118 protein-coding genes, 9 tRNA genes, 1 pseudogene, 1 riboswitch and 2 other annotated features (1 of these 131 only partly in view) are annotated in these 114294 nt (G+C 47.0%); of the genes and pseudogenes, 42 read left to right on the top strand and 86 right to left on the bottom strand.

What is annotated here, in order from left to right; all coding sequences use genetic code 11:
• Nucleotides 1-1038: the 5' portion of a septation ring formation regulator EzrA gene (gene ezrA, locus HWY38_RS14275; protein ID WP_224182085.1), read on the bottom strand. 654 nt of this gene lie to the left of the window's left edge; only the first 1038 of its 1692 coding nucleotides appear in the window; its start codon is at nt 1036-1038; its stop codon lies beyond the left edge, outside the window.
• Between the two features lie 195 nt (nt 1039-1233).
• Between ezrA and hisJ the strand changes: the two genes are divergently transcribed.
• The gene (gene hisJ, locus HWY38_RS14270) at nt 1234-2046 is read left to right on the top strand and encodes a histidinol-phosphatase HisJ (RefSeq protein ID WP_224182084.1); all 813 of its coding nucleotides are present in this window, start codon (nt 1234-1236) and stop codon (nt 2044-2046) included.
• Here hisJ and refZ read toward each other — a convergent pair.
• Nucleotides 2036-2659: a forespore capture DNA-binding protein RefZ gene (gene refZ, locus HWY38_RS14265; RefSeq protein WP_007408038.1), complete on the bottom strand. Its 624-nt coding sequence runs from the start codon at nt 2657-2659 to the stop codon at nt 2036-2038. The genes hisJ and refZ overlap by 11 nt on opposite strands.
• Nucleotides 2660-2784: 125 nt before the next feature.
• On the opposite strand from refZ, the gene HWY38_RS14260 reads away from it, so the two are divergent.
• Nucleotides 2785-3267, top strand: coding sequence for a GAF domain-containing protein (locus tag HWY38_RS14260; protein ID WP_007408037.1), 483 nt, complete (start codon nt 2785-2787; stop codon nt 3265-3267).
• Between the two features lie 34 nt (nt 3268-3301).
• Here HWY38_RS14260 and HWY38_RS14255 read toward each other — a convergent pair whose 3' ends face one another.
• The gene (locus HWY38_RS14255; RefSeq protein ID WP_224182083.1) at nt 3302-5050 is read right to left on the bottom strand and encodes a sensor domain-containing diguanylate cyclase; all 1749 of its coding nucleotides are present in this window, start codon (nt 5048-5050) and stop codon (nt 3302-3304) included.
• A gap of 290 nt (nt 5051-5340) precedes the next feature.
• On the opposite strand from HWY38_RS14255, the gene rpsD reads away from it, so the two are divergent.
• Nucleotides 5341-5943 (top strand): 30S ribosomal protein S4, encoded by a 603-nt coding sequence (rpsD, locus tag HWY38_RS14250; RefSeq protein WP_003152406.1) that lies wholly within the window; start codon nt 5341-5343, stop codon nt 5941-5943.
• Between the two features lie 358 nt (nt 5944-6301).
• Nucleotides 6302-7672 carry an aldehyde dehydrogenase gene (locus HWY38_RS14245; protein WP_224182082.1) on the top strand — a complete coding sequence of 457 codons (1371 nt, stop codon included), beginning with the start codon at nt 6302-6304 and terminating at the stop codon, nt 7670-7672.
• Between the two features lie 137 nt (nt 7673-7809).
• On the opposite strand, the gene HWY38_RS14240 is transcribed toward HWY38_RS14245, so the two are convergent.
• Together HWY38_RS14240 and hmpA are read right to left on the bottom strand one after the other, a co-directional pair.
• Nucleotides 7810-8367: an SMI1/KNR4 family protein gene (locus tag HWY38_RS14240; protein ID WP_224182081.1), complete on the bottom strand. Its 558-nt coding sequence runs from the start codon at nt 8365-8367 to the stop codon at nt 7810-7812.
• Nucleotides 8368-8920: 553 nt separating this feature from the next.
• Nucleotides 8921-10111, bottom strand: coding sequence for an NO-inducible flavohemoprotein (hmpA, locus tag HWY38_RS14235; protein ID WP_224182080.1), 1191 nt, complete (start codon nt 10109-10111; stop codon nt 8921-8923).
• A gap of 236 nt (nt 10112-10347) precedes the next feature.
• Here hmpA and HWY38_RS14230 point away from each other — a divergent pair, with 236 nt between their 5' ends.
• From HWY38_RS14230 to HWY38_RS19160, 3 genes are all read left to right on the top strand, one after another.
• On the top strand, nt 10348-10575 hold the full coding sequence (locus tag HWY38_RS14230) for a hypothetical protein (protein WP_003152402.1): 228 nt from the start codon (nt 10348-10350) through the stop codon (nt 10573-10575).
• Nucleotides 10576-10744: 169 nt separating this feature from the next.
• Nucleotides 10745-11254: a type 1 glutamine amidotransferase domain-containing protein gene (locus HWY38_RS14225; RefSeq protein ID WP_121984327.1), complete on the top strand. Its 510-nt coding sequence runs from the start codon at nt 10745-10747 to the stop codon at nt 11252-11254.
• 142 nt (nt 11255-11396) lie between these two features.
• Nucleotides 11397-11525, top strand: a complete 129-nt coding sequence (locus HWY38_RS19160) for a hypothetical protein (protein ID WP_007408761.1) — start codon at nt 11397-11399, stop codon at nt 11523-11525.
• Nucleotides 11526-11540: 15 nt separating this feature from the next.
• Here the strand turns inward: HWY38_RS19160 and HWY38_RS14220 are convergent, their stop codons facing one another.
• The 4 genes and pseudogenes from HWY38_RS14220 to HWY38_RS14210 form a co-directional block, all read right to left on the bottom strand.
• A complete protein-coding gene (locus tag HWY38_RS14220; protein WP_224182079.1) occupies nt 11541-12293 on the bottom strand; it encodes an SGNH/GDSL hydrolase family protein in 753 nt (250 codons plus the stop codon).
• 179 nt (nt 12294-12472) lie between these two features.
• Nucleotides 12473-12718, bottom strand: a complete 246-nt coding sequence (locus tag HWY38_RS14215; protein WP_224182078.1) for a hypothetical protein — start codon at nt 12716-12718, stop codon at nt 12473-12475.
• A 47-nt stretch (nt 12719-12765) separates the two neighbouring features.
• A pseudogene (locus tag HWY38_RS19285) lies at nt 12766-12816 on the bottom strand (hypothetical protein); the annotation flags it as partial.
• A gap of 171 nt (nt 12817-12987) precedes the next feature.
• Nucleotides 12988-13857: a cation diffusion facilitator family transporter gene (locus HWY38_RS14210; RefSeq protein WP_224182077.1), complete on the bottom strand. Its 870-nt coding sequence runs from the start codon at nt 13855-13857 to the stop codon at nt 12988-12990.
• Between the two features lie 222 nt (nt 13858-14079).
• Between HWY38_RS14210 and HWY38_RS14205 the strand changes: the two genes are divergently transcribed.
• The 3 genes from HWY38_RS14205 to HWY38_RS14195 all read left to right on the top strand — a co-directional run bounded on the left by HWY38_RS14205 (nt 14080) and on the right by HWY38_RS14195 (nt 16010).
• The gene (locus HWY38_RS14205) at nt 14080-14886 is read left to right on the top strand and encodes a TrmB family transcriptional regulator (protein ID WP_044801551.1); all 807 of its coding nucleotides are present in this window, start codon (nt 14080-14082) and stop codon (nt 14884-14886) included.
• 72 nt (nt 14887-14958) lie between these two features.
• Nucleotides 14959-15690 (top strand): AzlC family ABC transporter permease, encoded by a 732-nt coding sequence (locus tag HWY38_RS14200; protein WP_038464177.1) that lies wholly within the window; start codon nt 14959-14961, stop codon nt 15688-15690.
• Complete coding sequence (locus tag HWY38_RS14195; RefSeq protein WP_224182076.1) at nt 15687-16010, top strand: AzlD domain-containing protein; 324 nt, start codon at nt 15687-15689, stop codon at nt 16008-16010. Before HWY38_RS14200 ends, HWY38_RS14195 begins: the two co-directional genes overlap by 4 nt.
• A 41-nt stretch (nt 16011-16051) precedes the next feature.
• Here the strand turns inward: HWY38_RS14195 and sr7p are convergent, their stop codons facing one another.
• From sr7p to acsA, 3 genes are all read right to left on the bottom strand, one after another.
• Entirely contained in the window at nt 16052-16177 is a 126-nt protein-coding gene (gene sr7p, locus HWY38_RS19155; protein ID WP_007408768.1) for a small protein SR7P, read from the bottom strand.
• Between the two features lie 119 nt (nt 16178-16296).
• Nucleotides 16297-17562: a tyrosine--tRNA ligase gene (gene tyrS / locus HWY38_RS14190; protein ID WP_007613147.1), complete on the bottom strand. Its 1266-nt coding sequence runs from the start codon at nt 17560-17562 to the stop codon at nt 16297-16299.
• Nucleotides 17563-17612: 50 nt separating this feature from the next.
• Nucleotides 17613-17845: a binding site (T-box leader), on the bottom strand.
• Nucleotides 17846-17898: 53 nt separating this feature from the next.
• Nucleotides 17899-19617: an acetate--CoA ligase gene (gene acsA / locus HWY38_RS14185; protein WP_045208511.1), complete on the bottom strand. Its 1719-nt coding sequence runs from the start codon at nt 19615-19617 to the stop codon at nt 17899-17901.
• 158 nt (nt 19618-19775) lie between these two features.
• Here acsA and HWY38_RS14180 point away from each other — a divergent pair, with 158 nt between their 5' ends.
• The 3 genes from HWY38_RS14180 to HWY38_RS14170 are packed head-to-tail and all read left to right on the top strand — an operon-like array spanning nt 19776 to nt 22240.
• Complete coding sequence (locus HWY38_RS14180) at nt 19776-20408, top strand: GNAT family N-acetyltransferase (protein ID WP_015240397.1); 633 nt, start codon at nt 19776-19778, stop codon at nt 20406-20408.
• 24 nt (nt 20409-20432) lie between these two features.
• Nucleotides 20433-21077 carry an acetoin utilization AcuB family protein gene (locus tag HWY38_RS14175; protein ID WP_038459522.1) on the top strand — a complete coding sequence of 215 codons (645 nt, stop codon included), beginning with the start codon at nt 20433-20435 and terminating at the stop codon, nt 21075-21077.
• On the top strand, nt 21074-22240 hold the full coding sequence (locus tag HWY38_RS14170; protein WP_224182075.1) for an acetoin utilization protein AcuC: 1167 nt from the start codon (nt 21074-21076) through the stop codon (nt 22238-22240). The genes HWY38_RS14175 and HWY38_RS14170 overlap by 4 nt, the downstream gene beginning before the upstream one ends.
• Nucleotides 22241-22249: 9 nt before the next feature.
• Here HWY38_RS14170 and motS read toward each other — a convergent pair whose 3' ends face one another.
• The 12 genes from motS to HWY38_RS14110 form a co-directional block, all read right to left on the bottom strand.
• Nucleotides 22250-22939: a flagellar motor protein MotS gene (gene motS / locus HWY38_RS14165; RefSeq protein ID WP_224182074.1), complete on the bottom strand. Its 690-nt coding sequence runs from the start codon at nt 22937-22939 to the stop codon at nt 22250-22252.
• A complete protein-coding gene (gene motP, locus HWY38_RS14160) occupies nt 22929-23744 on the bottom strand; it encodes a flagellar motor protein MotP (RefSeq protein ID WP_007408775.1) in 816 nt (271 codons plus the stop codon). Before motP ends, motS begins: the two co-directional genes overlap by 11 nt.
• Nucleotides 23745-23812: 68 nt before the next feature.
• A complete protein-coding gene (gene ccpA, locus HWY38_RS14155; protein ID WP_003152385.1) occupies nt 23813-24817 on the bottom strand; it encodes a catabolite control protein A in 1005 nt (334 codons plus the stop codon).
• A 278-nt stretch (nt 24818-25095) separates the two neighbouring features.
• Nucleotides 25096-26172 carry a bifunctional 3-deoxy-7-phosphoheptulonate synthase/chorismate mutase gene (locus HWY38_RS14150; protein ID WP_003152383.1) on the bottom strand — a complete coding sequence of 359 codons (1077 nt, stop codon included), beginning with the start codon at nt 26170-26172 and terminating at the stop codon, nt 25096-25098.
• Nucleotides 26173-26407: 235 nt separating this feature from the next.
• Nucleotides 26408-26734, bottom strand: a complete 327-nt coding sequence (gene ytxJ / locus HWY38_RS14145; protein ID WP_007408776.1) for a bacillithiol system redox-active protein YtxJ — start codon at nt 26732-26734, stop codon at nt 26408-26410.
• A 25-nt stretch (nt 26735-26759) separates the two neighbouring features.
• On the bottom strand, nt 26760-27173 hold the full coding sequence (locus tag HWY38_RS14140) for a YtxH domain-containing protein (RefSeq protein ID WP_003152380.1): 414 nt from the start codon (nt 27171-27173) through the stop codon (nt 26760-26762).
• A 32-nt stretch (nt 27174-27205) separates the two neighbouring features.
• A complete protein-coding gene (locus tag HWY38_RS14135) occupies nt 27206-27628 on the bottom strand; it encodes a DUF948 domain-containing protein (protein ID WP_007408777.1) in 423 nt (140 codons plus the stop codon).
• Between the two features lie 155 nt (nt 27629-27783).
• Entirely contained in the window at nt 27784-29082 is a 1299-nt protein-coding gene (gene murC, locus HWY38_RS14130) for a UDP-N-acetylmuramate--L-alanine ligase (RefSeq protein ID WP_088461257.1), read from the bottom strand.
• Nucleotides 29083-29322: 240 nt separating this feature from the next.
• On the bottom strand, nt 29323-31926 hold the full coding sequence (locus HWY38_RS14125; protein ID WP_224182073.1) for a DNA translocase FtsK: 2604 nt from the start codon (nt 31924-31926) through the stop codon (nt 29323-29325).
• A gap of 167 nt (nt 31927-32093) precedes the next feature.
• Nucleotides 32094-32699: a YtpR family tRNA-binding protein gene (ytpR, locus tag HWY38_RS14120; protein WP_003152375.1), complete on the bottom strand. Its 606-nt coding sequence runs from the start codon at nt 32697-32699 to the stop codon at nt 32094-32096.
• Between the two features lie 14 nt (nt 32700-32713).
• The gene (locus HWY38_RS14115; RefSeq protein WP_012118213.1) at nt 32714-33523 is read right to left on the bottom strand and encodes a DUF1444 domain-containing protein; all 810 of its coding nucleotides are present in this window, start codon (nt 33521-33523) and stop codon (nt 32714-32716) included.
• Nucleotides 33524-33538: 15 nt separating this feature from the next.
• On the bottom strand, nt 33539-33862 hold the full coding sequence (locus tag HWY38_RS14110) for a thioredoxin family protein (protein ID WP_224182072.1): 324 nt from the start codon (nt 33860-33862) through the stop codon (nt 33539-33541).
• A gap of 197 nt (nt 33863-34059) precedes the next feature.
• Between HWY38_RS14110 and HWY38_RS14105 the strand changes: the two genes are divergently transcribed.
• A complete protein-coding gene (locus HWY38_RS14105; RefSeq protein WP_224182071.1) occupies nt 34060-34506 on the top strand; it encodes a YtoQ family protein in 447 nt (148 codons plus the stop codon).
• 33 nt (nt 34507-34539) lie between these two features.
• On the opposite strand, the gene HWY38_RS14100 is transcribed toward HWY38_RS14105, so the two are convergent.
• A complete protein-coding gene (locus tag HWY38_RS14100) occupies nt 34540-35613 on the bottom strand; it encodes a M42 family metallopeptidase (protein ID WP_007613172.1) in 1074 nt (357 codons plus the stop codon).
• Between the two features lie 158 nt (nt 35614-35771).
• On the opposite strand from HWY38_RS14100, the gene HWY38_RS14095 reads away from it, so the two are divergent.
• Nucleotides 35772-36089: a PepSY domain-containing protein gene (locus HWY38_RS14095; protein ID WP_003152366.1), complete on the top strand. Its 318-nt coding sequence runs from the start codon at nt 35772-35774 to the stop codon at nt 36087-36089.
• A gap of 55 nt (nt 36090-36144) precedes the next feature.
• On the opposite strand, the gene HWY38_RS14090 is transcribed toward HWY38_RS14095, so the two are convergent.
• From HWY38_RS14090 to trmB, 3 genes are all read right to left on the bottom strand, one after another.
• Entirely contained in the window at nt 36145-37842 is a 1698-nt protein-coding gene (locus tag HWY38_RS14090) for an NAD-dependent malic enzyme (RefSeq protein WP_224182070.1), read from the bottom strand.
• A 78-nt stretch (nt 37843-37920) separates the two neighbouring features.
• A complete protein-coding gene (locus HWY38_RS14085) occupies nt 37921-38766 on the bottom strand; it encodes a YtnP family quorum-quenching lactonase (protein WP_224182069.1) in 846 nt (281 codons plus the stop codon).
• A gap of 58 nt (nt 38767-38824) precedes the next feature.
• Nucleotides 38825-39478 carry a tRNA (guanosine(46)-N7)-methyltransferase TrmB gene (trmB, locus tag HWY38_RS14080; protein ID WP_224182068.1) on the bottom strand — a complete coding sequence of 218 codons (654 nt, stop codon included), beginning with the start codon at nt 39476-39478 and terminating at the stop codon, nt 38825-38827.
• 185 nt (nt 39479-39663) lie between these two features.
• Between trmB and HWY38_RS14075 the strand changes: the two genes are divergently transcribed.
• Nucleotides 39664-39942, top strand: a complete 279-nt coding sequence (locus HWY38_RS14075; RefSeq protein WP_003152357.1) for a YtzH-like family protein — start codon at nt 39664-39666, stop codon at nt 39940-39942.
• On the opposite strand, the gene HWY38_RS14070 is transcribed toward HWY38_RS14075, so the two are convergent.
• The 4 genes from HWY38_RS14070 to thpR all read right to left on the bottom strand — a co-directional run bounded on the left by HWY38_RS14070 (nt 39943) and on the right by thpR (nt 43502).
• On the bottom strand, nt 39943-40740 hold the full coding sequence (locus HWY38_RS14070; RefSeq protein ID WP_003152355.1) for a phosphotransferase family protein: 798 nt from the start codon (nt 40738-40740) through the stop codon (nt 39943-39945). It lies immediately after the preceding gene.
• A 269-nt stretch (nt 40741-41009) separates the two neighbouring features.
• Nucleotides 41010-41939 (bottom strand): YegS/Rv2252/BmrU family lipid kinase, encoded by a 930-nt coding sequence (locus HWY38_RS14065; RefSeq protein ID WP_224182067.1) that lies wholly within the window; start codon nt 41937-41939, stop codon nt 41010-41012.
• Nucleotides 41940-41991: 52 nt separating this feature from the next.
• On the bottom strand, nt 41992-42924 hold the full coding sequence (locus tag HWY38_RS14060; RefSeq protein WP_101670324.1) for a hypothetical protein: 933 nt from the start codon (nt 42922-42924) through the stop codon (nt 41992-41994).
• Between the two features lie 26 nt (nt 42925-42950).
• A complete protein-coding gene (gene thpR, locus HWY38_RS14055; RefSeq protein ID WP_224182066.1) occupies nt 42951-43502 on the bottom strand; it encodes an RNA 2',3'-cyclic phosphodiesterase in 552 nt (183 codons plus the stop codon).
• 89 nt (nt 43503-43591) lie between these two features.
• Here thpR and cysK point away from each other — a divergent pair, with 89 nt between their 5' ends.
• The gene (gene cysK / locus HWY38_RS14050) at nt 43592-44563 is read left to right on the top strand and encodes a cysteine synthase A (protein WP_224182065.1); all 972 of its coding nucleotides are present in this window, start codon (nt 43592-43594) and stop codon (nt 44561-44563) included.
• A 37-nt stretch (nt 44564-44600) separates the two neighbouring features.
• On the opposite strand, the gene pepV is transcribed toward cysK, so the two are convergent.
• Nucleotides 44601-45992, bottom strand: a complete 1392-nt coding sequence (gene pepV, locus HWY38_RS14045; RefSeq protein WP_224182064.1) for a dipeptidase PepV — start codon at nt 45990-45992, stop codon at nt 44601-44603.
• 96 nt (nt 45993-46088) lie between these two features.
• On the opposite strand from pepV, the gene HWY38_RS14040 reads away from it, so the two are divergent.
• Nucleotides 46089-47393 carry an NCS2 family permease gene (locus HWY38_RS14040; RefSeq protein ID WP_045208534.1) on the top strand — a complete coding sequence of 435 codons (1305 nt, stop codon included), beginning with the start codon at nt 46089-46091 and terminating at the stop codon, nt 47391-47393.
• Nucleotides 47394-47426: 33 nt separating this feature from the next.
• Here the strand turns inward: HWY38_RS14040 and HWY38_RS14035 are convergent, their stop codons facing one another.
• Both HWY38_RS14035 and HWY38_RS14030 read right to left on the bottom strand, forming a co-directional pair.
• Nucleotides 47427-48587 (bottom strand): ABC transporter permease, encoded by a 1161-nt coding sequence (locus HWY38_RS14035; RefSeq protein WP_224182063.1) that lies wholly within the window; start codon nt 48585-48587, stop codon nt 47427-47429.
• Complete coding sequence (locus HWY38_RS14030) at nt 48584-49288, bottom strand: ABC transporter ATP-binding protein (RefSeq protein WP_224182062.1); 705 nt, start codon at nt 49286-49288, stop codon at nt 48584-48586. The genes HWY38_RS14035 and HWY38_RS14030 overlap by 4 nt, the downstream gene beginning before the upstream one ends.
• Nucleotides 49289-49569: 281 nt before the next feature.
• Between HWY38_RS14030 and HWY38_RS14025 the strand changes: the two genes are divergently transcribed.
• On the top strand, nt 49570-49791 hold the full coding sequence (locus HWY38_RS14025) for a DeoR family transcriptional regulator (protein ID WP_003152337.1): 222 nt from the start codon (nt 49570-49572) through the stop codon (nt 49789-49791).
• Nucleotides 49792-49921: 130 nt separating this feature from the next.
• Here HWY38_RS14025 and HWY38_RS14020 read toward each other — a convergent pair whose 3' ends face one another.
• Together HWY38_RS14020 and HWY38_RS14015 are read right to left on the bottom strand one after the other, a co-directional pair.
• Nucleotides 49922-50641 carry a pseudouridine synthase gene (locus HWY38_RS14020; RefSeq protein ID WP_224182061.1) on the bottom strand — a complete coding sequence of 240 codons (720 nt, stop codon included), beginning with the start codon at nt 50639-50641 and terminating at the stop codon, nt 49922-49924.
• Between the two features lie 56 nt (nt 50642-50697).
• Nucleotides 50698-52335: a polysaccharide biosynthesis protein gene (locus tag HWY38_RS14015; RefSeq protein WP_016938523.1), complete on the bottom strand. Its 1638-nt coding sequence runs from the start codon at nt 52333-52335 to the stop codon at nt 50698-50700.
• 206 nt (nt 52336-52541) lie between these two features.
• On the opposite strand from HWY38_RS14015, the gene HWY38_RS14010 reads away from it, so the two are divergent.
• Nucleotides 52542-53807, top strand: a complete 1266-nt coding sequence (locus HWY38_RS14010) for an NAD(P)/FAD-dependent oxidoreductase (RefSeq protein ID WP_047936041.1) — start codon at nt 52542-52544, stop codon at nt 53805-53807.
• A 179-nt stretch (nt 53808-53986) separates the two neighbouring features.
• A complete protein-coding gene (locus tag HWY38_RS14005; RefSeq protein WP_224182060.1) occupies nt 53987-55522 on the top strand; it encodes a BCCT family transporter in 1536 nt (511 codons plus the stop codon).
• Nucleotides 55523-55557: 35 nt separating this feature from the next.
• Here the strand turns inward: HWY38_RS14005 and HWY38_RS14000 are convergent, their stop codons facing one another.
• On the bottom strand, nt 55558-55740 hold the full coding sequence (locus HWY38_RS14000; RefSeq protein ID WP_003152309.1) for a sporulation protein Cse60: 183 nt from the start codon (nt 55738-55740) through the stop codon (nt 55558-55560).
• 200 nt (nt 55741-55940) lie between these two features.
• On the opposite strand from HWY38_RS14000, the gene HWY38_RS13995 reads away from it, so the two are divergent.
• The 5 genes from HWY38_RS13995 to melA are packed head-to-tail and all read left to right on the top strand — an operon-like array spanning nt 55941 to nt 61335.
• Nucleotides 55941-56966 (top strand): LacI family DNA-binding transcriptional regulator, encoded by a 1026-nt coding sequence (locus HWY38_RS13995; protein ID WP_224182059.1) that lies wholly within the window; start codon nt 55941-55943, stop codon nt 56964-56966.
• Nucleotides 56967-57007: 41 nt separating this feature from the next.
• Entirely contained in the window at nt 57008-58285 is a 1278-nt protein-coding gene (locus HWY38_RS13990; protein WP_224182058.1) for an ABC transporter substrate-binding protein, read from the top strand.
• A complete protein-coding gene (locus HWY38_RS13985) occupies nt 58282-59196 on the top strand; it encodes a carbohydrate ABC transporter permease (protein WP_199022105.1) in 915 nt (304 codons plus the stop codon). The genes HWY38_RS13990 and HWY38_RS13985 overlap by 4 nt, the downstream gene beginning before the upstream one ends.
• On the top strand, nt 59193-60014 hold the full coding sequence (locus HWY38_RS13980; RefSeq protein ID WP_224182057.1) for a carbohydrate ABC transporter permease: 822 nt from the start codon (nt 59193-59195) through the stop codon (nt 60012-60014). Before HWY38_RS13985 ends, HWY38_RS13980 begins: the two co-directional genes overlap by 4 nt.
• A 22-nt stretch (nt 60015-60036) precedes the next feature.
• Nucleotides 60037-61335: an alpha-galactosidase MelA gene (melA, locus tag HWY38_RS13975; RefSeq protein WP_224182056.1), complete on the top strand. Its 1299-nt coding sequence runs from the start codon at nt 60037-60039 to the stop codon at nt 61333-61335.
• Between the two features lie 35 nt (nt 61336-61370).
• On the opposite strand, the gene HWY38_RS13970 is transcribed toward melA, so the two are convergent.
• The 4 genes from HWY38_RS13970 to HWY38_RS13955 all read right to left on the bottom strand — a co-directional run bounded on the left by HWY38_RS13970 (nt 61371) and on the right by HWY38_RS13955 (nt 65535).
• Nucleotides 61371-61847, bottom strand: a complete 477-nt coding sequence (locus HWY38_RS13970) for a GNAT family N-acetyltransferase (RefSeq protein ID WP_224182215.1) — start codon at nt 61845-61847, stop codon at nt 61371-61373.
• Nucleotides 61848-61931: 84 nt separating this feature from the next.
• Entirely contained in the window at nt 61932-62243 is a 312-nt protein-coding gene (locus HWY38_RS13965) for a rhodanese-like domain-containing protein (protein ID WP_003152299.1), read from the bottom strand.
• Between the two features lie 116 nt (nt 62244-62359).
• Nucleotides 62360-64774: a leucine--tRNA ligase gene (leuS, locus tag HWY38_RS13960; protein ID WP_007613214.1), complete on the bottom strand. Its 2415-nt coding sequence runs from the start codon at nt 64772-64774 to the stop codon at nt 62360-62362.
• A 109-nt stretch (nt 64775-64883) separates the two neighbouring features.
• Nucleotides 64884-65097, bottom strand: a binding site (T-box leader).
• A 102-nt stretch (nt 65098-65199) separates the two neighbouring features.
• Entirely contained in the window at nt 65200-65535 is a 336-nt protein-coding gene (locus HWY38_RS13955) for a DUF4257 domain-containing protein (RefSeq protein WP_015418038.1), read from the bottom strand.
• Between the two features lie 388 nt (nt 65536-65923).
• Between HWY38_RS13955 and HWY38_RS13950 the strand changes: the two genes are divergently transcribed.
• On the top strand, nt 65924-66709 hold the full coding sequence (locus HWY38_RS13950) for a PAS domain-containing protein (RefSeq protein ID WP_045208545.1): 786 nt from the start codon (nt 65924-65926) through the stop codon (nt 66707-66709).
• 41 nt (nt 66710-66750) lie between these two features.
• Here the strand turns inward: HWY38_RS13950 and HWY38_RS13945 are convergent, their stop codons facing one another.
• The 14 genes from HWY38_RS13945 to HWY38_RS13875 form a co-directional block, all read right to left on the bottom strand.
• Nucleotides 66751-67935: an MDR family MFS transporter gene (locus HWY38_RS13945; RefSeq protein WP_224182055.1), complete on the bottom strand. Its 1185-nt coding sequence runs from the start codon at nt 67933-67935 to the stop codon at nt 66751-66753.
• 196 nt (nt 67936-68131) lie between these two features.
• Nucleotides 68132-68851, bottom strand: a complete 720-nt coding sequence (locus HWY38_RS13940) for a TIGR02206 family membrane protein (RefSeq protein ID WP_224182054.1) — start codon at nt 68849-68851, stop codon at nt 68132-68134.
• A 107-nt stretch (nt 68852-68958) separates the two neighbouring features.
• Nucleotides 68959-70899, bottom strand: a complete 1941-nt coding sequence (locus HWY38_RS13935; protein ID WP_082998863.1) for an FtsX-like permease family protein — start codon at nt 70897-70899, stop codon at nt 68959-68961.
• Nucleotides 70896-71648, bottom strand: a complete 753-nt coding sequence (locus HWY38_RS13930; protein WP_007613227.1) for an ABC transporter ATP-binding protein — start codon at nt 71646-71648, stop codon at nt 70896-70898. Before HWY38_RS13930 ends, HWY38_RS13935 begins: the two co-directional genes overlap by 4 nt.
• A 105-nt stretch (nt 71649-71753) precedes the next feature.
• Complete coding sequence (locus HWY38_RS13925; RefSeq protein ID WP_224182053.1) at nt 71754-72758, bottom strand: sensor histidine kinase; 1005 nt, start codon at nt 72756-72758, stop codon at nt 71754-71756.
• Nucleotides 72751-73446: a response regulator transcription factor gene (locus HWY38_RS13920; protein WP_014305616.1), complete on the bottom strand. Its 696-nt coding sequence runs from the start codon at nt 73444-73446 to the stop codon at nt 72751-72753. Before HWY38_RS13920 ends, HWY38_RS13925 begins: the two co-directional genes overlap by 8 nt.
• Nucleotides 73447-73509: 63 nt before the next feature.
• A complete protein-coding gene (locus tag HWY38_RS13915) occupies nt 73510-74820 on the bottom strand; it encodes an ABC transporter permease (protein WP_003152283.1) in 1311 nt (436 codons plus the stop codon).
• Complete coding sequence (locus tag HWY38_RS13910) at nt 74810-75505, bottom strand: ABC transporter ATP-binding protein (protein ID WP_003152281.1); 696 nt, start codon at nt 75503-75505, stop codon at nt 74810-74812. Before HWY38_RS13910 ends, HWY38_RS13915 begins: the two co-directional genes overlap by 11 nt.
• Nucleotides 75506-75520: 15 nt before the next feature.
• Nucleotides 75521-76504, bottom strand: coding sequence for an ABC transporter permease (locus HWY38_RS13905; protein WP_224182052.1), 984 nt, complete (start codon nt 76502-76504; stop codon nt 75521-75523).
• A 36-nt stretch (nt 76505-76540) separates the two neighbouring features.
• On the bottom strand, nt 76541-77527 hold the full coding sequence (locus HWY38_RS13900; protein ID WP_020954285.1) for an ABC transporter permease: 987 nt from the start codon (nt 77525-77527) through the stop codon (nt 76541-76543).
• 15 nt (nt 77528-77542) lie between these two features.
• Nucleotides 77543-78523, bottom strand: coding sequence for an ABC transporter permease subunit (locus HWY38_RS13895; protein ID WP_224182051.1), 981 nt, complete (start codon nt 78521-78523; stop codon nt 77543-77545).
• Nucleotides 78517-79395, bottom strand: coding sequence for an ABC transporter ATP-binding protein (locus HWY38_RS13890; RefSeq protein ID WP_224182050.1), 879 nt, complete (start codon nt 79393-79395; stop codon nt 78517-78519). The genes HWY38_RS13895 and HWY38_RS13890 overlap by 7 nt, the downstream gene beginning before the upstream one ends.
• Nucleotides 79388-79780, bottom strand: coding sequence for a GntR family transcriptional regulator YtrA (gene ytrA, locus HWY38_RS13885; protein ID WP_003152275.1), 393 nt, complete (start codon nt 79778-79780; stop codon nt 79388-79390). The genes HWY38_RS13890 and ytrA overlap by 8 nt, the downstream gene beginning before the upstream one ends.
• Nucleotides 79781-80127: 347 nt before the next feature.
• Complete coding sequence (locus HWY38_RS13875; protein ID WP_003152272.1) at nt 80128-80400, bottom strand: YtzC family protein; 273 nt, start codon at nt 80398-80400, stop codon at nt 80128-80130.
• Nucleotides 80401-80636: 236 nt separating this feature from the next.
• Between HWY38_RS13875 and HWY38_RS13870 the strand changes: the two genes are divergently transcribed.
• The 3 genes from HWY38_RS13870 (at nt 80637) to HWY38_RS13860 (ending at nt 82500) form a co-directional block, all read left to right on the top strand.
• Entirely contained in the window at nt 80637-81605 is a 969-nt protein-coding gene (locus tag HWY38_RS13870; RefSeq protein WP_007408822.1) for a TIGR01212 family radical SAM protein, read from the top strand.
• Complete coding sequence (locus HWY38_RS13865; protein WP_224182049.1) at nt 81602-82183, top strand: tRNA (mnm(5)s(2)U34)-methyltransferase; 582 nt, start codon at nt 81602-81604, stop codon at nt 82181-82183. Before HWY38_RS13870 ends, HWY38_RS13865 begins: the two co-directional genes overlap by 4 nt.
• A 122-nt stretch (nt 82184-82305) precedes the next feature.
• Nucleotides 82306-82500, top strand: coding sequence for a hypothetical protein (locus HWY38_RS13860; protein ID WP_003152265.1), 195 nt, complete (start codon nt 82306-82308; stop codon nt 82498-82500).
• Between the two features lie 17 nt (nt 82501-82517).
• Here the strand turns inward: HWY38_RS13860 and HWY38_RS13855 are convergent, their stop codons facing one another.
• The 3 genes from HWY38_RS13855 to HWY38_RS13845 all read right to left on the bottom strand — a co-directional run bounded on the left by HWY38_RS13855 (nt 82518) and on the right by HWY38_RS13845 (nt 85313).
• Nucleotides 82518-83327 carry a glycerophosphodiester phosphodiesterase family protein gene (locus HWY38_RS13855; RefSeq protein WP_224182048.1) on the bottom strand — a complete coding sequence of 270 codons (810 nt, stop codon included), beginning with the start codon at nt 83325-83327 and terminating at the stop codon, nt 82518-82520.
• 106 nt (nt 83328-83433) lie between these two features.
• Entirely contained in the window at nt 83434-84513 is a 1080-nt protein-coding gene (locus HWY38_RS13850; protein WP_025285155.1) for a tetraprenyl-beta-curcumene synthase family protein, read from the bottom strand.
• A gap of 20 nt (nt 84514-84533) precedes the next feature.
• Complete coding sequence (locus HWY38_RS13845) at nt 84534-85313, bottom strand: alpha/beta hydrolase (RefSeq protein ID WP_003152261.1); 780 nt, start codon at nt 85311-85313, stop codon at nt 84534-84536.
• A 46-nt stretch (nt 85314-85359) separates the two neighbouring features.
• Between HWY38_RS13845 and HWY38_RS13840 the strand changes: the two genes are divergently transcribed.
• Nucleotides 85360-85875, top strand: a complete 516-nt coding sequence (locus HWY38_RS13840; protein ID WP_029326247.1) for a gamma carbonic anhydrase family protein — start codon at nt 85360-85362, stop codon at nt 85873-85875.
• Nucleotides 85876-86051: 176 nt separating this feature from the next.
• Here the strand turns inward: HWY38_RS13840 and alaP are convergent, their stop codons facing one another.
• The 3 genes from alaP to metK all read right to left on the bottom strand — a co-directional run bounded on the left by alaP (nt 86052) and on the right by metK (nt 90903).
• A complete protein-coding gene (gene alaP / locus HWY38_RS13835) occupies nt 86052-87455 on the bottom strand; it encodes an alanine permease AlaP (protein ID WP_014418695.1) in 1404 nt (467 codons plus the stop codon).
• Nucleotides 87456-87658: 203 nt separating this feature from the next.
• Nucleotides 87659-89557: an asparagine synthase (glutamine-hydrolyzing) gene (gene asnB / locus HWY38_RS13830; RefSeq protein WP_003152255.1), complete on the bottom strand. Its 1899-nt coding sequence runs from the start codon at nt 89555-89557 to the stop codon at nt 87659-87661.
• 143 nt (nt 89558-89700) lie between these two features.
• Nucleotides 89701-90903 carry a methionine adenosyltransferase gene (metK, locus tag HWY38_RS13825; protein ID WP_003152253.1) on the bottom strand — a complete coding sequence of 401 codons (1203 nt, stop codon included), beginning with the start codon at nt 90901-90903 and terminating at the stop codon, nt 89701-89703.
• A gap of 169 nt (nt 90904-91072) precedes the next feature.
• A riboswitch (SAM riboswitch) is annotated at nt 91073-91212 on the bottom strand.
• Between the two features lie 197 nt (nt 91213-91409).
• Between metK and pckA the strand changes: the two genes are divergently transcribed.
• Nucleotides 91410-92993 carry a phosphoenolpyruvate carboxykinase (ATP) gene (gene pckA, locus HWY38_RS13820; protein WP_224182047.1) on the top strand — a complete coding sequence of 528 codons (1584 nt, stop codon included), beginning with the start codon at nt 91410-91412 and terminating at the stop codon, nt 92991-92993.
• Nucleotides 92994-93035: 42 nt separating this feature from the next.
• On the opposite strand, the gene HWY38_RS13815 is transcribed toward pckA, so the two are convergent.
• Complete coding sequence (locus tag HWY38_RS13815) at nt 93036-93278, bottom strand: DUF2584 domain-containing protein (RefSeq protein ID WP_003152249.1); 243 nt, start codon at nt 93276-93278, stop codon at nt 93036-93038.
• Nucleotides 93279-93335: 57 nt separating this feature from the next.
• On the bottom strand, nt 93336-94109 hold the full coding sequence (locus HWY38_RS13810; RefSeq protein WP_224182046.1) for an alpha/beta hydrolase family protein: 774 nt from the start codon (nt 94107-94109) through the stop codon (nt 93336-93338).
• A 139-nt stretch (nt 94110-94248) separates the two neighbouring features.
• Between HWY38_RS13810 and HWY38_RS13805 the strand changes: the two genes are divergently transcribed.
• The 3 genes from HWY38_RS13805 to HWY38_RS13795 are packed head-to-tail and all read left to right on the top strand — an operon-like array spanning nt 94249 to nt 96834.
• Nucleotides 94249-95253 (top strand): ABC transporter substrate-binding protein, encoded by a 1005-nt coding sequence (locus HWY38_RS13805; RefSeq protein ID WP_224182045.1) that lies wholly within the window; start codon nt 94249-94251, stop codon nt 95251-95253.
• An 11-nt stretch (nt 95254-95264) separates the two neighbouring features.
• Nucleotides 95265-96047, top strand: coding sequence for an ABC transporter ATP-binding protein (locus tag HWY38_RS13800; RefSeq protein WP_082998872.1), 783 nt, complete (start codon nt 95265-95267; stop codon nt 96045-96047).
• The gene (locus tag HWY38_RS13795; protein ID WP_224182044.1) at nt 96022-96834 is read left to right on the top strand and encodes an ABC transporter permease; all 813 of its coding nucleotides are present in this window, start codon (nt 96022-96024) and stop codon (nt 96832-96834) included. Before HWY38_RS13800 ends, HWY38_RS13795 begins: the two co-directional genes overlap by 26 nt.
• 35 nt (nt 96835-96869) lie before the next feature.
• Here HWY38_RS13795 and ytkD read toward each other — a convergent pair whose 3' ends face one another.
• From ytkD to HWY38_RS13780, 3 genes are all read right to left on the bottom strand, one after another.
• Nucleotides 96870-97349 (bottom strand): RNA deprotection pyrophosphohydrolase, encoded by a 480-nt coding sequence (ytkD, locus tag HWY38_RS13790; protein WP_003152244.1) that lies wholly within the window; start codon nt 97347-97349, stop codon nt 96870-96872.
• A gap of 132 nt (nt 97350-97481) precedes the next feature.
• On the bottom strand, nt 97482-97886 hold the full coding sequence (locus HWY38_RS13785; protein ID WP_007408834.1) for a holin family protein: 405 nt from the start codon (nt 97884-97886) through the stop codon (nt 97482-97484).
• A 149-nt stretch (nt 97887-98035) separates the two neighbouring features.
• Nucleotides 98036-98473: a Dps family protein gene (locus HWY38_RS13780; protein ID WP_007408835.1), complete on the bottom strand. Its 438-nt coding sequence runs from the start codon at nt 98471-98473 to the stop codon at nt 98036-98038.
• Between the two features lie 124 nt (nt 98474-98597).
• Here HWY38_RS13780 and ytzI point away from each other — a divergent pair, with 124 nt between their 5' ends.
• A complete protein-coding gene (gene ytzI / locus HWY38_RS13775) occupies nt 98598-98747 on the top strand; it encodes a YtzI protein (RefSeq protein ID WP_007408836.1) in 150 nt (49 codons plus the stop codon).
• On the opposite strand, the gene HWY38_RS13770 is transcribed toward ytzI, so the two are convergent.
• Together HWY38_RS13770 and HWY38_RS13765 are read right to left on the bottom strand one after the other, a co-directional pair.
• On the bottom strand, nt 98744-99187 hold the full coding sequence (locus HWY38_RS13770) for a FixH family protein (RefSeq protein WP_224182043.1): 444 nt from the start codon (nt 99185-99187) through the stop codon (nt 98744-98746). The two genes, ytzI and HWY38_RS13770, sit on opposite strands and share 4 nt — an antisense overlap.
• 114 nt (nt 99188-99301) lie before the next feature.
• Nucleotides 99302-99775, bottom strand: coding sequence for an S-ribosylhomocysteine lyase (locus tag HWY38_RS13765; protein ID WP_003152237.1), 474 nt, complete (start codon nt 99773-99775; stop codon nt 99302-99304).
• A 124-nt stretch (nt 99776-99899) separates the two neighbouring features.
• On the opposite strand from HWY38_RS13765, the gene yidD reads away from it, so the two are divergent.
• Nucleotides 99900-100127 (top strand): membrane protein insertion efficiency factor YidD, encoded by a 228-nt coding sequence (gene yidD / locus HWY38_RS13760; RefSeq protein WP_007613292.1) that lies wholly within the window; start codon nt 99900-99902, stop codon nt 100125-100127.
• Here the strand turns inward: yidD and HWY38_RS13755 are convergent.
• Together HWY38_RS13755 and HWY38_RS13750 are read right to left on the bottom strand one after the other, a co-directional pair.
• Complete coding sequence (locus HWY38_RS13755; RefSeq protein WP_003152233.1) at nt 100124-100693, bottom strand: beta-class carbonic anhydrase; 570 nt, start codon at nt 100691-100693, stop codon at nt 100124-100126. The two genes, yidD and HWY38_RS13755, sit on opposite strands and share 4 nt — an antisense overlap.
• A 116-nt stretch (nt 100694-100809) precedes the next feature.
• Complete coding sequence (locus HWY38_RS13750) at nt 100810-101058, bottom strand: type B 50S ribosomal protein L31 (RefSeq protein ID WP_007613295.1); 249 nt, start codon at nt 101056-101058, stop codon at nt 100810-100812.
• Nucleotides 101059-101255: 197 nt separating this feature from the next.
• Between HWY38_RS13750 and HWY38_RS13745 the strand changes: the two genes are divergently transcribed.
• From HWY38_RS13745 to HWY38_RS13735, 3 genes are read left to right on the top strand one after another with little or no spacing between them, the layout of a single operon-like run.
• A complete protein-coding gene (locus tag HWY38_RS13745) occupies nt 101256-102587 on the top strand; it encodes a cytochrome ubiquinol oxidase subunit I (protein WP_003152226.1) in 1332 nt (443 codons plus the stop codon).
• A 22-nt stretch (nt 102588-102609) separates the two neighbouring features.
• Nucleotides 102610-103650 (top strand): cytochrome d ubiquinol oxidase subunit II, encoded by a 1041-nt coding sequence (locus tag HWY38_RS13740; protein ID WP_224182042.1) that lies wholly within the window; start codon nt 102610-102612, stop codon nt 103648-103650.
• Between the two features lie 57 nt (nt 103651-103707).
• Nucleotides 103708-103866 carry a DUF1540 domain-containing protein gene (locus tag HWY38_RS13735; protein ID WP_007408842.1) on the top strand — a complete coding sequence of 53 codons (159 nt, stop codon included), beginning with the start codon at nt 103708-103710 and terminating at the stop codon, nt 103864-103866.
• 388 nt (nt 103867-104254) lie between these two features.
• Here HWY38_RS13735 and menC read toward each other — a convergent pair whose 3' ends face one another.
• The 6 genes from menC to HWY38_RS13705 form a co-directional block, all read right to left on the bottom strand.
• Entirely contained in the window at nt 104255-105370 is a 1116-nt protein-coding gene (gene menC / locus HWY38_RS13730) for an o-succinylbenzoate synthase (protein ID WP_224182041.1), read from the bottom strand.
• Complete coding sequence (locus HWY38_RS13725) at nt 105367-106830, bottom strand: o-succinylbenzoate--CoA ligase (RefSeq protein WP_224182040.1); 1464 nt, start codon at nt 106828-106830, stop codon at nt 105367-105369. The genes menC and HWY38_RS13725 overlap by 4 nt, the downstream gene beginning before the upstream one ends.
• An 87-nt stretch (nt 106831-106917) precedes the next feature.
• Entirely contained in the window at nt 106918-107736 is an 819-nt protein-coding gene (gene menB, locus HWY38_RS13720) for a 1,4-dihydroxy-2-naphthoyl-CoA synthase (protein WP_007408846.1), read from the bottom strand.
• 57 nt (nt 107737-107793) lie between these two features.
• Nucleotides 107794-108618: a 2-succinyl-6-hydroxy-2,4-cyclohexadiene-1-carboxylate synthase gene (menH, locus tag HWY38_RS13715; RefSeq protein WP_224182039.1), complete on the bottom strand. Its 825-nt coding sequence runs from the start codon at nt 108616-108618 to the stop codon at nt 107794-107796.
• Nucleotides 108606-110342, bottom strand: coding sequence for a 2-succinyl-5-enolpyruvyl-6-hydroxy-3-cyclohexene-1-carboxylic-acid synthase (gene menD, locus HWY38_RS13710; protein ID WP_224182038.1), 1737 nt, complete (start codon nt 110340-110342; stop codon nt 108606-108608). The genes menH and menD overlap by 13 nt, the downstream gene beginning before the upstream one ends.
• Nucleotides 110339-111751 carry an isochorismate synthase MenF gene (locus tag HWY38_RS13705; protein WP_224182037.1) on the bottom strand — a complete coding sequence of 471 codons (1413 nt, stop codon included), beginning with the start codon at nt 111749-111751 and terminating at the stop codon, nt 110339-110341. Before HWY38_RS13705 ends, menD begins: the two co-directional genes overlap by 4 nt.
• Nucleotides 111752-112033: 282 nt before the next feature.
• On the opposite strand from HWY38_RS13705, the gene HWY38_RS13700 reads away from it, so the two are divergent.
• Nucleotides 112034-112753 (top strand): TraR/DksA C4-type zinc finger protein, encoded by a 720-nt coding sequence (locus HWY38_RS13700; protein WP_224182036.1) that lies wholly within the window; start codon nt 112034-112036, stop codon nt 112751-112753.
• A gap of 155 nt (nt 112754-112908) precedes the next feature.
• Nucleotides 112909-113379: a TspO/MBR family protein gene (locus tag HWY38_RS13695; protein WP_044801508.1), complete on the top strand. Its 471-nt coding sequence runs from the start codon at nt 112909-112911 to the stop codon at nt 113377-113379.
• 35 nt (nt 113380-113414) lie between these two features.
• On the opposite strand, the gene HWY38_RS13690 is transcribed toward HWY38_RS13695, so the two are convergent.
• The 9 genes from HWY38_RS13690 to HWY38_RS13650 form a co-directional block, all read right to left on the bottom strand.
• Nucleotides 113415-113486: transfer RNA gene (locus HWY38_RS13690), tRNA-Glu, on the bottom strand.
• Between the two features lie 3 nt (nt 113487-113489).
• Nucleotides 113490-113580: transfer RNA gene (locus HWY38_RS13685), tRNA-Ser, on the bottom strand.
• 3 nt (nt 113581-113583) lie between these two features.
• Nucleotides 113584-113658 (bottom strand) — tRNA-Asn (locus HWY38_RS13680).
• Nucleotides 113659-113668: 10 nt separating this feature from the next.
• Nucleotides 113669-113745: transfer RNA gene (locus HWY38_RS13675), tRNA-Ile, on the bottom strand.
• Between the two features lie 15 nt (nt 113746-113760).
• Nucleotides 113761-113834: transfer RNA gene (locus HWY38_RS13670), tRNA-Gly, on the bottom strand.
• A gap of 8 nt (nt 113835-113842) precedes the next feature.
• Nucleotides 113843-113918 (bottom strand) — tRNA-His (locus tag HWY38_RS13665).
• A 20-nt stretch (nt 113919-113938) separates the two neighbouring features.
• Nucleotides 113939-114014 (bottom strand) — tRNA-Phe (locus tag HWY38_RS13660).
• Nucleotides 114015-114024: 10 nt separating this feature from the next.
• Nucleotides 114025-114101, bottom strand: a tRNA-Asp gene (locus tag HWY38_RS13655).
• Nucleotides 114102-114107: 6 nt separating this feature from the next.
• Nucleotides 114108-114184, bottom strand: a tRNA-Met gene (locus HWY38_RS13650).
• Nucleotides 114185-114294 lie beyond the last annotated feature (110 nt).

Raw genomic sequence — 114294 nt, 5'->3', positions numbered from 1 at the left:
GATTTCACCCGCCGTCAGCTGATAGCTTTCCTTGACGAGCTCCGTTTCGGTTTTTGTGCGGTCTTTTTCTTCCTCAAGCTTCTCATACGCGATGATCAGCTCAGGCATTTTGCTTAATACGGACTGTCCGGCTTCCACTTCGCCTTCCAGCTGGTCATACATCGATTGAATGGTTTCATCAATCAGCTGAAGAATGGCGGACGCTTCGTCGACATCCAATTCTTCCAAAAGCGAGTTTTCGGCCCGTTTCAATTGATTTGTGAGTGTATCCAGCTCTTTTTCGATTTGAATATGCTCCAATTTGTAGCCTTTTTCCGTCATTTCCCGGTAGCCGTCTTTCAGCTTGGCAATTTGGTTCGGCACGGTCTGTTTACAGTCCGCAAGCAGTTTCGGAACGTCATCTATGTATGTCTGAAGCTGATCCAGTCTGCGGTCCTGTTCAAGCAGCACTTTTCTCGCTTTGATGTAATTGCCGCTTTCCGTCTCTTCTTCGAACTCTTTTATGCCGCTCCATATTTCGTCGAGATCCGTCTCCAGGCTGTTATAAAGCTCTCCGTAGAGATGGCTGTACGCCAGAAGGTTTTTTCGCGCTTTTGAATACCGCTCACGCACCTGTTCAATCTCTCCGCGGCTTTTTTCCTCGCTCGTCACAAGGTCGCTGATCTCACGCAGTATGCCTTCTATATTTGATTCGGCTGCAGTGAGAAGGTCGTCGATGTGGACAAGCACCTGATTCGCTTTTTTAAACCGGTATTTGTCGGCGTTCTCTTCGGCATCATAAAGGAGCTCTTCTACTTTCGGCAGATGGGCTGTGACAATTTCATCCCACTCTTCGCGCCATCTTTCAAAGAACTCTTCCGTCTCTCCGGTCATTTTCAGATGTTTGATCTTGGACATTTCTTCCACTATCGAACGGTTTAAAATTTCAATCTTCCATGACTCCAGCCGGTCAATTTCCGTATAAATTTTTTTTCTGAAAAAGTAGCCCGCCGCAAAGAGCGCGAGCAGTATAACCAATAATCCGATGACTAACTCCATAATGAGCCCCCTTGTTGTTCTCTTAATCTGTCAGGGTGTTTTATGTATTCAGAAAGATTTCAATATATGTATTGAGAAAATCTGTCGTTTTCATTGTTATTATGATACCATGTAACCAACATTTTTTGACCAGAAATCAAAAACTTTTTGCATAATTTCGGCAGGATTCTGCAATTTTTTAATGGAGTGACACAAATGGAAAAACGAGACGCTCATATCCACACGCCTTTTTGCCCTCACGGCTCGAAGGATGCGCTGAAACAATATGTGGAAAAGGCCCTGGAAAGAGGCTTTGACTCGATCACATTTACAGAGCACGCCCCCCTTCCTCCGTCATTTCAAGATCCCGTACCGCTTCAGGACAGCGCGATGGATCTCAGACAGATGGAGGTTTATTTGGAGCGGCTGTCAAACCTGAAAAAGGAATACGATGGACAAATCAGCATTCTGACCGGGCTGGAAACCGATTTTATCACAGGGTATGAAGAGGAAACCGCTGCGTTTCTGAACACGTACGGCCCCTCACTGGATGACGGCATTTTATCCGTTCATTTTTTGAGGACCGGTCCGTCTTATATATGCCTGGATTTTGACGAGCACGCCTTTCAGCAGCTTGCCGACCGCTTCGGAAGCGTTGAAGCCGTATATGAACAATACTATGAAACTGTGTATTCTTCCATTGTAACACCGCTCGGCCCCTTTAAGCCAAAACGGGTCGGCCATATCACGCTCGTCAAAAAATTCGCGCGCCTTTTCCCTTACAGCATGTCACCTCAAATAAGAGAGCTTGCGGCCCGCTGTCTTGACGCCGTGAAAGAACACGGAATGGAGCTGGATGTGAATACATCCGGGCTCAGAAAGAAATTTGCCGGGGAAGTATACATGGAGGATTGGATGGCTGAGACGGCGAAGCAAAAAAAAATCCCGCTCATATTCGGGTCGGACGCCCATCAAGCGGAAGATGTCGGCAGTTCCTACGAAACGTACAAAAGCATCATTACTTCATAAGCGCCGCATCAGGCCGTCGGAACACGCTTTCGATCCAGATCTTCACCTCTTCAAAATACCTTTTATAAAAGTACGGTTCATGAGGCTGCATATAGAGCACCTCCGTAATGTATTGGGGCTGAAGATACGGCATCATCAAGAGGGATTTCAATTGCAGAATAAAATGCGGCACGGGCAGCGTCAGCCGTCTGTGGCGTGACTGCCCTTCTTCAATCACCAGCTGGAAAATATATTTTTCTTTCATTAAGTAAGTAGACATAATTTCCCTGATCAGCACGGAATCAATCGTCACTTCCCGGTACACAAACCGCGTTAATTGACGGTTATCGTGCTGATAGGATAAAATATCGAAAATCACCCGCAGGATGCGTTCCTGCGCGTCTTCACCGTTCATACTGACGGCGGCTTTTTCCAGCGCTTCAGTATAGCCTTCGTAAAACTCGGAAACTAAATGTTCCATTAATCCGCCTTTCCCTTTAAAATAGTAGGAGATGTGCGCAACATTTACATCAGCTGACTTTGCGATTTCACGGACGGACGTGCCGGAATAACCTTTTTGGTTAAACAGCTGGACAGCGGCGTTAATAATTTTGTCTTTGGTGCTTACTTTCATACGGCTCACCCCTTTATGTGTAACAATTCAAGCAGAAAGGCGCCGTTCCTGTAAGAACTTCTCGACAAATGCCGGCAGAACGGCCGGAACTTTGTTTGATATTATAGAAAAAGTGAGGGTTTTCCATGTTTCATGTCGAAAAACAATCCGGAGATAAAGAAAAAAGTTATCAGCTTCTGCTTAAACAGCTCGAAGCCATGACAGAAGATGAAACGGATGCGATCGCAAATTACGCGAATGCGTCAGCGCTTTTATACCATTCATTACATGAAGTCAACTGGGCGGGGTTTTACTTCGCTAAAGAGGGCGAGCTCGTGCTCGGACCGTTTCAAGGACTTCCTGCCTGTGTGCGCATTCCGTTCGGCAGAGGCGTATGCGGCACTGCCTACTCTAATGGCGACGTGCAGCGGATTGCCGATGTGAATGCGTTCCCGGGACATATCGCCTGTGACGCGGCTTCCCAGTCAGAAATTGTCCTCCCGATCCGCGTAAACGGTGAAGTGATCGGTGTGCTGGACATTGACAGCCCCGTGAAAAACCGTTTTGATGAAACGGACGAAACCTATTTAGCAAAGTTTGTTGAAACGCTTGAAAAACGATTAGGATAAAAAAAGGAGCCCGGCCGGCAGGCCGGCTCCTTTTTTATGTCGTCGTACTGTTTTGATGGATGATCAGCCGGTTTTTGCCGTTCCGTTTGGCGATATAAAGCGCCTCATCCGCTTGCTGAACGAGCAATTTCAACGGCATCGGGCTGGTCTTTGACCAGCAGGAAACGCCGCAGGAAATCGTCACGCGCGGCTCGGTGTTTTCCCGGATGGCGTGAACCAGCCTTTTAGCGATGCGTTCTCCGGATGACACGTTGATATTCGGCAGATACACAGCCAGCTCCTCGCCCCCCCACCTCGCAGCGACATCATGCTCACGAATATGGTTCTTCATAACGGAGGCCACCTGAATCAGGATCGAATCTCCCGTTTGATGACCGTATGTATCATTAATATTTTTGAAATTATCGATATCAACGAGGATGAATACACCCCGTTTATGAATTTTCATGCTGTATTGAATTTTCTCATCCAAATAGGTTCTTGAATACAGCTCCGTCAGCTGGTCTGTCTGAACAAGATGCTCAAGCCTGTCGCGCAGCATGGAGTTCGTAACCGCCAATGTCGCATGGTGAATGAGCGCTTGAAAAAGCTTATACATTTCAAACGTAAAAGCATACAAATCCTTTTTCAATAAAATCGCGAACCCGAAGACGGTGTCATTTTCGATCATCGGCACCGCCATCAGCGAGCCGAAACCGTTTTCGCCGAATACAGTCTTTCCGCTGCCGATAAACACACTCTTTTCTCCCTCGAAGAGCTTTTCTTTCACAATGCTGATATAGGGGTTCGCACGTTCTGTCTTAAAAAAAGCGGTATGTCCCGGAAGCAGATTTTGCGTCTCAAAATGATCAATATGAAAAAAAGCCACTTCTTCCGCATGAAACGATTGGGTCATAATGGCGGCGAGCTCCCGCATCGTATCAGTGAGTCTGAGGCGCTGATTCAGCTGGCGCGATGTTTCATTAATGAGCTCCAGATTCGCAATGCTTTTTTTCGATTGCTCATAGAGCTGCGCATTTTCAAATGCTTTTCCCGCTGCGCCCGCAAGCAGCAGCATTTCACTGAGAGTACTGCACGAAAGAACGGCATCCTGCAGCCCCTCCGTCTTCAGAACCCCGTAAGTCCCCTGCTGGCCTTTGATCGGCAGATAAGCAGATGACCTGCCTTTTCTGAGCAGTCTCCCCGATAAATAAACCTTCTGGGCAGACGGATCGGCATCTTTTCCGTCCATATGTAATTCTTTTGCGGGAAGCTGTCTGTCCGTATCCTGATCCTGCGTGATAAACAGTGAAAAACGGAAAGACCGGAAAGCCGTACTCAAACTTGCCTGCAGTTTTTCCAAAACCTCATTTTGGTCCAAAAGCGAATGGAACATTTCTGTCATTCTGTGAATTTTCCGCTGATGCTTCGTTTTGTCAAACAGTCCGCTTTGTCTCACAGATTGATTAATAAACTGAGTAACGATCTCAGGCAATGATTCCGGGATCGGCAGCCCGCCTTCCGAGCGCAGATAAAAGGATCTGCCGGACGTCTGATTCCTGATCATAAAACGGCCGTCACTCTCTTTCAGCGGAGCATAATGCGGTTCATCTTCTGTTTTTATGGTGAAACGTGTTGATTCTGCCGGTGAAAGGGTCAATGAAAGAGATGTAAAGCAGGATTCTAGAGCTGAGGCCAGCCATAACAGCGAGTCGGATAATGAGACGGATTCAGATTTCGTTAAGAAAAAAGAAAGCATTTTCTGATGAAAGCCCGTCACTTCATCAATTGTTTGTTTTTTCATTTTTATCACCTAAACATGTACTACTCATTTTTGTACATTATATCATAAACCGGCACTCTTCATGGAGAAATGGTTGACGGCGGCGGAGAAAAATCATATAATGTTCTTTGTGTGAAATATTGCAGCCTTTTTGTTCAGCTTCTGTGTTTGCATTTTGTTCCTTAGCTGTAAGGTGTATCGTGTAACTCTCTGCTGCTGGAGCGAGGATACATGAAAACAAAATGTGCACGGTCGGATCGAACAGACGGTTTTTATTTTCCACAAAATAAAACCAAAGGAGGAGTCACATTATGGCTCGCTATACAGGTCCATCTTGGAAACTGTCTCGCCGTTTAGGAATCTCTCTTAGCGGTACAGGTAAAGAATTAGAAAAACGCCCTTACGCACCAGGTCCCCACGGTCCGGGACAGCGTAAAAAACTATCAGAATACGGTTTGCAATTGCAAGAAAAGCAAAAACTTCGTCACATGTACGGTGTAAACGAACGTCAATTCCGCACATTGTTTGACAAAGCTGCAAAAATGACTGGTAAACACGGCGAAAACTTCATGATTCTTTTAGATGCACGTCTTGATAACGTTGTGTACAAGCTCGGTCTTGCGCGCACTCGCCGTCAAGCTCGCCAATTAGTTAACCACGGTCACATCCTTGTTGACGGAAGCCGCGTTGACATTCCGTCTTACCAAGTAAAACCTGGTCAAACAATCGGTGTTCGCGAAAAATCAAGAAACCTTTCTATCATCAAAGAATCTGTAGAAGTAAACAACTTCGTTCCTGAGTACCTTACTTTCGACGCTGAAAAGCTTGAAGGTACATTCACTCGTCTTCCAGAGCGCTCTGAGCTTGCTCCGGAAATTAACGAAGCGCTTATCGTTGAGTTCTACTCCCGTTAAGTAAAACGCTCTTTAAAGAGCATTGGATTAAACCCTAGAAACGTTGTTATATCAACATTTCTAGGGTTTTTCTTTTGGGCTGTCAGAATGGTGGACAGATGCTCCCTCTCTTTATTAAAAAAAGCCCCGGACAGGGACTTTTTTTATGTGCCAACCGGCTTTTCAGCTACATGTACATTAGAAAACCCCATAATGCCTGCAACAGATAATGCCGCAAAAAGAATTCTCTTTTTCATCAAATTCCTGCCGAAACGCAGAAATGAGTTTGTTATTTTTTCTGACTCACCTTAATCATTTGACAGGCAGAAGCGATTTTTTACATAATGAATCATCATACCTTACAAAAAGGAGAGACGGAATGAACAGCATCCCCTCTATCGTCAGCAAGCACAAAGCCTATTTTGCGGCGGGGCATACGAGACCGCTAGAATCAAGGCTGAACATATTGCAAAAGTTGAAACAAGCCATCAAAACACAAGAAGCCGATATAGCAGCCGCTCTCTATCACGATCTCCACAAATCCGAACAGGAGGCGTACACGACAGAAATCGGAATTGTACTGGAGGAAATCAGTTTTGTGATGAAGCGGCTGGGAAAATGGGTCAAACCGAAGCGAGTCAAAACGCCTCTGACTCACCTGGGCTCGAAAAGCATGATTATCCCTGAGCCATATGGAACCGTTTTGGTGATTGCGCCTTGGAATTATCCCTTGCAGCTGGCGCTTTCACCCTTGATTGGAGCCATTGCGGCCGGAAACACAGTCGTTCTCAAACCGTCAGAATATACGCCTGCGGTTTCCGCTGTTCTTTCTAAACTTATCAGCAGCGTTTTTCCGAGTGATTATGTCGCTATGGCGGAGGGCGGGCCCGACGTCAGCACTGTTTTATTACAGCAGCCCTTTGACTATATTTTCTTCACAGGAAGCGTTGCCGTGGGAAAAATCGTTATGGAGGCCGCCTCCAAACAATTAATTCCCGTTACCTTGGAGCTCGGCGGCAAAAGTCCCTGCATTGTCCATAAGGATGCTGATATACAGCTTGCCGCCAAACGCATCGTCTTCGGGAAATTTACAAATGCAGGGCAAACCTGCATCGCACCGGATTATTTATTTGTCCACCAAGATATCAAAACGAAGCTCACAGAAGAAATGAAGCGTACGATCAGTGAATTTTACGGCCCTCAGCCTGAACAAAATCCGCAGTACGGCAAAATCGTCAGTGAACGCCACTATCAGCGGCTGCTCAGCTTTCTGAATGATGGCGTCCCGCTTACAGGCGGACAATCTGATCCCGCTCATCATAAAATTGCGCCGACCATTCTCGAACAAGTGAGGGATGACTCTCCAGTGATGCAGGAGGAGATTTTCGGGCCGATTCTTCCGCTCTTTACATACCGTGATATCGGGGAAGTCATTGAGAAAGTCCAATCGCGCCCAAAGCCGCTCGCCCTGTATCTCTTCACAACAAACAAAGGAATCGAGCGAACTGTTTTAGAGAATCTGTCGTTTGGCGGCGGCTGTGTCAATGATACGTTAATGCATGTTGCGACACCGTATTTGCCATTCGGCGGCGTCGGGGAAAGCGGCATCGGCAGCTATCACGGATTTGACAGCTTTAACACGTTTACGCACAAAAAAAGCGTCGTCAAACAAACGAACCGCTTCGACTTCGCTTTCCGTTATCCTTCTTCCAAAAACGGGCTGCGAATGATTAGGAAAATACTTAAATAAAAAAGCGCAGAGTATCTGCGCTTTTTATAAATCCTCTATACACCAATTAATCGGTTCGTCTTCCAAATTAAACCTATTTTTAAAAGTTCAAATCGAAGTCTAATAGTAAAAATGGACCAACCCAACTGTAGGAAAGGTTAATCCTCATCACCCTGGTGAGTCCTATAATAATTTTCAGCAGTATAGATATTCCACTCCCAAAAATTTGCTCCTTGAGACAAAATATACCTATCTAAGAATATCTCAAAATTAAGTTGCATTGGTTCATACTCAATAAATCCGCGGAACCATAAATAGTTTGGATCTGTGGACATTTTGGTTTTGTTAATTAACAAATAACATCCGTCTAACAGATGTGCGACGGGAATAAACTGAGGCTCTAAAAAACCATTTTGCATATACTTTTCAATCTCTTCTACATTAAGAATATGCAACCCCCCACCTACATTCTCACCGTAAATCAACAAATCAAATATTCTGGCTCCGTTATGCAATTTTAAAAAGGTTTTATAATCTTCAGGAAGTGAGACTTTTATTTTCTTCTCAAAACTTTCAATCTCCAGATCTGTTGCACCTTTAAAGAAAATACATTCTGTTTCTAAAAGAGCTCCTTCATTCCCTAAAATTTTCAAGCGGCCTTTTTCATCAATTAATTCTTTTAGACCTTGGAGCGTTTTTTCAACAAAAACCGCCATTGAGCCACCTCTTACTTATTAATATTTATCCCACCAAGGATTTAATAGGTTTTGGTGCATATCACGAGGGAGAGGATACAAATTATTAAAATTATTCTTTCCCCCATACTTTAGCGGAAGCACATGGTGAATATCGAATGAACTCCAATTCCACTTTGGATCACCGTATGTGTCGATGTACTTCTTGAATAGTTACCTCGATCCGTTCTGCTATTTCATTTTTCTCTTTTATCGACAGGTACAACCGGGAAATTTGCTAGCCGGTAAAGGCATTGTTTTTTTGCTGTGAGTATTTATTATCTCTGGATACAGCATTGCTATTTTATTCGCAAGAGCAGGAGCCAATGTTCCAGTTGAAGTATCAGGAAGTGAACCTTTCCATCCGGCTACCGAAGTATGTTGGGACATAAAAAACTTTGTCTTTTTAGGATAATACGACTTTGAATATGATTTACCTGCTTGAAAATACTATAGACTGGAATGAGAAGGACGTTTAAACATATAAAGACAGTCTGCTAAACAGACTGTCTTTTCTTGTTATGATTTTGCTGCGTCACACCATACTCAGCTGCGGTTCGAATAATTCATAGTGAATGGATTCCGGCGGTGTATTGAATTCAGAAATCAGCTTTTTCATTTCTTTAATGAACGACGGTGATCCGCACAGGTAAAAATCAGCATCTTTATCTCTCATCACTTCTTCTACCAGCTGTTTGTCAATCCGGCCTTCCCGAAAACGAAGGTTTTCTGAACGGTCTTGTTCGGACGGCTCGCTGTAAATAAAGAGGGTGTCAACGGATGAGTGTTCCGCGGCTTCTTCAGCTTCATGCCGCAACGCATGATACTCTCCGCTCCTTGCCGCATGGATAAAGAGAACGTTTCGCTGCGGCTGGGTTTTGGCAACCGTCTTTAACATGCTGATCATCGGAGTAATTCCGACACCGGCACTGATGAGAACGAGTTTCTTTTTGGAATCAGGGTCTAATACGAAATCCCCGGCCGGAGCGCTGATCTCAATTGAATCCTTTTCGTGTAATTGGTCATGCAGATATGAGGAAACAACCCCTTCTTTTTTCACGGAAATCCGGTAATAATCCTTACCGGACACGTCGGATAAGCTGTACTGGCGGATATGCGTATAGCCCGTGTCCGGAATGTATACTTTTACACTGATATACTGCCCCGCTTTGAATTCGGGGAGAAATTGTCCGTCTTCCGGTTTTAAATAAAACGACGTTATCTCTTTGCTTTCTTTTACCTTTTTATCAATTGTAAACGCCTTATAGTCTTTCCAGCCGCCTTTTTGCGTTTCCGCTTGTTCGTACATGTCCTTCTCAATTCCGATAAAAGCGTCTGCAATGACGCCGTATGCTTTTTCCCACGCCTGAATGACCTCAGGAGCAGCTCCGTCTTTTAGCACATCCTTTATCGCGATTAACAAGTATTTTCCAACGATTGGGTAATGCTCGGGCTTAACACCGATACTCCGGTGTTTATGGCTGATTTGTTTGACGACGGGAACGATGTTTTCCAGCCGGTCAATATTGGCCGCGGCCGCGATCACAGCATTCGACAAGGCCGTACGCTGTGTTTTTTTCTTTTGATTCGTCTGATTAAAGATATTCAGCAGCTCAGGGTGATGCTGAAACAGGAGGTCATAAAACCGGCCTGTGATTTCTTCACCATGCTCTTCTAAGACCGGCACTGTGCTTTTAATGATTTCAATCGTTTTTTCATCGAGCATTCTGAAATCCCCCTAAAGATGTATGCATCTCGATTGACCTGAGAAAAGAATCGTTTTTGAATTCTTTTTTATAGATTTCCCCGCTCAAAAAGGGTTAGCCATTCCAATTTGAGGCGGATTCAGGAAAAACCAGAAAAACGAAATTGCATATGAAAAATTGTGGACTTGCCATGGGGTACTTGTCCGATGCAAAATCCTCCTTGTCAGCATTTAATAAAGTACGGGAGGTGAGATGAATGGGTAAAAAATCGAAAGTGTATTACTGTGACCCTAAGTATATTGTGACTGACAAGTATACTGACAAAGAAGTGGTTTACGTCCATCCCATCAAACACATTAACAGAGAGCATATCCGTTATGTTCCCCGCCACGTTTATCAGGAAGAAACAATTCACGAAGTCATTGATCCGGGCGATCCGGGGAAATGCGGGTGTAAAAAGGATAAAAAAAGACGCAAAAAGTAATTGGTTCGATTTCTTGCCTTATCTCAGGTTAAACACGTAAGTTTCAGCAGACCTCCGTACCTTTTGGCTCCTCTTTTTCAGAGGGGTCTTTTTTCATAAGCAAATACGTTGTGAGGCGGGAATCTGCCTGATATTCTTGTCATATACAAATTCACAGGAGGCATGATGTATGAGCAAAAAAATCGCAGTTCTGATGACAGATCAATTTGAGGATATTGAATATACAAGCCCGGCGGATGCATTTAAAGAAGCGGGCCACAGTGTGGTGACAATAGATTTGGAAGCAGGGAAAGAAGTGACGGGCAAGCACGGTGAGAAAGTAAAGATCGATCAAGCGATCTCAGACGCAGACGCCAAGGAATTCGATGCGTTATTGATTCCCGGAGGCTTTTCACCGGATCTTCTGCGCGGAGATGACCGCCCGGGTGAATTCACTAAAGCATTCGTGGAAAATCAGAAACCCGTTTTCGCGATCTGCCACGGCCCGCAGCTGCTGATTGATACCGACCTTCTTAAAGGAAAAGATATCACGGGATTCCGCAGCATCCGCAAAGACTTAATCAATGCCGGCGCACATTATAAAGATGAAGAAGTCGTCGTGAGCCATAACATCGTAACGAGCAGAACACCTGACGATTTGGAAGCATTTAATCGTGAATCATTGAACCTGCTGAAATAAGAGAAAAAAGCACAGACCCGTTCAGTCTGTGCTTTTTTTATGGACTCTTAAAGAAACACCGTTCGTTTAGACCTATTCTCCGGCCCATCCATCATAAGTAAAATAAAGAGAGGATGTTTTAAAACCCGACAGGAGGTTCGCTATGTGGATGATCATTTTGCTGCTTATCATTTTAATCGGTTTTACCGGTAATATCGTCTCGCTTTTGAGAGCGCAAAAACACGCATCTCAAAGAATAATTGAGCTTTTAGAAAAGCAAAGCCGAAAATAATCTGTTAGCGCTGTGTTACCCATAATAGTAATAATAATTACGGCAGATTTCCTGAAATATGATTTGATGCCCTTTCTCGTTCGGATGAAGACCTTCTGACATGCACATGCTGCGGAAAGCGGGATTATACGGGTCGATGAGATCAGTATCAAACAGATCGGCATACGGTACAGAGAGGAGTGTGCAGGCTTCTTTTTGGGCTTTCACATAGTCAGCCAGCTTCAGGCCCAGTTTATTTTTATCAGTATCACGGCGGACGATTTTTCCTTTTGATATTTTTGCTTGTCTCGTTGGGGTCACCACAATGATGCTCGCGCCTTTATTTCCGCTCCGCAGCTGCTGGATCACTTGGCAGAAGCCTCCGTAAAATGTGGTGATATCCTTTTCATCTGTGCCGATGGGAATGTGGTTGCACCAATCATCATCTGTTCCCTGGACTATGATGACATCATGTCCCTTTGTTTTAAGCGCCTGCTGATAAATGTTATCGCTTCCGTTGTTGCTCATATTAACGCCGCTGACAGACAGATTGGTTATTTCAGCGTTTGTCCGGTCTTTCAGAATGTCACCAAAGCCGTATTCCGCACGCAGCCCCCGGGCGACGCTGTCACCTAAGATCGCGATTTTTGAAGCCTTCCGCATCCTGCTTATACTGATGAAGTCAACGCTGATATGCCCGCTGTCCGTGATATGCAAAAGCTTGCTGCTTATGTTTGGCAAAGAGACTGTCTTTCCTTCAGAGTTATAAAAATCCTCATTCAGCTTCATTCGGCGTCATCCCTTCCTTTTTATCCTCCGGCATCTTTGTTGACATGAAAAACGGACACGAACAAACAGCGCCATGTTGTCAGTTCAGTGTCCGCAGATGATGATACCGGATCTTTTATGCAGTTCTCTTGCCATTATAGCAGATCCCCATTACTTGTAATAGAGTCTGCAGTCAGCATTTAAAACAGCGTTTGCGGGTACGTTTTTGATGAGACTGTCTGCTGCGGGAACGGTGTGTCCGGTGATGCGTCCGTCTTCTGCTGCGGGAGCGGTGTGTCCGGTGATGCGTCCGTCTTCTGCTGCGGGAGCGGTGTGTCCGGTGATGGCTCCGTCTTCTGCTGCGGGAACGGTGTGTCCGGTGATGCGTCCGTCTTCTGCTGCGAGAACGGTGTGTCCGTTTTCTGCTGCGGGAACGGCGCGAACATTTTTTAGAAACCGGTTCTTGGTATAAATACTCCCCTAAACCTTCTCTTTCCGCAACGGCAACTCCATGTTCAATTTCTTTAACAGAAATAGCGTTCAATTCTGTTCACCTCCCTTTTTCTTTACAACATAACGTATGAAATGAACCCCTCACGTGTATAAGCTTCTCTCTCATATGAGCGAGAAATAGTCATTTATACAACAAAAAGACCCGTGGGAACGGGCCTTTTGCAAGCATTTTGCCGGGAACAAACGCAAACATAAGATCGATTTATTTCTTCCTCTCGCTCTCCGGCTCGGGGTGAATCATTACCTGTGCTTGTTTGAATTCCTTCGTAATATCTCTTTCAATGCGGTCACACAGGTCGTGCACGTCTTTAATCGTCACGTGAGAGGCTACGACCAGGTGAAAATCAATATACTCCTGCGGGCCGGAGCGTCTTGTACGAAAATCGTGAATTTCAATAAATTCCTGTTGAAATGTTTTAATAATCTTTAAAATTGTTTTTTCTTCCTCTTCCGACAAACGGGTATCAATCAGCGGCGGGAATGCTTCTTTCATTAACTTAAACGCTTCATATATGATATACACCGCCAGCACCATACCTATAATGGGATCAAGTATGTACCACTCCGTTAAGGTAACGACCAAAAGGCTTGCCGCTACGCCTAATGATGTGTACACGTCAGTCAGTAAATGCAGGGCATTTGATTTCATTGCCACGGAATTAACCTTTTCGGCTTCTCTTTTTACGAACTTCGAAACGATCAAATTAATGAGAGCCCCCGCAAGCATCACAACAATTCCCAATACAGGCAGATGAACCGGCGCGGGGTTGACCAGTTTTTGAACGCATTCATATATCATCCAAATCCCTGCCGCAAAAATCAGAATCGTCTCGATAGTCCCCGACAGATTCTCGACTTTTCCATGACCGTACGGATGCCCTGTATCAGCCGGCTTTTTTGAAATCCTGACGGAGATAAAGGCAATGAAGGCGGCGATCAAATCTAAAAAAGAATGAATGGCTTCAGAAAGTATCGCGACAGATCCGGTTATTATCCCCACCACTATTTTGAGCATGACGACCAGGGAATTGCTTATAACCGATAAAAAAGCGATTTTAGAGGTGTTTTCCACCGTGATCCTCCTCTTTTTAACTTCTTGAATTTATCGTATCAAACGGCATTCGTGTGGGTCTACGGCAACGTTTTTCACAAAAGCCATACATGTAACTCACCATAAACTAAGTTGGAAAGCGACAAAACGGGCGCGCCTTTCTTTCACCACTCAAGTCCCATTGACAAGATATAACCGCTTACATTATAGTAGTTTCATGAATAACCACTACGGAGGATGTTTATGGAGGATGTTCTGAAAGAATTACAGAAATTTGGATTTTCTCAATATGAATGTAAAGCATATATCGGCTTGTTGAAACACTCGCCTGTTACCGGATATGAAATCAGCAAAAGGTCAGGCGTTCCCCGCTCAATGATCTATGAGGTATTGGGGAAATTAGTTGATAAAGGCGCTGTCCATATTGTGCCGTCTGATCCGGTTACATATGCCCCGCTGGCCGGAAAAGAATTAATCGACCGGCTCCGGCATGATTTTGAGAGCTCATTCGGCTACCTTGAGGAAAAGTTATTGGCGCTGGAAAGCGAGCAGGAGATGAATGTCATCCGCCGCATCAGCACGAATGATCATGTCATCAATGAGATGAAGGATATGATTGAAAAAGCCGAAGAAGAGTTGTGGCTGTCTGTCTGGGAACAGCAGATTCCCTTTATTCAAGAAGCCGCTAACAAACGCGCCGCCGAACAATTGCCCGTCTTTTCGATTGTGTTTGGCCCTCCGGAAGTGAAGCTCGGAAATACGACACATCATAATATGTCTCCTGAAGTAGCGGAGAAACGGATGGGCGGAAGATTAACGATAGCTGCCCGAGATAATAAAGAAGTCTTAATCGCCAATTTTTCTCCGCAGACGAATGCCTGGGCCATTAAATCAGAAGATCCCGCTCTCGTTCTCGTGGCTATGGAATATATGAGGCACGATCTGATGTTCGCGGAGCTTGTGAAAGAAGTAGGGGCTGAGAAAGTTGAAGGCCTGATGAAACAAAACCATTCGTTATTTCATGTCGTCACCGGAAATCGGTTCATTTAAATGTGAACCGTATTTTCTTTGATTTTTTCATTAGTCGTTATCATTATAATCTCTATGAAAGGAGTATAAAAAATGATTAACACAGAAGTGCAAAAAACCGCCGTTTCCCGGGAAATGAACGATACGTTTTTACAGGGGGTGCGGGATTGTGTGCCTACGCTGCTGGGCTATATGAGCATCGGTTTTGCTTTCGGCATCGTCGGGGTTGCCTCTCATCTAAGCATTCTTGAAATCTGTTTGTTATCCTTGTGTGTCTATGCCGGCGCCGCCCAATTTATTATTTGCTCGCTCCTTGTTTCCGGGAGTCCGATTTCCGCCATTATTTTAACGACGTTTATCGTCAATCTGCGGCACCTTCTGCTGAGCCTGACCATCGCGCCGTATTTCACGAAATACTCTTTGGCGAAAAATATCGGCTTCGGGGCTTTGCTTACTGACGAATCTTTCGGGGTAGCGGTGAACAAAGCGGCTCAGAACGGCAGGTTATACGATAAATGGATGAACGGCCTCAATATAACCGCTTACATGTGCTGGGTTATTTCCTGCGTGATGGGCGGGCTTCTCGGACAATGGATATCTGATCCTTACGCGCTCGGCCTGGACTTTGCTTTGCCCGCTATGTTTGCGGCGCTGCTTGTGCTGCAATTGCAGTCGTCCGCTTCGGAAAAGCTGAAGCACAGCCTCTCCTTAATTCTCTATATGATCATTTTTATGGTCTTGTTATCGTATTTCGTCCCGTCACACATCGCGGTCATCGCCTCAACCGTGATTGTGGCAACGATCGGGGTGGTGACGGACAAATGAGCATCAGCACACAAATGATCTGGATTATACTCGGCTGCATGGTTGTTACACTTGTGCCGCGCATTGTTCCGTTTATATTTGTCCGGAACATTCAGATGCCTGAATTGGCTTTAAAATGGCTCTCCTTTATTCCGCTTTGCATTTTGACGGCTCTGGTAACGGAAAGCATGATTGTGAAAACAAACAGCGCTTTGACCTTTGACTGGAAAGCCATGATCGTTCTCATCCCGACATTGCTTTGCGCGATGCGGACAAAAAGCTTATCCATCACGGTCATCACAGGAGTCGTGCTGATGGCCGCCGTCAGGCTGATATGGTGACAAACAAAAGCCTCCATTCCGCAGAATGGAGGCTTTCCCCTTTATGATGTCGGATTTTCTTCTTCCGTCTCTGATTCCTCGGCTTTGGCTTCGGCGTTTATGCTTTGCTGCTGTTCCCAATGATCCCGCTGCAATCTTTCTTTTGCGATGGTAAACATGAAATTCACGGCGCAGCACCCCTTCCCTGTTTTGCTTATACTATGTACTGTACTCATTTCCCCGTGCAGTATTCACAAAACATAAAAAAGCAGCCTGCCGCATTGAGCGGCCGGACTGCTTTTTATTTTCAGTACGTGATCAGGAAGTATTTTTTCTTTCCGCGGCGCAGTACGGTAAATTGATCTTCAATGCGGTCTTCCGCAGTCAGAAGATGTCCGATGTCCGTCTGGCGCTCGCCGTTAATGTAAACAGCTCCGTTTTGAATGTCTTCGCGGGCCTGCCGTTTTGAAGGTGACAATTTAGATTCCACAAGCACGTCTACTAAAGACAGTTCTTCAGAGCGGTCTTTTTCAAACGAAGGTACATCTTTAAATCCTACCTTGACGTCTTGAGCGGAAAGCTCTTTAATATTGCCGCTGAACAGCGCCTGGGAGATATGAACGGCCTGCTCAAGCGCTTCGCGGCCGTGTACAAGAACAGTCACCTCTTCAGCGAGACGTTTCTGCGCTTCTCTTTTCTCAGGAGCCGTCTCCGTTTTTTCAGCATAAGCTTCAATTTCCTCTTTTGATAAGAAAGTGAAGTATTTTAAGTATTTGACGACGTCGCGGTCATCAGTATTGATCCAGAACTGGTAGAATTCGTACGGCGATGTTTTTTCTTTATCAAGCCAAATGGCGCCGCCTTCCGTTTTGCCGAACTTCGTGCCGTCAGCTTTTGTGACGAGCGGAATGGTAAGACCGAAAGCTTTCGCCCCTTCTTCTTCTGATTTTCTGATCAGTTCAAGACCGGCCGTGATGTTGCCCCACTGGTCACTGCCTCCGATTTGGAGTTTGCAGTTCTTTTCTCTGTACAGATTCAGAAAATCGTAGGATTGCAGGATCATGTAGCTGAATTCCGTGTAAGAAATCCCGGTTTCAATTCTTGAGCTTACGGTATCTTTCGCAAGCATGTAGTTAATTCCGAAGTTCTTTCCGACGTCACGGAGAAATTCAATAATGCTCAGCTTTCCGATCCAGTCAAAGTTGTTCGCTATGACAGCGGGGTTTTCTCCGGCTTCGAAATCTAAAAATCGGGAAAGCTGATTTTTAATTTTTTGCGACCATTCGACAACGATATCCTGAGTATTTAACGTACGTTCCGCTTTTTTGCCGCTCGGATCGCCGATCAGTCCCGTCGCGCCGCCTACAAGCGCAATCGGATGGTGGCCTGCAAGCTGGAAACGGCGCAGTGTCAATATCGGCAGAAGGTGTCCGATGTGCAGGCTGTCAGCCGTCGGGTCAAACCCTGAGTATAAACGGATTTTTTCTTCGTTCAGCTGTTTATTCAGTCCTTCTTCATCCGTCATTTGCTGGATTAAGCCGCGGAATGATAAATCCTCTAATAAGTTAGTCATTTTGTCTGCTCCTTTGTTTATGAAAATAAAAAACGCCCCTTCGTTTAAAACGAAGGGACGATATAATCGCGGTACCACCCTACTAATAAAAGCATAAAAAAGCTTTTATCACTCTTTTTGATAACGGACCGTGTCCGTTCTTTCACTACTGAAAGCCTTGGAAGGGCTTTGTTCGCAAAAGCGGTTCATGAGTGTATTCGGCATATCTTATGTGCTGATTTTCACCGGCCATCAGCTCTCTGGAACAATCAGATACCCTACTTGTCTCAATCAAAACCTTTTCGTATGAAGCTTACTCATTTTTAACATAAATAAGATACGATGTCAACGCCGTCTTTAATCTTCCATTGTGGACAGGTCGCCTGCCGGCAGGTTCAGCTCCCACGCCTTCAGCACACGTCTCATAATCTTTCCGCTCCGTGTTTTCGGAAGTTTATCTTTGAATTCAATTTCCCGCGGTGCGGCATGCGCGGCAAGCCCCTGTTTTACAAAGAGGCGAATGTCCTCCTTCAGCTGATCGGATGGCTCATGCCCTTCTCTGAGCGCGATAAACGCTTTAATAATTTCTCCCCGGACAGGGTCCGGCTTTCCGATGACGCCGGCTTCGGCAATCGCCGGATGTTCAACAAGTTTGCTTTCGACTTCAAACGGGCCGACGCGCTCGCCGGATGTCATGATGACATCATCGACTCTGCCTTGGAACCAGAAATAACCGTCTTCATCCATATAAGCAGAATCTCCGGAAACATACCAGCCGCCCGGCATGAAATAAGAATCATATTTCTCTTTGTTGTTCCAAATGGAATCCATCATCGATGGCCAGCCCTTTTTAATGGCGAGATTTCCCATTCGGTACGGCGGAAGCTCATTTCCCTGATTGTCAACGATCGCCGCTTCCACTCCCGGAATCGGTTTTCCCATTGAACCCGGCTTGATCTCCATGCAAGGATAATTGCAGATGAGCTGTCCGCCCGTTTCTGTCATCCACCACGTGTCGTGGATGCGCTTGCCGAATACTTTATGTCCCCACTTGATGACCTCGGGGTTCAAAGGTTCTCCGACACTCAGGACGTGACGAAGTGAAGTAAGATCAAATTTGGATGCCATTTCATCTCCGGCGCCCATAAGCATTCTGAAAGCCGTCGGAGCGCTGTACCAGACGCTGACACCGAGCTTCTCAATCGTGCCGTACCAATTTTCCGGACTGAATCTGCCGCCGACGATCACATTCGCCGCTCCGTTCAGCCACGGCGCAAATATCCCGTACACCGTCCCGGTCACCCAGCCCGGGTCCGCAGTGCACCAGTAAATATCGTCTTCTTTAAGATCAAGCACCCACTTGCCGGTCTGGTATTGCTGAATCATTGCTTCATGAACGTGGAGCACACCTTTAGGCGTTCCGGTAGATCCTGATGTGTAGTGAAGCAGGTAGCCGTCTCTTCTGTCCATCCATTCAATATCAAGTCTCGTGCTTTCTCCCTCAGCGGCTTTATCATAATGGATGATTTTATCTCCCGCTTCTTTGCTGCCGCCGACAATGAAAATATGCTCGAGGTCGGGCAGGCTGTCCGCCGGAATCCGTCCGGCCAGTTCAGGTGTCGTCACAACAACCTTTGCCTGACTGTTCAAGAGGCGGTCTTTGACGGCGCCTTCCATAAACGCTTCAAATAAAGGGCCGGCGATCGCACCGATTTTAATTGCGCCGAGCATGATAAAGTAAAGCTCCGGCGAACGCGGCATGAAAATAAAAACGCGGTCCCCTTTTTCCACGTTTCCATACCGTCTCAGTACATTCCCCGCCCGGTTCGATTCCTCCATCATTTCTTTAAATGTGTATTTTTCATCCCGGTTCGCGTCCTTGTAATACAGCGCTACTTTGTTTTTTCGAAATGATTCGGCATGACGGTCAATCGCTTCGTACGCCGCATTCAGCTTCCCCGTCTGATGCCAGGAAAACGCCGCTTCGACCTCTTTCCAATCGAAGCTGCGGTACGTTTCCTCATAATTTCGCAGATGATAATTCCCCTTTTCCGCCGGCAACGCTTTCAAATTCATGCAACATCCCCCTTTGCTTATCTATAGACTAATTATAGTAGATGTTCACAGTTTTCTCAATTTTTAAAATATAAATTACAACACTATTGAAAACGCTTTATATTTTGTTATGCTTAAAAGAGATGTGTTTTTATTAAGAACTGACAGGCGGTGAATCAGTGAAACATCATAAAACGTACCATTCTTCATCAATTCAGACAGCAGCCGGCCCTCTTTTAGTAGAAGGGCCCGTACCTCCAGAGGACCTAGCACAGTATGAGTTTCATGAAGGCCTGACAGCCTTTCGCCTTCCTCATGAACAGCACAAAGCGTTAATCGAGATCGCCGGGCTTCCTGAAGGTCGGATCATTATCGCCAGGGACGGACAGACGATTATCGGCTATGTGACGTATTTATATCCTGATCCGCTTGAACGGTGGTCTGACGGCAATATGGAAGATCTCCTTGAGCTCGGGGCGATCGAGGTCGCTCCCGGCTACAGGGGCTGTTCTGTCGGAAAAACGCTGCTGACAGTCAGCATGATGGATGAACAGATGGAACGGTACATCATCATGACGACCGAATATTACTGGCATTGGGATTTAAAAGGAATGAAAAAAGATGTGTGGGAATACAGAAAGATCATGGAAAAGATGATGAATGCCGGGGGTCTTGTCTGGTTCGCAACGGATGAACCGGAAATCAGCTCTCATCCGGCCAATTGTCTGATGGCCCGCATCGGCAGGCACGTCAGTCAGGAGTCAATTGAACAGTTCGACAGGCTTCGTTTTTATCAGCGATTTATGTATTGACTGACATACAAAGGGGATAAAAAGATGATTGCAGAACAAATCATGAAACGGGACGTCATCACCGTCTCAAAACACGACTCCATTGAAACAGCCGTCCGTAAAATGAAGGTATATCATATCCGCCATCTCCCTGTCATCGACGACGAACTGCACGTCATCGGTATTGTCACAGACAGAGACATTAAACAGGCCGGCCCCGGCAGCTTTGAACAAAAGGAACGCGGCGCATTTCTGACAAACAAAGTGGAGACCATTATGAAACGGAATGTCATCTGCGCTCATCCGCTTGACTTTGTGGAAGAAATATCCGCTTCCTTTTATGAGCACGGCATCGGCTGTCTGCCGATTACCGTAAACCATAAGCTGACGGGCATTTTAACGAAAACCGACGTGCTCCGGACTTTCGTCAGCCTGACAGGCGCGGCCCAGCCGGGGTCACAGGTGGAAATCCTGGTGACGGATATGACAAAAAGCCTTGCTGATCTCAGCTGCATGTGCCGTGATCTTCAGCTGCAAATCCTGAGTGTGCTCGTCTATCCCCATGATTCCGCCGGGTCGAACATTCTCGTCTTCCGGGTGAAGACGATGAATCCGCTCCCTTTTATCCGTGCCGTTCAAGAAGCCGGATACAATGTCTTGTGGCCGAAACATTTGAGGGATCAGCCATGAGAGACAGCGTTTTTGTTTACTCGCCTTCTTATCAGACGTATCAATTTCATCAGGATCATCCGTTCAATCAGCAGCGCGTGCTTTTAACATACGATCTGCTTCAGGCGGCGGACGCGTTTGACGAGGGAGACATCGTCACTCCGCGCACGGCCGCTAAAGAAGAGCTGGCTCTCGTTCATACGGAGGATTATATACAGGCGGTGGAACTAGCGGGTGCCGGCCGGCTCCCTGCCGCAGAAGGAGAAAGCTACGGTCTCGGAACGGAAGACACCCCCGTTTTTGCCGGCATGCATGAAGCCGCGTCACTTCTGGTGGGCGGCACCTTAACGGCGGCTGATTATGTCATGACGGGACAAGCCAGGCACGCCTGCAATTTAGGAGGCGGCCTTCACCACGGCTTCCGCGGCAGGGCCTCAGGCTTTTGTATCTATAATGACAGCGCCGTGGCCATCCAATACATCCAGAAGAACTACGGGGCAAAAGTGTTATACATTGATACAGACGCCCATCACGGCGACGGCGTTCAATTTACGTTTTACGACAGGTCTGATGTCTGCACTGTTTCTTTTCACGAGACCGGGCGTTATTTATTTCCCGGGACGGGACAGGTACTGGAAAAAGGAAGCGGGCAAGGCTACGGCTATTCTTTTAACATTCCGCTGGATGCTTTCACAGAGGACGATTCCTTTCTTCACGCTTACAATACGGCCGCCTCAGAAATCGCGGCTTTTTTTAAGCCGGATGTGATTCTTACCCAAAACGGTGCGGACGCCCATTATTACGATCCATTGACACACCTGTCCAATACAATCTCCATTTATCAGGAGATCCCGCGTCTCGCTCATTCATTAGCCCATCAATATTGCAGCGGCAGATGGATCGCGGTCGGCGGCGGCGGATACGATATTTGGAGAGTCGTCCCGAGAGCGTGGAGCCGCATTTGGCTTGAGATGAAAGGGATTGATCCCGGGGAGCGCATACCGCAGAAATGGATCGATAAATGGCAAAAGCACTCCCCCTGCACGTTGCCCGCTTTTTGGAGTGATCCTGAACAATTATATCCTCCGATTCCCCGCAAAGAAGAAATTTCAGAAAAAAATGCCCAAACCGTGGAAAAAGCACTTTTTGCCATCCGGTCTGAGCAGCGGTATAAAACAAAATAAAAAACGACCTTATGAGGAGGTCGTTTTTTTGATCACAATTTCTACACGGCGGTTTTCTTTCATATGTCCGGGACTTTTGTTGTCCTTCACAGGTTTCGTATCCGCATACCCGGCAGAGATAAACCGTTTGGCGGAAAAGTCTTCATTCGCGGTAAAATACCGGATCACACTCGCCGCTCTTGCAGACGACAGCTCCCAATTTGACGGAAATTGATAGGTGGAAATCCGGCGGCTGTCCGTATGGCCTTCTACCTGTATGTCATTCGGAATTGTTTTTAAAAGCACCGCGATCTGATGCAAAACCGGCTCGGCGTTTTTCAGCACATCCGCTTTTCCTGTCTGAAACAGAACGGCCTCCTGCAGCACAAGAACCACTCCGCGCTCATCGCGCTTCGCCGTCAATTTCGAACTCAAATGATGCGCTTTTATGTATGTCTTCACGTTTTGTAACAGCAAATCCTGTTCTTTATTTTCGTTTGCTTTGTCTGATGACGCCGCTTCACCCCCGCTGCCGTTTGTATGAATCGATGAAACGGCAGATTGAAATTTTTCCGCGTCTATTTGGGACATCGAAAAAAGCAATATAAAGAACACGAGAATAAGCGTGATCAAGTCAGCGAACGTCACCATCCATCTCGGTGAACCGCCGGAATGTTCCGGTTTGTTTCTTCTTTCAAAACGCTCTTTTCTAAGCTTCATGGACAGCGCCCTTTTTCTTGTTCGCAGGCTGTCCTTTACGCCAGTCTTCTCTTGAGCTGAAGACAACGAGCTGACTTTCGAGGTTGCGGGGATTTTTGCCCGATTGGATGCCGACAACCCCTTCGATCATGACCTGTTTGATGAAAATTTCGCTTTCTGTTTTTTCTTCAAGCTTTGCCGCGATTGGGATAAACACCAAGTTGGCAAGCAGCGCTCCGTACAGCGTCGTCAATAGCGCAACGGCCATGTTCGGTCCGAGGGTATGCGGGTCATTTAAGTTTTTGAGCATGAGAACGAGTCCGACGAGCGTCCCGATCATTCCCCAGGCGGGTGCGAAATCACCGGCTTTTTCAAAAACGCGTCTTCCTTTTCTGTGTCTTTCTTCCATCGCGGCGATCTCAGAATCCATCACCAGCCGGATCGTTTCCTCGTCCCAGCCGTCAATCGCAAGCAAAAGCCCTTTTTTTAAAAACGGATCCTTGATCTCACGCGCCTGGTCATCCAGAGACAGCAGCCCCTGCCTGCGCGCCTGCTCCGAAAGGCTGACAAATACTCTGACAAGCTCTTTCACATTGTCATCCTGACGGGAGAATACCTGTTTCAGAACAGAAGGGGTTTTCTTTAAATCCCTCGGCGGAAAACTGATAAAGATCGCCGCAGCAAGGCCGCCTGTGACGATTAAAAAAGAAGTCAGATCTAAAAATGAACTGATTCCCGCCAGTCCCGTCCCTGACAGAATACCGATTGCGACAATAATACAGCCTAACATAAAGCCAACGGGCGTCAGATAATCAAAACGTTTCATATCTTCTCCTTACTCAAGTAAAAAAGCAAGATTCCACCCCTCAGAGTGAAGCTTGCTTTTCCGTTTTTTTATGACTTGGTTGATTGTCTTAATTCGATGCGGTGAGGCAATTCGACGATATGCTCTTCAACCGGCTCTTTGTTCATCAGTTTTGTCAAAAGTCTCATCGCCACGGCGCCGATATCGTACGTAGGCTGCACGACTGTTGAAAGCTGAGGGCGGACCATCAGGCTCAATCTCGTATTGTCAAAACCGATAATATCAAGATCATCAGGTATCGAAAGACCTTGATCTTGGGCCGCATGGATAATGCCGAGGGCCATTTCATCCGTCGCAGAAAGAATCGCCGTCGGTTTCCGGTCAAGGCCCATCAAGCTTTGAAGCGCCTCCATACCGGAATCATAGGTGTAATCGCCTTCCGCTACGAATTGCTCGTTAAACGGAATCGCCGCTTCTTCAAGCGCCCGTTTGTACCCTTGCAGTTTTTTCGAACGGTTGATCGGCTCTTGCATCGGTCCGGAGACGAATGCAATATCGCGATGCCCTTTATCAATGAAAAGCTTAACGGCATCATAAATCGCCTGTTCATAATCAATGGCGACAGAAGGCGTCTCGCCCTGTTCTTCCACTGATGCCGCCAAGACGATCGGCACAGGAGAGCGCTTAAATTCTTCGACATGCTCGTCCGTAATATTGCCGCCCATAAATACGATACCGTCCACTTGTTTGCCGAGCATCGTATTTAACAGATGCAGTTCTTTCTCAAGATTTTGGTCCGAGTTGCTTAAAATAATATTATATTTGTACATCGTCGCGATATCTTCAATTCCACGCGCAAGTTCCGAGTAGAAAATGCTTGAGATATCAGGGATGATGACGCCGACCGTTGTCGTTTTTTTGCTTGCAAGCCCTCTTGCCACCGCGTTCGGGCGGTAGCCGAGCCGGTCAATGGCTTCCAATACTTTTTTTCTGGTCGTCGGTTTTACATTCGGGTTGCCGTTCACGACGCGGGAAACAGTCGCCATACTGACATTTGCTTCTCTGGCCACATCGTATATCGTAATGTTGCTCACTGAAACCACTCCTTTTACTGGATACACTTATCCTTATCTATAGCATAAACACTTTATGTAAAGAAATGTCGTACGATTTCGCATTCTGTCGTTTATGATTGTAAGCGTAAGTCAGTAGTGTACATTATTTTTCATTATTCATCAAATTTAAATATCTCTCATGAAATTATACACGTTTTTCCCAGTGATGAAAACGTTCACTTTCATTTTATAATTAAATAAAATGAAGATACGAAAAAAAGCCGCGCGAGGCGGCCTTTAAAGAGCGGAACGTTGTATTATGCTTTTACTTTCAGCATTGGCTTTAATTCGTTCAGCCATTTCTCGAATTCAGGTATATCCATCTGCTGCGCAGAGTCTGAAAGGGCAACGGAAGGATCAGGGTGAACTTCGGCCATCACGCCGTCAGCGCCGATCGCAAGCGCCGCTTTTGCTGTCGGAAGCAGGAGATCGCGGCGGCCTGTTGAGTGTGTGACGTCAACAAACACCGGCAAGTGAGTTTCCTGTTTCAAAATCGGCACGGCAGAAATGTCGAGTGTGTTTCTCGTTGCCGTTTCGTACGTTCTGATTCCGCGCTCACAAAGAATGATTTGGTCGTTTCCTTGTGACATGATGTATTCAGCTGCATTGATGAACTCTGAAATTGTTGCGGCAAGACCGCGTTTTAACAATACCGGCTTTTTAACGGAACCGGCGGCTTTCAGCAATTCAAAGTTTTGCATGTTCCGCGCGCCGATCTGAATGACGTCAATGTAATCAATCGCTTGCTCAATGTGTGCGGGCGTTACGATTTCACTGATCACCGCGAGGTCATATTCATCAGCGACGCGTTTAAGAATTTGCAGGCCTTCTACGCCGAGACCTTGGAAATCATACGGACTTGTGCGGGGTTTAAACGCGCCCCCGCGCAGGATTTTAATGCCTTGTTTTTTCGCTGCGGCCGCTACTTCGGCAACCTGCTCATAGCTTTCTACGGCACAAGGTCCGACGATGAATCTCTGATCGCCGTCACCGATTTTTTCACCTTTTATGTCAACGATCGTATCTTCTGCTTTTTTCTTCCGGGAGACGAGCAACGCTTTGCTGTGGTCCTCTTCTTGAAGTTCAAGTCCGGCTTTGAAAATTTCTTTGAAAATATGCTGGATCGTTGAGTTTTCAAATGGGCCGTCATTGCTTTCAATTATGCGGTTAAGCATTGTACGCTCTCTGACAGGGTCAAATCGGTTGACACCCTGCGCTTCCTTTGCTTTACCGATTTCTTTTACAACGGCTCCGCGTTCATTGATTAATTTAAGGATTTCTAAGTTTAGTGCGTCTGCCTGCTGTCTTAGGCTCTCTAATTCCTTGTTGCTCATCTTTTTCATCCCTTCTATGCTATGTTTTATTTTAATGGTTAACATGCATCTTACTACAGTTATGCGAAAATAGGAATATGAAATAATAAATTTTTTCACATTCGGCTTTATCACAAAAACGCTTTTAAGCTTTTATGCGTTGAAGCAGTATATATTGATATCCTACATGATCCGGCTGAAATGATCAATAGTTTTTTTCAAAAAAAAACCGCCGGTATCAACCGGCGGCCAGCAATTATGAAAGGTGCTGCTCTATTGCGTTTTTTGTGATTTGTGAATGAGACGCGTGCCATTTCACTTCGCCGTTTGCAATGACGAATACTTGCGGGCTTTCATGTTTCACGCCGTATGTCTCGGCGATATAGTTTGAAAGCGGCCGGCTGTCCTGCACCTGCAGGTAATAAGAAGGCACTTCCGAATGCGCCGATGCAAAGGCGTCAAACTCCTGAAACGCGGCTTGGCTGATCGGGCAGGTGGTGCTGTGTTTCAAAAACACGAGCGTGTTTTCTTTCTCAGCGGCATTTTTGAACTCTTCTTCAGACGATATCAGCTGTTTTGTCATGTCGGTTATCTCTCCTTATTGAAGATCAGCGATTTGCCTGACCGGCTTTTTCCCCGGCGTCTTCCGCTTCGGCCTTGATGCTTTGGGCCGTGTCCTGCATTTCGCTTCTCGTCTCTTCGGCTTTCTCGGTTAGTGTGCTCTTAGAACGGTCTTTTAAATCCTTCACTTTATTCATAATCTGGCCTGACTGATCAGCTACCAGCTGGGTGATATTAGATGTTTTGTCCTTGGCGATGCTGACATATTGAGAGCCTTTTTCTTTCGCGTCGGCCGTCATTCTGTCCGTCTTATCCTTTAACGCAGAAGCCTGACTGCCGAGATCGTCGCGCAGCTCCTTACCTGATTTAGGCGCCAGAAACAACGCCGTTGTCGCGCCGATAATTCCCCCGATCAGCGTTCCGATTAAAAAATCCTTACTATTGATTCCATCTTTGCTCATTATGATTCCTCCTTAGTGGATTTTTCTTATGATTAAAGCGATGTTTTTTTCTTTTGCTTCCACTTGTCCCATATTTCCATAGCGGCCTGGCTCCAGGTGACAACCTGACTGATCTTATCCTGATTCTCTCTTACAGAGGCCGTAACGGAACCTGCTGCCTGCTTTATGGATGTATTAAACTGCTGGACGGAAGTTCCCACTTCCTGGACAGCATGGACAACCGTATTTAATTTCTCTGATTTTTCCTGAATGTCTTCCGCGAGACGGTTTGTCTTATGTAACAGCTCGGTTGTCTCTGCGGTAATGCCTTTCATCTGCCCTTCAAGGCCGTCTAAAGTCGAGGCAACGTTTGTTAAGGTCATCTGCACGGACTTTAATGTTTTGGACAGATAGATGACGAGGATGAGAAATGCAACGGCAATGAGTGCGACGCTTAAGTAAAGAATGATGATCATCTAATACCTCCTTAATGCAGGATATAGTGGTATATACCCAATTCTTAAAATGATAAACATATATGAAAGATCTGTATGTATACTATTTCTCCGTTTCTCGGCAAATCCCTTTGCAGCACGCACAAAAAAGCAGTGAGAGCCCCACTGCTTTTTCGTTACGCTATGACGTTTTCATAGGCTCTCATATATTTTTGAATGTCTCCGGCGCCCATGAAGATCAGCACTGCGCCTTCATGCGCTTTTAACACGGATGTGTCATTTTCTTCAATGAGTTCTGCGTTATCGATTTTTTCCTGAAGATCCGTGATCGTGAGCTTGCCGACGTTCTCGCGGGCAGAGCCGAAAATGTCACACAGATACACGCGGTCGGCCGCGCTTAAGCTTTCTGCGAATTCATCCAAGAATGATTGCGTCCGTGTAAACGTATGCGGCTGAAATACCGCGATGATTTCACGTTCGGGATATTTTTGGCGCGCCGCCTCAATCGTGACTTTGATTTCAGTCGGATGGTGGGCGTAGTCGTCGATCAGCACCTGGCTGCCGATCACTTTTTCATTGAATCTGCGTTTGACGCCGCCGAATGATTCAAGTCCGAGCTTAATCATGTTCACGTCTATCTCTTCATAGTGGCAGAGCGCAATGACCGCTAAGGAATTGAGGACGTTGTGATGGCCGTATGCCGGGATGTAGAACGTATCGTAAAACGTATTGCGGACAAAGACGTCAAATGTCGTGCCTTCCGTATTTTTTACGATGTTTCTCGCTTGAAAATCGTTTTCTTCTCCCGTGCCGTAATAAACGACAGGCACATTGGCGTGAATTTTCGGCAGGTACTCGTCATCACCGCAGGCAATGATGCCTTTGTTGACTTGAAGCGCCATGTTTTGGAAAGCATCAAACACATCGTCAATGTTGGCGAAATAATCAGGGTGGTCAAAATCAATATTCGTCATAATCGCATAATCAGGCTGATAGCTTAAGAAATGACGGCGGTACTCGCAAGCTTCAAATACAAAGTATTCGCTGCTTTCATTTCCTCTGCCCGTTCCGTCCCCGATAAGAAACGAAGTCGGCTTCGCCTGCTGCATCACGTGTGCCAAGAGGCCCGTTGTGGACGTCTTGCCGTGTGCGCCCGTTACCGCGACACTTGTGTATTTTTTCATATATTCAGCTAAAAATTTATGATATCTGATGACAGGAATCCCTTCAGCGAGCGCCTTTGCGATTTCCGGATGAGAATCAGGGAATGCGTTTCCGGCGATTACCGTTAAGCCGGTTTTGATGTTATCGGCGCTGAACGGATAGATCGGGATATTTCTTTTTTCAAGGGCAGCCTGAGTGAAAATCTGCTTCTCGATATCCGAGCCCTGCACCTGATACCCTGTATCATGCAGGATTTGAGCAAGCGGGCTCATACCTGTCCCTTTTATTCCAACAAAATGATAAACAGTCATAATCGTACCTCCAACAAACGTCTATCTGTTCCCCAGTATATGACGCTCATTTCATTTTGCGACCGCCGCGGGCAAAAAGCCCGCACAGCGGCGCTTCCATTTATTTTTACGTTATCGTCAGTATCTGTAACTTTCTTTTTGATTAAACCTGCCGCATGATATTTCAGCGCGTGACAGTGATGCAGTTTTGATGGTCCATCCACTATCATACCATGTTTGTGAGAAAAATGAACGATATTCTTATTCTTGAGCAATGTCAGCGGCCGTAATCAGCACTTCACGGGGTTTGCTGCCCTTCGCTTCTGAGATCATGCCTTCGGCTTCCATCATGTCAATCAGCCTCGCAGCGCGGTTATAACCGATTCGGAACCTTCTTTGAAGACTTGAGGTGCTGGCGCTGTTTTGCTCCACGACGAATTGGCACGCCTCAGGAAACAGTTCGTCTTCTTCCTTGAGGGCGGTTCCCTGCCTGATCAGTTCTTCCTGTTCAAACAAATAAGAAGGCGGCAGCTGCTTTCTGACATGAGAGACGACGCGGTCAATCTCTCTGTCGGATACAAAGTTGCCTTGCAGGCGCACCGGTTTTCCGGTACCGTTTTCCCAGTACAGCATGTCGCCTTTTCCGAGCAGCTTTTCCGCTCCCGCCATGTCAATGATCGTTCTGGAATCTACCTGGCTTGAGACGGAGAATGCAATCCTCGTCGGTATGTTTGCCTTGATCATTCCGGTAATGACATCGACAGACGGACGCTGTGTCGCGACAAGCAGATGAATGCCGCAGGCTCTCGCTTTCTGCGCGATTCTGGCAATGCTTTCTTCCACATCGTTCGGCGCGACCATCATTAAATCGGCAAGCTCATCAATAACCACTACGAGGTACGGGAGCTTTTCGCCTGTCTTATGATCGGCGGTTAATTCATTAAAGCGGCCGATATCTCTCACACCCGAATGGGCAAACAGTTCATATCGCCGTTCCATCTCTTCCACAACCCATTTTAACGCGGCGGTCGCGGCTTTGGCGTCCGTGATGACGGGGCTGACCAAATGCGGAATTTGGTTATAAGGCGCAAGCTCGACCATTTTCGGATCAATCAGAAGCATTTTGACATCACTCGGATCCGCCTTATAAAGCAGACTGACCAAAATGGTATTGATGCAGACGCTTTTTCCCGATCCTGTCGCACCCGCTATCAACCCGTGCGGCATCTTTTTCAAATCAATGACGACCGGGTTTCCGGAAATATCGACACCGAGCGCGGCTGTAAGCGGAGACGGATTCGTCCTGAAAGCGGCGCTTCTGATCATCTGTCTTAAATCGACGACTTTGCTTACGCGGTTCGGAACTTCAATGCCGATCGTGTTTTTACCGGGGATCGGCGCCTCAATCCGAATATCCTTGGCAGACAGGCTCAGTTTTATATCATCTGCTAAGTTTGTAATTTTGTTCACTTTCACTCCGGGCTCAGGATGCACTTCAAAACGTGTGACGGAAGGGCCTTGTGTGACATGAACGACTTGGGCGCGCACATTAAAGTTTTTCAGTGTAACGTTTAAAAGCTCGCGCTGTTCTTCAATCCACGATTGGTCGTCATGTCTTTGCGCCGGCGGTACGTCCAGAAGCGACAGATTCGGAAAGACATAGCTCGCTCCGCCCTCCGGCGTCTTCGTCTGCTTGTGTTTATCGCTTTTAAGCATCATGACGTTAAACGGAACGTTGCGCTCTTTCGGCCGCTCCGCTTTTCTCACAGTCTGAGGCTGTCCGGGATGCTCCGTTTTTTCTTCGGCAGGCCGGGACAGGGCATCGGCCGTCTCGATGCTTGCAGGTTCAGGCTCGGGGTCTGAATACCGCTCTGCTTCATTGTACTCAGGCTGAGAGTCTGCTTCCTGTTTCGCGTCGGTTTCAGCTGATTCGGGCTTGTCTTCAGACTGCGGCTGAACTTCCTCATCGTATCCGGGTTCTGTATATGTATACACCGGTTCTTCTGCGGTTTCAAAAGGCGGTGCTTTTTCCGGCTCAGGCTCCTGATATTCCTCCTGCGGCGCCGCTTGTTCCTCTGTGTTTTCAGCCGTTCGGGATGCTTCATACTCAGGCTCTTCAATAGGCTGCGGGCGGGTTTGTTCATGCTCTTGTTCTTCTGTAAAGCCGGCAGACTCCGCGCTTTCCGTGTGCTCCCGCTCTTCAGCCTGCTGCGGTTCTGCTGCTGCAAACACTTGCTCTTTTGCATTCTCAGCCTCGGTGTGAAGCTCCTCTTTTTTAACGGCCGGGATTTCTTCCGTTTCTTGTTTCGCAAACGGGTCTGGCCGGTCATTCGTCTGTTTTGTTATCCCGGATGTTGTGAAGACGGGCTCTTTTTCCGTTTCCTGACCGGCTTTTGGCGGAACAAATTGCTCCTCTGACAGCAGTGTTACGTTCTCTTCACGCCGCTTTTCGGAAATAGGCGCTTTTTTTATGCTGTGCTGAGATTGAAAGCCGTAAACCGGTGAAGGAATGGATGACGGTTTAAAGGGCTTTTTCACCGTATCAGGCTCTTTATGTGTATGCTGTTTCCGCTCGGTTTGCTCCTTCCCGGCGGCATAATCCCGGGACGGCTGGCGGCGTTCATGCCTTTCCCGCTGTCTTTGGTTTTGCTCCGTTCGCTTATATCCGTCCGGAACGACGGGGAAGCGGAAATTCCCTTTCGGATATTCGTAATATATTTTAGGATCTTCCATGCGCGTGAATTTGCCTTCTGGCTGATCCGGTATCTGCTGTTTCGGGATTTGGGCATGCGTGTTTGGTTCACGTTCATGCTCTTCTTCTTTTTCACCTAAAAATAAGTCAAAAAATTTATTCAGCCAACTCATGTTTAATCACTCTCTAACTCCCTTTTTAGTAGTCTGGGACGATATTTAGTATACCATTGCCGGGCGGCTCAGAAAAGATTAAGCTCCCAACTGAAGAAAGCCGTTAAGCAGGCCTGCTTAACGGCTTTCTCTCACATCATTCGATTCTGTGCGCTTATTTATGGGAGTTAGAATTGAAATGCTTCGCCGGCCTCGCGGCTGTCTTCAAGAACAAGAATCCCTTTTTCCGCCGGCGCATCCGGCAAAGCGAGTTCTTTCGCGGAGCAGATCATGCCGCTTGACGGAACGCCTCTTAATTCAGCGTCTTTAATCACAAGTCCGCTCGGCATTACCGCGCCGACTTTAGCGACGACGACTTTTTGCCCTTTGTCCACGTTCGGCGCCCCGCAAACGATTTGAAGGGTTTCCTCTCCCACATTCACTTGGCAGATATTCAGTTTATCCGCATTCGGATGTTTTTCTTTCGATTCAACGTGACCGACAACAAATTTCGGAGAAAGGTCAACCGTCAGCGTTTCTGAGACGCCGTTTCTGTTCAGTATTTCATTCACATCCTGAACGAATGTCTCAGACAAAGCGACGGGGCCGTTGTCCTCAATCTGTAAGTAAGAAGACACGTTAAAAATGTTAAAGCCCGTCGTTTCTTTTGTTTCTTTGTTAAAGATTCTGACGACATCGCCTTCTCTTTCATAGCCGATTTCTTCGCGTGCTGCATCTTTAAGAGAGATCAGAAGCGTATCTCCCACACCTTCTTTATTGTAAAAAGCGTTCATAAGAAAAATCCTTTCTAATCCTTTTTCGGCCGGCTTTTCGCCATGATAAACACAGGTTCCAGTCTGCCTTCATTATACAGAAATGAAAGGGCCGTAATCGGCACCGTGCCGCTTGCAAAGAAGCTCATGGACATTTGCCCTAAAATATCATAACCCGATTCATTTCGAATGTCAGCAAGTATTAATACATCCTGATGCGGGACGGAAATCGCCAATTCGCCTTCAGCGGCCTGCTTGTATTCATGAAGAATCGAATCATTGAGAATCCGGCTGGCGTCATAGCCGTCATTCGCCCTGAAAAAATAAAAATAATTGTCCGCAACCGTATCCTGTTTCACGACCGAAGGAAGAGAGCGGAGATTGAATGACGCCGTCTCCCTGATGCGTTCTTTTGTCCAGTTTTCTTTCTCGAGCATCCGGCTGTCAATTAAGCGGTACGTCTTGCCGAGGTCAAGCGCGTAGTAGATTCTTGTTTCGGCCGTATGGTCATCATACACGAGCGGAATGCCGTCGCTCGTTTGATCGGGAAATGATGTGGAGCGGATGACCGGATAGATTCCGGCTTCCTTTCCGGACATCTCCTGTCCGCTGCCTTCCATCGCCTCCATTGCTTCTGACACATAGTAGACGATTTCGTCGATCGCTTCTTCTTTTTTCGTCTCCCACTTCGCAATGATCGGCGGGAGCTCCAATGTGATGCCTTTTTTGGTCGTTTGATCCTCAACACGGAGGGTGTCTTTTTCTCTGTCAAAAAAGAAGGATCGGTTCTCGTGCTGCAGGCGCTGTTTTAATAAATCCGCCAGCTTCCTTGACGTCATTTTCAAAGCCCGTGGCCTCCTTTATGCTTTAGCAAGGGAATCGGTTAAAAATTGCTCAATTTCTTCTTTTGTTTTACGGTCTTTGCTGACGAAGCGGTTCACTTCTTTTCCTCCGTTAAACACAACAAAGCTCGGAATGCCGTAAATTTCCCACTCCGCGCATGTATCAATAAATTGATCGCGGTCTACGTAGTAATAAGTGAATTCAGGAAAGTCCGCTTCCAGCTCAGGGAGAAACGGCTCCACAAAGCGGCAGTCCGGGCACCAATCCGCTGAAAACATAAATACCGCCCAATCGTCTTGTACCGCTTTTTGCAATTCTTCCGTGCTTCCAATCTTTTTCATTGTCATTCCTCCATCTGGATTATGAGTTTTTTATATGCTGATGTTTGTCCAATTGGATCATACCAGACTGTGTACGGCAAGACCAACTATATGCAATATCATTATCATATTTCATTTGCATTATCAAGCAAGTTTCGTTTACCATTTTGCTTGTAGCCGTACGAAAATCTGAATATGTACATAAGGAGGGGCAAAAGATGCAGTTTGTCGTGTATTTAGCGGGTGAAATCCACAGTGATTGGCGGGATGAGATCAAACAGAAAGCAACGGCGCTAGACCTGCCGATTACGTTTGTCGGCCCGATGGAAAACCATGAACGCTCAGACAATATCGGAGAAGAGATTATGGGCGTGCAGCCCGATTCTGTTTTAAAAGACGCCAGAGCTTCTGATATCAACAATTTCCGTACAGAGGTGCTGATGGAAAAAGCCGATTTTGTGATCGCCCTGTTTGGCGAGAACTATAAACAGTGGAATACCGCGATGGATGCTTCTTATGCCATCGCAAAAGGAAAGCCGCTCATTCTCATCCGTCCGAAAGAACTTCATCATCCGCTGAAAGAGCTTTCCGGAAAAGCGAATATCACGGTCGAAACCGTCAATCAAGCGATGAAAGCACTCTCTTATTTATTTGAAACAGAATAAGCAGGCCGCCTTTATGCGGTCCTGCTTATTTTTTTACACATTTTCTCTGATCGTTTCGACCGTCTGTTTGTCACTCGCCATGACCAGCTTAATGAGCATTTCTTTCGCCGCAGCATAATCATCGACATGGATGATCGCGGCATTTGTATGAATGTATCTTGAACAAATGCCGATGACGGCAGACGGAACCCCGCTGTTTGATATGTGAACCCGTCCGGCATCCGTTCCCCCGCCTGAAGCGAAATATTGATAAGGGATATTGTGCGTTTCCGCCATATCAAGGACGAACTCTCTCATCCCGCGGTGCATGACCGTCGTTCTGTCGAGAATGCGGAGCAGCACCCCCTCGCCGAGACGGCCGAACAGCTCCTTATCGCCGGTCATATCATTTGCCGGGCTGGCATCAAGCGCGAAGAAGAGATCAGGCTGAATCATATTGGCCGCTGTCTGCGCCCCTCTCAGGCCGACTTCCTCCTGAACGGTGGCCCCGGCGTACAGATTGTTCGGCAGGTCTTTTCCTTGCAGCTCTTTTAATAATTCAATGCTTAACCCGCAGCCGTAGCGGTTATCCCACGCTTTGGACAATATTTTCTTCTCGTTGGCCATCGGGGTGAACGGGCAGACCGGCACGACCTGCTGTCCCGGTCTGATTCCCATTCTGACCGCGTCCTCTCTGTCATCGGCACCGATATCAATCATCATATTTTTGATCTCCATCGGCTTTGCGCGCTGGGCATCTGTTAAAATGTGGGGCGGGATGCTTGAGATGACGCCGATAATCGGTCCGTTATCCGTCTGCACCTCGACGCGCTGGGCAAGCAGCACCTGACTCCACCAGCCGCCGAGCGTCTGAAATCTCAGCATGCCGTTATCCGTAATCTGCGTTACCATAAACCCGACTTCGTCCATATGGCCGGCTACCATAACGGTCGGCGCATCTTCAGCGCCGCGCCTTACTCCGAAAACACTTCCGAGTCTGTCCTGCACGATGTCATCCGCATATTTCGCAAGCTCCCGTTTCATAAAGGAGCGGACCTGATGTTCATTTCCCGGTGCGCCGGGAAGCTGCGTCAGCGTCCGGAAAAGCGTTTTCGTTTCCTCATTCATATTTTCCCCTCATTTCTATGTAATGCTTTTATTTTATTAGAAAAACAACCGTTTTCCAAGCGCTCAGATTGAATGGGCTGGAAAACCGCCGCTTTACTTAACACCGTCTGGCATCTTCTGTATAATAAAAACTACGACATAATTGGAGGTGCTTCATATTGAAATTACGTCATTTTCTCTTAGGTGCAGGAGTCGGATTATGCGCTGCCATCGCAGTTAAAAAGTATGCGATGAAACCTTATATCTCTTCAGAAAAAGCGCTCCGTATCGTGAAAGCGGCTTTTAAACAGCGCGGGCCGATAGACGGATCATGGATTTACACAGAGCCCGAGCCCTACCAGGTAAACGGAGAAACCATCCAGGTATACAAAACCGGCGTGACACGTTCGGCATTCGGCGAACTGGAGCAATATGAAGTTATGGTCAATGCAAAAACAGGCCAGATTGTCGATGTCATTGATTCTGTCGCCTCATAATTCGGACAAGCAAAAAATAAAGCCCAAAACCATCAGCGTTTTGGGCTTTATTCGGTTACATCGGCCGAATTCGTTTATATACGGGGTGCCACATCGCATCCTGCACCGTTTGAATCAGATCCTCGGGTTCCGTTTCCGCTACACCGTCCTGAATGGCCGCTTTCGCTACAGCTACCGCCACAGTTGCCGATACCGTCCTGAGATCCTCCACTTTCGGAAGCATCGGCGCCCCCGGCTTGCCGACGTCCACCATACCGGCGATGGCATTCGCGCAGGCAACGAACATATTGTCCGTAATGAGCCTTGCTTTTGTCACAATCGTGCCGAGTCCGAGTCCCGGGAATACGAGCGCGTTGTTCGCCTGTCCGATATGGTAGGTAACGCCGTTATACGCGACAGGCGGGAATGGACTTCCCGTCGTGACAAGCGCGCGGCCTTCCGTCCATTTAATTAAATCTTCAGGTTTTGCTTCTGATAATGTGGTCGGGTTTGACATCGGCAAAATAGCGGGCCGTTTGACATGTGAGGCCATTTCTTTGACGATTTCTTCCGTAAATGCGCCTGAGACGGTGGATGTGCCGATCAGAATCGTCGGCTTGGCCTGACGCACCGTCTCCGCCAGATCAATTGATCCGCCTTCACCGCTGCGGCCGTACTCTTTCACTTCATCAGCAGGGCGCGCGTACGGAACCTGAAAATCACGCAAGTCCTTCATATCATCCGTTAACAATCCGTTTCTGTCGATACACCAAAAATGGCTGTAGGATTCATCTTCGCTTAATCCGTCATGCACCATGGCTTCGCGCAGCTGCTCAGCAATTCCGATACCGGCCGTTCCCGCGCCGAAGACGACGACTTTATGCTCTTTCAAAGGCACTTTTGATGCTTTCGCACACGCTAAAACAGCTGCAAGCGATACCGCGCCCGTTCCTTGAATGTCATCATTAAACGTACAGACTTTATCTTTATACCGTTTCAATATGCCGCGGGCATTAGCCGTACCGAAATCCTCCCAATGAAGCAGCGCATTCGGGAATGTTTCCCGGGCAAGCGAGACATACTCATCAATAAAGCGGTCATATTTCTCGCCGCGCACTCTTGAATGCTGGTTTCCTACATACAGCGGGTCATTTAAGAGGCTTTCCTGATTTGTCCCCGCGTCCAACACGACCGCAAGCACTCGTGACGGATCAATTCCGGCCGCCGCCGTATACACCGCAAGTTTCCCGACAGAAATGGCGATGCCGCCGACGCCCCAGTCACCGATTCCCAGAATGCCCTCGGCATCTGTGGCAACGATTAAGTCAATGTTTTCATTTTTTCCGAACTGCTGAAATGCGGCGCGCATTCCTTCAGGGTCATCTATTGACAAATACAGACCGCGGGGTTTTCTGTACTCATGGCTGTAACGCTGGATCGCGGTGCCGACGGTCGGCGTATATACGATCGGCAGCATTTCGCCTAAATGATCATTTAACAGCCTGTAAAATAACGTTTCATTCCGGTCATGGAGAGCGGTCAAGTAGACATTTTTGCTCAGCTCATCAGGCTGCGAACTGAATTGTTCGTAGGCCCGCCTCGCCTGCTCTTCGATTGTCAATACTTTCGGCGGCAGAAATCCCTCGAGGCCGAGTTCCTCTCTTTCCTCCTGTGTAAAGGCCACCCCTTTATTTAAAAAAGGCGTAGAAAGCACTTCTAATCCGCGCAGAGTTGTTTTGATTTCTCCATCTTTCGTCACTTGAAATTGATTCACCTGTCTCTTCCTTTCAAAGCAATTTGTCTTAGGTTTGCTTTTATTCCCGAAATTCATACAGGTAAATCATCGATCCGCCTATTTTTTCTCCCGTCTGACAGATGCAGCCACTTCGCCGTCTTCTCCCCATTTTACCGCTCTGTAAATCGCGTCGTGATAGAAAATCAGCCAGGCGTCTTTTTCTGCCGCGAACGTCTGCCATTTCTGCTTTTCTGGAATAGAGGTCATCGGATAATCATCATAGGCCAGCACCCATAACGGATTTTTATGCGCGTTCGTCGGCATCAGGTCGGCAAAATGCACAGCCGTTTCCCCTTCGTCTTCTAAGACGATGACGCTGTGGCCGTCGCTGTGGCCGCCGGTGCGGTGCATCGTAATGCCTTCTGTCAGCTGATACTCGTTCTCAAAGGTTTCGACCTGATCTTGTACCGCCTCCCAATTTTCTCTCCAATATGTATTTTTCGATCTGATATTAGGGTTTCTCATTTCGCGCCACTCTGTCGCAGAAGTGATAATGCGGGCATTCGGGAAAACAGAGACAAGCTCCTCTCCGCTGTATTCCGTCAGGCCGCATGCATGGTCAAAATGAAGATGGGTCATCGCGGCAATATGAATGTCCTCACAGGAAAGCCCGAGTTCACGAAGAGATTGTTTCAGATTGGATTCCTGTGTTACGCCGTAATTCCTTTTTTGTTTATCAGAGAATTTCCCTCTGCCGATACCCGCGTCAACCAATATATTCAGGCCGTTTTTTCTGATCAGAATCGGGTCTGTTCTTAATTCAATCTGGTTTTTGTCATTTACGGGGTATTTTCTCGACCATAAAGGCTTCGGGACAACGCCGAACATCGCTCCTCCGTCCATATGCGTTACACCGCCGTCCAGCCATGTTAATGAAATATTCCCAACATTCAATGTCTCCATCTTGATCCCTCCTGATGTAATGGTAGCAAATGGCGGCATAAAAAAACAGACTCCCGCATCAGAGTCTGTCTTTTGTTCTCCATTCAACTTCGGCCCGGTAAATCGGCTGGCCGAGCGCGGAGAATTTTTCTTCGTATTCTGTCATAATATTGCCCTTCGGATCGCTGTTGTGCAGATCAAGGCTGACTTCCGTCAGAAGCAGGCCGTATTCGGAAAAGCTTTTCAGAGAGTATTCGAATAAACCGCGGTTATCGGTTTTAAAATGAAGCTCACCTGTTTCGCCCATCACTTCTTCGTATTTTTTCAAGAACGTTTTAAATGTTAAACGGCGCTTTTCGTGACGGTTTTTCGGCCACGGGTCAGAAAAGTTTAAATATACGCGCTTGATTTCTCCCCGTTCAAATACGTCATTCAGTGTTTCCGCGTCTATATTTAACAAACGAACATTGTGAGCCCCGCTGTCCTTTACTTTTTGGACGGCAGTGACGATGACGCTTTTAAACAGCTCAATGCCGATATAGTTGATATCCGGATTCTGCTTGGCCATTCCTGAAATGAACTGCCCTTTTCCCGTACCGACTTCAATATGGATCGGGTTGTCATTGCCAAAGACCGTGTTCCACCGCCCTTTATACTGGGCCGGATCACTGATGGCGATGTCAGCGTTTTCTGCCAGAAAATCATTCGCCCAAGGTTTATGGCGCATTCTCATATGATTGACACCTCTATCTATAATTTCGAGTAACAACATACCATGAAACATAAAGAGCCGCAAGCGCCTTTTAAAGGCGCCGGCTGCATAAAAAAAGAGGCTCCCCGGTCCGGAACACTCATGTGATGCATAAAACCGCACCGCTTTGCACAATGTATGACACAGAAAGGATGTGTATATGAATCATGGGCTTAACAAGCGAACATCAGGTCCGGTTATTAAAGGACATATTGGCCGACCATCAATTGGATTGCTGCGGCACGGTTGCCGAGTATGAACAGCTGGAGCGCGTCATCAAATCACTGATGGCCAACACCGGGCTTGATTCAAATATAAAAAACGTGCTCGAGGATGTCTACCGCTACAGCCAGTCCGGCATCACGGCCGATTCCATCGACACGCATATTCAGGAGCACCAAAACCATTTGTCCCAATGGGTGGAGCAGATGGATTCGTACTCCTGACTACTTGACAATCCGCTTCATCAGGGCATGAAGCTCTTCCATGGCATCATGATACGCTTTGTCGTTTCCTTTTGATTTGTGCCAGGCGATGAAGGTGATGGTCTCTGATAACATGTACCACGCCATCCGCAGCCGAAGCCCTTCCGTAAGCTTCATCCCGTACATCCCAAGCCAGCTGTCCCACGCTGGCTCTTCGACGTAATGATACAATAAAGGGCCGAGATCCATGGCCGGATCGGCTATCATGGCGCCGTCCCAATCTATTAAATACAGCTGGTTGTCTTCAGACAGAAGCCAGTTATTATGATTCACATCACAATGGCAAACGACTTTTTCACCGAATTGCACCTGATCCACATGAGCTTCCAAATAAGCAAGGCCTTCCTGAATAAGCGGCGAAAATTGCCGCACGGCAAAGACGGCCTGCTTCAGCTGCGACAAAAGGGCGCCCGGATCAAGCGGTTCTTTTCCCAATCTTTTCAGCATGTCGAGCAAAGCTTTTGATGTGTGGATTTTGCGGAGCAGCTCAGCCACCGGGCGTCCGCTCATATCCTTTGCCTTCAGCTCCCTGCCCGCCATCCAATGCTGAGCCGTAATGACGTCTCCGTTTTCCATCCGTTTCGTCCAAACCAGCTTCGGAACAATGCCTTCGGCGGATAACACGGCTAAAAAGGGCGAGCTATTACGTTTTAAAAAAAGCTGTTGGCCGTTATGTTTCGCATAATATGCATCTCCTGTAGCTCCTCCGGCGGGGAAGATCTCCCAATCGCTACCTAGTAATTGTCCCAACCAGTTCATATCAATGTTCAACCCATCATTTCTTAAAATATTTTAGAATAGGCCTCCAGCCTTTCTTTATTGGCGGAGCGGCCTGTCATAAACAATTTCATGAGAATAAAAAAGACAGCTATTGAGAGTCTCATATGCTAATCAATAGCCGTCCTATAAATTTTAGCGCTACAGCACAAACTTCGTCAAGCAAAACTAGCAAGAACACCTGTGAATTCTGAAGATTTATGCCGGAACCGCTCTTTGCCGTGAAACATTTGACGGGTTTCATTTGTTTATTATGTTTTTATTTTCAACGGCGTACCGCCCGGCATAAGCCGAAACGGCGTCGTTCCGATCAGCTCGCCGTCAGCGTGAAACGGGATTTTCCCATCTGTTTCAAAAACGAATTCCTTCCCCTTTATCATCGTCACTCCGTCCATTTTGATATGCCGGCCGAAGCTCATCGCCCATAAAAAACGATACAGCGAGAAAAAGGACAGGTTTTCTGCGATGACAATATCAAAATGGTTTTGACGGGGATTTGCTGAAGGCGCCGCTTTCATGCCGCCTCCGTAATAAGGATGATTAGCCGCAATGACAAACCAGACATTGCGGAATTCACGCCTCTGGCCGTCTGCCGTGCAAACAAATCTGAACGGCTGAAACCCCGAGGCTGTATGTAAATGCGCGAGCGGGTAAATCACAAATCCGAGACGCAAAAACCGAAGAACGCGCGAAAACGGAAAATTCGCGGCTGCCTTCAAAACTGAGGCATCGAAGCCGACAGACAGGTGGTTCATAAAATAAAGTGATTGCGCTTTGTCATGAAAAAAGTTGATGTTTCCCGCAAAAAATTTCCGTGTGAGCGGGCGGTGCAGACTTTTGATTTCTTGGAGAAGCGCCGACTTCTTAATACCAAGCCCTTTGGAAAAATCATTGTACGAACCGGCAGGCACAAAGGTCAGCTCAATCTGATCCGTTCCTTTCAGTCCGTTAATGACTTCATGAATCGTCCCGTCACCGCCGATGACGAACAGCCGCTTAAGCTTATGATCCTGCATCATTGAAATCTGCCTCGCCAGCACCTCCGCATGTCCGGGATGCCCGGTCAAAAAAGAGCGGTGGCTGACCCCGCGCCTGGTCAGCTCTTTTTGAACTGATTTCCAGACACGCCGGCCCCGCCCGCCTCCTGAGACCGGATTAATAATAAAAAACCATTGACTCATCGTTTGTTTTCACCTGCTTCATAGATGAAGAGACAGCCGACAAACGTCCGTTTTAATCAAGCCATTCCTGTCTCCGGCTTGAATCGCTCAAGCCGTAAGACAAGAGAGCCTTCGCCGCCTTGAGCTGGTGGTGCTTGATCGGCGCCGTATTTTTCTGCTGCTTTTCCAGCCACTCTGCGGCAGTCCGTTTATCAGCTATTTCCAGCCCGTACGGCGGCTCCGGGTAATCAATATAAGACGTTCTGCTGAGCAAAAGCTTCCGCACGGGAATGTCGGCCTGCTTTTCTTTTACGATTTGCGAAACGACCGAGCCTGTCCGGTGCAGGCTGAGAGACGGATTCAATACTTGGCGCGTGCTGCCGGAGCCTCTTTCTTCCCAAAAACGGTGTTTTGATCCGATATATACGCTGTCCTCTTCCGCTTCCATAAAAGCGGCGCAGAAAATCTCCAGCGGCGAGATGATGATCATGCTCAGTTCGACGGACGCCTGCTGAATTTGCAGAACCGGATGATACATCACAAAATAGGAATCGGGCAGCTTTTGAGCCAGCATTTTTAACATCCTGTCCCTTTTGACCGCCTGCGAAAGCTCAGACTTTTGAGAAAGCGTGGAGCTCGCCCATTTTAATTGAAAGTCATACAGCTGATCTTTGAAAAAAGGCGCGAGCTCAGACTTTCGAGACGGGAGATTCCCGAACAGCGCCTCTTCTCCCTCCGGCTCATCAAACCATTGGTGCCTCTTTTCATTTATATCGGCCGTATTTTCTTCTTTTCTCTTTTTTAAAGAAAATTTTTTCCTGGCCGGCGCTTGATCGGTTTCCCCGCCTGCAGCCGTTTCCGTTTCTTTTTCTTCCGTCATCCGGTCAAACGCTTCAAGAAGCGCCTTCCAGCGTTCTTTCTTCAGCCGAATAAACTGGTTCATATAATGATATGGATCAAGTTCATATCTGGATATGCAGTCGTGAATTTTGATGATCTGTGCCATGTGATTTCTCCACTCCGAATATTTGTTTATGTCAATTGAAACTGTGCGATTTCTTCGTATTTAGGCGACCGGTCAAGATGGGTCTGAAACAGGGAAAACCGGCTGACGGCACTTTGCACCCTGCCGCTTTCAAACGGCACATCGTCAGGAAACGGCCGGTCTCCCGCCCACTTCCGCGCCATCGTCATATGAGGGTGATACGGGCGTTTTTCCACTTGAAAACCGGCTTTCAAAACAGCCTGTTTTGTTTTTTCCCGCAAATCAAAGAGCAGTTCATTCCGTTCGGGCTCAAGGTGAAGCACTCTCGGCTGTCTGCGGTCGCCGAAAATATCCAGATGCTGAAACTGTACGGTAAACGGCTGCGCTGCCGACGCAGCATCTGCGAGCAGAGACGATAATTTCGCAAGCCGTTCTTCATCCGCGGCTCCGAGAAAAATGAGTGTAATATGATAGTCATGCGGGTGCACCCATTTTTTGAATGATAACGCCGGCTCCTTTTTGGCTGCTTTCCAAATCGGTTCAGCAATGTCAGCCGGAATCGGAATGCCGATAAAATAATGCGGCAATGAAGCTCTCATACGAGGATCTCCCCCTCTTTGGTTATGGTGTTATTATAAAACGGATAAGCGGAGAGGAGAACCCTGTCCGCTCATTATGATAGGATATTATGTACCGAACGTTTTATACAGAAAGGAATGAGCCGGCCTTGAAAATCGTAAACAGCACGGCGGAGCTGATCGGCGGCACACCGATCGTAAAGCTCAATCGCCTTCAGCCAGAACATGCAGCACAGGTCTATTTAAAATTAGAATCATTTAACCCAAGCGGCAGTGTCAAAGACAGAGCGGCTTACAATATGATCATTGAAGCGGAAAAAAGCGGGCATTTAAAACCCGGCTCTGTCATCATCGAACCGACAAGCGGCAATACAGGCATCGGTCTGGCGATGAACGCGGCGGCCCGCGGCTACAGAGCAATCCTCGTCATGCCTGACACGATGACGAAAGAACGCATCAACCTGCTTAAAGCGTACGGCGCGGAGGTGGTATTAACGCCGGGGGCCGAAAGAATGCCCGGCAGCATCAAAAAAGCGAAAGAACTCGCCGAACAGATTCCGGGAAGTTTTATCCCGATGCAATTCGATAACGGCGCTAATCCAGATGCCCACCGAAAAACGACCGCCATTGAAATCTATCAGGCCGTTCAGCAGCTCAACAGACCGCTCGGTGCTTTTGTGGCAACGGCGGGAACGGGCGGAACCATTACCGGAACCGGAGAAACGCTGAAGGAGCTTTTCCCGGATATGATTGTTCATGTCGCCGAGCCCGCGGGATCTCCCGTCCTGTCTGGCGGAAAACCCGGCGCTCATAAGCTTGTCGGGACAAGCCCCGGATTTATTCCCGGCATACTGAATCAGGACGTTTACGATGAAATTATGAAAATATCTGATGAAGATGCGTATACGACAACACGTCGTCTGGCCCGGGAAGAAGGCATACTCGTCGGCCCGTCTTCAGGCGCCGCCTGCTTCGCCGCCATTGAAACCGCAAAACGCCTCCCTTCCGAACAGATCGTCATCTGTATGACGGCTGATACGGGAGAACGTTATTTATCAACGGATTTATGGTCATTTGAATGATAAAAAGGGATGCCGCTTTCGGCGTCCCTTTTTATTATCACTTGGCAAGCTCATAAATGGCTTCGGCGTATAAAGCGGTTGACCGGAGAAGGTCATCAATTTCAATATACTCATCCTTTTGATGCGCGCTGTCAGGCCGGCCGGGGAACAGCGGCCCGAACGCGACGCCCGCCGAAAGGGATCTCGCATACGTTCCTCCGCCGATTGAAATCAGATCCGCTTTCTTTCCCGTCTGTCCTTCGTAGACCTTTTGAAGCGTCTTTACGAGCGGATGATCGGCAGAAACGTGGTGCGGTTTGCTGTCTTTAAATTCTTCAAGCCGGAATTCTTCAGCAGACGTAAAAGCATCACGGATGAATTTGCTGTCTGAAGTGACGGGATAACGGATGTTGATGCCGAGTTCTCCTTCCTCACCCTTTCTGTATGTAAAGGTGCCGACATTCAATGTAAGCTCTCCGCTGATGTCATCCCTGCAATCGATTTTCAATTTTTTGCCTCGTGTATCATTTGAAAAATAGTCACTGACGGTTTTGACAAAGTGCTTTCCGGCTTCATCCAGCTCTGTTCCGTTAAGGCATTCAGCAAGCTTTAAGCCGGCATTGACACCATTATCCGGTTCCATCGCGTGGCATGATTTTCCGTATACCCGAAGCGTCAGTTTTCCATTTTCCGAAACTGCTTCACCTTGTGTTTTTGACTGCTCAAGCCATTTGCTGAAATATGCGTGCACGGCATCAAGACCGTCCCCTTCAATAACCGCTTCAGCCGCATCCGGCACCATGTTCAAGCGCAGTCCTGAACGGAATGACAGAAGCCCGTTTTTTGCGTCTTTGTCAGAAGCGCTTTTTGCAATGCGCAGTGACGCATCTATAATTCCTTTTTCCGCGTTAATGATCGGAAAATCCGCGTCAGGAGCAAAGCCGATGTCAGGCATTTTTTCGTGTTTGAAGTAGTGATCCACGCATCTCCAATCACTTTCTTCATCCGTTCCGATGATGATTCTCACGCGTTTGGATAAAGGAAGCTGCATGTCTTTGACGATTTTCAGCGCATAAAACGCCGCCATTGTCGGCCCTTTATCATCTATGGCGCCTCTGGCATATATCCGGCCGTCCCTGATATCGGCTGAAAACGGATCGCTCGTCCAGCCGTCTCCGGGCGGAACGACATCGACGTGGCACAAAACGCCGACGATTTCGTCACCCGTTCCCCATTCAATATGGCTCGCATAGCCGTCAAGATTCTTTACGGTGAAGCCTTCTTTTTCACCGAATTCCAGCAGTGACGTCAGGCTGGCATTGACGCCTTCTCCAAACGGCCGGCCGGGACCGGCTGTTGATTCGTCCATTACGCTGTTGATCTGCAAAAACTTCTGCGTGTCACGGATCAGATCTTCTTTGTTTCTGATGACTTCAACTTCCCAGTTCATCACAAATCCCCTTTCTTGATAAAAGACTTGCAAAATGTCGATAAAACGAATAATATAGATGATGTTTTGAAAAAATGTTCGTCATTGGAGGTACTTATGTTTCATCTCGACAAGCATCAAACGACAATAAAAAGAGAAATTACCGCGGGATTGACCACCTTTTTCACAATGGTGTATATCATTGTCGTCAATCCGGTGATCCTTTCCAATGCGGGAATTCCGTTTGACCAGGTGTTCACCGCGACGATTATCGCTTCCATTGTCGGAACTTTATGGATGGCTCTCGCTGCAAATTTTCCGATCGCCATTGCCCCAGGCATGGGCTTAAACGCGTATCTTGCCTTTCACGTTGTCGGCACAGGCAGCGGCATTACGTATCAGACGGCTTTCAGCGCCGTTTTTATCGCGGGAGTCATCTTTATTATTTTATCGTTAACGCCTTTAAGAAAACAACTTATAGAAGCAATTCCGGACAATTTAAAATACGGAATTACGACCGGCATCGGCTTATTTATCGCTTTTATCGGCTTACGCCAATCCGGAATCATCACGGCTGATAAATCTAATCTTGTCGCACTCGGCGATCTTCATTCGCCCGCCGTCATTTTAACGCTTATCGGACTTATCATCAGTATTGTACTGATGGTGCTGAATGTAAACGGGGCTCTGTTCATCGGAATGGCGCTGACCGCCGTCATTGCCTTTTTGACCGGGCAGATCCATTTCGCGAAAGGATTCATGTCCTTCCCGCACCTGCCGGAGGGGCTTTTGATCACAAATCCGTTCGGTGCCCTCGGGGATGTCGTGCATCACGGTCTGTACGCCGTTGTGTTTTCTTTTCTTCTTGTTACGATTTTTGACACAACCGGCACCATGATCGGTGTCGCCGAACAAGCGGGATTGATCAAAAACAATCAGCTGCCGAATGCCAGAAGAGCGCTTTTGGCTGATTCGACCGCTACGACGGTGGGAAGTATCTTCGGCACCAGCCCGACGACCGCGTTCGTTGAATCTTCAGCAGGTGTGGCGGCCGGCGGAAGAACGGGTCTGACGGCGCTGACGATTGCCGTTATGTTTGCCGTTTCCATGTTTTTCAGCCCGCTTGTCAGCGTCTTATCGGAAGTGTCCGCGATTACGTCACCGGCTCTGATTATTGTCGGCAGCCTGATGATGGGCGCGGTATCGAATATCCGCTGGAATGAGCTTGATGAAGCGTTCCCGGCCTTTCTCGTCATTTTGGCGATGCCTTTAACGTCCAGTATTTCAACCGGAATCGCACTCGGCTTCATTTCATATCCGCTTGTTAAAGCAGCTAAGAAAAAATGGCGCGAAATCCATCCTTTAGTCATCATCTTCGCCATATTGTTTTTTATTCAGCTTTTTATTTTGAACGGACATTAAGAAAAATCCCTTTCCTTTTTCGGAAAGGGATTTTCACATATAAAGAACGGAAAGAATCGCGGCAATGAGACACCAGGCGGAACAGATGATTTGAATGACGGTTAATGCGCTGTTTCGCGCCCTGAAATAGTCATCACTGTCTCTCTTGATACCGCTTAAAACCGGTTTATCCGTGATCCGGTCAAATAAAAGCGACGCGGCATAGCGGCTGACGATCGCAAACAAAATGAGGACTGCCGGCTTCACTAAGAGCGGAAGAACGAGAATAAGAGCCGTAAAAGCCGCGGTTAAAAGGTAAAGCTGCCGGAGATACCCGCCGTTTCGGATCAGCACTTTAAAAAACAATTCTTTCCATGCTGTATACGCCGACCGTTTTGTAAAGATGTGCTTTGAGCCGGGATATAAAAACGGCTTGCTCCGCCCTTTCTTTTTTACATTCGGCAGCTGCACATCATGGCTGAGCATCAAAACAAAGGCGGCGAATGAAAGCTTGCGCCTGTTCTCCTCAAGCACTTCTTCCTCAAAAGCTGATAAGGACTCGGCTTCTTTCCAAGTCAAAAGAACGGAGCAGATGAACAATATACAGCCTGCCGGCCAAAGCCAGTACCACTCGGCGGCAAACCGGATCATGAAACACGCGCCCGCCAACAGAACCGCCGCTTTCAGCCAGCCTGCCGCCTGATGTCCGACTGTCTGCCGTCTGATTTTTCTTTGCCGATGCACTGCCAATATCGCAGCATGAAAGCCGGACAGACAGCAAAAAATGCCTGAATATGCCGAGAAGGTGCAGTCACCATACTGGCGCCATAAGGGAAATAACAGCACGGCAAGCACGCCCCATTTGATAAGTGAAAGGAACATCGAATACAAAAGCGCGTACCGTTTCAGCTTTTTCATCAGATATTTTGCATGCACCAAAAACACGTGATCCGCTTCCAGCAAAAAGGTATGAATAAAACCGGTGCACAACAGCAGGACACTGAAGACATACAGCCAGCCCCAGCCTAATACTCCGGCAGCTCTATCAAGAAGACCCCTGCCGTTCAGCCATTCAGCATATTGATAAACGGCCAATGCGGCAGCAGGAAGAATGATATACAGCGCGACCGTCCAATCAATGACCGTCTGAAACACCTTCCATTGATACCGCCAGAAATGAAACAGCCTTTGAAAAAACAAAGCCCGCCCGGTCATCTCTGGCTGCTCCGAACCGCTGAATAAAAGCAATCTAACAATGAACCGCTCCCCGTTTTTTCTTGAAGCTCCGCTAACGTGCCTTGAAGAAGCAGAGCGCCCTGATCCAGCAAATAAAACCGGTCGCAGATTTTTTCGGCGGTATCCAGAACATGGGTGCACATCAGAATACCCGCGCCCCTTTCCTTCTCAGCAATCAGCATGTCGGTAAACAGCTTCGTTGAGATCGGATCAAGTCCGATAAACGGCTCATCAATGATGTAAATATCCGGCTTCGCCAAAAACGCCTGTATGAGCATCAATTTTTGCTGCATCCCTTTTGAAAAACCGGAAGGCAATTCGTGTTTTACCGCCGTCAATGAAAATTCATCAAGCAGCCGCCCGGCCCGCTCACGGCACTCTCCGGCTTCTATCCCCCGCAATGACCCTGTGAGTTCAAGATGCTCCCAAAGCGTCAATTCTTCATAAAAACTCGGACGCTCCGGTATGTAAGCATAGGATGAATCATTCCATTCAATTCCGCCTTCTATATCCCTGCACAGCCCGAGAATCGCCTTAATCACCGTACTTTTCCCCGCTCCGTTTGCCCCGATTAACCCGGCAATTTCCCCCGCGCTGACCGACAGAGATACATTTGAGATCACCTTCGGCCTGTCAGCATAACCGGCGCAGACGATGTTTGCATTCAATAAGTCTCCCAAGCTTTCTCCCTCCCCCGTTTTCATACGGACACGTATAAAAAAAGTTTCAGTTTCCATAATAATAAAAGCGGGCCGGGCATAGTAATGCACCAAGGCGGCGCTCAATTGGTAAAAATTATCTGCGCTTATTCCTAGATTCATGTCCGCCATATCGTGTATAATGGAGGCAGTTAAAAGAGAAAAAACAGAATGTCTGCCTTTGTTGCTTATTCGTACGAAGTTTTAGAGTCGAAAGTTGTGGTATATCAAGTCCATCCGATCTTATGATAGGGAGTGGTTTTTTGAAACCTTCAACAAATCGTATGCTGACTCGGATTAAATCAGTTTACATGTTCATCCAGGAAAAAGGTCTTGTGACGACACAGGAACTGGTTGATGAATTCGGCATTACACCTAGAACCATTCAGCGAGACTTAAATGTGTTAGCATACAATGATCTTGTTCATAGTCCTAGCCGAGGCAAGTGGGAGACAACACGAAAAAAAGTAAAAATTACATCTTAAGCGAACAATTACATAAGGCCTTTTTCGGCCTGACATGCTGCAAGGCAAAGCAGCGTCTTTGCCTTGTTGTTTTTTGTTCCTCTATATAAAAAGCCCAAAACAAATCTGTTTTGGGCTTTTCTGATATCGATTATACTTCAGTATCTTTCAGCGCTGCGAGCTCTTCTTCAGTCAGCTCGCGAAATTCTCCCGGCTTAAGCTCCGGATCAAGAGAAACAGCCCCCATCGAAAGCCGTTTTAAATAAGCCACTTCATTTCCGACAGCCTTTGCCATCAGCTTCACCTGATGATATTTGCCTTCTGTAATGGTCAAGTGAATCACCGTTTCATCCGGGCTTTCTGTAATGATTTCAACGGCTGCCGGCTTCGTCTTATAGCCTCCTTCAATGACGACGCCTCTTTCCAGATGAACGATGTCTTCCGGTGACAGAGGTGAAATTAACCGGACCTCATATGTTTTGGGCACGTGCTTTTTCGGAGAAAGCAGACGATGAGCGAGCTGCCCGTCATTGGTCAGAAGCAGAAATCCTTCGGTATCCTTATCAAGACGCCCCGCCGGAAACGGTTCGAATCTCTGTTCTTCGGGCGTCAGCAGATCAACCACCGTTTGCTGGCGGCTGTCTTCTGTAGCGGACAGCACTCCTTGCGGCTTATTCATCATGACATAAATAAATTCCCGGTAGTCTGCCGGCTCTCCGTATACCGTGATGTCCTGTTTATCCGGATCGACATGGGTTTTCACATCTTTCGCCGGCTCTCCGTCAATCATGACAGCCCCTGCCTTGACGATTTTTTTCACATCTTTTCTTGAGCCGAATCCACTGTTTGAAAGCAGCTTATCAAGTCTCATCCTGATCCTCTCCTTTAAAAAGAAAAGCCCGCAATAAGCGGACTGTTCATTATTCCTCAATGGGCGGAATGCCTGCCTCTTCTTAAAACCCGCGGCAGACGGTTTCCAAACATTTTCTGCAAAAATCCGATTCGGTACGCGGCAAACATGTACACCGCACCGCCGACAGCGGCACAGACAAAGACGACAATCGCCGCATGCAGCTGGCCGCTTTGGTACGTTACGAAGAAACTGAGCAGCCATTGAGTCAGCTTGACCGCGACTCCCATTACAACGGATAATACCGCAATTAAAATGACCCGCTTCATAAGCACCGTATACGAATAGCCCGCATGACGCTTAATCATAATAAAACCGTACAGAAGAGAAGCGATATAACCGAGCGCCGTTGCCAATATGGCGCCGTCTCCCTGAAACAGCTTGATCAGCGGCACGTTCAGCACCACTTTTATAATGACGCCGATGAAAAGGCTCACGACCGCAAATTTCTGCTTATTAATCCCTTGCAGGATCGCGGCGTTTACTGTAAACAGAGAAAACAAAATCGCGACAGGCGCGTACCAGAACAAAATATCCTGTCCGATATCCGGACGAAGGCTTTCAGAACCGTAGAAGAACGTATAGGCCGGCCCTGATAACACCGACATCCCGACAACGGCGGGGATAACCAAAAACAGAATGATCTGCATCGTCTGGTTAATCTGCTGGTTCAAAAGCTTATAATTCCTGCTCGTAAATGATTCGGTTATCGTCGGGATCAGCGTCAGACCGAAAGCGGTCGCCAGAGAAACCGGAATCATGACAAGCTTCGGCACATAGAGGGTGACAATCGCCAGCATGTCCTGGCTGATGTCCTTATGGCCCGCCGCAATCATCGCTTTATTAAACGTATTCGTATCGATATAAGAATACAAAGGAATCGCCAGTCCGACAAAAACGTAAGGAGCGGCATAGCTGAAAAGCTCAATAAACATTTTTTTATAGCTTAAGTTCGCTGACGGGACGAGGTTCGGCTTCATCGCCAGAAGATCGCCCTTCCGCTTATTCCAGTAAATATAAAGGACGACAAGCCCTCCGAATGATCCGATCAGCGCTGCGAAAGTCGCGTATCCGACTGCGATGACAAGGCCTCCGTTAATCACTCTTAAAATCAAATATGTTGCGCCCAATAAGAAGATGATCCGGGCAAGCTGTTCCACAACCTGAGAAACGGCTGTCGGCCCCATCATCTGATGGCCTTGGAAAAAACCGCGTACAAGACTCATAATCGGCACAACCAAAAGTGCCAGACTGACCATCCGGATGACATAAACGACGTGGTCAATCGTAAGGCCGTTGTTACTTGCGCCGCCGAGAGATGTTTCCGCAAAAAACGGCGCCGAAATATAAAGAATCGAAAAAGCGATCATCCCGGTAACGAGCATAACCGACATTCCCGCTCTCAGCATCCGCCTGCTCGTCTCATAGTCTCCTTTGGAATTATATTTCGAGACAAACTTTGAAACCGCGGCGGGAAATCCCATCGTGGCAATGTTTAAAAACAGTGTATATTGATTATATCCGTATTGAAACAAAGCTCCGCCCGTCGCTCCGACCATCGCTCCGAACGGGATCAGATAAATCATCCCTAAAATCCGCGATATATAGGTGCCGAGCGTCAGCACGAACGTGCCCCTTAACAATTTGCTTGACATGTTTCCTCATCACCATTTTCTACGAAGATTCAACTTTTCTATTTTAACACAATTGGGCAAATAGACGGTAATAATTACAGCGGGAAACTTTTTGGGAAAACTCTTTAAAAACAAAATACGTTTAAGGATTCCCTTTCTTTCGCTATAATAGCAGAAAGCGGACATTTCCGCCTATTATACGTGAAAAAGAAAGTTGTTGATGAAATATGAAACACTATGACGTGATTGTGATCGGCGGCGGCCCGTCCGGTTTAATGGCTGCGATTGCCGCAGGCGAAGAAGGGGCGGACGTATTATTAATCGATAAAGGAAACAAGCTGGGACGGAAGCTGGCGATTTCCGGCGGCGGGCGCTGCAACGTGACCAACCGCCTCCCCGTTGAAGAAATCATCAAACACATCCCCGGCAACGGCCGCTTTTTATACAGCGCGTTTTCCGAATTTAATAATGAAGATATCATCGCCTTTTTTGAAAAACTCGGCATTCAGCTGAAAGAAGAAGACCACGGGCGCATGTTCCCGGTGACGGACAAAGCGCAAAGCGTTGTCGATGCGCTTTTGAACCGATTAAAACAACTGAATGTCACCATCCGCACAAATGAAAAAATCAAAGAGGTGCGGTACGAGAACGGCAGGACAGCAGGCATTACGACAAACAATGACGAACACATTAACGCAGACGCCGTCATTATCGCGGTCGGCGGAAAATCAGTCCCGCATACCGGCAGCACCGGAGACGGCTACGCATGGGCGGAAGCGGCCGGTCATACCGTAACCGAACTCTTTCCGACGGAAGTGCCGGTTACGTCGTCAGAACCGTTTATTAAACAAAAAACACTTCAGGGGCTGTCTCTTAGAAACGCGGCCGTCAGCGTCCTGAATAAAAAAGGCAAACCAATCGTCACACACGTGATGGACATGCTGTTTACCCATTTCGGCTTGTCAGGCCCCGCCATTCTCCGCTGCAGCCAATTTGTCGTCAAAGAACTGAAAAAGCAGCCAGAGGTCAAACTCCGTATCGATCTGTTTCCCGGCATCAACGAGGAAGAGTTATTTCAAAAGATGCACAAGGAACTGAAAGACGCACCGAAAAAAGCGCTCAAAAACGCGCTGAAGCCGTGGATGCAGGAACGGTACCTGCTTTTTCTTCTGGAACGGAACGGTCTTGATCCGCAGACAAGCTTTACGGAACTGCCGAAGGATCAATTCAGGGCTTTTGTCAATGACTGCAAACAATTTACGGTTGCCGCTGACGGAACGCTTTCTTTGGACAAAGCGTTTGTCACAGGCGGAGGTGTTTCCGTAAAAGAGATTGAGCCGAAACAAATGGCGTCAAAAAAAATGGAAGGCTTATATTTTTGCGGAGAAATACTCGATATTCACGGCTATACCGGGGGCTACAATATCACTTCAGCCTTTGTCACGGGGCGTCTCGCCGGTTTGAATGCAGGACGTTTCTCACGCTCGCTCTAAATGGTTTAAAGCGCATTTACCTGAGCGTTCCCGTTGATAATTGACCAAAAACATGATAGAGTTTTCTGCGTTTTGTTTCACCTGATTGAGGGAATAGGAAGAAAGGATTGATCTGCAATCGTACGACCATACTAAAACAAAATGGCGTATTGAAAAAAATAGTCAGAGGGTGAGAACGTTTGAAGAAGAACATCTCCAGTGTTTTTTGGATTGTGATTGTCATCACAGCCGCTGCGGTTTTATGGGGGGCCATTTCTCCTGACAGCCTGCAGCAAGTCACTGATACGGCACAAAAATTTATTACGGATTCTTTCGGCTGGTATTATCTGCTGGTCGTTTCTATATTTGTCGGTTTCTGTCTCTTTCTCATTGTGAGTCCGATCGGCACAATAAAACTCGGAAAACCCGGGGAAAAACCGGAATTCGGCTTATTATCATGGTTTGCCATGCTTTTCAGCGCAGGCATGGGAATCGGTTTGGTATTTTACGGGGCTGCGGAACCGATCAGCCATTACGCCATCAGCTCTCCCTCAGGTGAAACAGAAACGCCCCAAGCATTTCGTGATGCGCTCCGGTACACATTTTTCCACTGGGGGCTGCACGCTTGGGCCATCTATGCGGTCGTCGCTTTATGTATCGCATATTTTCAATTCAGAAAAGACGCGCCCGGTTTGATCAGCAGCACACTGACACCGCTTTTGGGTGATAAAGTAAACGGGCCGATCGGCAAAGCGATTGACTGTATCGCCGTGTTTGCGACCGTTGTCGGTGTGGCGACAAGCTTAGGGCTCGGAGCGACTCAGATCAACGGCGGTCTGCATTATTTATTCGGCATTCCGAAAACATTTTCCATTCAGCTGATCCTGATCGCTGTCGTGACCGTGTTATTTTTGATTTCTGCGTGGAGCGGAATCGGCAAAGGGATTAAATACTTAAGCAATACCAACATGGCGCTCGCGGCTATTTTAATGATCTTTATCCTCATTGCAGGCCCGACGGTGCTGATTATGAACTCATTTACCGATTCTATCGGCCAATACATCCAAAATATCGTGCAGATGAGCTTTCGCTTGTCTCCGAATGATCCCCAAAAACGCGAATGGATTAACAGCTGGACCATTTTTTATTGGGCCTGGTGGATATCCTGGTCGCCGTTTGTCGGCATTTTTATCGCCCGTGTATCAAGGGGCCGGACGATCCGGGAATTTTTAATCGGGGTATTGGTGACACCTTGTATATTGGCTTTCTTATGGTTTGCGATTTTCGGTGTATCCGCGATGGATCTTCAGCAGAAAGGCGTATTCAATGTCGCGGGAATGTCAACGGATACGATGCTGTTCGGCACACTCAGCCACTATCCGCTGACAATGGTGACATCCGTAATAACGCTTCTTCTGATCGCTGTATTCTTTATTACATCAGCCGATTCAGCGACATTTGTGCTTGGAATGCAGACGACTTACGGCTCGCTGAACCCTTCAAACCGGGTGAAAGTCACGTGGGGCATTATCCAGTCTGCCGTAGCAGCGGTTTTATTATATTCCGGCGGTCTTGCCGCACTGCAAAACACGGCCATTCTCGCCGCGGTTCCGTTTTCAGTCGTGATTCTTCTGATGATTGTGTCTCTGTACAAGTCATTAGCGAGCGAGAGAAAAGGAATCAAACAAGCGGAGAAATACCAAAAACCAAGAAGTCCCCGCGTCAAAAAAGCATAATGAACAAAGAAGCCCGGCATTTCGTCCGGGCTTTTTTATTTTCGGTATAAAATGAGAGCGGAAAAACAATAAAGCTGCTCACCTTCAGGATCACAGGCCGCCGCTACCGTATATTTAATATCAACGAGCTGTTCATCAGAAATCCCCTTTAAAAATGTATTGACTTCAGTCTGCAGATCCTTTTCATGCTCCTCATCAAAAACAGCTATCTTCAGCACATCACCCTCTCCTTTCTCTATCAATTTATTCCGGTTCAATTGAAATATGATAGAGAAAAACAGATTTTCTTTTTTACTGATTTTTACTAAAAGTAACCGAAAATAGTTGTTGAAAACGCTTACTCACGTATGATAATATCACTTTAACAATAACCAGGTCATTTCTATTTAGTGAATATTTAGTAAAAAGGAGATGCGAAATGGTCCGTCTCAAAGATATTGCCTTACAGGCATCTGTATCCAGCGCGACAGTATCGAGAATTTTGAATAAGGATGACTCTTTAGCCGTGACTGATGAAACAAGAGAAAAAGTTCTGAAGATCGCCGATGAGCTGGGCTATCAGCCGTCGGCAAAAAGACGGAAGAACCGCAGCCGCAGCGATTCAGCGCCCCTGATCGGCGTTGTCAGCTGCCTGTCACCCGAAGAAGAACGGCAGGATCCTTATTTTTCAGCGATCCGAAAAGGCATTGAGGAAGAATGCTTTCGGCAAAAAGTTTTTATCACATCTTCTATCCATCTCGGTTCTTTTCAAGAGCATATGTTTCACGAACTGGACGGCGTGATCGTAATCGGCAGCCTGCAAGACGAGGCGCTTACGAACATCAGCGCCGCTTTCAGGCACGCGGTATTTGTTAACGGCACCCCCGATCCCGCCCGCTACGATTCCGTCAGCGTGGATTTTTATGCCGCAGCGCAAAAGGCGATAGAACATCTTCTGTCGCTCGGTTACCAGCGGCTCGGTTATATCGGCGGCCGGGAGCGGGAGCATACCGTCATAGACGGTGTAAACAGCAATAAAACGATTGAGGATAAGCGTCTGACCGCTTTCTTACAAATGGCCGGCGGCGAGCCGGAGCATGTGCTGATCGGCGAATACAGTATGCACGAAGGGTTCCGGCTGATGAATGAAGCCATCAAAGGCGGAAGTCTCCCCGATGCCTTTTTTATCGCAAGTGATTCGATGGCTGTCGGCGCTTTAAAAGCCTTGCAGGAAGCCGGTCTTCAAGTCCCGCGCGATACGGCGATTGTCAGCTTCAACGGAATTGATGAGGCAGAATACGCCAGCACGCCGTTATCAACGGTAAAAGTATACACGGAAGAGATGGGCCGGACGGGTGTCAAATTGCTTCTCGACCGTTTAAACGGCAGAACCGTCCCGCTGGCCGTGACGCTCCCCACTTCATTGATTGTCAGACAAAGCTGCGGCTCACAAGAAAGGAGGTGACGTGTCCCGCAGCGTTTATATCATATTTAAAGGAGGAAAAGATGAAACGCTTACTGGCTTTGTTTCTTTCTTTTACTTGCATGATACTTCCCGGCTGCTCGGCAGAACAGAGCGGCGCCGGAGAAAAGCAGAAAACATTGACAGTCTATTCCACCATATCCTCAGACAGCGAACGCGCCGTATTCAGAAAGTTGGCTGATTCATTCCAAAAAGAACATCCGGACATTCAAGTAAACGTTCATTTCCCAGGCAATGACTACGAAAATATGATGAGGGTCCGAATGGCAGCCGGTGACATGCCCGACCTTTTCGACACACACGGCTGGGCCAAAATCCGCTACGGAGAATATACCGCCGACCTCAGCGGCATGTCTTGGACGAAGCGGCTCGATCCGAATTTAAACAGCATGCTTAAAGACGCCAAAGGCAGAATATACGCCTTCCCTCTGAATCAGGCAAAGGACGGACTGGCCTACAACCGCACGCTGTTGAAAAAATACGGAATCAAACCGCCGGAAACAATGGATGATTTTATGAAGGCATTGAGACATATTAAAGAAAAAAGCGGCGGAACAGTCACCCCCTTCTGGTTTGCCGGCTATGAGAAAAGCTCATTTGCCCAATATTACGATCAATTCGCCGCACCGCTTCTCATCACAGATCCCGCACACCGTTACAAAAAACAACTGTTAGACGGAACCTTCCGCTGGACACACTTCACCTATTTATCTGACAAACTGAAAGAGATGCAAAAGGAAAACCTGCTCAATATAGATGCCGTGACGGCAAAACGATCCCAGCTCATTGAACTGATGGCGCAAAACAAAATCGCCTTTACGCTGCAGGGCGGCACCCTCGGCCAAGACGTCGCTCAAATCAATCCGAAGGTAAAAGTCGGCATCATACCGACCCCGGCCGTCCACAAGGGAGACGCGCCGGTTTGGATCGGAGGCGAACGTTACACGCTGGCGGCATTCAAGGATTCCCCGCGGCTTAAAGAAGCGAAACAGTTTATCGCATTTATGGCCCGCCCCGAGCATGCAAAATCAATTGCCGAAGCGACCTCGCTTCCGGCCGGATTAGTGAATGTGCAAACGGATATTTTCTACGCAAATGACTATAAGCGCTATCAGCATATTAAGGTGCAGCCTTATTTTGACCGCCTTTATTTGCCGAACGGAATGTGGGATGTGATGGGAACAGCCGGGCAGGAGCTGATGGCCGATATCTTAACCCCCGCTGAAATTTCAGCGAAACTCGGCAGGGAATATAAGCGGCTCCGGCTTCAATCTGATTCACGGGGAGCTGAAAAAGAATGAGTGATCTTGCAAGAGAAACCCAAGGATTTCAACATCAAAAGCCGGTAAAATCCGCGTCACTATGGTGGATGTACGTTCCCGCTCTTGCCACGGTTTTTATTTTCATGATTTTTCCGTTTGTCAAAGGCGCTTTTATCACATTTACAAACTGGAACGGCTTCTCACAGACGTATCAATGGGTGGGAGTCACTCAATATAAAAGGCTTTTTACAGATCCGGACACGTGGCTTGTTGTGAAAAACACTTTGCTTTACGGCATCGGAAGCACTTTTTTTCAGAATATGCTCGGACTTTTATATGCGCTGCTTTTGAATCAAAGCCTAAAAATGAAGGCGCTCACAAGAACGATCGTCTACCTGCCCGTCATTATCAGTCCGCTGATAATGGGATACATTTGGTATTTTATTTTCTCATATGACGGGGGTGCGCTGAATGATGTGCTTGGCGCACTGGGAATCGGTCCTGTCAACGCCTTGGCAAGCCCTGCGGCAAACCCGTGGATTATCGTGATGATTAACACGTATCAATACGCAGGCATTGCGATGATTGTATATTTGGCGGGGCTGCAAAGCATTCCGAAAGATTATTACGAAGCCGCAAAAATGGATGGCGCGGGAGGTCTTCAGCCGTTTTTCACCATCACCCTGCCTTTATTGATGCCGGCTGTCACCATCAACATGGTTATCAATATCATCGGCGGGCTGAAGCTGTTTGATGTCATTTTCGCGCTGACCGCAGGCGGGCCGGGCAATTCCTCTCAATCGATGTCGACGTTTATGTATGATTTATATTTTAAACGGCAGGATGCGGGATATGCCGCCGCCCAAGGCGTGTTTATGTCCGTCATGATTCTTGTCATCAGCTTTTCGGCGCTCGTGTATTTCAAGCGAAAGGAGACGGAAATGTCATGAAAACAGCCCGAATGCGTATTTTTACGCTGTTGGCAGCCGTTATCTCGTGCATTCATATTGTCCCCTTTTATATTTTGCTGACCACGTCATTAAAAGCAAAAGGAGACTACAGTTCAAAATGGTCGCTGCCAACCGCCTTTTCTTTTCAAAATTTTCGTGAAGCATGGGAACGTGCCTCTCTCGGGCAATCCTTTCTGAACACGATCATCATTACAGCCGTTTCCGCCGCTTTGTTAATTTTCATGGGTTCGCTTGCCGCATACCCTCTCGCAAGAAGAAATACAAAGCTGAACAAAATCGTCTTCGGCCTTTTGATTTCAATCATGATCATCCCGCCTTTGACTTCCATGGTTCCTTTATACAAGATGGTCGCTGATGCGGGGCTGATCAATACGCATGCCGCAGCCATTCTCATTAATACGGCTGCATATATGCCGCTGACCGTTTTCTTATATTCAGGGTTTATCCGCTCTTCCATTCCGAAAGAGCTTGAGGAAGCCGCCAGGATGGACGGCGCGGGATTGATCAGGACTTTTTATACAATCGTGTTTCCTTTGTTGAAACCGATTACCGCAACGGTCTGCATTATTTCCTGCGTGTTTATCTGGAACGATTACCAATTTGCGATTTTCTTTTTACAAGATCAAAAGGTGCAGACATTGACCGTGGCCATGGCGGGATTTTTCGGCGAAAACGCGAACAATCTTCACTTAGTCGCCGCAGCCGCAATTATGGCGATGCTGCCGATGGTCGTATTGTTTTTGGCACTTCAAAAATATTTTATCTCAGGGCTGTCCTCCGGAGCGGTCAAAGGCTGAGAAGAAAAGGGAGGAATTTTTGTTGAAGAAAATTACGTTTATCGGAGCGGGGAGCACGATTTTCGCAAAAAATGTACTGGGGGACTGCTTACTGACTGAAGCATTAAACGGGTTTGAATTCGCGCTTTATGATATTGACGCTGTACGGCTGAAAGAATCCCAGCTCATGCTGGAAAACATGAGAGACCGCTACAATACGAGTATATCCATCATCTCCTACGATGACCGAAAACAGGCGCTGAAACACGCCGGCTATGTGATAAACGCCATTCAGGTCGGCGGTTATAAACCCGCGACGGTCATTGACTTTGACATCCCGAAGCGGTACGGTCTCCGCCAGACGATTGCCGATACCGTCGGAATAGGCGGCATTTTCCGTTCCCTTCGCACCATCCCCGTTTTATTTGACATCGCAAAAGACATGGAAGAGGTCTGCCCGGATTCGTGGCTGTTAAACTATACAAATCCGATGGCCTCTCTGACCGGAGCGATGCTCAGACATACAAATGTAAAAACGGTCGGCCTGTGCCACAGCGTCCAGGTATGTACCAAAGATCTGTTTGACTCACTCGGCATGGATCACGAAGGGACAGTAGAACGCATTGCCGGCATCAACCATATGGCTTGGCTTTTGGAGATTAAAAAAGACGGAATTGATTTATATCCTGAAATTAAAAGACGGGCACGCGAAAAACAAAAGACGAAACATAAGGACATGGTGCGGTTTGAGCTAATGGATAAATTCGGCTGCTACGTAACGGAATCATCTGAGCATAATGCCGAATATCATCCGTATTTTATAAAAAGCCGGTATCCGGAGCTGATAGATGAACTCCAAATCCCGCTTGATGAATATCCAAGGAGATGCGCGGAACAAATCAACAATTGGGAAACGATGAGAGACGGCATCATCAACAACCAAAACCTGACGCATGAACGCTCGAAAGAATACGGTTCGAGAATTATAGAAGCAATGGAGACGGGCCGTCCGTTCACATTCGGCGGCAATGTGCTGAATACCGGGCTGATACCGAATCTGCCGGCGAAAGCGGTCGTTGAAGTGCCTTGCACAGCCGTCAAAAACCACATTATGCCGTGCTATTCCGGCGAACTTCCGGAGCAGCTCGCGGCGCTCAACAGAACAAACATTAACACACAGCTTTTAACCATCGAAGCGGCCGTTACATTAAAAAAGGAAGCCGTATATCAGGCGGCCATGCTTGACCCGCATACGAGCGCCGAGCTTTCCATGAATGACATCATCTCTTTGTGCGACGACTTATTTGAAGCGCACAAAGACCTGCTTCCGGCTTATCACTGATCATTCGCGATCCGGTCCTGGGCAGGCCGGACGCTTTATATGTTCAGCACCAGTTTGACCGTCTGTAAAGTGTGTCCTTTAAAATCTTCTTCAAATTCACATACCCATTGAAACCCTTTCGCTTGATAAAAGGATAAGGCGATGCGGTTCTCTTTTTCTGCATGGACATAAAGCTTTTTTACCCCGCCGGACTGCCTGATGCATTCTTTAAGGAGTGCCGTGCCTATCCCGCTTCCCTGGCAATCCGGGTCAATATAGATGGCGGTCAGCTCCGCATTTCCGTCTTTTTGAACCGGGGTGGCATTTGCAAAACCGAGCACTCGCCCCTCTTCTTCTGCCACAAAGAACAGAGAATGCAAGAGCCGGCGTTCCATTATCTCATCCTGATAGGCCGATTCGAGAAACTGATCCTGAATGTGTCTGGGAATAATCCCTTCATACGTATGATGCCAGCTGCGTTCTGCGACTTGCCGGACCTGTTTGATATCGTTTGTTTTCATCGCGCGGATCATCGGTTTCACCTGATTCGCCTCCCGTTTTTCTATAAAAAAAGAAGAAAAAGACGCACGTCCCTTTTCTTCTTTCACTTCAAAGCGTTATTTCTTCGGCTTTGTTTCGCCTTCCCACTCCAGCATGCCGCCTTCAACATTAACCGTACGGAAGCCCTGCTCATGTAAATACATACAAACGTTCATGCTTCTTTTTCCGGAGCGGCAGATAAATACATACTCCTTGTCCTTGTCTAACGCATCCATCTTCTCAGGGATGTCTCCCATGCGGATGTGAACGGCCTCCGGAATCATTCCTTCGGCAACTTCTTCGTCTTCTCTGACATCAATCAGATACAGCTCTTCTCCCGCTTTTAATTTTTCTTCCAGTGCGGCTGTGCTGATTTCATTTATTTTCAATGTATGACACTCCCATTCATCTTTATGGTGTTAAGTATACCAAAGCCCGCGGTGCAATTTCTATGATAGAGGCCTGATAAAAAAGCCCCTCTCTGTTGGAGAGGGGCTTCGTCCGGTCAGTTTGCCACGATATTGACAAGCTTGCCCGGTACGGCAATGATTTTTCGGATCGTTTTTCCTTCAAGCTGCTCTTTTACTTTTTCGTCAGCTTGTGCGAGCTGTTCTAACGCTGCTTTATCAGCATCAGCCGGAACCATTAATTTCGCTTTTACTTTTCCGTTCAGCTGGACGACGATTTCAACTTCATCATCCACCAGTTTTGATTCGTCATAAGCAGGCCAAGCCTCGTATGCAATTGAACCTTCGTGGCCGAGTTTTTCCCACAGTTCTTCAGCCAAATGCGGCGCAATAGGAGAAAGCAGCTTCACAAAACCTTCGATATAGTCTTTCGGCAGTTCATTCGCTTTGTAAGCTTCATTAATGAAGACCATCAGCTGAGAAATGCCCGTGTTAAAACGAAGGGCTTCGAAGTTTTCTGTCACTTTCATGACCGTTTCATGATAGACGCGCTCAAGAGTTTCGCCCGCGCCTTCTGTCACTTTGCCCGTAAGCTCGCCGTTTTCCTCGATAAACAAACGCCATACGCGGTCAAGGAAGCGGCGCGCTCCGTCAAGACCTGATTCAGACCAGGCGATAGATGCATCAAGCGGTCCCATAAACATTTCGTACAGGCGGAGCGTATCTGCTCCGTGAGACGCCACAATTTCATCCGGATTGACGACGTTTCCGCGGGATTTACTCATTTTTTCATTGTTTTCCCCGAGAATCATTCCTTGGTTATACAGCTTTTGGAACGGTTCTTTCGTCGGCACGACACCGATATCGTAGAGGAATTTATGCCAGAAACGCGCGTACAGAAGGTGAAGCACGGCATGCTCCGCTCCTCCGATGTAAATATCAACGGGCAGCCATTTATCCAGTTTCTCAGGTGAAGCGAGCTGATCCGGATTTTTCGGGTCGATAAAGCGGAGGAAATACCAGCAGCTTCCCGCCCATTGCGGCATCGTGTTCGTTTCTCTTCTGCCTTTTTTGCCCGTTTCAGGATCAGTGACTTCCACCCACTCTTTAATGTTGGCAAGCGGTGATTCACCTGTTCCGCTCGGTTTGATTTCATCGGTTTTCGGCAGAATCAGCGGCAGCTCTTCCGCCGGAACGGCTGTTGACGTGCCGTCTTCCCAATGAATAACCGGAATCGGCTCGCCCCAATAGCGCTGGCGGCTGAACAGCCAATCACGCAGACGGTATGTCACTTTTTTCTCACCGTTTTTCGTTTCTTCAAGCCAGGCGATCATTTTTTCAATCGCTTCCGCTTTATTCAGTCCGTTCAGAAAGCCGGAATTGACATGCTCACCGTCTCCCGTGTACGCTTCTTCTTCCGTGTTTCCGCCTTTTACGACTTCTTTGACAGGCAGGCTGAACACTTTGGCGAATTCAAAATCACGTTCGTCATGCGCCGGCACGGCCATTACAGCGCCCGTTCCGTAAGAGGCGAGGACATAATCCGCTATCCAGATCGGCAGCTTTTCTCCGTTTGCAGGGTTTACGGCATATGCGCCTGTGAAGACACCCGTTTTTGTTTTCGCAAGATCCGTCCGTTCCAGGTCACTTTTCGCCTGAACTTCTTTAACATAAGCGTCTACCGCTTCTTTTTGTTCAGGCGTCGTGATGGCCTCCACAAGCTCATGCTCAGGAGCCAGTACGGCATAAGCCGCGCCGAACAGCGTATCCGGTCTTGTCGTAAACACCGTAAACGTGTCATCAGTGCCGTCGATGGCGAAATGCACGTTTGCGCCTTCTGAGCGTCCGATCCAGTTGCGCTGCATGTCTTTAATGCTTTCCGGCCAGTCAAGTTCTTCTAAATCTTCAAGAAGCCTGTCCGCATAAGCGGTGATTTTCAGCATCCATTGTCTCATCGGGCGGCGTTCAACCGGATGGCCGCCCCGCTCGCTTTTGCCGTCAATGACCTCTTCGTTCGCAAGCACCGTTCCGAGCGCCGGGCACCAGTTGACCGGCACTTCGTCTACGTAAGCGAGCCCTTTTTCGTACAGCTTGGTGAAGATCCACTGCGTCCACTTGTAATAGTCCGGATCAGTCGTATTGATTTCACGATCCCAATCGTAAGAAAATCCGAGTGATTGGATCTGGCGGCGGAAATTATCTATATTTTGTTTTGTGAACTCAGCCGGATCATTCCCCGTGTCAAGCGCGTATTGCTCGGCAGGAAGCCCGAATGCGTCCCATCCCATCGGATGAAGCACATTGTACCCTTGCATGCGTCTCATGCGCGAAAGGATATCGGTTGCCGTATAGCCTTCCGGATGTCCGACATGAAGGCCGGCTCCTGAAGGATACGGGAACATGTCAAGCGCGTAAAACTTCGGCTTGTCATTCTCTTCACTGACGGCGAACGTTTTATGATCCAACCAGTAATTCTGCCATTTCTTTTCTATTTTTTCGTGCTGAAAACTCAACGTAAAAACCTCCTTCTGATTGAATACGGCGTATGTAGTCCAAGTATTGACGGGATGAGGAAGATTATATTCAGATTATTCTAAAACTAAAAAAAACTCCCTCATCCCAAAAAGGGACGAGAGATTTTTATTTCCCGCGGTACCACCCTCGTTAGCGCGGTTTTAAGCCGCACTCACTTGATACTTTTAACGCAGTTATGCGTCAGCGGTTTTGCCGCTGCAACTCTGAGGCGAGTTCGGAAACAGACTTGATTGACTTGCACCGGCCGTCAACTCTCTGATTGCAAAATCTGCTTCTTACTGCTCCTCTTCACTGTTCTTATCGCTACCGTAATCTTACCTGTATTTTATAGAATTCTGTTCATAAGTGCAAGCAGGTTTGTATACAATGGGAATGTACCCAGAACGGGTCATGAGCGGGGATATTATTTTGATGGAGGATTTTTTTGCTGGTGTGGTTTTGCTTCGGCCGAATCACTGTTTTGTTCTCTGACAAAATCAAAGCTCCTGAGAACAGCTTCTCCGCCGTAGCCTGCGATTATGGATAAGATGACGAGTTGAATTCCTGAATCGGGGTCAGCGGATAAGACAAGTAAGATGGAAGCAGCCATTCCGATAAAACCATCTTCCAAAAAACCGAGATAGATAAACCGCTTTGTCATTCTGGGTTTCTCCAGCCTGCCTCTCTTTTTCACATGACCGAGAACCCCCATGATGCCTCCAATTACACAAGCAATTATTACCTGATGCAGCATCTTCATCACCTTCCTAAAGCCCTTATTTAGTAAAGCGACTTCAGGCCATCCAGCCCCCTTACGAATACGATGATATTCGATATCTACATACCGGCGATTGAGCAGGAAAGTAAAAAGCTTGTTTCTTCCATTATATGTGAACACATGATCGGTAAGCTTGATGCATTAGATTCATTTTTCACCCAGTGACAATGACCTAGTCACTTACTTAGCGATGATGTGCCTTCCCCTTATAGATTCAGTGTATATGAGGACAAGCCCGAATGACAAATTGCAAACTCCGGCTGCTTGAATCAGAACATATGTTATGCTACGGTTACTGTAGATTCATTTAAAAAGGGGAGAAACAACGGCTGAAAAAGCGCACAGCTTTACGGCCAAAAGGGGGTTTTACATGGCTGACTCAAATGTATCCGGAAAACTGGAGCAGCTGGAGCTTATCAAAAAGGCGCTTGATCACGCACGCATCGGCGTGGTGATTACAGACCCCTCTCTTGAGGACAATCCCATCATATATACAAATCAGGGATTTATGGATATGACAGGCTATTCTTCAGAAGAGATATTAGGTAAGAACTGCAGATTTCTGCAAGGCAAAGAAACCGACCGTCAACAAGTCGCGAAAATCAGAAAGAGCTTAAACCAGAAAGAAAAGATCACGGTGCGGCTGAAAAACGTCAAAAAAGACGGCACCCCATTTTGGAATGAACTCAACATTGATCCTCTGTATGTTGAAGACAAGCTCTATTTTGTCGGTTTTCAAAAAGACATCACAGAGCAGAAAGAATACGAAAAGCTCCTTGAGGATTCCCTCGCAGAAATCACGACGCTGTCAACGCCGATTGTTCCGATCCGAAACGGCATCTCCGCTTTGCCGTTAGTCGGAAATTTAACGGAAGAACGATTTGATTCAATTGTGACGGCTTTGACAGACATATTAAACGCATCTAAAGATGATTACTTAATTATAGACTTATCAGGTCTGGCCGAGGTAAACGAACAGACCGCAGACCAGATTTTCAAATTGCACCACCTGCTTAAATTGATCGGCACGGAATTGATTATCACCGGGATCAAGCCTTCCCTCGCCATGAGAATGAATCAGCTTGATGCCAGCTTTTCTTCATTAAAGACGTATTTAAACGTTAAGGACGCCGTCAACGTGCTTCCGGTCGTATAAACAAAAAAACCCCGCCGAAACAGCGGGATTTTTTTATGTCGTCATCGCACTTGGACGTTTTGTTTATTAACGGTTTTCAGGCGTTTGTCGTACAGCACCGTCGCTGCGATGCTGACAACAAGAAGCACCATCAGGATCAACAGCAGCACGCTCATTCCGTACTGATCAACCAGCACGCCGCCAAGGAGCGGCCCGATCATTCTGCCGCCCGTCGCCGCACTGTTGACAAATCCTTGGTAAAAACCTTCTTTCCCCTTAGGCGCAAGCTGATTGGCAATGGTAGGCACGGCAGGCCAGACAAGCATTTCTCCGACGGTTAAAATCACCATTGCGGTGAGGTACATCGGAAATTGCTTGGCGCTGAGAAGCACGCCGAACGAGACGATAAAAATACAAAAGCCGATGACCATCTGCGTTTTTAACGCACCGGACCATTTTTTCAGAACAGCTCCTATGAGAGGCTGTCCGGCGACAATTAATATTCCGTTTACGGTCCAAAGCACACTGTATAATGAAAGCGGCATACCGATGCTTTGAGTATGTGACGCAACGGTTGTGGACCACTGCGAATAGGCAATCCACCCGAGAACATACCCGCCGCTCAATATGAGAAGCGCCGTAAATTTCGTTCTGCTGCTGACAGGCTCGTAGTCCAGAACAGAGACCTGGCTCGCATTTCCGGTTTTGATATTTCGAAACCCGAAAAATACGATAAGGAAAAACAGCACATACAGCAAAGCATTGGCTAAAAACACGTACGTAAACGAGTACGCCGCAACCATCCCGCCGAGTGCCGAGCCCACGGCGACACCTGCGTTCTGAGCTACATAAATCGCATTAAAAGCTCTCCGCCCGCCTTCTTTCCATACCGCTCCCGCCATGGCATAACTGGCCGGAAACACGATACCGGAACCGAAGCCGACAATGATGAGCAGCCAAATATAAACGGGCCATTGGTGAAACAGAACGAGTCCGAGAAGACTAGCCAATGTGATTATAATGCCCAGCATAATGGATTTGAATCCGCCGATTTTATCAAACAAAAATCCGCCGCATAAATTCCCCGCCACACTGGCGCCGGAATTCAGCATCAGAACAATCCCCGCAACAGTCAGCGATTTCCCTAAATGATTATGAATATAGATCGTATTCAGCGGCCACAAAAAAGATGCGCCCGTCACATTGATAAACATTCCGATGATTAATATCTTCAAAGCGCGCGGCATACCGATCCCCCCTCTCTCTATAAAAAACCCCATGAAAAAACGGAAACCGCAAACCGCGGCTCCGTATCGAACACGTTATCATAGCACATTCATTCTATCGCCGCGGACGTCTTTTTTCAACATCAGAATCTGAAAAAAATAATGCCGGAATGTTGAAAAAATTACAAATGATTGGATTCACAAAAACAGGCCGGCCTCATGCTCTTTTCCTCAGCAGCCAAAACGGAATATACAGAATGAAAAAGCTCAATATCACCGCCGCTTCCATTGATAGAAGATACCACGGCCAAGGTCCGAAAACGTTCAGAAGCGAAGCGGTCTTCGGTTTTTTCATTAAATATAGGTAATTTGCATTCAGCCTACGATCAATAAAAAAGACACACGCCCCGTACAGATTTACGATCAGCACCGATACCCACAGCCCGCGCGCCGACGGCCTGTACCTTTCTGAAGCGGCCATGAATAGACAGGTAAGAAAAACACAGCCGTGGGAGACGAAAAACACGATGTACCGAAAATGAGGGAAAGAATACGCCCCTAAGTCAGGTGTTGCCATCGCCTGTATGGCGCTGCCCAAACCGGCAAAATAGAGGAAAGCGAACAGTTTTTTGCTTTTTATCATGACCATCAGCATCGCCAAATAGACGGAAAGGTCGCTCAGCTGCAGCGGCAGAGCTGTTTTCAGCGACCAGGCATGATGACAAAGCAGCCATATATGATAGCTGATCTGCGACACGGCAAGGAGAATGAACAGTACATAGCGGAAAACGCAATTCGACCGGCCGTGGTTGAGCTTTTTCCGGAATACGATCACGCCCGCCCCCAGCAATACGATGATCAACAGCGTGAAAATGTGTTCCTTGGAAAAAAGATGAAAGGCCCCTGTTTCAGATTTCAATTGAAAATACTTCTGCATAAGGCTCCCCCGCGCGAAAAAATGACGTATGTCTATTCTTTTAAAAATCGCTTTCTTCTATTCATACAAAAAAAGCCTCCGCTTATGCGGAGGCTCCTCAACTTGTTTTACAAGGCGGATTGAATGACCTTTTTATAGTATAGCACCGACAGCATGCCGAAGATGGAGTACAGCAGCGTATACAGCGCCATGACGATGATCATCGGCGTCCACACTTCCGTTCCGAATAAAAACCATCCTGACTGAACGGCAAAATAGCTGTGGAACAGCCCGAGAACGAGCGGAATCCCGAAATGATACGCCTGCTTCCGGCGGATGCCTTTCAGCAGATCTCCCGTTGTGAAGCCGAGCTTCCGCAATATCGTGTAATCAGCCTTCTCATCCTCACACTCGCCCATTTGTTTAAAATAAAGGATACAGCCTGAGGTGATCAGAAAGGTTAATCCCAAAAAGCCGACAATAAACATGATCAGCCCCATGTTTTTCTTTTGGGTGTCAGCCGTTTCAAATTGCGAAAGCGCGCCATCTGAATAGTGTTGCGCCTGAAACAGGCCATCAGCTTTTTGGATGTCCTCTTCACGTTTGAGTGTAATGCCGAAAAACCGATTTGATTTTCCCTGAATGGACGGGTCGATATCTTTCTCGATCCGATCAAATACCTGCTGCGTGACGATAACGGTCGGCAGCCCTCCGCTTGTAAATGTATATGACAGGAGGAAGTCGTTCTTCAAGCCCTTATACGCCAGCGGTATTTTATCCGTTTTGCCGTTTATATCAATGGAACCTGACGTTTTCAGGTCGAGAAATCTTTTCATCATATCATTATATCCGGTAAACACGGCTTCTCCGTCAGAAAGCTCCGTCCCTTCTGCGTCTTTCTCGCTTATAATCGGCAGCGCCAAGCTGGACGGGTCTTGTTGAAAGCTTTTCATATCGCCGTTTATGATGTTCTTCATATTGACACCGGCTTGAATGGTCTTGATTGTTTTCACTTTGTGTTCAATTCCGTTTTTCTTCAATAGAGCGGTAAATGAGTCAGTCTCCTTTTGGTTATCAAACGCAAAGTCCGCGGCTGTATTTTGCTCAGCCGATTTTTCCGCGGAATAGTACGAAATATAGCTTAAAGACAGCAAACCGATTGCCAGCGCCGAAAGAGTCGTAATAATCGTCAGCAGCACGGCGTTTGACTTCATCCGGAACATGATGGATGACAAAGACAGCACTTCACTGACATTCAGATACCCGCCTTTTGATTTTCGGATGAGATTTGCCAGAAAGCTGACCGAACCTTTATAAAACAGATAAGTTCCGATAATGACCGAGCCGAGAATAAACACCATGGCCGAAAACAGTTCATTCATGCTCGTAAAACTGCCTCCGAATAAATCCGCGGACACGGCATAGCCGGCGATAATGGCCGCAATACCGACAACGCCGATCGACATCTGCACCCAAGAAAGCCGTCTTATGCCGCTTTCTGACGATGACGCGGTTTTAAATAAAGACAAAATGCTTTGCCGTTTAATAAATAAGTAATTCATCAACATAATCAGCAGGTAAATTGCCCCGAACACAATTAACGTCTGAACGAGCGCCTTGCTTGAAAAAAACAGTGAGACAGAGGCTTTCACACCGACTGTATGAAACAGCATCATCATACATAATTTCGAGAGAGAAAAGCCGGCAAAAATACCGATCCAAATCGATCCGAAATACAAAATGAAATTTTCTGTGCTGAGTATGCGGAAAATGTGCATTTTCGTCATGCCGATTAATCGGAATAAGCCGATTTCCCGGCCGCGCCGTTTAATAAAAATGGTGTTGGCGTATAAAAGAAATACCGACACGATCGCCACAAGCAGTACAGAGGCGGCCCGGATTGCCGCCGCTCCTTTTATGGAGCTTTTCATTTCATCAAGCGCCGGATCGTATTGCATCGTGACAAACGCGAAATAAAGGGCGGCGCTGAACACCAGCGCAAAAACGTAAAGGTAATAGTTTTTCATATTCTTTTTCAGGTTCTGGAAGATCAAATGATGAATACTCATGCCTGAACTCCGCCCAATACACTTTGCGTTTTCATAATATCCTGAAAAAAGTCCGGTCTGTCCTGGCCGCCTTTATTCAGCTGTGTATACACACGGCCGTCTTTAATGAAAACCACACGTCCGGAATAGCTGGCGGCAACCGGATCATGCGTCACCATCACAATGGTGGCGCGGCGTTTTTGATTCAGACGGCTGAGTTTATTCAGTAAATCCATGGCAGCCTTTGAATCGAGCGCTCCGGTCGGCTCATCAGCAAAAATAATGCCCGGTTCGTGAATAACAGCTCTTGCGGCAGACGTCCGCTGTTTTTGCCCGCCGGAAATTTCACTCGGATACTTATGTCGCAAATCATAGATCCCAAGCTCCTCTGCCGTCTCGGCAAATCGCAGGTCCGCCTCTTTCTTAGACATTTTCGTAATGGATAACGGCAGGAGTATGTTTTCCTTCACGGTCAGCGTGTCCAATAAATTATAATCCTGAAAAATAAAGCCGAGATGCCGTTTTCTGAATTCGGCAAGCTGTTTTTCTTTCATGGATGTAATCTCCGTCTCATTCAGTTTAATGGTCCCCGCGCTCACTTTATCAATGGAGGAAAGCACATTCAAAAGGGTCGTTTTCCCTGATCCCGACGGGCCCATAATGCTGACGAATTCCCCTTTGTGAATCTGAAGATCAATTCCTTTCAGCACCTCTTGTTTATTCAGTTTGTTTCCGTAGCTTTTTTGGATATTGCCTGCTTCTAAAATCATCGCGTTATGATTCTCCTTTTACATTGGTTATCTTTATTTTAAAAACAGAAGCCGTTTTTTTCGTTTGATTAAGCGAACAAAAGAGAAAAGCATGTGACACTTTTGTCACATGCTGAACATGCTGACGGCATCGTTCTGTTTCGGAAACACCAAGGTAAAAACCGTGCCGCTTTCCGGCTCAGAGCGCACGCTGATCTGGATGAGAAGCGGAGCCGCGGCTTTTTGAGCCAAATACAGACCCATCCCCGTTGACGCGTGATCTCGCCTCATTCGCGTCGAGGTAAATCCCTTTTCAAAAATGCGCGGAAGATCTTTGGGCTCGATGCCGATGCCGCGGTCTTCGATATCCACATGCACCCGGCCGTTTTGTTCATAGCTTTTTACGGTAATGTCATCCGCCTCACTGTATTTGACGGCATTGCTTAACAGCTGCCTGATGATGAAGGAAAGCCATTTTCCGTCACTGTGAACGTCTGATGAATCGAGCTGAATGTCAAACCCGATCCCTTTTTGTATACACCATGATTGCAGATTTTTAATTTCTTTGAAAACGAGCGGTCTGAGCTGAATGCGCTGGAATGATAAATCATTTTCAATAAAGGACAATCGTTTCTGATGAAGCTGCTGGTCCAGGAGATGGTGAATCCGCAGCCATTCATACAGCAAAGGGGCTTTCAGCGGCTGTTCATCAAGGCGCTCAATCATGAGATGCATCGCTGTCAGCGGTGTTTTGACCTCGTGAATCCATGACATCAGATCGTCCTTTTCATGCTCTGACGCCGTCTGAAGATGAAGTGAACTTTTTCTTAACTGCTCTGTCTGCCCTTCAATGCTTTCTTCAACGATAGACTCAAACGGACTTTCAGGCGCTTTAAGATAAGACATGTCTAAATTGGCGTCCCACTCTCTTAAGCTTTTATAATAGGCGGTCTCTTTACGATAGCGGAACAAGAGAAATACAAGAAACACAAGAAGTGACAGGTAAACGAAATACAGCACCGAAAGAAACGGAATAGACGGATCAATATATGCCGCAAAAAGGAGCACAGCCTGCTGAAAAAGATACATCGCAATCCAGCTTTTTCTTTCGAGCAGAAATGATTTAATCATAAAGACCGTCTTCTTCCTTTGCGATGTATCCCTGCCCCACCTTAGTTTCAATCATTTTTCCGATGCCTAATTGATCGAGTTTTTTCCGCAGCCGGTTGACATTCACCGTCAGCGTATTATCACTGACGAAACGCTCATCATTCCATAGGCTTCTGATGAGTTCTTCCCGGCTGACGATTTTATTTTTCTGCTCAGCCAGCAGTTTTAAGATCAGCATTTCGTTTTTGGTCAGCTCGACCGAACCGTTTTTACGGCTGACCGTGTTGGTTTCTGTGTCAATGACCGCCCCGCACCATCTTTTCATCAGCGCCGGTTCTGTGCCGTATTGATGCACACGGCGGAACACCGCCTGTATTTTCGCGATTAACACATCAAAGTGAAAAGGCTTCTGAATAAAATCATCTGCCCCGAGCTGCATCGACATGACCATATCCGCGGGATGATCGCGCGAGGACAAAAAGAGAATCGGCACGTTTGATTGGGAGCGTATCATTCTGCACCAATGAAAGCCGTCAAATTTCGGCAGCTGTACATCAATGATCACCAAATCAGGCTTAATTTCAGTAAACTCCCGTATGACCCGGCTGAAATCCTTTATTCCGTGCACCGCAAATGACCAGCCCGTTAATCTCTCCTTCATCTCGTGAAACAAAGTGTTATCATCTTCTATTAACAAAATGTGAAACATGGTATCCGCCCTTTTCTGATAGATAGAGGAAAAACCGGCTGATGTCCAGCCGGCTTTTTTCCTTTACAGTTCTCTTCTTAATGCGGTCAGAACGTTGGTTTTTGTCGCTTTGCGGGCCGGATTCATACCGGAAATCACCGCGACCCCCGCACAAATGACAACTGCGATCACAACGAGGCTGAGCGGGATGTAGGAGAAGGTATAATGAAGATCTTCAGCTCCGGTATTTCCCCCTACCGCTTTCAAAATAACCGGCACAGCCAGATTGACGGCAAAACTCACTCCGTAAGAAATGATAATCCCGATGACAGAACCTAATATCCCGATATAGGCGCTTTCCATCAGGAACATTCTGCGGATGATGGACGGGCTTGCGCCGATCGCTTTCATAATCCCGATTTCCTGCGTTCGTTCCGTCACCGCCATCGTCATCGTATTGAAAATACCGATGGCTGAAATCACGACGGCGATAAAGCCGACAAAGATCAGACCGATTTTAAAGACGAGGAAAAAGGTGTTGACGCCCTTCAGCTCGGTTGTGACAGATCTGACATAAAAGCCGTCATCTGTGAGGTCATGGGTAAGCTGATCGACATGATCGAATTTGTCCGCATACACATTGATGCTTTTTTCCGCATTTCCATTCTTCAGATCCAAGAATGTCGAGAAGTCTTTCTTGAATTGATCACTCACAAAAATATTTGTATCCTCCATCCAATCTTGGGACGGTTTTTTTGTAATTCCGACTACTTTGAAGTCGTACGTTTTCGTTTTTTCAACGTCTCCGTCTTTGTTTGTTTTGGAGATGCTCAGCTGTATCGTTTTATTAAGCAGGTCTTTCGTATAGCCTTTTGGTTTTTTCACCTCCGACATGTCGCCTTGGTGATCCTTTAACTCTTTGTCGTAAGCGTCAGCCTCTTTTTTCGTCAATAGGTTCTTCGCAAAATCATAGCCGACCACGATTTCATTCTCTGTACGGGCGACTCTTCCCTGATCAAGCTCCATATTGGCTTTGACTTCATCTTTCATGTTTGTCAGCACAATGGCTGAATCTTCATTTGTTCGGTTTCCCAATGACGCTTTGTTCGGTTCATACACTTGTGTTCTCTCAACGACAGACTTGACATTTTTATACTTTTCCAAGTCTGATTTCTTCACGGCTTTTCCGTTCTCTTGGCCGAGCACATTGATTTCCGTAACAATCTGCTGGCTCATCGTAATGTCTGTAATCGTTTTTTGGATGCCGAATCCGACGGAAGCCAGCACCACTAAAAACGCGCACGCCATTGTCGTCGCCAGCACCGTCATGAAAACACGCAGCCGGTTTTTCTTCATATTTCTTCTGATAAAGTGAATCTGATCCTTAAATCTCAACAGTAACGCCCCCTTTTAATACACCGTCATGCAGCTGGAATTTTGAATGCGCGATCGAAGCGACTTCATCGTCATGCGTAATGATGACAAATGTAATCCCGCGCTCCCGGTTCAGCTGCTGAATTAATGCAAGCACCTCAAGTTCCGTTTCTGAATCGAGGCTTCCCGTCGGCTCATCGGCTAAAATAATTGACGGATTTAAAATGAGGGCTCTTGCGATACTGACACGCTGCTGCTGGCCGCCTGACAGCTCATTCGGATAATGATTCGCATGATTCTCAAGTCCGACCCGTTTCAGCATATCTGCGACTTTCTGCTTGCGTTCAGACGGTTTGACGCCTTTTAAGGCAAGCGGCATTTCAACATTTTCATAGGTTGTCAGACTCGGAATGAGCTGAAAGCTTTGAAAAATAAAGCCGAAATGCCCGAGGCGGAACTGCGCCCACTCTTTTTCATTGAAACCCGTCACATCAGTGCCGTTAATGACGATACGGCCCTTTGTCGGCGCTATGTATCCCGAAATTAAATTCAGAAGCGTTGATTTTCCGGAACCGCTCCGCCCGACGATACAGGCAATTTCCCCTTTTTCAACGGTCAAAGAGACATCCTTCAGTACCGGAACCTCACTCTCTCTGCCTTTCCTGCCGATTTTAAATGAATGATCGATATGCTGTACCTCTATCACGTACACCACTCCCCCTTATATCTGTTTCGTTTTTTTATAGATGAAGTAATAATTAATGAAAAACCCGATAACCGCACCGATGAGCATGCCGAATATGTAGCCGGTATACGAACGGTTATAAGCATATCTGCATACCCCCGCACTTCCCAGCATACTGAGCGACATGACGAGCACTTGAATGATGCGTTCAATGTGTTTGCTCAGGATAAAATGTCCGCTTCGTTCATTCGGCATTTTCAGGAAATTCACATAGCCGAATAGATAGAAACAAAATCCCATTAATGCGGAGACGAACAATGCGTGTTTCATGTAATACATCCATGATGTATGGATGTAAGCGGCAGGCATGAAATAGATCAGAAATCCGCTCCAAGGGAAATCAATATCCGGCACAGCCTGCCTGCCAAAAAGGAACTCGGCGTTTAATAGGTAAATCGTCATAACCACGATCGGAAAGACGGAAACCGTGAACGCTGTGATCAGCTGCGCCGCTAAATTGCCCGTTATCGTGCCGGCAGCTGTCACTAATGCGTAAATCATCAAGCTGATGACCAGCATCCCTGCGCTGAATGATTGAAAATGATGGACAGCGTCAGGTTTAAGCGCTAGGAACAATATGTCGGATACTCCGTAAGAAACAAACTGTGAGCCGGCTAACACGGCTGCTCCCAAGAAAAACTTCGTATGAAATATCCGGCTTCTCGAATACGGAAGACTCAGTGTAAACATCCTTTCAGACCGGCTTCCTCTTATCAGAAAAAGCCCCATAACAACCGGCGGAATGAAATGAAGCCCAATCAAATTCCGATAATTGCTGTAATCGATGCTGAATGTACAAACTGACCCCGGGTACAGCTGAAGTGCACGTAAACAATCCTTATAGTGAAAATACTCATTTATAATTGCCAAAGGGCCTAAGATAGATAAGAACCCCGCTGTAAGGAGCAGCAGCGTCTGCCGCTGCTTCCATTCTTTATAAAGCAAACCGCTAATCGGCACCTTGCCTTCCTCCAAACTGCTCATTTTCAAACAGATCTACATATGCTTTGACTTCCTGTAAACCGTAAAATAACTGATGAAAAACCCGATAATCGCGCCGAAGATAATGCCGGCTAAATAGCCGAACATCGTGTCTGTGACCCCATATCCGAAAACGCCGAAACCCATAACAGCAAAGGCAATCACCAATATCTGCACCGGACGGTCCAATTTTCTCCAAAGAAAGAATCTGCCGTTCCGTTCATTCGGATGTTTCAGAAAGCTGACATAACCGATCAGATAAAAGACAAGGCTCATCACAATCGGAATGATTAAAACCAAATCCCTTTCTCTGATCCAGTCGTTAAACACATATCCAATAGGGGTTACAAATATAAAAAGACGGGATTCGATATAACTGCTGATAAAAGAAAATTGATCTCCGACACTAAAATCGAAAACGACCTCCAAATTCGCGGCCGGCAGACCGATGAGTAAAAAGGGCAGAACCGTTACTGTAAACGCCGTTAACAGCTGGGCGAATATCTGTCCCGTTAATGCGCCGGATGCCATTAACAAGGCGTAAGCCATAAAACTGATGACAATCATTCCGATTGAAAAATGATCAAAATCGTACGTATGGCTCGGTTTCAGCAAAGATATCAGCAATGACGCCGCTCCATAGCCTATCGCCTGAGGAACAACAATGACTGCCCCGCCGAGCCAGAATTTCGTCTGAAAGATTTGGCCTCTGCTGTAAGGCATGCTTAACAAGGCATCCATCGTTCCCTTTGTCCGTTCCAAGCCTAATAAGAAGACGGCAATGATGACACTTACAATCCAGCTGAAGGAAAGAGGCGACCCATTCGTATAATTGACAACGAATTCACAGTCTTGAAGAGCTGGGTTATTCAAACATTCTTGATATGTTGAGTAGTTGTTATAAACCATAAAAGGGTTTGCCGCCATTAAAAGAATGCCGCTGCATAAAAACAACCACTGATTTTTTTTCCATTCTGTGTACAACAATCCCCGCGGTATCATTCCGGTCCTCCTCTCTTACACATGCTTCGTTTTTTTATAAATCACAAAATAACTGACCAAAAATCCGATCGCTCCTCCGACCAGCATCCCGGCCACATACCCTGTCATCGTATGTCCCGTCGAGTACCCCGCCAGGCCAAAACCGAGAACGGCGATTATGATCACCACAATCTGAATGGGCCGGTCAAGCTGTCTCCAGAGAAAAAAACGGCCGTTCCGTTCCACCGGCTGCCTGACATAGCAAAAGTACCCGATGGCATAAAATACAATGCTCATCACTGCCGGGATGATTAATATATACTTGCTGGCAGATACCCAGTCCGTATTAACATACATAATCGGAATCAGATATTGAAACGAATCGTTTAGGTAAGCATTGACTGATGGCATCAGCTCATGCATGCCGACCCTGAAGATAACTTCCGCATTTGTCAGCGGCAACGTAATAATCAGGTAAGGCGCTATCGACACGGCAAACGCCGTTAACAGCTGGGCGAACGTATTCCCCGTTAAGCAGCCCGCGCTCGCAACCAATGTAAAAGCCAAAACACTCACAATAATCTCTCCGACGCTGTAATGGTGGAAGAAATATACGCGCTCAGGCTTTAACAGAAGAATGAGCAGTTCAGCCAGCCCGTAGCCGATCACCTGAGCGCCGGTAATGACCGCCGCTCCGAGCCAAAATTTAGTGCGAAACACCTGAGCGCGGGAATAAGGCAGACTGAACAGCGCATCAATCGTTCCTTTCGTACGCTCCAGTCCGAATAAGCAAACCGCTAAGATGACAGCGGGCGCCCAGTTTAAGTTCAGCATTCCGCTCTCCAGAGAATTCACATAAAAGTTACAATATGCTTCCGGGGTGTCCAGACAGCCTTGATAAACCAGATAGGTATTTAACACTTCAAATGGATTGACCGCCGCTAAAAAAATGCCGACCATCACAAGAACAGTTCGATTCTGCACCCATTCCCTGTACAGCAATCCCCTGTCTACCATCTCCGGTTCCCTCCAAACTTCGCGATGAAGACTTCTTCTAAGTTCACAGGAAGTTCGTTCCATACTTTCGGCTGCAGCTCTTGCAGAAAGTTCTTTTTCTTTTCATCGTTCTTTTGAATCAGCACCGTATAAAACACACCGGCATGGTTAAGAATCGGTATGTTTTGTTCTCTGATCTTCAAGGCGACGTTTTCTTCAAATGCCATTTGGATTTTCATGTACTCTTCCTTCATAACATCCAAGTCCATCACATTCGTCAGCTGATTTCCTTCCAAAAACCCGATCCGGTTGCACATTCGCTCAATATCTTCTAAACGGTGTGAGGTAATCAGAATGCTCGTTTCCCGTTCAGCCACTTCATCCACCATAAGCTGCAGCACGTCATGACGCGTTACGGCGTCAATTCCGTCCGTCGGTTCATCCAAAAGAATAAGTGCCGGGCGTGAAGCAAAGGCAAGGACGAGCGCAAGCTGTTTTTTCAGGCCTGTCGATAATTCACGGTATTTCTTCGTTTCCGGAATACCGTACCTGTTCATCAGCTCATTGGCGTAAGTCACATCAAAATTCGGATAGATTCTGCTTACAATCGCAACAAGCTGTTTATATGTATACTTGTCATAAAAAGGATTTTCAACAGGCATATAAATGATGTTCTGTTTTACTTTCGGATGCCGCTTTATTTCCACCTGATTAAATAAAACCGTCCCTTGATCCGGCAGCAGAATCTGCTGAATGAGCCGGAGCAGTGTTGTTTTCCCTGATCCGTTTCGCCCGAGCAGCCCGAAAATCTCCCCTTTTCCGATGGTGAGCGAAATATCCTTGAGCACTTCTTTACCGTCTATCGTTTTTGAGAGATTCCGCAATTCAATCATGATCCTTGCCTCCTTTCACATCAGCGCTGATTTCCTTTATCCATTCCTGCAGCTTCTCCAGCTCAACTCCCGCGTAATGGGCATCGATGATGAGCTGTTTCAATTGCTCTTTTATCATCGTCATCTTCCCTTCAACCAATGTCGTTTTTGCATTCTCCGATATATACGTTCCTCTTCCCCTCAGCGTTTCAATGACACCATCGCGTTCGAGCTCCTTGTACGCTTTGCTGACTGTGTTCGGATTGGCGATAATGATCGTTGCCAATTCCCTGACAGAAGGAAGTTTATCCCCCGGCTTCATGATCCCTTTTAAACAAAGCTCTTTCAGTTGCTGTATGATCTGCTCATAAATCGGAGTTGAGCTTCTCGGATCGATTTGAATCATTTACTTCCCTTCTTTCTTTTACGAGCTGCTCTCTTTCTTTAAATGTTCTGCCATTGAAAACCGATGACGACAAGAACGACAAACAGACTGCTGGCCAAAACCGAGGCGGCGATAATAAGAGGCACATCTTGTTTTACGGATCTTTTGTTTTTCATGAAAGTTCCCCTTCCCTATGCTTAACATTTATATGTCGATTTCATTTTTTGAGTGTTTTATGTGTATTACATCAAGTAGTACACATAATACAATAAACACACTCCGCCCTATTGTCAATTCTTTTTTAAAAAAAATACAAAAAAACCCGCCGGGATTCCGGCAGGTTTGCTGAACCATTTGAAACGGCGCGGTCAGTAATCAAAATTACGCTGCAAAATCATATTGTTTTGCAAGGTCTGCAGCTGCAATCTCATTCGGTAAAGCTGCTCTCTTTGCTGATCATTCGCAGATAATGACAGCTTGTTTAATTCATTCACCGCGTTTTCAAGCATCATTTGCGCTTCACTGTACTCATTATCATTATAATGCTCTTGTTTCGAAGCGGTCATGAATTGCTCATTCGCAAATTCATACGCCTGTTCGCTTCTTTGGAGATGTTCATCTACTGATTGTCTTGTTGCCAACGAAACCCCTCCTCAGTGAATGGGAAATCAAACTTAGTTTGAGCGGACCAAAAATAATAACACCCGAAGGTTGAAGGAAAGAGAACCAAATTTTCCGTGTTTAACTAAAGGAATGAGAATCCTGCCTGCAGTCATAATAAACAAAAGAAAGCCGCATCCTGTTTTCAGATTGTGAACCCCCATCATTCATGCTACAATTTTAGGATGCATCTGATGTGAGGGAGGCTTTTTGAACATTGAACGAGAATAACCCTTTTCCTTATTCAAATACGGAAAAACGGTACCATACATTAAATTATCATCTGCGGGAGCATTTCGGGCATAAAGTATTTAAAGTCGCGCTTGACGGCGGTTTTGACTGCCCGAATCGGGACGGCACGGTTGCACACGGAGGCTGCACATTCTGCAGCGCGGCGGGTTCCGGCGATTTTGCCGGCAATCGGGCCGATGACTTACTCACGCAATTTCACGATATCAAAAACCGCATGCACGAAAAGTGGAAAGACGGTAAATATATCGCATATTTCCAAGCGTTCACGAATACGCATGCCCCGGTAGAGGAGCTGCGTGAAAAATTCGAATCCGTCCTCAAGCTTGACGGCGTTGTCGGCATGTCGATCGCGACCCGTCCGGACTGCCTGCCGGACGATGTCGTGGAATATTTGGCCGAACTGAATGAGCGGACCTATTTGTGGGTTGAACTCGGGCTGCAGACCGTGCATGAGCGGACCGCCCTTCTGATCAACCGCGCCCATGATTTTGACTGCTATGTTGAGGGTGTCAATAAACTGAGAAAACACGGCATCCGCGTTTGTTCCCATATCATTAACGGGCTTCCGCTTGAAAACAGGGACATGATGATGGAGACAGCCAAAGCCGTCGCTGATTTGGATGTACAAGGCATTAAAATTCACCTGCTTCACTTATTAAAAGGCACACCGATGGTGAAGCAATATGAAAAAGGAAAGCTGGAGTTCCTTTCTCAAGAAGAATATGTAAGTCTTGTATGTGATCAGCTCGAAATCATTCCCCCGGAAATGATCGTTCACCGCATTACGGGAGACGGGCCGATCGAATTAATGGTCGGACCGATGTGGAGCGTCAATAAGTGGGAAGTACTGGGCGCCATTCAAAAAGAGCTGGAAACACGGGGAAGCTATCAAGGGAAGCTCTTCAGAAAGATCGGGGAGGAGACCGCCCTATGACCTTAATGCACATCCTCCCTTTCAGTAAAGAATTGCTGAAGTCCGCCGCACAGGAAGGGGATATCACAGTTGACGCGACGATGGGCAACGGACATGATACATATTTCCTGGCCGGCCTTGTCGGTGAGACAGGACATGTCCATGCCTTTGATATTCAAGCGGACGCACTCGCTAAAACGAAGGAGCGGCTCGGTGCCGACTTCTTCCCGCGCGTCACGCTTCACCATAAGAGCCATGATCAAATAAAGGCATCGCTGCCTGAAGATGCGCACGGTCGTGTGGCTTGCGCCGTGTTTAATCTCGGCTATCTGCCCGGCGGCGATAAAAGCATTACGACAAACGGCCACTCAACCATTTCCGCGATCGAACAGCTCCTTGAACTGCTGAAGGAGAACGGGCTGATCGTTCTCGTTGTGTACCACGGGCATCCTGAAGGCAAGACGGAAAAAAGTGCATTACTGGAGTACTGCAGCAATCTTGATCAGGAAAAAGCGCGCGTGCTGAGCTACGGCTTTCTCAACCAGCGAAACGATCCGCCGTTTATTATAGCGATTGAAAAGAAGTCAGCCGGCAAATAAAGAATCGGCCTGTCATAAGCGGGCCGATTCTTTTTGTGTTTACTTTTTCTGAAAAATCAATTACTATGAAATAATGGAAAAAAGTTCATCTTTTAAGTGTAACATCTGGGAGGAGCGGCAGTTTGAATATTCTTCGCATCATATTTTCAAGTGTTCCATATGTGATGTTCGTCATCATTTTATCAAGACATTTAGGATTTGAGTTCGCGAAAACCTATTACTGGTGGTTTGCTGCATTTTTTGTCATCGGGCTGATCGGCAAATTCGCAATGCACCTTGCGGCAAAAAAGAAACCGTTAAAAAAAGAGACAGCGTAAAATGCGCATGTCTCTTTTTATTTACTGTTTTGCAGCACGCCGCGTGTATAAGCCGGATTGTTTGTAAAGACACCATCTGCTTTTTGTTTCAGCATAATAGGCGTCAGCGTATGCTCGTCTTCCTTATCAAAAAACACGTGCACTTTCATCTTATTGTGATGAATGCGCTTCACGACTGCTTCATTTGCCAATTTGGCGTTGAGCCCGACTGTATCAGCATACGTTCTGATGGTTTGCAGCTGCTTATCATTTATCTCCTCAGCCTCGTTATCTTTTAATAATCGAACAAGAGGAACTTTTTTATTCATAGATCGAACTTTCTTTAAGCTCTTCCCGTTAAAAGACTCAATGACTGCTTTATGGCTGGTAATCAGCTTATGTTTTTGTAATATGTCAATCAGTTTCTTTTCCATCACCAGGCTGCCGTTGCTTTCTCTTGTCTCAATATAGTAATTGGCAGTTTGTCCGAATTTCTGTATGATTTCTTCTAATGTTAAAATCTTTTCTCCTTTTCCCGCATTCAGTTTCTTAATCTGAGCCAAAGACAGATCATCTGTCATCCCTTTACCATCTGTTGTCCGATCTACCGTTTTATCGTGAATTGCAATCAGATGGCCGTCCTTTGTCTCCCGTAAGTCTATCTCAATATAATCTGCTTTGTCTTTAATCGCACGCGCATAAGACAAAGCTGTATGTTCCGGCTCAATCGCAGAAGAGCCCCTGTGTGCTATCAAGACAGGATGATAGCCGGCGGAAGCATGGATGACGGAGCAGCCTCCGGAAATGGAAAGTAATGCTATGACCGCTAAATACTTTAATTTTTTCATAAAATTAAAGTATCATATTCTGCAGGCGCAAACAATGTTTCATTCTTCACGTCATAAATAAAAAAACTGCGCCGTCATGATTTACACGAGAGGCGCAGTTCACCCATTACGAACTTTTCGTCCAAGCCATCTTCTGAAATTTGCGGTAGGCTCTTCCGTTAATATAAAAGAAAAATGACGTTTTTCCGCTTGCCCTGATCAGCTTTCGCGCGAGGCGGCCCATTTCTTTTTGGCCGGCGACTTTGTCATCGGATAAATAGACGCCGAGCAGCCCCCTGTTGATCAGCCGGTGAAAATTTTCATGCGGAATGCCTTGCAAATGTTCATCCGCTTTTTCAATAAAATGCTGCAGTCTCTGCATCATTTCTTCATGAGACTGATAATACGTACAGAAATTCAGATCGCCTTCAAGCAGATCCTCTTCCTGGTCAATTAAATAATCGAGCAGTATGTGCAGCCCTTGTATGTACGGAAAATAACTGCTGCGGATTTTCTCAGCGGTATGTTCGTTAAAATCAGGCTGGAATGAGTAAGCAACGAGACAGAAAATGCCTAACGTCGATCCGGCGCAGGCCGAGAACTCAAACCACTCCATTTCCGGAAGCTGTGACCGGTACTGCTCAAACCAGCCTTTAAGCCTCGGCACGCGTTCATGCTCAACGACATGCTTATGAACCTGAAGGTCGCAATAATAATCACACAGCTCAAGCAAATAAGGTTTAATGATACCGTAATGTTCTATTGACCCGAGCACCCGCTGGCATGTTCTCACCAGCTCATGAAGATAACCGCCGTCATCCCGCTCGTCTCTGTACTGATAGTACGGCCGCACCTCGGCGCCGACCGTCAGCGCGTCACGCATGGAGAGATGAAGCATGCGGAAGTCCTCGGGATCAAGCGAGGTGCTGCGGTCGCACAGATTGTCCAGATAATCACTGATTGTCTGATACGCGATGATAAATTGCACGCATTTCTGTTTCTGCTCTCCCGAAAGCAGGGCTAAAATGCCGCCGCCTTCACAATGAAACGATTTATCGCGGATACTTGCGGCCGCCTGCTGTCGCAGTTCGGTATTTTTAATGGAATCTGATTTTTCCCGCCACATGTTCAATTCCTGATGAACGAGCGGAAAAATTTCCCGATACACTTTTGCCATAAGGTTAAAAGGATGTTCCGGTACTGTCAACATATGCACCCCCAGCGAATTCAAATATACTGATCTGTAAAGGCTTTTGCCGCCTTAAACACAGTTTCTCTTTCCGGTTCATTAAAAATTTCATGATAAAGCCCTTCCCATTCCCGGTACGATTTATTATGGGAAGCCACACCGGAAAACCATTTGCGGACCTTCATTTTATCGACGATTTTGTCATCACCGCCCTGCATAAGCAAAAGCGGCACCTTTAAAAACGCATCAGTCGGCACCATAGCGGCATCAATGGTTTTTAAAAGCTCTCTGTACCATCTTACGGATACCTTCGTGACATATAAAGAATCGTTTTGATCCGCTTCAATCATATCCGCATTCCTCGTTGCCATATCAGGTGATAAGCCGGAATCCACTCTGAGGGACGGAGCGAGGACGTTCAGTCCTTTAGACGCAAAATCAAGGACTTTATTGACTTTTATTTGCAGACCCAGACAAGGTGATGATAAAATGAGTGCCGTAATGCGGGGATTTCTCTGCTGCTTAAACCATTCTATCGCAATCAGTCCGCCCATGCTGTGGCCCAAAAGGAAAACGGGCGCTTCAAGCGTTCTCGCTTTATCAATCCATATATCTACTTCATCAATGTATTCTTGGAAAGAGCGAATATGCCCTCTGGCGCGGGTCGACGTTCCCTGACCGGGCAAATCGCCCATCACCACGTTATATCCGGAAGATCTCCACATTTCAACGAGCCATTTATAGCGCCCGTGGTATTCGCTCGCCCCGTGGATAATGACAATGGTACCGACGGGCCTGTCTGCTTTCCAAGTCCACATGCAGTTCACCTCTTACATAAATTTAGAGAAAGAAGGATGAGACATGATAATCTACCCTTATAAACAATTTACGCCTGACATACATCCTGAAGCGTTCATTGCGGATAATGCCGTCATAACGGGCGACGTCGTGATCGGAGAACAATCAAGCATCTGGTTCTCGGCAGTCATCCGGGGGGATGTTGCGCCGACAAGGATCGGAAAAAGAGTCAGCATACAAGACTTGAGCTGTCTGCATCAAAGTCCGAACCGCCCGCTTCTTATTGAAGATGACGTCACGATCGGCCATCAGGTTACACTGCACAGCGCAATCATCAGAAAGAATGCTTTAATCGGTATGGGCTCCGTCATTCTTGACGGGGCGGAAATCGGAGAAGGCGCATTTATCGGCGCCGGAAGTCTCGTTCCTCCGGGCAAAACCATTCCTCCCGGCTGTCTTGCGTTCGGCCGGCCCGCAAAGGTTATCCGCCGGCTGACAGAAGAAGACATACGGGACATGGAAAGAATCAGAACGGAATATGTTGAAAAAGGCCGATACTATAAAACACTGCAAGAGAAATAAAAATAGATCAGCTTTGTTTTACTACTGTACCATTTTTCAAAATATTATTTAAGTAATAACCATTTGCGTTCCGCTGATTGTCAGGAAACAGTAGCAAAATGTTCAGGAATTTGTTTTATTCTTCCCCCGCCGGCCCGATCCTATGAAAAAAAGAGCCCATGTCCCGGGCTCTTTTTTTACGCTTTTTCGGCGAATGTCTGTCCGTTTTCCAGATCTATGTCTTTTCTTTTATGGAAACCTTTCCCGTAATAGGCGGCTAATAATATGCCGAACCAGACAGGACCGATGATGACGGCCACCCGGGTCTCTGCATCAAAAGCCATCAGCACAACGACAAAAGCCAGAAATGCCAGCGAGATATATGAGGAAAAGGGGTATAAAGGCATTTTATATTTCAGTTTTTTCCGTTGTTCCGGCTGTAAGCTTTTACGGTATTTCATTTGAGAAAGCAAAATAATCGACCATGTCCAAATCGCCCCGAACGTCGCAATGCTCGTCACCCACGTAAACACTTTCGCCGGCACCACGTAGTTCAGCAAAACGCCGATGCACAACGCGCCCGCTGAAACCAATACCGCTTTTCCCGGCACACCGCCTTTTGTGACCGTACCGTATGCTTTAGGCGCTTCATTTTGCTCCGCCAGATTGAACAGCATGCGCCCCGTGCTGAAGATCCCGCTGTTGCAGGAAGAAAGAGCCGCCGTCAATACGACAAAATTAATGATTCCGGCTGCAGCGGGTATTCCGATTTTTTCAAATGTCAAAACAAACGGGCTTCCGCCTGAACCGATTTCCTGCCACGGATAAATTGACATAATGACAAACAAAGCTCCGACGTAAAAAATGAGAATGCGCCAAAAAACAGTATCTATGGCCCGCGCCAGTGATTTTTCCGGATTTTTGACCTCACCGGCTGTGACACCGATCAGCTCAATCCCGAGATAGGCAAACATGACCATTTGAAGCGACAGCAGCACCCCTTTAATCCCATTCGGGAAAAAGCCGCCGTGACTCCATAAATTGCTGATTCCGAGCGCAACGCCTCCGTTTCCGAGACCGAATACGATCATCACCAGACCGATCGCGATCATTGACAGAATCGCCAAGACTTTAATGAGCGCAAACCAGAATTCAAGCTCACCGTACGCTTTGACCGCCAGAAAGTTGACAGCCGTCATAATGACGAGTGCACAAAGCGCCCAGATCCATGACGGCACGTCAGGGAACCAGTAGCCCATATAAATGCCGACCGCGGTGATTTCCGCCATGCAGGTAACAACCCATAAAAACCAATAATTCCAGCCTGTTAAAAACCCGGCAAGCGGACCGAGATAATCTCTGGCATACCGGCTGAATGAGCCGGCTACAGGCTTTTGAATCGCCATTTCCCCTAATGCCCGCATAATAAAAAACATAATCAGTCCGCTGCAGGCGTAAGCGGCTAAAATCCCCGGCCCGGCAAGCTTTATGGCAGAAGCCGACCCGAGAAACAGTCCGACTCCTATCGCGGCGCCCAACGACATAAGCGAGATATGCCGCTCTTCCAAGCCGCGGTGAAGCGTTTTTTCTTTGTTTTGCATAACTCTCCCTCCCCCTGATTTTGACAAAGAAACAACAAACCGAGACGAAATAGCCAGAAAACACTTTCCGGAATCTACCCGATTAGTCCTATTATAACCTTTTTCTGAATATTGCGTAATACTTTGTCGAAAACAGAGTGGAATAGACGGTTTACAAAAAACAATAGAAAAAAGGCTTTCGATAATATCGAAAGCCTTTTGGATTAAACGAAAATGACTTCTTTCGGCTGATGATTCAGCTCTTCCGGCACAAGTCTTTTTTCAACATTGATGCTGTGCCAGATCATGAAGATCAGTACGGTCCAGATTTTGCGGCTGTTGTCCGCTCTGTCGGCACAATGATCTTCCAGAAGCTGAAGGACATAATCCTTTTCAATATAAGCATCTGTTTCACTTTCACGAATGATGTTGCGAACCCATTCGTTCATTTCATTTTTCAGCCAGTGGCGGATCGGCACAGGGAAGCCGAGCTTTTTGCGGTTAAGCACATGATCAGGCACTACCCCTTCAGCAGCTTTGCGCAGAAGGTATTTCGTCGTGCCGTTTTTCGTTTTCAGTTCATCCGGAATTTTAGAAGCCACGTCAAACACGACTTTATCAAGGAACGGCACGCGCAGTTCCAAAGAGTTGGCCATCGTCATTTTGTCAGCCTTTAACAGGATGTCGCCGCGCATCCACGTATGGATGTCAACATACTGCATTTTATTAATGTCGCTGTATGAACGGCTTTCCGTAAAGTACGGCTTCGTGACATCACGGTATGAAAGCTCTGGATTGTAATGTTTGAGCAGCTGTTTTTTCACGGGCTCTTCAAAAATCTTCGCATTACCGATATAACGCTCCTCAAGCGGTGTGCAGCCGCGGACTAAGAGGCTTTTCCCTCTCATTCCTTCAGGCATGACGGACGCCACATGAAGAAGCATTTTTTTCAGACCGGACGGAATGCGTTCAAACGGTTTAAGCGAAAGCGGTTCGCGGTAAATATTGTACCCGCCGAACAGCTCGTCCGCGCCTTCCCCGGATAACGCGACCGTTACATGTTTTTTCGCTTCTTTCGCGACAAAGTACAAAGGAATCGCCGCCGGATCTGCAAGCGGGTCATCAAAGTGCCAGACGATTTTCGGAAGCTCGTTCATATACTCCTCGGGAGAAATGACTTTGCTGATGTTTTCAATCCCGAGCGCGGCAGCCGTTTCCTTCGCTACGTCAACCTCACTGAAGCCCTGCTGCTCAAAACCGACGGAAAATGTTTTAAGGCTCGGGTGAAATTCTTTCGCAACTGAGACGATAAAAGAAGAGTCGATACCGCCGGATAGAAACGAACCGACAGGCACGTCACTTCTCATGTGGACTTTGACAGAGTCAAAGATTGCGTCTCTGACTTCTTTCACCAATTTATCTTCATCAGACTGAACAGGCTTAAAGTTCGCTTTGAAATATGTTTTAAACGCGATATCGCCTTCCGGACGGATCGTAAACTGGCTGCCCGGCTCGACTTTTTTCACTTCAGCGTCAAGCGTGCTCGGTTCAGGAACGAATTGGAAAGACATATATTGCTGTAAAGAAGCTGTATCAAGATCAATGCCATTTTGAGCGGCCATTAAACTTTTTCTTTCAGATGCAAAATATACTTTGTCCCCGATGGTTGTGTAATACAGCGGTTTAATGCCGAACGGGTCTCTCGCGCCGTACATGACGCGGTCAGCTTTGTTCCAGATTAAAAACGCAAACATTCCGCGAAGCTTTGAAGCAGCTTCTTCTTTATAATGACGGTATGTCGCAAGGAGCACTTCGGTATCGGAATCTGTATTGAAAGTGTAGCCTTTCGCTTCAAGCTCTTCTCTCAATTCAATGTAGTTATAGATTTCGCCGTTAAAAATGATCCAATATTTTTCGTCTTCATATGATAAAGGCTGTCCGCCGTTTTCTACGTCAATAATACTGAGCCGTCTGAAGCCGAATCCGACGTGCTCGTCATGATAATACCCATCGCTGTCAGGACCGCGGTGAACGATCATTTGGTTCATTTGTTTGATTAGCTCTTCTTGATCTGCGGTTTGAGTTAATGGATGCTTATTAAAAACACCGACAAATCCACACATAGTATAGCCTCCATAAGTGTAATTTTCTAATTGGACCCCCTTTTTATAGACGCTTTGTTACGCCATTGGTTTCACGCTATGTAAAAAATAAGCATGGCAGCATCTACAAAAAGGGAAAGCCGCTTAAGTAAGCGGCTATAAAATTATTCTCCTAGTGCTTCTTTGCGAAGCGCATCCGCCTTGTCAGTACGCTCCCAAGGAAGATCCACATCATGACGTCCGAAGTGGCCGTAAGCAGCTGTCTGCTTATAGATCGGGCGGCGCAGATCAAGCATTTTAATAATGCCGGCAGGTCTCAGGTCGAAGTTATTCCGTACGACTTCGATCAGTTTTTCTTCAGAAGCTTTTCCTGTATCAAATGTATTGATGGAAATAGAAACAGGCTGTGCCACGCCGATTGCGTATGCAAGCTGCACTTCACAAGAATCAGCAAGACCTGCTGCCACGATGTTTTTCGCTACGTATCTCGCAGCGTATGCCGCAGAACGGTCTACCTTCGTCGCATCCTTACCGGAGAATGCGCCGCCGCCGTGGCGTGCATATCCGCCGTATGTGTCTACGATGATTTTACGGCCGGTCAGACCCGCATCACCTTGAGGTCCGCCGATTACGAAACGTCCCGTAGGGTTGATGAAGTATTTTGTCTCTTCATCGATCAGTTCCTCAGGCACGACAGGGTTAATGACATGCTCTTTCAGATTGCGCTGAATCTGCTCAAGCGTAATTTCCGGGTGGTGCTGAGTTGAAATAACGATCGCGTCAATGCGGACGGGCTTGTTGTTTTCATCATATTCAACGGTAACTTGCGTTTTGCCGTCAGGGCGAAGGTACGGAAGAATGTCTTCTTTGCGGACTTCGCTCAAACGGCGGGCTAATTTATGCGCCAAAGAGATCGGAAGCGGCATAAGCTCTTTCGTTTCGTTACACGCATAACCGAACATCAGGCCTTGGTCTCCAGCTCCGATTGCTTCGATTTCAGCATCGCTCATTGTGCCTTCACGCGCTTCAAGAGCCTGATCGACACCCATTGCGATATCCGCAGACTGTTCATCAATTGATGTTAAAACAGCGCAAGTCTCCGCATCAAATCCATATTTGGCGCGTGTGTAGCCGATTTCTTTAATCGTTTCACGGACTGTTTTCGGAATGTCAACGTATGTTGATGTAGTAATCTCTCCGCTTACCAGCACAAGTCCTGTCGTTACAGATGTTTCGCAGGCCACGCGCGCGTTCGGGTCATTTTTTAAAATCTCATCTAAGATACTGTCAGAAATTTGGTCACAGATTTTGTCCGGATGACCCTCAGTAACAGATTCAGATGTAAATAGTCGACGGTTTTTACTCATTCACTTTTCCTCCTGAAAAAAGATCTTTTACAAGACCTTCTCATATGATACGGAACTCGCTCCCTCTTAATACAATGTCATACTATATCAGAGAATGTTAATTGGCATATTTTATGAAATAAAAAAACCTTTTCCACTCGAGGAAAGGGTTTGGTCTGTGTGCCTTTCACTCTTATCGCTCAAGGAAAATATTAAACCTTGCATCAGGTTAGCACCTTGGTTTCCCACAGTGTTTTCACCTGCTTTTTTACAGAGAAACCGGTTGCTGGGCTTCATCGGGCCTGTCCCTCCGCCAGCTCGGGATAAGAGTATCCGCTCAATGAAATATCTTATCGTAAAAGGGCGGAAAGTGTCAATATGAATTAAAGCGATTACGCGCCTTTATTTCGGGAAGCAATGGAAAAACACAAACAAAAAACCTCAAATAGTATAGACTATTTTCAGATATATGTTATACTAATTCCACATTCAGCGAAATACAAATAAACCGGCAAAGGAAGGTTTTTATGAAATTAGTTGATTTAACCGCAGATCTTCAAGCATTACTTGCAAGTCCGAATGTGCATCATAATTTATCGGCTCCAAAACTTACCGAAAAAGTGATCAGCCGAAATGAAGGAACGCTGACATCAACGGGCGCCGTACGCGCCACCACCGGCGCATATACAGGCCGGTCACCTAAAGATAAATTTATCGTCCGTGAACAAAGCACAGAAAATCAAATTGATTGGGGCGCGGTGAATCAGCCCATTTCTGAAGAGGCTTTTGAAAAGCTGTACGCCAAAGTCGTCAGCTACTTAAAACAGCGGGATGAACTGTTTGTTTTTGAAGGATTCGCGGGAGCGGATGAAAAATACAGACTGCCGATTACGGTCGTAAATGAATTTGCGTGGCACAATTTATTCGCGCGCCAGCTGTTTATCAGACCGGAGACGGATGAAAGAGATCCGCAAGCGCAGCCTTTCACCATTCTCTCAGCCCCGCATTTTAAAGCAGATCCGGAGACGGACGGCACGCATTCGGAAACATTTATCATTGTCTCTTTCGAAAAACGCGTCATTTTAATCGGCGGCACCGAATACGCCGGAGAAATGAAAAAATCAATATTCTCCATTATGAACTTCCTGCTTCCGCAGCAGGATATACTGCCGATGCATTGCTCAGCCAACGTCGGTGAAAAAGGCGATGTCGCCCTGTTTTTCGGCCTTTCCGGCACAGGGAAAACGACGCTTTCAGCCGATGCGGACCGCAAACTGATCGGCGATGACGAGCACGGCTGGTCAGATTCCGGCGTTTTCAACATTGAAGGCGGATGTTACGCTAAATGTATCAATCTGAGCGAGGAAAAAGAACCGCAGATTTTTCGTGCGATCCGCTTCGGGTCTGTTCTTGAGAATGTCGTGCTTGATGAAAAAACGGGTGAAGCGGATTACGACAATTCCTTCTACACGGAAAACACAAGAGCCGCATATCCGATTGAGATGATCGGCAATATCGTGCAGCCGAGCATTGCCGGCCATCCGCAGGCGATCGTCTTTTTAACGGCGGACGCATTCGGCGTGCTTCCTCCGATCAGCAAACTGACGAAGGAACAGGCGATGTATCATTTCTTAAGCGGGTACACCAGTAAACTCGCGGGAACCGAACGCGGCGTGACATCTCCGCAAACGACTTTCTCGACGTGCTTCGGTTCACCGTTCCTTCCGCTTCCGGCACATGTATATGCCGAAATGCTCGGACATAAAATCGACGAACACGGCGTTCAAGTCTTTCTGGTCAACACAGGCTGGACCGGCGGAGGGTACGGAGTCGGAGAACGGATGAAACTTTCGTATACAAGAGCGATGGTCAAGGCCGCTATTGAAGGCAGACTGAACCAGACTGACATGACGGCAGACAGCATTTTCGGCCTGCGCAGCCCCGTTCATGTTCCAGGCGTTCCGAATGAAGTTCTTCAGCCTGAAAACACATGGAGCGATAAACAAGCATACAACGAAAAAGCGCTGTTTTTAGCCAATGAGTTTAAAGAAAACTTTAAAAAGTTTTCCCATGCAGACTCGATTGCCAAAGCCGGCGGACCTCTCGTGTAATCAAAAAAGCCAAGGGCGTTTATGCCCTCGGCTTTTGTTTTTTCAGTTTGTCGAATGAAGCGACGTGAGTCTGTATGTAATGCTTGTCCGGCCGTTCGCCCATTCGAGCTTTTGGACCTCGCCGGTGCCGGATTTCTCGCCGGTTTTCGTTTTGCGCACGTCCATCGGAATATCAAGAGGATAGACGCGGTAGCCCTCTTTCTCCAATAAAAAGATATTTTCCTCTATCCGTTTTTCATTGCCTTTTGTCACAATCATGGTATTAAATTCAACAGGCATTCCCAAAATGAAAATCCCCTTTCATTCTCTTATTCTTTATTATCATATCATAAATCAGGCATCTTACCGTGTCTTCATCCATTCCGCCAGCCGCCGGACAATGCGTCTGTTTTCCTGCGGCGGAAAATAATGCGTAAAACCGCTGTAATACCAAGTTTCCACCGGTTTCCCCGCCTCTTTCAGCTTGTCCTCGATCATTCGGGCGTGTTCGATCGAAACATTCTCATCATTCTCTCCATGGATGAGCAGCACAGGGGCCTGAATGCGGTCTGCTTTTTCAAACGGCGAACGCCATCTGTATTCATCCGGCACCTTTTTCGGCGTGCCGCCGATCACCCGCTTCATCATCCGCCGCATATCCTTCCGCTCTTCATAAGTAAGCACCATATCGCTCACACCGCCCCATGATACGAGCGAAGCCGCTTGATGCCCCATTTCAATCGCTGTTAAAAGCCCCATGATTCCGCCCCGGGAAAAACCGAAAATATGCACCCGCCCTTCCCTGACGTTCGGATGCTCCCGAAGCAGGCGAAAAGCGGAAAACGCATCCTCTCTGTCCTCTCCCGCAAAATCTTCATTTCCCTCGCCGCCCTGGTTGCCTCTGTAATAAGGCGCAAACACGACAAAGCCTTGGGAAGCGAATTGAACGATTCTTCCGGGGCGTACCATGCCGACATTTTTTATGCCGCCGCGCAAATATAAAAAACCGTCATATGTGCCCGGCTCAGCAGGCTCGGCAAGGAGCCCCTTTACCTTCAGTCCTTCTGACTCATAGCAAACCTCAAAGAGGCGGACATGCGGACTCGGAGACGGGAACCTTTTCTTTTCTGACAGCAAAACAATGCGCCTCCTTATATCATCAGTTTTTTTATTCTTTCCCAACGTGAATATGGGCACTCACACATTTTTTATACCCATCATACGATATGTAAAGCAGAAAAGGTTATTTTAACGCTTAAAACAAGGAGGTTACACCGTGAACAAATGGCTCAAAGCGGGCTGCGTTTTTGTCATATGCGCCTTTTTCCTGCTCATTCTTCCGGCCTGCAGACAGGAAGAAAGTCTGACGAAGGTAAAGGTGGCGGAAGTCACACACTCCATCTTCTATACGCCTATGTATGTCGCTGAAGCAAAAGGTTTCTTTAAAAAAGAAGGGCTCCAAGTGTCACTTCAAACAACATGGGGCGGAGACAAAACGATGACATCGCTTTTGTCAAACGGGTCTGATATCGCGCTGGTCGGTTCTGAAACATCCATTTACGTGGAGGCGCAGGGAGCAAAAGATCCGGTCATCAACTTCGCGCAGCTGACACAGACGGACGGCACATTTCTCGTGTCGCGGAAGGATGAGAAATCATTCAAATGGAGCGATTTAAAAGGAAAAACATTTCTCGGCCAGCGAAAAGGCGGCATGCCCCAAATGGCCGGTGAGTACGTCCTGAAAAAGAATCACATAGAGCCGAAAAAAGACATTAACCTCGTTCAAAACATTGATTTCGCCAATATTTCCAACGCATTCGCATCCGGAACGGGTGATTATGTGCAGCTGTTTGAACCGACGGCATCCCAATTTGAAAAAGAAGGCATCGGCCATATCGTCGCATCCTTCGGAGAAGCTTCCGGCCAAGTGCCATACACAACCTTTATGGCAAAAGAAAGTTATTTGAAAACCAATGAAAAGACGGCGGAAAAATTCACCCGCGCCATCTATCGCGCCCAGCAATGGGTGGAAAGCCATCCGGCCAAAGACATCGCAAAAACGATTCAGAAGGAATTTGCCGATACCGATCCGGCCATAATCGAAACATCAATAGAGCGCTATAAAAAACAAAAATCATTCTCTGCAGACCCAGTTCTGCAAAAGGATGAATGGGAACAGCTTCAATCTATTATGGATGAAGCAGGAGAGCTCCCGAAACATATTCCGTACAGCAAACTCGTCAACACAAAAATCGCCAAAAAAGTCACCTCAGGACAATAGGAGGAACATGAATGTCTTTTTTACATGTCGATCATGTAACACATACTTATTTCTCGCTGAAAGAAAGAACAACCGCCGTGAAAGATATACATTTCCAGATTGAAAAAGGGGATTTCATCTCCTTTCTCGGGCCGAGCGGATGCGGAAAAACAACACTCCTGTCCATTCTGGCCGGCCTTATCACCCCTGCGCAAGGCCGGGTGCTGATTGAAGGAAGCGTGCCGAACCATAAAGAACACCAAATCGGTTATATGCTTCAGCAGGATTATTTATTTCCTTGGAAATCAATTGAGGAAAACGTGCTGCTCGGTTTACACATTTCAAAAACATTAACAGAAGAAAAAAGAGCTGAAGTTCTCAGCCTTCTGCCTAAGCTCGGATTAATCGGCGTTGAAAAGAAATACCCGAAAGAGCTGTCAGGCGGAATGCGGCAGCGGGCGGCACTTGCCAGAACTCTTGCGCCGGACCCGGGCCTGCTGCTCCTTGATGAACCGTTTTCCGCGCTGGACTTTCAAACGAAGCTTTCTTTGGAAAACCTTGTCTTCAGAACATTAAAGGATTTTCAAAAAACCGCCGTGCTCGTCACCCACGATATCGGTGAAGCCATCGCCATGAGCGATACGATCTATTTATTTTCGAATCAGCCGGGCACCATCCACCAAATATTCACCGTGCCTAAGGAGCTCGCGGCTTTAGATCCGTTTGACGCGCGTCAGGATCCGGCCTTTCAGCCGCTGTTTCAAACCATATGGAAGGAGCTGAATTCCCTTGAAAAACAGCAGCGGCACGATTGAACAGCTTCATCAGCAGTTTAAGAAAAGACACCAAAAAGAAAAGCTCCGGATCCGTGCGTATCAGGCCGCCATTTTCATCGTATTTTTTGCCGGCTGGGAAATATCGAGCAGGGCGGGCTGGATCGATCCGTTAATCTTCAGCTCACCCTCCGCCGTTTGCAGGCTTTTAGCTGAAAAGATTGCGGACGCCTCCCTTGCGGCGCACATCGGCGTAACCTTAGGAGAAACCGTTCTCGGCTTTTTGCTCGGCACGCTCCTCGGCACATGCCTCGCCGCTCTGTTATGGTGGTCAAACAGGCTCGCCCGGGTTTTAGACCCGTACCTCGTCATTTTAAACGCGATGCCGAAGGTCGCACTCGGACCGATTCTCATCGTGGCACTCGGACCGAATTTCACAAGCATTGTCGCCATGGGAGCAGTCATCAGTGTCATTATCACGACAATCGTCGTCTTTACAGCTTTTCAGGAAGTGGATGAAAACTATATTAAGGTGATGAAAACCTTCGGAGCGAAAAGACGCATCATGTTTAAAGAAGTCATTCTGCCGGCATGCGCCCCCGCGATCATTTCCGCGCTTAAAGTGAACGTCGGTTTATCCTGGGTCGGTGTCATCGTCGGCGAGTTTCTCGTTTCCGAAAAAGGTCTGGGCTACATGATCATTTACGGATTCCAGGTCTTCAATTTCACTCTTGTGTTCTTAAGCCTTCTGATCATCGCGATTTTTGCGACATTGATGTATCAGGGAGTCGAACTGTTAGAAAGAAAATGGACGAAAGGAAAAATATAAAAAAGACCCGTGCGTAAGCGCCGGGTCTCCGTTTTTTATGATTGAAATACGCCGTCCTCTTTCAGCTTTTTCAGACTGATCGGAAGCACCGAATCTTTCATAATGAAACTGAATTTTTTATTTCGGGGGAGATTCTCCGGCAGTTCGCTGAACAGCACCGGCCCCTTTGTTTCAAAATAGTCAGCCTGTTTTTCAAGCTTTTCAATATCGGCAAAATAAATATTCTTCACGATTACCTTTTCCCTGCCGAGAACTTTATACTGTCCGACGTACTTCAGATGTCTTACCGCGGCACCGGTTTCTTCTTTCACCTCGCGCAGGGCCGCTTCCTCCGCACATTCCATCGGCTCCACTTTTCCGCCCGGAAATTCAAACCCCCTGTCTTCGTGCTCAGTCAAAAGCCACTTATCTCCGTATCGGCATATGACCCATACGTGCTTCGGGCTGTCTGAAAAAGGCTGGTGTTCAAAGGAGAGCTGAACAGTGTTCTGATAATAGTCTTTAAACTCGTACATGTTTATCCCTCTAATCCGTTCCTTCATATCTTCCATACATCATACCACAGTTGCGTTTGTTCGGAAGCCCTTTATCAAAAATTCAGAGGAAAACCATCATACCCGCTAGTATAGCCTCCTTTGAAGCAAATGTTACGGTTTGCGCTTGAATTTATTTTTCAGGGTATCCAATAGATCGACGAGCACCTGCGGAACCGGTATGCCCAGCGAGCTTGCCGTAATCACGATCTGAACCGATTCGTATAAGATATAAAACATGATAGCCAAATTACGGATGGCGCCTTCGGTATGAAGCAGCTGGTCAAAAAAATGGCAAACTGAGACTAATGCCAGGGTCACGATTTTTTTGACCAGCCGCGCAAAAAGCTTTCTTGCGCTCAGCTGCTGCAAAAGAGATTCTTTTAAGCTTGTACTGATAAACTCAATCGCCATGACCGATAGCAAAATCAGAAACGAATACTGAAAACCGCCAAAGAAAAAACCCGCTGCCGACACGATCACTGCAAAAAACGAAAAGATGCCAAAGTCTTTGCCCACTTGATCCAACATCCTTTCACAGAAACGGCCTTACATTATTCTATGAAAAGTGAATGGAACGGACTGGATTTTTCAGAAAAATGGACAACACCTCTTCGGCAGCCAAATAAAAGACCGAGTGCTTTACAGCCCCGGTCTTCCCTTGTTGATTATCCCAAATACGCTTTCAGCATCCAGTTATGTTTTTCGATATTCTGGTGAATAGCAAGCAGCATATCACCGGTCGTTTCGTCTCCGACCTCATCTGCGAGGTCCATGCCGCTTTTCAGCTCTTCCGCAATGACAGTGAAATCATCATAAATGTTCTGTACCATTTGTTCTGCGCTCTCATTGCCTTCCGCTTCTTTTACAGAGGCTGTCTTCAATGATTCCGTCATTGTGCCGATCGGCTTGCCGTTTAATGCCAGCAGACGTTCTGCCAGATCATCAATATATGTAGCCGTTTCGTTATACAGCTCCTCGAACTTTTCATGCAATGTGAAAAAGTCCTTCCCTTTGACGTACCAATGATAGTTATGTAATTTCACATACATGACCGTCCAGTTTGCAACTTGCTTATTGACTGCATCCAATAGTTTTTCTGACATGCCTATCTTCCTCCTTTGGTTTACTATTGATATACCCTATATATCGTGTGTTAAAACATAAATTTTTAGCCCTTGATTTCACGAATGGAAAATATGTTATGATTTGTTAAAAAGGAGGGATTTCATGCTGCTTCTTCTGAGCTTCGGCTTTCTTATCGTGCTCGCCGTGCTGCTTTTATCCATCTGGTCGACTGTAAGAGCTTATAATGTAAAACATACGATTGACCCGCCGGAGGACGCATCAAAAGGCTTGACGGATAAAAAAAATCCTTAATGATGATGCGTCTGTTCCTCATGGCCGGAGGAATCATCGGCAGCCTTAGCATCCCCGACACGCACTTTTACAGTCGGCATATTATGCTGCTGTTTTGCCGTTACGTGGGATTGAACGGTATACACACCCTCTTCATCAAATTCAGTCCGCAGGTGATACGCCCCTTTTTCCTCCTTGGCCTTGCTTGTTTTGCTGCTGCCTTTTTTTCCTTCTTTCCATACTTCAAACATGACTTCATCCGCATCCGTGACACGCTTGCCGCCGTAAAAAACCTCCGCCTTGTATTCCGCTTTTTCATGCGGTGCTGCCGTTTCCGGTCCTGTAAGCTTGACCTCAAGCGCTTTAGGCTCTTCATCCGCGGAGGTTTTGTCCGAATTGCCCCCGCAGGAAGATAATAGAAATACCATACTGCACATACCTGCCAATACAGCCCGTTTCATCCCATCACTCCTTCATGTTTGCTTCTATTTTAGCAAACGCTTACACATAAGGTGTGACATTTTTTAGAAATATGTAAAAAAGCCTTTTTGCATGTCAGCAAAAAGGCCTGTTTTTTATCCGAACACTTTCAGCAAATCTTCTTTATCTTGTGACAGCCAGAAACGCATCAGACGTTTCGCGCCTTCTAAATCATGAAGTTTCGCCTGGCCGCACTGTTTTTCGTTGGCCGCCGGAATCTCCGTAATATCGATGGCTTCTTTCAGCGTAGCGTCAAGCAGGTCTACAATTTCTTCCGCTGTCGGCTCGCCGCTGACAACAAGATAATAGCCTGTCTGGCAGCCCATCGGTGAGATATCTATGATGTCGAAGTGATCGTATTTCTCAGAATGTGTGCGAATCGTAAACGCAAGCAAGTGCTCAAGCGTATGAATCGTATCCGGCTTCATCGCCTGTTTGTTCGGCTGGCAGAAGCGAATGTCAAACTTATTCACGACGCCGTCTGTTCCGACTTTATGCACTCCGCAATGTCTTACATACGGAGCCACAACCGCATTATGGTCAAGCTCAAAACTTTCTACTGAAGGCATAATGGCACTCCCTTTTTTTCAGAATATGCATCCATTATAACACAGTTTTCCGATAAGAATTGTAGCGGAAGCTTTTCAATCTGAAATTTTTTTTCTATACTAGCATCAGAAAGGTGGTTTTTTGATGAAAACCATAATGATTGCTTTAATCCGCGGATACCAGAAGTTCATCTCTCCGCTGACGCCGCCGTCATGCCGCTTTTATCCGACGTGTTCGCAGTACGGAATCGAAGCCGTCAAGACTCACGGCGCATTAAAAGGCGGATGGCTGACACTGAAGCGGATTTTAAAGTGCCACCCTTTTCATCCGGGCGGTGTTGATCCCGTACCGGACAAAAAAGAAAAACATTAGTCCATATGCTGGTAGCCGTCGATCACCAGATCAAGTTTACCGGTTTCAGGATCAATCACCAGACCGTGCACCGGCACATTGTCAGGGAATAGCGGATGGTGTTTAATGACGTTTACGCTGTCTGTAACACTCGCTTCTACTGAATCAAAACTTTTCAGCCATTGATCAAGATCAACTCCTGAGTGCTTCAGCATGTCAATCCGCTCTTTCGGAATACCGCGGTCGATAATTTTATCGAGCATATCCTCGCTGTTGATTTTGCTCATGCCGCAATCATGGTGGCCGATAACGCAGACTTCATCGGCGTTTAATTCGTATACGGCCACTAAAAGGCTGCGCATGATACTTCCGAACGGGTGGGCGACAAGCGCGCCGGCACTTTTAATAATTTTCACATCGCCGTTTCGCATGTTCATCGCATGCGGAAGCAATTCTACAAGACGTGTGTCCATACAGGACAAAATCGCCATCTTTTTATCCGGGAATTTAGATGTTTGGTATTTTTCATAATCTTTGTTTTTAGTGAACTGCTCATTAAATTGCATGATATCGTTTAGAAGACTCATCTTGGTGTTTCCTTTCTGCTTTTTTATTCACAATATAACATAAGACGGGTCATTTCGTCACTCCCGCACGGGTGACAAAGTGCTCAATAAATAAGACAAACCCCATTGGGCTTGTCTTATTTCCCCATATTGTATTTTTTGTTGAACTGTTCGACTCTCCCGCCTTTTTCGTTGAATTTTTGGCGGCCTGTATAAAATGGATGCGTATCTGAGCTGACCTCTACTTTAATCAGCGGGTATGTCTTTCCGTCTTCCCACTCTGCCGTTTCCTCTGATTTTTTCGTAGAATGGCTTAAAAAGCGATAGCCGCTGTTCACATCTTGAAAAATCACCTGATGGTTATCCGGATGAATATCTTTTTTCATGCTGATCTCCCTTTCTCAAATCGTAATAATTACGTTTTATTTTAAACCTTAAATAACCGCTTGTCAATCATATATGCCCTGATCCCTTGATTTCTAAACCCTGCACATATATGGAATCGGAAGAATAATCTAATCGCTTCAGCAAATAATATAACCACATTACATAAAACGGTAATTTAGAAAGGCGGTTTATGATCGTGGATGATTTAGTGTTAGCCAGAAGCCTGTTCGGGACAACCATGGGCTTTCATATTATTTTTGCGACGCTTGGTGTCGGCTTGCCTCTGATGATTTTAATGGCTGAATTGATTTATCAAAAAACAAAAGATCCGCATTATGCCATTATGGCGAAAAGGTGGACGAAGGCGCAGGCTGTTCTGCTCGGCGTGGCGATACCGACCGGAACGATCGCGGGTACACAGCTTGCCCTTTTGTGGCCCGGATTCATGGAAGTCATCGGCAGGGTGATGTCCCTTCCGTTTCAGATTGAAATTTATGCTTTCTTTATCGAAGCGCTGTTTATGTCCATTTATGTCTACGCCGCTGACCGGCTGACTCCGGCGATGCGTATCATTGCCGTTATTTTTGTTTTGATCGGCGCCGCGGCATCCGCCGTCTTAATCACAAATGTTCACGCATTTGAAGGAACGCCGGCCGGCTTTAAAATTTTAAACGGCAAAATCACTGACGTCGAACCTTGGGCAGCGTTTTTTAATCCAAGCTTTTTCACCACCGCGGGCCATGTCGTACTGACGGCTTTCATGACCGGTGCATTTATCGTCGCGTCTGTTGCGGCTTATAAAATGCTGAGAACGAGAAAACAGGAGCAGGTATACCGCTTTCACCGAAAAGCGCTGCTGCTCGCCTTAACGATCGGCGGGATATTCTCCATTATTGCCTCTTTAAACGGTCACGAGTCAGCCCAGCTTCTTTACGAATACCAGCCTGAGAAGCTTGCGGGCGCAGAAGGGCTTTTTGAAACGAGATCTCACGCTCCGCTTGCGATCGGGGGTTTTACTGATGCAAAAGAAGAAAAAGTAAAATGGGCGATAGAAGTGCCGTGGGCTTTAAGCTTTTTGGCTGCAAACAGCTTTGATACCGTCGTCAAAGGATTGAACGCGTTTCCGAAAGACGAGTGGCCGCCTTTATTCATCCATACACTGTTTAACGGAATGGTCGGCATCGGAATGCTGCTCATTTTGTACTCAATCATCGGCATCGTGTGGAGAAAAATTTTAAAGAAAGACAGCTTTCCGACTTGGCTTTTGATTTTATTTTTAACCGCAGGACCCCTCAGTCTGATCGGAATTGAATTCGGGTGGATATTCGCTTGTACAGGACGGCAGCCATGGGTGATTTATCATCTCTTGAAAACGTCAGATGTCGTCACGACAACCGGTTCAATCGGTTTGCTGTTCATCCTGTTTACAGTGGTTTACGCCATTTTGGCAGCCGCAGTCATTTATGTGCTGCTTTATTATTTCCGCAAACATCCCGTTGAGGAGGATGTAAAAGCGGCGGAATCCTAACAATAGAAAGGGCTGAATTGAAATGGACATTACCATGGATGCTCTCATTGCGATATCAATCGTATGGGGCTTCGTGTTTATCTACGCGGTCATGGCAACGATGGACTTCGGAGCCGGCTTTTGGTCGATGATTTATTTAAATAGAGAACAAACAAAGGCGACAAACATCGCCAACCGTTATTTGTCCCCGACATGGGAAGTGACCAACGTCTTTATCGTCGCAATCGTTGTCGCCCTATTCAGCTTCTTTCCAGGGGCAACCTTCGTGCTGGGAACCGTTTTATTGATCCCGGGGAGTATTATTTTACTGCTTTTAGCCATCCGCAGCGGCTTTCTCGTCTTCTCCAATACGGCGAAGGAAAGAAAAATCATGAGATATATCTCCGGAATTTCGGGCTTCATTATTCCCGCTGTGCTGATTTTGGTCCTTCCGGTCACACACGGAGGATTTATTGATAAGACGGGCGGCGTGTATCACCTGAATTTGGCAAATGTCTTTACAAGCCTTAATGCGTATGCGTTTATCGGCTTTGCCATTTTAAGCACTTTATTTTTATCTTCACTGCTTCTGGCCGATTTTTCAAATGTTGCGGAAGAGGAGCATGCGTACCGCATCTACAGACGGAGCTCTTTAATAACAGGGCCGCTGTCGCTTCTTTTTGCCTTCTTCATTATGCTGACACTACGCTCTGAAGCCGGCTGGCTGTATACGGGCATGATGAAAGACAAGACATGGCTCATTCTGTCTGTCATTACATTTATCATTGCCGGCGCGGCCCTGTTTTTGCCGAATAAACGCTTCGGCCGCAACCTCGGCAAACCGAGAATCGCCATGATCGCCATTGCGCTTCAATACTTTCTGGCAAGCTATGCATACGGACGGGCGCATCTTCCTTATATGATTTATCCTGATATTACGGTCATGTCAGGATTTACGGAGCCGGCAACCTTCAGGGCGCTGTTTATGACGTATATCGTCGCTTTCATCATTTTGTTTCCCGGGTTTTATTTCTTCTGGAAGCTCTTTATGAAAGACAGACGTTATATCCGCCAGGAGGAATAACAAAAATCAGGGCGGCTCATACTAATGGCGTACCTTTTATCTTGGAGGGGAGCCAGCATGGACCAAAAAATTCTGTGTGAAGTCAATAACTGTTCATATTGGGGCAGAGGAAACAAATGCACGGCCGACGCTATTTATGTGGTCAGCCATACAGGCGAAACCGCTGAAAAAAGTGAAGAAACGGATTGCAAAACCTTTAAACCGCATGATTTATAAAAGTAAAGAGCTGTTTTATACAGCTCTTTTTCATTTCCGCGCCGCAAGCCTTTTTGAAATCAGCCCCTGAGCCGGAGAAAACCGCGCGGATGAGAAGCATGGCAGAAAGGCGGTTCGCCGGCAAATATAGGCGGCGGCAGACGGTACAATCAGTATCGCATTCATGACAAGCACAGAATTTTTTATCAAGATGTACATCTTTGCCCCAGCCAGAAAGCAACACCTGCGATGTAAAGCCGACACTGTTTGAAGAATAAAAAAATCATCGCATTCGGCTATTAAAAAAACCGGCTGATACAGCCGGTTCAAACTGGGGAAGGGGTGATGATGAACAGTTTCAATATAACAGCAGCATACAGGCAGCTCAACTCGCTGAAATGTCTTTTTATCAGTTGTTTGTCGTAAAAACGTCCATTTGGGTGACGTATTTTCTCATTATTTCCTGATTGACTCCGACACCCAGTCCGGGACCGTCCGGAACAGAGATGAACCCCTCTTCGATACGGATATCAGGAGTGACAATATCCTCCTCCCAGTATCGGTCTGATGAGGAAATGTCACCCGGTATCGTAAATTGCGGCAGCGAAGCGAGCGCGACTGTCTGCGCTCTCGAAATGCCGGTTTCAAACATTCCGCCGCACCAAACCGGCATGTGATGCTCTCTGCATAAGTCATGTATTTTTAAAGCCTCTGTCAGGCCTCCTACACGCGCCGGTTTTATGTTAATGATTTTACAGCTCCCAAGCTCAATCGCCCGCCTCGCGTCATCATATGAGCAAATGCTTTCATCAAGGCATACCGCGGTTCTCAAGTGTTTCTGCAGGTGGCGGTGATCGACAATATCATCTGCCTGAAGCGGCTGTTCTATCATCATGAGCTGGAATTCATCCAACTCTTTCAGCCTGCTGATGTCTTTCAGTTCATATGCCGAGTTGGCATCCGCCATCAGCGGTACGTTCGGAAAACGGCTGCGGATGGCTCTGATCAGATCAACGTCATGGCCGGGCTGAATTTTTATTTTTATACGTTGATAACCTTCTTTTACGTATAGCTCAATTTCCCGAAGCATCTCATCAGCCGAAGCCAGACCCACCGCCACGCCGGCGGGCACTTTATCTCTTTTGCCCCCTAAGGCTTCTGCGAGAGATATCCCCTTTTTCTTGGCATATAGATCCCACACGGCTGATTCAAGCCCCGCTTTTGCCATGCGGTTTCCTTTGAAACGCGCGAGACTGTCAGGCACTTCTGACGGATGGAAAAACTCGCGGCCTACGATATTCGGGATGAAAAAATCTCTCAGCATATGCGCGCATGTCTGAATCGTTTCTTCTGTATACCACGGAGAAGAAAACGCCGATACCTCCCCCCAGCCGGTTCTCCCGGTTTCATCGATCGCTTCCACGATCAAAAATTTACGGTCCTGCAGCGTTTCAATACTTGTTTTAAACGGTTTTTTCAGCCTCATACTTACATGATAAAGGGTGATTTTTTCAATCTTAATCATGACAATTCTCCTTTACGAAGCTCATTCAGCCGATGCCTCATCAGTTTATTGGACGCGTTCCGCGGGAGCCCGTCAACCTCGAAAAAAGCAGCCGGTATTTTATATTTTGCAAGCCGCTCACGGCAAAAGGCGGTCAACTCCTCAGAACTGACAGAAGAAGTCAGCACGAGAAAAGCATGCGGCACTTTCCCCCACTTCGGGTCTTCGGCTCCCGAAACACCGGCCTCCGCTACAGCCGGATGGGCAAGCAGCGCCGCTTCCACTTCTGCCGGGTAGATGTTCTCTCCGCCTGAAATAATGAGGTCCGACCGCCTGTCCAGCACGTATAAAAACCCTTCATCATCCAAATAGCCAAGATCGCCCGTTTTAAACCATCCATTATGAAAAGCGGCCTGGTTTGCGTCATCACGATGGTAATACCCTTTCATTACATTCGGGCCTTTCACCGTAATTTCACCGTGTTCAAACGGCGCACAAGGGTTTCCGTCTTTTTCAATTCTAATTTCGCATGAAAACAGCGGTTTACCGGCCGAGCCGAGCTTGTCCATACTGAATTCCGGAGAAAGCGTGACAATCTGTGAGCAGGTTTCAGTCAAGCCGTAAGATTGGAATACCGGAAATTGTTTCCTGCGGCATTCTTCAAGGAGCGGCAGCGGTGCAGGACCCCCGCCAAGCAAAATGCAGCGCAGTGATTCAGGACATTGTTCACTTTCCGCAAGCAGGCCCGAAAGCATGGTCTGCACCGCTGAAATGATCGTGACCTGATGGGAGCTGATGCTGTCAAGCACATCAGTGACAGAAAATTTTTGATGAAGCACGACAGGCATGCCGTAAATGACCGACTTAAACAGCGCAGACAGACCGCTGATATGAAACAGCGGCAGCGCAATAAGCCAGCGGTCCCGCTCCGTGACCCCCAGATTCAGCGCAGACGATACAGCGCTGGAATAATGATTACCGAAAGTCTGCTGCACCCCCTTCGGCCTTCCCGTTGTTCCTGATGTATACATAAGAGTCGCCGTATCATCAAGCGTTACATAAGCTTCCGGCTCCATGTCTTCAGCGGCTTTGGCCTGCAGCTCGTCCACGTCCGCGGTGGCGACAGCAGATTCATATTCTTTGCGGCAAAAACCGTCCTCTGTCAATAAAAGCTTTGCCTGTGAATCTTCCAGCTGAAACAACCGTTCCTGTTTTGAGAGCTTCGTATTCAACAGCACAGCTTCCGCCCCTAATAAGAAGCAGGCGTGAACGGCATAAACCATTTCCGGTCTGTTAGAAAGCAAAATCGCAGCGCGGTCTCCTTTTTTAAGCGAGCAGTATTTGGACAGCCGCGCGGCCATTTGTTTAGAAGCATGATATAATTCTCTGAATGTCATCTGTTTGTTTTCAAATATGAGAGCGATTCTCTCTGGTGTCAGCTGAGCCCTTTGAATGAGCCAATTCGGCTGTTCTGTCAGCATGTTATCATCTCCGAGGTAAAAGTACTTTTTTTGAAAAGAAAACAGCTTGGACCAGAGCGGCTCAAGCTGTTTCGTAGTGTCATCTGATCACGGAAAACGAGGGAACTGACCGAAATCGGGACTGCGTTTCTCTTTAAAGGAATCGCGGCCCTCTTTCGCTTCGTCAGTCGTGTAATAAAGAAGCGTTGCATCTCCTGCAAATTGCTGAATTCCAGCGAGGCCGTCTGTATCAGCGTTAAATGCCGCTTTAAGGAAACGAAGGGCTGTAGGGCTTTTCTCAAGCATTTCTTCACACCATTTAATTGTTTCCTCTTCAAGTTTCTCTAATGGGACAACTGTATTGACAAGCCCCATGTCGAGCGCTTCCTGCGCGTTGTATTGACGGCATAGGTACCAGATTTCACGGGCTTTCTTATGTCCGACGATACGCGCCAAGTAACCTGAGCCGTAACCGGCATCAAAGCTTCCCACTTTCGGTCCGGTTTGGCCGAAAATCGCGTTATCGGCCGCAATCGTTAAATCACAGACGATATGAAGCACATGTCCTCCGCCGATGGCATAGCCTGATACCATCGCTACGACCGGTTTAGGAATAACACGGATCAAACGCTGAAGATCAAGCACATTCAGACGAGGGATCTGATCGTCTCCGACATATCCGCCGTGACCGCGGACTTTTTGGTCTCCGCCTGAACAGAATGCTTTATCTCCCGCTCCCGCAAGAACGATGACACCAATATTGGAGTCATCACGCGCACGAGCAAACGCGTCAATCATTTCTGATACCGTCTTAGGAGTAAATGCGTTATGTACCTCCGGGCGGTTAATTGTTATTTTTGCAATACCGTTATACGTCTCGTACAGGATTTCATCGTACTGACGTTCACTTTTCCATTCTGCAGCCATTGATATGACCTCCTTCATTTTTGCCTGAGTCCGGCCGAAAAGCTATTTTTTTATGCTTTATAAGCCGTATAAAAACTCACTTACTATCTTACCAAAAATTCGCGGCTGTTCCACATGTACCGTGTGCCCCGCCTGTTTGACAACCTCTATTTTACTTGATGGGAGCAGGTTATGCACCTTTTGATTAATAGCGCAAAACTTTTCATCCCATTCACCGCATATGAGCAGGACGGGCGCCTTGATGCGGTGTAATGCCTCCCACCAGGAAGGCTGTGAGCCCGTCCCCATTCCGAGCAGGCTTCCTGCAAGTCCGGACGGATTATTTTTCAGCCTGCCGGCACGGATGGACGCCTTTACGCTGTCCGGCAGAGAAAGCTGCGAGGCAAACAACGGAATGCCCTCCCAATAATCGACAAACGATGTTATACCTTCCCGCAATATAAAGTCAGCAAGCTTCCGGTCTGACTGAATCCGCTTTTTGCGTTCCTGAAGCGTGCTCAGGCCCGGGGTTGTACTTTCCAAAACAAACGCTGACACCCGATGCGGAAATGCCTGTGCAAAGGAATACGCAAGTCTTCCCCCCATAGAATAACCAATAAGTTTCACTTTGTGAAGTTTTAATTGATCAAAAACGGCGGCAAGGTCCGCAACCTGCCGGCTCGCACTGTACCTTGCCGCTTGCACAGGCGCGTCTGTCTCCCCGTGACCAAGGCAGTCAATCATCACCATTCGTTCGCCGGGAAACATGCCGCGTAAAAACATCCATGATTCTTTGCTGCCCGTAAATCCATGCAGACAAACAATAGCTTCAGATGATTCGTGACCGCTATCAGCAACCCGATAGCACACGCCGTCGGCCGTTTTAACAGTTACAGTTTCCATTCTTTTTTCACTTCCCGCACTGCGGCCTGCAGCAGATCGCGATGGAATTGAACTCTTGATGTCCGATCTGTTTTCAGCTCGATTATATGAAGTCCGGGCTTGTCCGCCTGCGGCTGATACGCATCCTTAAATGCTTCCCATGTCTCAGGGCAAGTATACGTCCCGCCGTACAGTGCGGCGGCATGCCGGAAATCAAGGCCCGTCGGCGTACCGAACAGTTCTTCAAAATGAGTCTTATCAGATGCCTGCGGCAAAAACGAGAAAATCCCGCCGCCATCATTGTTTATTAAAATAACCGTAAGCGGAATTCCAAGTTTTTTAGCCGCTAACAGCCCGTTTAAATCATGGTAAAACGATAAATCTCCAATTACAAGCGTGACAGGAGCTTTTGTACCTTCACACAGTCCCATAGCCGAGGAGACAACCCCGTCAATGCCGTTAGCGCCGCGGTTGGCATAAACACGGAAGGAACGATCTTGTTTTTCAAAGAACGTATCCACGTCGCGAATCGGCATGCTGTTTCCGACAAAAATCGAACTGCCTTCAGGGACAAGGTGCTGAAGCTGACGATATACATTTCCTTCAAAAGATAAATCATCCATGCTCGCGGCCTGTAAATGACTCCGGAACCGCTCATTGACAAACTGCCATTTCTCAAGCCATCCGGACGGCCGTTTTCCGGTTTCAGCTGAACGGACCGCTTCCAAAAACACAGACGGATGGCAATGAATCATATGCGCGCAGGCCTGGGTGGGATCTCTCCATCCTCCGTCTTCATCGACGATAAACTGCTCAATGGCAGGATCATCTCTGAGCCATAAAAAGAGCGGTTTGGAAACCGGCATCGGGCCGAAGCGGATCACAGCGTCCGGACGCAGCGCCTCTTTTATTTCTTCATCTTTTAAAAACGAGTCATAAGCATCAATAATCAGCGTCTTATCATGCTCCCCGTTTCGGAGGTTTGAAAGCGGGTCAGCTAAAATCGGGAACTGAAGCATCTCGGCAAGCGCGATGATTTGCTGCTTTTCTGCTTCACCGTGAATTTCGCCGCAGACAATCATACCTCTTTCGGTTCCCGCAAGACGCTCTGTAATATGACAGAGAGAATCTTGATCAGCTGACTGAATCCCTGTTGTGACTGAGACGTGCCGCCCCTTTCTCATTCTTTCAAAAGGTCCGGCTGATAAATCCGGCATCAAAGGCTCTCTGAGCGGCACATTGATATGGACTGGCCCCATCGGGCGCTTCCCGGCTTCACTTACGGCTCTGCCGGCCAATGTTCTGATATAGCTCAGCATTTGAGGATTTTCTTCAGGCAGAGCCGAGTCTGTGAAAAACTTAACAAAGTTACCGAACAGAAAATGCTGGTTAATCGCCTGAGGCGCCCCCACTTCCCTCAATTCATGAGGCCGATCAGCAGTCAGGACAATAAGAGGCACTCTTGAATAATGAGCTTCAATCACGGCCGGATAGAAGTTAGCCGCTGCCGTTCCTGACGTACAAATCAGCATGACCGGACGCTGGCGGGCTTTTGCAAGACCGAGCGCGAAAAAACCTGCGGATCGTTCATCAATCTGTATATGGACTTGAATATCCGGGTGGGCCGCCGCCAAAACCGCCAAGGGAGTTGACCTCGATCCCGGGCAAACAACTGCGTCGGTGACACCCGATAGAGCGAATTCATCAATAAAGCTTCCGATATAATGTGTAATCGGGTTTGTCAAAGCCTTTCACCTCCTAAAGCAGAGATCATCGGCTTTAGTTTAATTTGTGTTTCTTCATATTCTGATTGCGGATCTGAATCTTCAACAATGCCGCAGCCTGCGAAAAGCCGCGCATTTTTGCCTTCAATCAGCCCTGATCGGATAGCCACGACAAATTCTCCGTTTTCCCTGCCGTCCATCCAGCCGATTGGAGCCGCGTACCATCCGCGTGTCATCGGTTCAATATCAGCGATAACTTCAACAGCTTTCTGCTGGGGAGATCCGCCCAATGCCGGTGTGGGATGCAGCTTTTCAATTAAATCAAACAGCGAAGCGGACGTTTTAAGATGGCCTGTGATCGGTGTATATAGATGCTGAACACTTTTTGTTTTATATAATTGCGGACCTGCAGGCTTTTTCACATCGCTGCAGCTCGACAAGAAAGAATCGTGTATCATCTGAACCACAAAATCATGTTCCGCGAGATTTTTTTCGTCATGCAGCAGCTCTTTGCCGAGGCGGTCATCTTCTTGTTGATTTTCTCCGCGCTTAATTGAACCTGCCAGACAGGTGGACATAACGTCTTTGCCGGATTTTTTGATCAGCCGTTCCGGTGAAGCGCCGACAAAGCATTTATCTCCCTGCTCAATCGCAAAAACATAGCTTGTCGTTTGGTCCGTCAAAAGCTTGCGGACAACGCTCTCTGTCGGAATAGGCCCATCATATGACAAAACGACTTCCCTTGCCAGCACGACTTTATCATATTGATTTGCTTTCATATCATTTGTTGCTGTTTTAATGGCTTCAAGCCAGTTTTCCACATCAAGTTCTTCCGCTTTTGTTAAAACAGGATATTCTTCATACTCGATTGAAGAAACTGAAAAAGCTTCCGAAAAAGATTTCAGACGTTTCAGCGTATCTTCTGCCTGATTACCGTCTGCCGCCCATTGATTGACGGTTAAATAATCACCATCTGCCGTCTTTGTCAGCATGATTGAGGGGATAAAGAACAGTCCTTCTTCGAACCCGTTCCATTCGTCTCCTCTCTCTTCAGCGGGATTAAATGAAAAACCGCCGAATAAGACAGGGCCGACCGCGGTATGCGCCGCCTCTTCTTCATGAATATGAAAAGCCGTCTTTTTAAAGCGCTCCCATTGTTCAAAAACGTCGTGATAACGCTTTCCATTTTTTTCATTCGATTGGAACAGCGCTTCTGTGCCAAGACCGACTATTGTTAATTCACTACCGGGTTCTGACCAAAAAAATCGTTTGCCTTTATATTTTTTTGCTCCGTCTTTGAAAAATGATAGAGGGTCTAAAGACGCAATACGTCTTGAATAGCTCAATAAGACAGCATGGTTGACTTGTTTGGCTTTATGTAATGCATGATCTGCTTCCTCTCGGAACGTATGCTGCACCGTTGTCACCATGAGACATTCCTCCATAATCCGTTAAATGCTTTTAATACAATACACCTGTGATGACTTTGTGTCAAACACACAGATTTGAGCACGACAAAATGCCTGCATTTCTTATTATAAACCTTTTTGCGCAAATGAATAAAGAAACAAACTTGAATTTTCTTTCCCCACTCTCGGCAATCACTGTATTCTTTTACTTCCTCATGGGAAAATGACTATTTTTATCCACCATTTTTCTGCGCAAAAGCGTTCATACTAACAGTAAGCATCACATAGAAACGAGGGATTGATGTGCTTACAAACGAACAGATCACACACTTAAAAAAAGAATTGGAAGAAGCCAGACATGATATTTTGAGCCGCTTTAAAGAAAATGATCAATTTCAGTTAACTGATGAATTCCCGTATCAGTCATCCGGCGAATTGTCTTCCTATGACAATCATCCCGGCGATCAGGCGACCGAATTATACGAGCGGGAAAAAGACCTGGCTCTGCTCGACCATGAACGGGAGCACCTTCGCGACATTGATTACTCTCTGAAACAAATTGAAAACGGCACATACGGCACATGTGAAGTCAGCGGCAAGGACATTCCTTATGACAGACTCGAAGCTCTGCCGACGGCTACGACATTGGCGGAATATTCCTCGCAGGATGCCGTTTCCAAAGACAGGCCTATTGAAGAGGAAACACCGTTCGGACAGTTTGAATTTGATGATGATGAATCAATCCGGGCGGCTTACGATAGTGAAGATGCTTATCAGGATGTTGAGGAATACGGAAACTCAGAAACGCCTCAGGATTTAGAGGATCCTCCGCTCAGCTATGGGGATATGACAATGAACTCCGAAGAAAACATCGGCTATGCTGAGGATTATGAAAACTTTATCGCGACAGATATTACCGGAAAAAACATTTCCGTGTATCCAAGCAAAGCACACGAAAAATATGAACAGGAACTGGACGAAGAAGGAATAATGACGCCCTTTGGCGATCTTCATGCTGATTAAAACCCCGGCCTGCCGGGGTTTTTGAATACAAATAAATGGTTTGCTGCATTTTCACACTGAAAACTCATACACTTAATGGTGCATGAACCTTTTAAAAGGTTTAATATTCCCAAAAAGGGAACTAATGTATTGACATTGAATGACGGAGGGAACAAATGAAAAAGAAGTATATCGGTGCGATTATTGTATTTATCATTACATATGTCTTGTTTTCTTTAGCGGGGTTTCTCTTTCCCATCGACCGGGAATGGTACGACGCGCTGCAAAAACCTGACTGGACGCCGAGCAGATCAGTGATCGGCATCATATGGGCGGTTTTGTTTGCGCTTATTTCGCTCTCAGCAGCCTTGATATACGCAAAGTTTTCATGTAAAGAATCCAAAGCTTTTTGGGTGATGCTTCTCATCAATTATATCGTGAATCAAGGGTTCAGCTATTTTCAATTCACACAGAAAAATTTGCTTGCTGCATCTATCGATTGCCTGCTTGTGGCGGTGACAACACTCATTCTGTTGCTCATTGCCGGTAAATACAGTAAAGCTTCAGCCTGGCTTCTGGTTCCTTATTTATTATGGAGCGCTTTTGCCACATACCTGTCTTTTACCATTTACGCTATGAACGCATAATAAAAAACCTTGCATACTATGCAAGGTTTTTTTAATGACCCGTACGGGATTCGAACCCGTGTTACCGCCGTGAAAGGGCGGTGTCTTAACCGCTTGACCAACGGGCCTTATGGCGGAGAAGGAGGGATTTGAACCCTCGCGCCGCTTACACGACCTACACCCTTAGCAGGGGCGCCTCTTCAGCCACTTGAGTACTTCTCCATATGGCTCCACAGGCAGGATTCGAACCTGCGACCGATCGGTTAACAGCCGATAGCTCTACCACTGAGCTACTGTGGAAAAATCATCATGGTGGGCCTGAGTGGACTCGAACCACCGACCTCACGCTTATCAGGCGTGCGCTCTAACCAGCTGAGCTACAGGCCCATGACAATATAAAAATGGAGCGGGTGATGGGAATCGAACCCACGACATCAGCTTGGAAGGCTGAGGTTTTACCACTAAACTACACCCGCATGTTGTTTGGGGCGATTGATGGGAATCGAACCCACGAGTGCCAGAGCCACAATCTGGTGCGTTAACCACTTCGCCACAACCGCCAAAACAATATTAAATTAAATGGTGGCTCGGGACGGAATCGAACCGCCGACACACGGATTTTCAGTCCGTTGCTCTACCAACTGAGCTACCGAGCCTTGTTATAAATGGCGGTCCGGACGGGACTCGAACCCGCGACCTCCTGCGTGACAGGCAGGCATTCTAACCAACTGAACTACCGGACCATTTTTTGGTTGCGGGGGCAGGATTTGAACCTGCGACCTTCGGGTTATGAGCCCGACGAGCTACCGAACTGCTCCACCCCGCGATGATAATTAAATTAGATATGGCGGAGGAAGAGGGATTCGAACCCCCGCGGGCTTTGACACCCCTGTCGGTTTTCAAGACCGATCCCTTCAGCCAGACTTGGGTATTCCT

It is taken from the genome of Bacillus sp. KS1 (assembly GCF_020075515.1).
GTDB lineage: Bacteria > Bacillota > Bacilli > Bacillales > Bacillaceae > Bacillus > Bacillus velezensis.
The sequence above is the reverse complement of the archived record's forward strand: the minus strand, read 5'-3'. Positions and strand labels throughout refer to the sequence as shown.

Excerpts from the sequence above, each read along its gene's own strand:
- HWY38_RS14215 (WP_224182078.1), bottom strand. The coding sequence starts at position 12,718 with ATGTTCGCGCCGTTCCCGCAGCAGAAAACGGACACACCGTTCTCGCAG.
- HWY38_RS13940 (WP_224182054.1), bottom strand. The coding sequence starts at position 68,851 with ATGCAGAAGTATTTTCAATTGAAATCTGAAACAGGGGCCTTTCATCTT.
- HWY38_RS13890 (WP_224182050.1), bottom strand. The coding sequence starts at position 79,395 with ATGATTGAATTGCGGAATCTCTCAAAAACGATAGACGGTAAAGAAGTG.
- HWY38_RS14135 (WP_007408777.1), bottom strand. The coding sequence starts at position 27,628 with ATGATCATCATTCTTTACTTAAGCGTCGCACTCATTGCCGTTGCATTT.
- HWY38_RS14175 (WP_038459522.1), top strand. The coding sequence starts at position 20,433 with ATGATTGCAGAACAAATCATGAAACGGGACGTCATCACCGTCTCAAAA.
- HWY38_RS14075 (WP_003152357.1), top strand. The coding sequence starts at position 39,664 with ATGGGCTTAACAAGCGAACATCAGGTCCGGTTATTAAAGGACATATTG.
- HWY38_RS13770 (WP_224182043.1), bottom strand. The coding sequence starts at position 99,187 with ATGAAACGGGCTGTATTGGCAGGTATGTGCAGTATGGTATTTCTATTA.
- asnB (WP_003152255.1), bottom strand. The coding sequence starts at position 89,557 with ATGTGTGGATTTGTCGGTGTTTTTAATAAGCATCCATTAACTCAAACC.
- trmB (WP_224182068.1), bottom strand. The coding sequence starts at position 39,478 with ATGAGAATGCGCCATAAACCTTGGGCGAATGATTTTCTGGCAGAAAAC.
- HWY38_RS14065 (WP_224182067.1), bottom strand. The coding sequence starts at position 41,939 with ATGAGTCAATGGTTTTTTATTATTAATCCGGTCTCAGGAGGCGGGCGG.
- HWY38_RS14125 (WP_224182073.1), bottom strand. The coding sequence starts at position 31,926 with ATGAGTTGGCTGAATAAATTTTTTGACTTATTTTTAGGTGAAAAAGAA.
- HWY38_RS14035 (WP_224182063.1), bottom strand. The coding sequence starts at position 48,587 with ATGACCGGGCGGGCTTTGTTTTTTCAAAGGCTGTTTCATTTCTGGCGG.
- ytxJ (WP_007408776.1), bottom strand. The coding sequence starts at position 26,734 with ATGACAAAACAGCTGATATCGTCTGAAGAAGAGTTCAAAAATGCCGCT.
- HWY38_RS13995 (WP_224182059.1), top strand. The coding sequence starts at position 55,941 with ATGGTCCGTCTCAAAGATATTGCCTTACAGGCATCTGTATCCAGCGCG.
- HWY38_RS14220 (WP_224182079.1), bottom strand. The coding sequence starts at position 12,293 with ATGAAGCTGAATGAGGATTTTTATAACTCTGAAGGAAAGACAGTCTCT.
- motP (WP_007408775.1), bottom strand. The coding sequence starts at position 23,744 with ATGAAACGTTTTGATTATCTGACGCCCGTTGGCTTTATGTTAGGCTGT.
- HWY38_RS13980 (WP_224182057.1), top strand. The coding sequence starts at position 59,193 with ATGAAAACAGCCCGAATGCGTATTTTTACGCTGTTGGCAGCCGTTATC.
- HWY38_RS13895 (WP_224182051.1), bottom strand. The coding sequence starts at position 78,523 with ATGGTAGACAGGGGATTGCTGTACAGGGAATGGGTGCAGAATCGAACT.
- yidD (WP_007613292.1), top strand. The coding sequence starts at position 99,900 with ATGAAAACCATAATGATTGCTTTAATCCGCGGATACCAGAAGTTCATC.
- HWY38_RS14105 (WP_224182071.1), top strand. The coding sequence starts at position 34,060 with ATGCAGTTTGTCGTGTATTTAGCGGGTGAAATCCACAGTGATTGGCGG.
- HWY38_RS13865 (WP_224182049.1), top strand. The coding sequence starts at position 81,602 with ATGACCTTAATGCACATCCTCCCTTTCAGTAAAGAATTGCTGAAGTCC.
- HWY38_RS14240 (WP_224182081.1), bottom strand. The coding sequence starts at position 8,367 with ATGGCGGTTTTTGTTGAAAAAACGCTCCAAGGTCTAAAAGAATTAATT.
- HWY38_RS13705 (WP_224182037.1), bottom strand. The coding sequence starts at position 111,751 with ATGGTGACAACGGTGCAGCATACGTTCCGAGAGGAAGCAGATCATGCA.
- HWY38_RS14195 (WP_224182076.1), top strand. The coding sequence starts at position 15,687 with ATGAGCATCAGCACACAAATGATCTGGATTATACTCGGCTGCATGGTT.
- HWY38_RS13900 (WP_020954285.1), bottom strand. The coding sequence starts at position 77,527 with ATGATACCGCGGGGATTGTTGTACACAGAATGGAAAAAAAATCAGTGG.
- metK (WP_003152253.1), bottom strand. The coding sequence starts at position 90,903 with ATGAGTAAAAACCGTCGACTATTTACATCTGAATCTGTTACTGAGGGT.
- HWY38_RS13990 (WP_224182058.1), top strand. The coding sequence starts at position 57,008 with ATGAAACGCTTACTGGCTTTGTTTCTTTCTTTTACTTGCATGATACTT.
- HWY38_RS13755 (WP_003152233.1), bottom strand. The coding sequence starts at position 100,693 with ATGAGTCTTCTAAACGATATCATGCAATTTAATGAGCAGTTCACTAAA.
- HWY38_RS13750 (WP_007613295.1), bottom strand. The coding sequence starts at position 101,058 with ATGAAAAAAGATATTCATCCGGATAACCATCAGGTGATTTTTCAAGAT.
- HWY38_RS14150 (WP_003152383.1), bottom strand. The coding sequence starts at position 26,172 with ATGAGCAACAAGGAATTAGAGAGCCTAAGACAGCAGGCAGACGCACTA.
- alaP (WP_014418695.1), bottom strand. The coding sequence starts at position 87,455 with ATGCAAAACAAAGAAAAAACGCTTCACCGCGGCTTGGAAGAGCGGCAT.
- HWY38_RS14085 (WP_224182069.1), bottom strand. The coding sequence starts at position 38,766 with ATGGAGACATTGAATGTTGGGAATATTTCATTAACATGGCTGGACGGC.
- HWY38_RS13920 (WP_014305616.1), bottom strand. The coding sequence starts at position 73,446 with ATGTTTCACATTTTGTTAATAGAAGATGATAACACTTTGTTTCACGAG.
- HWY38_RS14205 (WP_044801551.1), top strand. The coding sequence starts at position 14,080 with ATGGAGGATGTTCTGAAAGAATTACAGAAATTTGGATTTTCTCAATAT.
- HWY38_RS13855 (WP_224182048.1), bottom strand. The coding sequence starts at position 83,327 with ATGAAAAAATTAAAGTATTTAGCGGTCATAGCATTACTTTCCATTTCC.
- pepV (WP_224182064.1), bottom strand. The coding sequence starts at position 45,992 with ATGAACTGGGAAGTTGAAGTCATCAGAAACAAAGAAGATCTGATCCGT.
- HWY38_RS14100 (WP_007613172.1), bottom strand. The coding sequence starts at position 35,613 with ATGAATGAGGAAACGAAAACGCTTTTCCGGACGCTGACGCAGCTTCCC.
- tyrS (WP_007613147.1), bottom strand. The coding sequence starts at position 17,562 with ATGACTAACTTATTAGAGGATTTATCATTCCGCGGCTTAATCCAGCAA.
- ytzI (WP_007408836.1), top strand. The coding sequence starts at position 98,598 with ATGCTGCTTCTTCTGAGCTTCGGCTTTCTTATCGTGCTCGCCGTGCTG.
- HWY38_RS13695 (WP_044801508.1), top strand. The coding sequence starts at position 112,909 with ATGAAAAAGAAGTATATCGGTGCGATTATTGTATTTATCATTACATAT.
- HWY38_RS13740 (WP_224182042.1), top strand. The coding sequence starts at position 102,610 with ATGGACATTACCATGGATGCTCTCATTGCGATATCAATCGTATGGGGC.
- cysK (WP_224182065.1), top strand. The coding sequence starts at position 43,592 with ATGTACCGAACGTTTTATACAGAAAGGAATGAGCCGGCCTTGAAAATC.
- thpR (WP_224182066.1), bottom strand. The coding sequence starts at position 43,502 with ATGAGAGCTTCATTGCCGCATTATTTTATCGGCATTCCGATTCCGGCT.
- HWY38_RS13925 (WP_224182053.1), bottom strand. The coding sequence starts at position 72,758 with ATGATTAAATCATTTCTGCTCGAAAGAAAAAGCTGGATTGCGATGTAT.
- HWY38_RS14200 (WP_038464177.1), top strand. The coding sequence starts at position 14,959 with ATGATTAACACAGAAGTGCAAAAAACCGCCGTTTCCCGGGAAATGAAC.
- HWY38_RS13950 (WP_045208545.1), top strand. The coding sequence starts at position 65,924 with ATGGCTGACTCAAATGTATCCGGAAAACTGGAGCAGCTGGAGCTTATC.
- HWY38_RS19160 (WP_007408761.1), top strand. The coding sequence starts at position 11,397 with ATGTGGATGATCATTTTGCTGCTTATCATTTTAATCGGTTTTACCGGT.
- refZ (WP_007408038.1), bottom strand. The coding sequence starts at position 2,659 with ATGAAAGTAAGCACCAAAGACAAAATTATTAACGCCGCTGTCCAGCTG.
- HWY38_RS13735 (WP_007408842.1), top strand. The coding sequence starts at position 103,708 with ATGGACCAAAAAATTCTGTGTGAAGTCAATAACTGTTCATATTGGGGC.
- HWY38_RS13955 (WP_015418038.1), bottom strand. The coding sequence starts at position 65,535 with ATGAAGATGCTGCATCAGGTAATAATTGCTTGTGTAATTGGAGGCATC.
- HWY38_RS14245 (WP_224182082.1), top strand. The coding sequence starts at position 6,302 with ATGAACAGCATCCCCTCTATCGTCAGCAAGCACAAAGCCTATTTTGCG.
- murC (WP_088461257.1), bottom strand. The coding sequence starts at position 29,082 with ATGACTGTTTATCATTTTGTTGGAATAAAAGGGACAGGTATGAGCCCG.
- HWY38_RS14260 (WP_007408037.1), top strand. The coding sequence starts at position 2,785 with ATGTTTCATGTCGAAAAACAATCCGGAGATAAAGAAAAAAGTTATCAG.
- HWY38_RS13945 (WP_224182055.1), bottom strand. The coding sequence starts at position 67,935 with ATGCCGCGCGCTTTGAAGATATTAATCATCGGAATGTTTATCAATGTG.
- HWY38_RS14060 (WP_101670324.1), bottom strand. The coding sequence starts at position 42,924 with ATGGCACAGATCATCAAAATTCACGACTGCATATCCAGATATGAACTT.
- ytrA (WP_003152275.1), bottom strand. The coding sequence starts at position 79,780 with ATGATTCAAATCGATCCGAGAAGCTCAACTCCGATTTATGAGCAGATC.
- HWY38_RS13765 (WP_003152237.1), bottom strand. The coding sequence starts at position 99,775 with ATGCCTTCAGTAGAAAGTTTTGAGCTTGACCATAATGCGGTTGTGGCT.
- HWY38_RS14140 (WP_003152380.1), bottom strand. The coding sequence starts at position 27,173 with ATGAGCAAAGATGGAATCAATAGTAAGGATTTTTTAATCGGAACGCTG.
- hisJ (WP_224182084.1), top strand. The coding sequence starts at position 1,234 with ATGGAAAAACGAGACGCTCATATCCACACGCCTTTTTGCCCTCACGGC.
- acsA (WP_045208511.1), bottom strand. The coding sequence starts at position 19,617 with ATGAATTTGAAAGCGTTGCCGGCGGAAAAGGGGAATTATCATCTGCGA.
- ytkD (WP_003152244.1), bottom strand. The coding sequence starts at position 97,349 with ATGTACGAGTTTAAAGACTATTATCAGAACACTGTTCAGCTCTCCTTT.
- HWY38_RS14110 (WP_224182072.1), bottom strand. The coding sequence starts at position 33,862 with ATGAAAAAGATTGGAAGCACGGAAGAATTGCAAAAAGCGGTACAAGAC.
- rpsD (WP_003152406.1), top strand. The coding sequence starts at position 5,341 with ATGGCTCGCTATACAGGTCCATCTTGGAAACTGTCTCGCCGTTTAGGA.
- HWY38_RS14015 (WP_016938523.1), bottom strand. The coding sequence starts at position 52,335 with ATGTCAAGCAAATTGTTAAGGGGCACGTTCGTGCTGACGCTCGGCACC.
- HWY38_RS14070 (WP_003152355.1), bottom strand. The coding sequence starts at position 40,740 with ATGAACTGGTTGGGACAATTACTAGGTAGCGATTGGGAGATCTTCCCC.
- motS (WP_224182074.1), bottom strand. The coding sequence starts at position 22,939 with ATGAAGCTTAGAAAAGAGCGTTTTGAAAGAAGAAACAAACCGGAACAT.
- HWY38_RS14170 (WP_224182075.1), top strand. The coding sequence starts at position 21,074 with ATGAGAGACAGCGTTTTTGTTTACTCGCCTTCTTATCAGACGTATCAA.
- ytpR (WP_003152375.1), bottom strand. The coding sequence starts at position 32,699 with ATGAACGCTTTTTACAATAAAGAAGGTGTGGGAGATACGCTTCTGATC.
- HWY38_RS13845 (WP_003152261.1), bottom strand. The coding sequence starts at position 85,313 with ATGTGGACTTGGAAAGCAGACAGGCCCGTCGGTACCATTGTCATTATC.
- HWY38_RS14040 (WP_045208534.1), top strand. The coding sequence starts at position 46,089 with ATGTTTCATCTCGACAAGCATCAAACGACAATAAAAAGAGAAATTACC.
- HWY38_RS13800 (WP_082998872.1), top strand. The coding sequence starts at position 95,265 with ATGTCTTTTTTACATGTCGATCATGTAACACATACTTATTTCTCGCTG.
- menB (WP_007408846.1), bottom strand. The coding sequence starts at position 107,736 with ATGGCTGCAGAATGGAAAAGTGAACGTCAGTACGATGAAATCCTGTAC.
- HWY38_RS14230 (WP_003152402.1), top strand. The coding sequence starts at position 10,348 with ATGGGTAAAAAATCGAAAGTGTATTACTGTGACCCTAAGTATATTGTG.
- HWY38_RS13930 (WP_007613227.1), bottom strand. The coding sequence starts at position 71,648 with ATGATTTTAGAAGCAGGCAATATCCAAAAAAGCTACGGAAACAAACTG.
- HWY38_RS13780 (WP_007408835.1), bottom strand. The coding sequence starts at position 98,473 with ATGTCAGAAAAACTATTGGATGCAGTCAATAAGCAAGTTGCAAACTGG.
- HWY38_RS14225 (WP_121984327.1), top strand. The coding sequence starts at position 10,745 with ATGAGCAAAAAAATCGCAGTTCTGATGACAGATCAATTTGAGGATATT.
- hmpA (WP_224182080.1), bottom strand. The coding sequence starts at position 10,111 with ATGCTCGATGAAAAAACGATTGAAATCATTAAAAGCACAGTGCCGGTC.
- HWY38_RS14255 (WP_224182083.1), bottom strand. The coding sequence starts at position 5,050 with ATGAAAAAACAAACAATTGATGAAGTGACGGGCTTTCATCAGAAAATG.
- HWY38_RS14010 (WP_047936041.1), top strand. The coding sequence starts at position 52,542 with ATGAAACACTATGACGTGATTGTGATCGGCGGCGGCCCGTCCGGTTTA.
- menC (WP_224182041.1), bottom strand. The coding sequence starts at position 105,370 with ATGATTAAGATTGAAAAAATCACCCTTTATCATGTAAGTATGAGGCTG.
- pckA (WP_224182047.1), top strand. The coding sequence starts at position 91,410 with ATGAAATTAGTTGATTTAACCGCAGATCTTCAAGCATTACTTGCAAGT.
- HWY38_RS13935 (WP_082998863.1), bottom strand. The coding sequence starts at position 70,899 with ATGAGTATTCATCATTTGATCTTCCAGAACCTGAAAAAGAATATGAAA.
- HWY38_RS14020 (WP_224182061.1), bottom strand. The coding sequence starts at position 50,641 with ATGAGACTTGATAAGCTGCTTTCAAACAGTGGATTCGGCTCAAGAAAA.
- HWY38_RS13725 (WP_224182040.1), bottom strand. The coding sequence starts at position 106,830 with ATGCTGACAGAACAGCCGAATTGGCTCATTCAAAGGGCTCAGCTGACA.
- HWY38_RS13985 (WP_199022105.1), top strand. The coding sequence starts at position 58,282 with ATGAGTGATCTTGCAAGAGAAACCCAAGGATTTCAACATCAAAAGCCG.
- HWY38_RS13970 (WP_224182215.1), bottom strand. The coding sequence starts at position 61,847 with ATGATCCGCGCGATGAAAACAAACGATATCAAACAGGTCCGGCAAGTC.
- menH (WP_224182039.1), bottom strand. The coding sequence starts at position 108,618 with ATGGAAACTGTAACTGTTAAAACGGCCGACGGCGTGTGCTATCGGGTT.